At 38.7% G+C, this 115,343-nt stretch carries 111 protein-coding genes and 1 riboswitch (1 of these 112 only partly in view); of the genes, 94 read left to right on the top strand and 17 right to left on the bottom strand.

The annotated features are described in order from the left end of the window. The first annotated feature begins 91 nt into the window (after positions 1-91). Complete coding sequence (locus BK574_RS18795; RefSeq protein WP_078429635.1) at positions 92-1,360, top strand: ATP-binding protein; 1,269 nt, start codon at positions 92-94, stop codon at positions 1,358-1,360. Between the two features lie 354 nt (positions 1,361-1,714). Beyond that, positions 1,715-3,367: a glutamine--tRNA ligase/YqeY domain fusion protein gene (locus tag BK574_RS18800; protein WP_075385195.1), complete on the top strand. Its 1,653-nt coding sequence runs from the start codon at positions 1,715-1,717 to the stop codon at positions 3,365-3,367. 105 nt (positions 3,368-3,472) lie between these two features. Here BK574_RS18800 and BK574_RS18805 read toward each other — a convergent pair whose 3' ends face one another. Next, positions 3,473-3,667 (bottom strand): YwbE family protein, encoded by a 195-nt coding sequence (locus BK574_RS18805; protein WP_075385196.1) that lies wholly within the window; start codon positions 3,665-3,667, stop codon positions 3,473-3,475. Beyond that, the gene (locus tag BK574_RS18810) at positions 3,667-3,873 is read right to left on the bottom strand and encodes a hypothetical protein (RefSeq protein WP_075385197.1); all 207 of its coding nucleotides are present in this window, start codon (positions 3,871-3,873) and stop codon (positions 3,667-3,669) included. The genes BK574_RS18805 and BK574_RS18810 overlap by 1 nt, the downstream gene beginning before the upstream one ends. Positions 3,874-4,003: 130 nt before the next feature. On the opposite strand from BK574_RS18810, the gene BK574_RS18815 reads away from it, so the two are divergent. From BK574_RS18815 to BK574_RS18880, 14 genes are all read left to right on the top strand, one after another. After that, the gene (locus BK574_RS18815; RefSeq protein ID WP_078429636.1) at positions 4,004-4,573 is read left to right on the top strand and encodes an LOG family protein; all 570 of its coding nucleotides are present in this window, start codon (positions 4,004-4,006) and stop codon (positions 4,571-4,573) included. 369 nt (positions 4,574-4,942) lie between these two features. Further along, positions 4,943-6,037 carry a Delta(10) desaturase DesB gene (desB, locus tag BK574_RS18820; protein ID WP_078429637.1) on the top strand — a complete coding sequence of 365 codons (1,095 nt, stop codon included), beginning with the start codon at positions 4,943-4,945 and terminating at the stop codon, positions 6,035-6,037. Positions 6,038-6,145: 108 nt separating this feature from the next. Next, positions 6,146-6,191: riboswitch (PreQ1 riboswitch) on the top strand. A 221-nt stretch (positions 6,192-6,412) separates the two neighbouring features. Then, positions 6,413-6,910 carry a preQ(1) synthase gene (gene queF, locus BK574_RS18825; RefSeq protein ID WP_075385200.1) on the top strand — a complete coding sequence of 166 codons (498 nt, stop codon included), beginning with the start codon at positions 6,413-6,415 and terminating at the stop codon, positions 6,908-6,910. A 164-nt stretch (positions 6,911-7,074) separates the two neighbouring features. After that, positions 7,075-7,275, top strand: a complete 201-nt coding sequence (locus BK574_RS18830) for a cold shock domain-containing protein (protein ID WP_169917377.1) — start codon at positions 7,075-7,077, stop codon at positions 7,273-7,275. A gap of 310 nt (positions 7,276-7,585) precedes the next feature. Next, positions 7,586-9,088: a degradosome RNA helicase CshA gene (gene cshA / locus BK574_RS18835; RefSeq protein ID WP_078429638.1), complete on the top strand. Its 1,503-nt coding sequence runs from the start codon at positions 7,586-7,588 to the stop codon at positions 9,086-9,088. A 170-nt stretch (positions 9,089-9,258) separates the two neighbouring features. After that, positions 9,259-10,614, top strand: a complete 1,356-nt coding sequence (gene glnA / locus BK574_RS18840) for a type I glutamate--ammonia ligase (RefSeq protein WP_078429639.1) — start codon at positions 9,259-9,261, stop codon at positions 10,612-10,614. Positions 10,615-10,779: 165 nt separating this feature from the next. Further along, positions 10,780-11,091: a DUF3870 domain-containing protein gene (locus BK574_RS18845; RefSeq protein ID WP_075385204.1), complete on the top strand. Its 312-nt coding sequence runs from the start codon at positions 10,780-10,782 to the stop codon at positions 11,089-11,091. A 380-nt stretch (positions 11,092-11,471) separates the two neighbouring features. Beyond that, positions 11,472-12,806, top strand: a complete 1,335-nt coding sequence (locus BK574_RS18850; protein ID WP_078429640.1) for a short-chain fatty acid transporter — start codon at positions 11,472-11,474, stop codon at positions 12,804-12,806. Positions 12,807-12,969: 163 nt separating this feature from the next. Then, complete coding sequence (locus BK574_RS18855; RefSeq protein WP_075385206.1) at positions 12,970-13,656, top strand: CoA transferase subunit A; 687 nt, start codon at positions 12,970-12,972, stop codon at positions 13,654-13,656. Next, on the top strand, positions 13,653-14,309 hold the full coding sequence (locus BK574_RS18860) for a 3-oxoacid CoA-transferase subunit B (RefSeq protein ID WP_075385207.1): 657 nt from the start codon (positions 13,653-13,655) through the stop codon (positions 14,307-14,309). The genes BK574_RS18855 and BK574_RS18860 overlap by 4 nt, the downstream gene beginning before the upstream one ends. Continuing rightward, entirely contained in the window at positions 14,306-15,499 is a 1,194-nt protein-coding gene (locus tag BK574_RS18865) for a thiolase family protein (RefSeq protein ID WP_078429641.1), read from the top strand. Before BK574_RS18860 ends, BK574_RS18865 begins: the two co-directional genes overlap by 4 nt. Before the next feature lie 33 nt (positions 15,500-15,532). Further along, on the top strand, positions 15,533-16,264 hold the full coding sequence (locus BK574_RS18870) for a carboxymuconolactone decarboxylase family protein (RefSeq protein WP_078429642.1): 732 nt from the start codon (positions 15,533-15,535) through the stop codon (positions 16,262-16,264). A gap of 131 nt (positions 16,265-16,395) precedes the next feature. Further along, entirely contained in the window at positions 16,396-16,869 is a 474-nt protein-coding gene (locus tag BK574_RS18875) for a DUF3237 domain-containing protein (RefSeq protein ID WP_078429643.1), read from the top strand. A 65-nt stretch (positions 16,870-16,934) separates the two neighbouring features. Continuing rightward, on the top strand, positions 16,935-17,774 hold the full coding sequence (locus BK574_RS18880) for an alpha/beta hydrolase (protein ID WP_078429644.1): 840 nt from the start codon (positions 16,935-16,937) through the stop codon (positions 17,772-17,774). Between the two features lie 160 nt (positions 17,775-17,934). Here the strand turns inward: BK574_RS18880 and BK574_RS18885 are convergent, their stop codons facing one another. Then, complete coding sequence (locus BK574_RS18885) at positions 17,935-18,567, bottom strand: TetR/AcrR family transcriptional regulator (protein WP_078429645.1); 633 nt, start codon at positions 18,565-18,567, stop codon at positions 17,935-17,937. 135 nt (positions 18,568-18,702) lie between these two features. Here BK574_RS18885 and BK574_RS18890 point away from each other — a divergent pair, with 135 nt between their 5' ends. The 6 genes from BK574_RS18890 to BK574_RS18915 all read left to right on the top strand — a co-directional run bounded on the left by BK574_RS18890 (position 18,703) and on the right by BK574_RS18915 (position 25,508). Next, entirely contained in the window at positions 18,703-19,851 is a 1,149-nt protein-coding gene (locus tag BK574_RS18890) for a thiolase family protein (protein WP_218970594.1), read from the top strand. Then, a complete protein-coding gene (locus tag BK574_RS18895) occupies positions 19,851-20,264 on the top strand; it encodes a Zn-ribbon domain-containing OB-fold protein (RefSeq protein ID WP_078429646.1) in 414 nt (137 codons plus the stop codon). The genes BK574_RS18890 and BK574_RS18895 overlap by 1 nt, the downstream gene beginning before the upstream one ends. 21 nt (positions 20,265-20,285) lie before the next feature. Next, positions 20,286-21,863: a class I adenylate-forming enzyme family protein gene (locus BK574_RS18900; protein WP_078429647.1), complete on the top strand. Its 1,578-nt coding sequence runs from the start codon at positions 20,286-20,288 to the stop codon at positions 21,861-21,863. A gap of 38 nt (positions 21,864-21,901) precedes the next feature. Continuing rightward, on the top strand, positions 21,902-22,786 hold the full coding sequence (locus tag BK574_RS18905) for a cyclase family protein (protein WP_078429648.1): 885 nt from the start codon (positions 21,902-21,904) through the stop codon (positions 22,784-22,786). Positions 22,787-22,813: 27 nt separating this feature from the next. After that, positions 22,814-23,872: an NADH:flavin oxidoreductase gene (locus BK574_RS18910; protein WP_078429649.1), complete on the top strand. Its 1,059-nt coding sequence runs from the start codon at positions 22,814-22,816 to the stop codon at positions 23,870-23,872. A 274-nt stretch (positions 23,873-24,146) separates the two neighbouring features. Continuing rightward, positions 24,147-25,508: a short-chain fatty acid transporter gene (locus BK574_RS18915; protein WP_218970595.1), complete on the top strand. Its 1,362-nt coding sequence runs from the start codon at positions 24,147-24,149 to the stop codon at positions 25,506-25,508. A 120-nt stretch (positions 25,509-25,628) separates the two neighbouring features. On the opposite strand, the gene bshB2 is transcribed toward BK574_RS18915, so the two are convergent. Further along, entirely contained in the window at positions 25,629-26,294 is a 666-nt protein-coding gene (gene bshB2, locus BK574_RS18920) for a bacillithiol biosynthesis deacetylase BshB2 (protein ID WP_078429650.1), read from the bottom strand. Positions 26,295-26,305: 11 nt separating this feature from the next. Next, positions 26,306-26,650: a YojF family protein gene (locus tag BK574_RS18925; RefSeq protein ID WP_078429651.1), complete on the bottom strand. Its 345-nt coding sequence runs from the start codon at positions 26,648-26,650 to the stop codon at positions 26,306-26,308. A gap of 266 nt (positions 26,651-26,916) precedes the next feature. Between BK574_RS18925 and BK574_RS18930 the strand changes: the two genes are divergently transcribed. From BK574_RS18930 to BK574_RS18980, 11 genes are all read left to right on the top strand, one after another. Beyond that, the gene (locus tag BK574_RS18930; RefSeq protein ID WP_078429652.1) at positions 26,917-28,893 is read left to right on the top strand and encodes a 7TM diverse intracellular signaling domain-containing protein; all 1,977 of its coding nucleotides are present in this window, start codon (positions 26,917-26,919) and stop codon (positions 28,891-28,893) included. Between the two features lie 24 nt (positions 28,894-28,917). Beyond that, positions 28,918-29,691, top strand: coding sequence for an inositol monophosphatase family protein (locus tag BK574_RS18935; protein ID WP_078429653.1), 774 nt, complete (start codon positions 28,918-28,920; stop codon positions 29,689-29,691). Between the two features lie 27 nt (positions 29,692-29,718). Beyond that, positions 29,719-30,387, top strand: a complete 669-nt coding sequence (locus BK574_RS18940; protein ID WP_078429654.1) for a uracil-DNA glycosylase — start codon at positions 29,719-29,721, stop codon at positions 30,385-30,387. A gap of 417 nt (positions 30,388-30,804) precedes the next feature. After that, a complete protein-coding gene (locus BK574_RS18945) occupies positions 30,805-32,070 on the top strand; it encodes an ammonium transporter (protein ID WP_075385217.1) in 1,266 nt (421 codons plus the stop codon). A gap of 19 nt (positions 32,071-32,089) precedes the next feature. Further along, the gene (locus tag BK574_RS18950; RefSeq protein ID WP_078429655.1) at positions 32,090-33,076 is read left to right on the top strand and encodes a DUF294 nucleotidyltransferase-like domain-containing protein; all 987 of its coding nucleotides are present in this window, start codon (positions 32,090-32,092) and stop codon (positions 33,074-33,076) included. Beyond that, on the top strand, positions 33,073-33,798 hold the full coding sequence (locus BK574_RS18955; RefSeq protein WP_238458048.1) for an exonuclease domain-containing protein: 726 nt from the start codon (positions 33,073-33,075) through the stop codon (positions 33,796-33,798). Before BK574_RS18950 ends, BK574_RS18955 begins: the two co-directional genes overlap by 4 nt. A 42-nt stretch (positions 33,799-33,840) precedes the next feature. Further along, positions 33,841-34,194 (top strand): MerR family transcriptional regulator, encoded by a 354-nt coding sequence (locus BK574_RS18960; RefSeq protein WP_078429656.1) that lies wholly within the window; start codon positions 33,841-33,843, stop codon positions 34,192-34,194. Positions 34,195-34,460: 266 nt separating this feature from the next. Further along, on the top strand, positions 34,461-36,239 hold the full coding sequence (locus BK574_RS18965; RefSeq protein ID WP_078429657.1) for a M3 family oligoendopeptidase: 1,779 nt from the start codon (positions 34,461-34,463) through the stop codon (positions 36,237-36,239). 264 nt (positions 36,240-36,503) lie between these two features. Beyond that, positions 36,504-38,186 (top strand): ATP-binding protein, encoded by a 1,683-nt coding sequence (locus BK574_RS18970; protein ID WP_158211694.1) that lies wholly within the window; start codon positions 36,504-36,506, stop codon positions 38,184-38,186. After that, the gene (locus BK574_RS18975) at positions 38,161-38,379 is read left to right on the top strand and encodes a hypothetical protein (protein WP_238458049.1); all 219 of its coding nucleotides are present in this window, start codon (positions 38,161-38,163) and stop codon (positions 38,377-38,379) included. The genes BK574_RS18970 and BK574_RS18975 overlap by 26 nt, the downstream gene beginning before the upstream one ends. A gap of 55 nt (positions 38,380-38,434) precedes the next feature. After that, a complete protein-coding gene (locus tag BK574_RS18980) occupies positions 38,435-38,806 on the top strand; it encodes a DUF423 domain-containing protein (RefSeq protein WP_078429660.1) in 372 nt (123 codons plus the stop codon). Positions 38,807-38,879: 73 nt separating this feature from the next. On the opposite strand, the gene gerQ is transcribed toward BK574_RS18980, so the two are convergent. From gerQ to BK574_RS19000, 4 genes are all read right to left on the bottom strand, one after another. Further along, entirely contained in the window at positions 38,880-39,398 is a 519-nt protein-coding gene (gerQ, locus tag BK574_RS18985) for a spore coat protein GerQ (protein ID WP_078429661.1), read from the bottom strand. A 162-nt stretch (positions 39,399-39,560) separates the two neighbouring features. Next, complete coding sequence (locus tag BK574_RS18990; protein WP_078429662.1) at positions 39,561-39,992, bottom strand: cell wall hydrolase; 432 nt, start codon at positions 39,990-39,992, stop codon at positions 39,561-39,563. 263 nt (positions 39,993-40,255) lie between these two features. After that, the gene (hemQ, locus tag BK574_RS18995; protein ID WP_078429663.1) at positions 40,256-41,005 is read right to left on the bottom strand and encodes a hydrogen peroxide-dependent heme synthase; all 750 of its coding nucleotides are present in this window, start codon (positions 41,003-41,005) and stop codon (positions 40,256-40,258) included. Positions 41,006-41,182: 177 nt separating this feature from the next. Further along, positions 41,183-41,923, bottom strand: a complete 741-nt coding sequence (locus tag BK574_RS19000; RefSeq protein ID WP_078429664.1) for an enoyl-CoA hydratase/isomerase family protein — start codon at positions 41,921-41,923, stop codon at positions 41,183-41,185. A gap of 509 nt (positions 41,924-42,432) precedes the next feature. On the opposite strand from BK574_RS19000, the gene pta reads away from it, so the two are divergent. Further along, entirely contained in the window at positions 42,433-43,422 is a 990-nt protein-coding gene (gene pta / locus BK574_RS19005) for a phosphate acetyltransferase (protein ID WP_078429665.1), read from the top strand. A 36-nt stretch (positions 43,423-43,458) separates the two neighbouring features. Here the strand turns inward: pta and lipL are convergent, their stop codons facing one another. Beyond that, positions 43,459-44,301: an octanoyl-[GcvH]:protein N-octanoyltransferase gene (gene lipL / locus BK574_RS19010; RefSeq protein ID WP_078429666.1), complete on the bottom strand. Its 843-nt coding sequence runs from the start codon at positions 44,299-44,301 to the stop codon at positions 43,459-43,461. Positions 44,302-44,442: 141 nt separating this feature from the next. Between lipL and BK574_RS19015 the strand changes: the two genes are divergently transcribed. The 4 genes from BK574_RS19015 to BK574_RS19030 all read left to right on the top strand — a co-directional run bounded on the left by BK574_RS19015 (position 44,443) and on the right by BK574_RS19030 (position 47,455). Then, a complete protein-coding gene (locus tag BK574_RS19015) occupies positions 44,443-44,664 on the top strand; it encodes a DUF1450 domain-containing protein (protein ID WP_078429667.1) in 222 nt (73 codons plus the stop codon). Between the two features lie 188 nt (positions 44,665-44,852). Next, positions 44,853-46,148: an HD domain-containing protein gene (locus tag BK574_RS19020; RefSeq protein WP_078429668.1), complete on the top strand. Its 1,296-nt coding sequence runs from the start codon at positions 44,853-44,855 to the stop codon at positions 46,146-46,148. A gap of 14 nt (positions 46,149-46,162) precedes the next feature. Continuing rightward, positions 46,163-46,666 (top strand): YwgA family protein, encoded by a 504-nt coding sequence (locus tag BK574_RS19025; RefSeq protein ID WP_075385232.1) that lies wholly within the window; start codon positions 46,163-46,165, stop codon positions 46,664-46,666. 255 nt (positions 46,667-46,921) lie between these two features. Further along, positions 46,922-47,455, top strand: a complete 534-nt coding sequence (locus BK574_RS19030) for a YwhD family protein (RefSeq protein ID WP_078429669.1) — start codon at positions 46,922-46,924, stop codon at positions 47,453-47,455. Positions 47,456-47,648: 193 nt separating this feature from the next. Here the strand turns inward: BK574_RS19030 and BK574_RS19035 are convergent, their stop codons facing one another. Next, positions 47,649-49,721 carry a transglycosylase domain-containing protein gene (locus tag BK574_RS19035; RefSeq protein WP_078429670.1) on the bottom strand — a complete coding sequence of 691 codons (2,073 nt, stop codon included), beginning with the start codon at positions 49,719-49,721 and terminating at the stop codon, positions 47,649-47,651. 313 nt (positions 49,722-50,034) lie between these two features. On the opposite strand from BK574_RS19035, the gene speE reads away from it, so the two are divergent. From speE to BK574_RS19065, 6 genes are all read left to right on the top strand, one after another. After that, entirely contained in the window at positions 50,035-50,862 is an 828-nt protein-coding gene (gene speE / locus BK574_RS19040; RefSeq protein ID WP_078429671.1) for a polyamine aminopropyltransferase, read from the top strand. A 12-nt stretch (positions 50,863-50,874) separates the two neighbouring features. Beyond that, the gene (speB, locus tag BK574_RS19045) at positions 50,875-51,750 is read left to right on the top strand and encodes an agmatinase (RefSeq protein WP_078429672.1); all 876 of its coding nucleotides are present in this window, start codon (positions 50,875-50,877) and stop codon (positions 51,748-51,750) included. A gap of 1,316 nt (positions 51,751-53,066) precedes the next feature. Next, the gene (locus BK574_RS19050) at positions 53,067-53,507 is read left to right on the top strand and encodes a YwiB family protein (protein WP_078429673.1); all 441 of its coding nucleotides are present in this window, start codon (positions 53,067-53,069) and stop codon (positions 53,505-53,507) included. Continuing rightward, the gene (gene argS / locus BK574_RS19055) at positions 53,504-55,174 is read left to right on the top strand and encodes an arginine--tRNA ligase (protein ID WP_078429674.1); all 1,671 of its coding nucleotides are present in this window, start codon (positions 53,504-53,506) and stop codon (positions 55,172-55,174) included. Before BK574_RS19050 ends, argS begins: the two co-directional genes overlap by 4 nt. 215 nt (positions 55,175-55,389) lie before the next feature. Further along, the gene (locus BK574_RS19060) at positions 55,390-55,560 is read left to right on the top strand and encodes a XapX domain-containing protein (protein WP_075385239.1); all 171 of its coding nucleotides are present in this window, start codon (positions 55,390-55,392) and stop codon (positions 55,558-55,560) included. 35 nt (positions 55,561-55,595) lie between these two features. Then, positions 55,596-56,378 (top strand): alpha/beta fold hydrolase, encoded by a 783-nt coding sequence (locus tag BK574_RS19065; RefSeq protein WP_078429675.1) that lies wholly within the window; start codon positions 55,596-55,598, stop codon positions 56,376-56,378. Here BK574_RS19065 and BK574_RS19070 read toward each other — a convergent pair whose 3' ends face one another. After that, the gene (locus BK574_RS19070; RefSeq protein ID WP_078429676.1) at positions 56,379-58,250 is read right to left on the bottom strand and encodes a heavy metal translocating P-type ATPase; all 1,872 of its coding nucleotides are present in this window, start codon (positions 58,248-58,250) and stop codon (positions 56,379-56,381) included. Positions 58,251-58,471: 221 nt separating this feature from the next. Continuing rightward, positions 58,472-59,668 (bottom strand): cardiolipin synthase, encoded by a 1,197-nt coding sequence (gene cls / locus BK574_RS19075; protein ID WP_078429677.1) that lies wholly within the window; start codon positions 59,666-59,668, stop codon positions 58,472-58,474. 213 nt (positions 59,669-59,881) lie between these two features. Between cls and BK574_RS19080 the strand changes: the two genes are divergently transcribed. The 9 genes from BK574_RS19080 to BK574_RS19120 all read left to right on the top strand — a co-directional run bounded on the left by BK574_RS19080 (position 59,882) and on the right by BK574_RS19120 (position 73,738). Beyond that, on the top strand, positions 59,882-61,993 hold the full coding sequence (locus BK574_RS19080) for a (Fe-S)-binding protein (RefSeq protein WP_078429678.1): 2,112 nt from the start codon (positions 59,882-59,884) through the stop codon (positions 61,991-61,993). A gap of 183 nt (positions 61,994-62,176) precedes the next feature. Beyond that, positions 62,177-63,355 (top strand): acetyl-CoA C-acetyltransferase, encoded by a 1,179-nt coding sequence (locus BK574_RS19085; protein WP_078429679.1) that lies wholly within the window; start codon positions 62,177-62,179, stop codon positions 63,353-63,355. Between the two features lie 212 nt (positions 63,356-63,567). Further along, the gene (locus BK574_RS19090) at positions 63,568-64,419 is read left to right on the top strand and encodes a 3-hydroxybutyryl-CoA dehydrogenase (protein ID WP_078429680.1); all 852 of its coding nucleotides are present in this window, start codon (positions 63,568-63,570) and stop codon (positions 64,417-64,419) included. Positions 64,420-64,443: 24 nt separating this feature from the next. Then, the gene (locus BK574_RS19095; protein ID WP_078429681.1) at positions 64,444-65,583 is read left to right on the top strand and encodes an acyl-CoA dehydrogenase; all 1,140 of its coding nucleotides are present in this window, start codon (positions 64,444-64,446) and stop codon (positions 65,581-65,583) included. A gap of 68 nt (positions 65,584-65,651) precedes the next feature. Continuing rightward, positions 65,652-66,794 carry an acyl-CoA dehydrogenase gene (locus BK574_RS19100; RefSeq protein WP_075385247.1) on the top strand — a complete coding sequence of 381 codons (1,143 nt, stop codon included), beginning with the start codon at positions 65,652-65,654 and terminating at the stop codon, positions 66,792-66,794. 81 nt (positions 66,795-66,875) lie between these two features. Continuing rightward, entirely contained in the window at positions 66,876-67,499 is a 624-nt protein-coding gene (locus BK574_RS19105; RefSeq protein ID WP_078429682.1) for a TetR/AcrR family transcriptional regulator, read from the top strand. 36 nt (positions 67,500-67,535) lie between these two features. Beyond that, on the top strand, positions 67,536-70,799 hold the full coding sequence (gene icmF / locus BK574_RS19110) for a fused isobutyryl-CoA mutase/GTPase IcmF (protein ID WP_078429683.1): 3,264 nt from the start codon (positions 67,536-67,538) through the stop codon (positions 70,797-70,799). Between the two features lie 437 nt (positions 70,800-71,236). Then, positions 71,237-71,746: a DNA-directed RNA polymerase subunit delta gene (rpoE, locus tag BK574_RS19115; protein WP_078429684.1), complete on the top strand. Its 510-nt coding sequence runs from the start codon at positions 71,237-71,239 to the stop codon at positions 71,744-71,746. Between the two features lie 354 nt (positions 71,747-72,100). Continuing rightward, a complete protein-coding gene (locus BK574_RS19120) occupies positions 72,101-73,738 on the top strand; it encodes a CTP synthase (RefSeq protein ID WP_078429685.1) in 1,638 nt (545 codons plus the stop codon). A 123-nt stretch (positions 73,739-73,861) separates the two neighbouring features. On the opposite strand, the gene BK574_RS19125 is transcribed toward BK574_RS19120, so the two are convergent. Further along, on the bottom strand, positions 73,862-74,395 hold the full coding sequence (locus BK574_RS19125; RefSeq protein ID WP_218970596.1) for a DUF2529 family protein: 534 nt from the start codon (positions 74,393-74,395) through the stop codon (positions 73,862-73,864). A 165-nt stretch (positions 74,396-74,560) separates the two neighbouring features. On the opposite strand from BK574_RS19125, the gene BK574_RS19130 reads away from it, so the two are divergent. From BK574_RS19130 to BK574_RS19170, 9 genes are all read left to right on the top strand, one after another. Beyond that, positions 74,561-74,941 carry a response regulator gene (locus BK574_RS19130; protein ID WP_075385253.1) on the top strand — a complete coding sequence of 127 codons (381 nt, stop codon included), beginning with the start codon at positions 74,561-74,563 and terminating at the stop codon, positions 74,939-74,941. Between the two features lie 221 nt (positions 74,942-75,162). After that, positions 75,163-76,026: a class II fructose-1,6-bisphosphate aldolase gene (fba, locus tag BK574_RS19135; RefSeq protein ID WP_078429687.1), complete on the top strand. Its 864-nt coding sequence runs from the start codon at positions 75,163-75,165 to the stop codon at positions 76,024-76,026. Between the two features lie 102 nt (positions 76,027-76,128). After that, entirely contained in the window at positions 76,129-76,773 is a 645-nt protein-coding gene (fsa, locus tag BK574_RS19140; protein ID WP_075385255.1) for a fructose-6-phosphate aldolase, read from the top strand. 226 nt (positions 76,774-76,999) lie between these two features. Next, the gene (locus BK574_RS19145; RefSeq protein WP_075385256.1) at positions 77,000-78,286 is read left to right on the top strand and encodes a UDP-N-acetylglucosamine 1-carboxyvinyltransferase; all 1,287 of its coding nucleotides are present in this window, start codon (positions 77,000-77,002) and stop codon (positions 78,284-78,286) included. Positions 78,287-78,376: 90 nt separating this feature from the next. After that, positions 78,377-79,342: a class II fructose-bisphosphatase gene (glpX, locus tag BK574_RS19150; protein ID WP_075385257.1), complete on the top strand. Its 966-nt coding sequence runs from the start codon at positions 78,377-78,379 to the stop codon at positions 79,340-79,342. A gap of 614 nt (positions 79,343-79,956) precedes the next feature. Continuing rightward, positions 79,957-81,234 carry a transcription termination factor Rho gene (gene rho, locus BK574_RS19155; RefSeq protein ID WP_075385258.1) on the top strand — a complete coding sequence of 426 codons (1,278 nt, stop codon included), beginning with the start codon at positions 79,957-79,959 and terminating at the stop codon, positions 81,232-81,234. A 132-nt stretch (positions 81,235-81,366) separates the two neighbouring features. Further along, entirely contained in the window at positions 81,367-81,612 is a 246-nt protein-coding gene (locus BK574_RS19160) for a type B 50S ribosomal protein L31 (protein WP_075385259.1), read from the top strand. A 102-nt stretch (positions 81,613-81,714) separates the two neighbouring features. Then, positions 81,715-82,326 carry a thymidine kinase gene (locus tag BK574_RS19165; RefSeq protein ID WP_075385260.1) on the top strand — a complete coding sequence of 204 codons (612 nt, stop codon included), beginning with the start codon at positions 81,715-81,717 and terminating at the stop codon, positions 82,324-82,326. An 88-nt stretch (positions 82,327-82,414) separates the two neighbouring features. Beyond that, complete coding sequence (locus BK574_RS19170) at positions 82,415-82,879, top strand: hypothetical protein (protein ID WP_075385261.1); 465 nt, start codon at positions 82,415-82,417, stop codon at positions 82,877-82,879. A 250-nt stretch (positions 82,880-83,129) separates the two neighbouring features. On the opposite strand, the gene BK574_RS19175 is transcribed toward BK574_RS19170, so the two are convergent. Then, positions 83,130-84,458 (bottom strand): FAD-dependent oxidoreductase, encoded by a 1,329-nt coding sequence (locus BK574_RS19175; RefSeq protein ID WP_078429688.1) that lies wholly within the window; start codon positions 84,456-84,458, stop codon positions 83,130-83,132. Positions 84,459-84,730: 272 nt separating this feature from the next. On the opposite strand from BK574_RS19175, the gene prfA reads away from it, so the two are divergent. The 5 genes from prfA to BK574_RS19200 all read left to right on the top strand — a co-directional run bounded on the left by prfA (position 84,731) and on the right by BK574_RS19200 (position 89,304). After that, the gene (gene prfA, locus BK574_RS19180; protein WP_075385263.1) at positions 84,731-85,801 is read left to right on the top strand and encodes a peptide chain release factor 1; all 1,071 of its coding nucleotides are present in this window, start codon (positions 84,731-84,733) and stop codon (positions 85,799-85,801) included. Positions 85,802-85,814: 13 nt separating this feature from the next. After that, entirely contained in the window at positions 85,815-86,666 is an 852-nt protein-coding gene (prmC, locus tag BK574_RS19185; RefSeq protein WP_078430918.1) for a peptide chain release factor N(5)-glutamine methyltransferase, read from the top strand. A gap of 152 nt (positions 86,667-86,818) precedes the next feature. Beyond that, positions 86,819-87,430 (top strand): stage II sporulation protein R, encoded by a 612-nt coding sequence (spoIIR, locus tag BK574_RS19190; protein ID WP_078429689.1) that lies wholly within the window; start codon positions 86,819-86,821, stop codon positions 87,428-87,430. Positions 87,431-87,519: 89 nt separating this feature from the next. Beyond that, entirely contained in the window at positions 87,520-87,957 is a 438-nt protein-coding gene (locus BK574_RS19195) for a GNAT family N-acetyltransferase (protein ID WP_078429690.1), read from the top strand. 303 nt (positions 87,958-88,260) lie between these two features. Beyond that, positions 88,261-89,304, top strand: coding sequence for an L-threonylcarbamoyladenylate synthase (locus tag BK574_RS19200; protein ID WP_078429691.1), 1,044 nt, complete (start codon positions 88,261-88,263; stop codon positions 89,302-89,304). Between the two features lie 156 nt (positions 89,305-89,460). Here the strand turns inward: BK574_RS19200 and BK574_RS27645 are convergent, their stop codons facing one another. Then, positions 89,461-89,709: a hypothetical protein gene (locus tag BK574_RS27645; RefSeq protein WP_158211695.1), complete on the bottom strand. Its 249-nt coding sequence runs from the start codon at positions 89,707-89,709 to the stop codon at positions 89,461-89,463. A gap of 29 nt (positions 89,710-89,738) precedes the next feature. After that, positions 89,739-90,698 (bottom strand): IS4 family transposase, encoded by a 960-nt coding sequence (locus BK574_RS19205; RefSeq protein ID WP_142247996.1) that lies wholly within the window; start codon positions 90,696-90,698, stop codon positions 89,739-89,741. Between the two features lie 303 nt (positions 90,699-91,001). Between BK574_RS19205 and BK574_RS19210 the strand changes: the two genes are divergently transcribed. The 27 genes from BK574_RS19210 to nuoL form a co-directional block, all read left to right on the top strand. Beyond that, positions 91,002-91,514 carry a manganese efflux pump MntP gene (locus tag BK574_RS19210; protein ID WP_078430919.1) on the top strand — a complete coding sequence of 171 codons (513 nt, stop codon included), beginning with the start codon at positions 91,002-91,004 and terminating at the stop codon, positions 91,512-91,514. Between the two features lie 107 nt (positions 91,515-91,621). After that, the gene (locus BK574_RS19215) at positions 91,622-92,062 is read left to right on the top strand and encodes a low molecular weight protein arginine phosphatase (RefSeq protein WP_078429692.1); all 441 of its coding nucleotides are present in this window, start codon (positions 91,622-91,624) and stop codon (positions 92,060-92,062) included. Between the two features lie 29 nt (positions 92,063-92,091). Continuing rightward, positions 92,092-93,387: a methyl-accepting chemotaxis protein gene (locus tag BK574_RS19220; RefSeq protein ID WP_078429693.1), complete on the top strand. Its 1,296-nt coding sequence runs from the start codon at positions 92,092-92,094 to the stop codon at positions 93,385-93,387. A 25-nt stretch (positions 93,388-93,412) separates the two neighbouring features. Further along, the gene (rpiB, locus tag BK574_RS19225; protein WP_078429694.1) at positions 93,413-93,853 is read left to right on the top strand and encodes a ribose 5-phosphate isomerase B; all 441 of its coding nucleotides are present in this window, start codon (positions 93,413-93,415) and stop codon (positions 93,851-93,853) included. A 20-nt stretch (positions 93,854-93,873) separates the two neighbouring features. Then, a complete protein-coding gene (locus tag BK574_RS19230; RefSeq protein ID WP_078429695.1) occupies positions 93,874-94,449 on the top strand; it encodes a TIGR01440 family protein in 576 nt (191 codons plus the stop codon). Positions 94,450-94,560: 111 nt separating this feature from the next. Beyond that, on the top strand, positions 94,561-95,802 hold the full coding sequence (glyA, locus tag BK574_RS19235) for a serine hydroxymethyltransferase (protein ID WP_075385271.1): 1,242 nt from the start codon (positions 94,561-94,563) through the stop codon (positions 95,800-95,802). 953 nt (positions 95,803-96,755) lie between these two features. Further along, on the top strand, positions 96,756-97,385 hold the full coding sequence (upp, locus tag BK574_RS19240) for a uracil phosphoribosyltransferase (protein WP_075385272.1): 630 nt from the start codon (positions 96,756-96,758) through the stop codon (positions 97,383-97,385). Positions 97,386-97,834: 449 nt separating this feature from the next. Further along, positions 97,835-100,111 (top strand): S8 family serine peptidase, encoded by a 2,277-nt coding sequence (locus BK574_RS28890; protein WP_078429696.1) that lies wholly within the window; start codon positions 97,835-97,837, stop codon positions 100,109-100,111. Between the two features lie 375 nt (positions 100,112-100,486). Next, positions 100,487-100,714 (top strand): AtpZ/AtpI family protein, encoded by a 228-nt coding sequence (locus BK574_RS19250; RefSeq protein ID WP_075385274.1) that lies wholly within the window; start codon positions 100,487-100,489, stop codon positions 100,712-100,714. Next, complete coding sequence (locus BK574_RS19255) at positions 100,714-101,097, top strand: ATP synthase subunit I (protein ID WP_075385275.1); 384 nt, start codon at positions 100,714-100,716, stop codon at positions 101,095-101,097. Before BK574_RS19250 ends, BK574_RS19255 begins: the two co-directional genes overlap by 1 nt. A 27-nt stretch (positions 101,098-101,124) precedes the next feature. Beyond that, complete coding sequence (gene atpB, locus BK574_RS19260) at positions 101,125-101,835, top strand: F0F1 ATP synthase subunit A (RefSeq protein ID WP_420796998.1); 711 nt, start codon at positions 101,125-101,127, stop codon at positions 101,833-101,835. Positions 101,836-101,932: 97 nt separating this feature from the next. Next, on the top strand, positions 101,933-102,145 hold the full coding sequence (atpE, locus tag BK574_RS19265; protein WP_075385277.1) for a F0F1 ATP synthase subunit C: 213 nt from the start codon (positions 101,933-101,935) through the stop codon (positions 102,143-102,145). A 92-nt stretch (positions 102,146-102,237) separates the two neighbouring features. Next, positions 102,238-102,744, top strand: a complete 507-nt coding sequence (atpF, locus tag BK574_RS19270) for a F0F1 ATP synthase subunit B (protein WP_078429697.1) — start codon at positions 102,238-102,240, stop codon at positions 102,742-102,744. Next, complete coding sequence (locus tag BK574_RS19275) at positions 102,726-103,274, top strand: F0F1 ATP synthase subunit delta (RefSeq protein WP_078429698.1); 549 nt, start codon at positions 102,726-102,728, stop codon at positions 103,272-103,274. Before atpF ends, BK574_RS19275 begins: the two co-directional genes overlap by 19 nt. Before the next feature lie 21 nt (positions 103,275-103,295). Continuing rightward, a complete protein-coding gene (gene atpA / locus BK574_RS19280) occupies positions 103,296-104,804 on the top strand; it encodes a F0F1 ATP synthase subunit alpha (protein ID WP_078429699.1) in 1,509 nt (502 codons plus the stop codon). Between the two features lie 61 nt (positions 104,805-104,865). Beyond that, positions 104,866-105,726, top strand: coding sequence for an ATP synthase F1 subunit gamma (gene atpG / locus BK574_RS19285; RefSeq protein WP_075385281.1), 861 nt, complete (start codon positions 104,866-104,868; stop codon positions 105,724-105,726). 44 nt (positions 105,727-105,770) lie between these two features. Then, on the top strand, positions 105,771-107,183 hold the full coding sequence (atpD, locus tag BK574_RS19290; protein ID WP_075385282.1) for a F0F1 ATP synthase subunit beta: 1,413 nt from the start codon (positions 105,771-105,773) through the stop codon (positions 107,181-107,183). A gap of 95 nt (positions 107,184-107,278) precedes the next feature. Then, positions 107,279-107,680 (top strand): F0F1 ATP synthase subunit epsilon, encoded by a 402-nt coding sequence (locus tag BK574_RS19295; protein ID WP_075385283.1) that lies wholly within the window; start codon positions 107,279-107,281, stop codon positions 107,678-107,680. A 926-nt stretch (positions 107,681-108,606) separates the two neighbouring features. Continuing rightward, a complete protein-coding gene (locus BK574_RS19300) occupies positions 108,607-108,984 on the top strand; it encodes an NADH-quinone oxidoreductase subunit A (protein ID WP_075385284.1) in 378 nt (125 codons plus the stop codon). Beyond that, positions 108,975-109,493 carry a NuoB/complex I 20 kDa subunit family protein gene (locus BK574_RS19305; RefSeq protein ID WP_075385285.1) on the top strand — a complete coding sequence of 173 codons (519 nt, stop codon included), beginning with the start codon at positions 108,975-108,977 and terminating at the stop codon, positions 109,491-109,493. The genes BK574_RS19300 and BK574_RS19305 overlap by 10 nt, the downstream gene beginning before the upstream one ends. Then, on the top strand, positions 109,490-110,677 hold the full coding sequence (locus BK574_RS19310; RefSeq protein WP_078429700.1) for an NADH-quinone oxidoreductase subunit C: 1,188 nt from the start codon (positions 109,490-109,492) through the stop codon (positions 110,675-110,677). The genes BK574_RS19305 and BK574_RS19310 overlap by 4 nt, the downstream gene beginning before the upstream one ends. Positions 110,678-110,680: 3 nt before the next feature. Then, positions 110,681-111,781 (top strand): NADH-quinone oxidoreductase subunit D, encoded by a 1,101-nt coding sequence (locus BK574_RS19315; protein WP_078429701.1) that lies wholly within the window; start codon positions 110,681-110,683, stop codon positions 111,779-111,781. Continuing rightward, complete coding sequence (gene nuoH, locus BK574_RS19320; protein ID WP_078429702.1) at positions 111,781-112,782, top strand: NADH-quinone oxidoreductase subunit NuoH; 1,002 nt, start codon at positions 111,781-111,783, stop codon at positions 112,780-112,782. Before BK574_RS19315 ends, nuoH begins: the two co-directional genes overlap by 1 nt. 183 nt (positions 112,783-112,965) lie before the next feature. Continuing rightward, positions 112,966-113,391, top strand: coding sequence for an NADH-quinone oxidoreductase subunit NuoI (gene nuoI / locus BK574_RS19325; RefSeq protein ID WP_075385289.1), 426 nt, complete (start codon positions 112,966-112,968; stop codon positions 113,389-113,391). Continuing rightward, positions 113,388-113,900: an NADH-quinone oxidoreductase subunit J gene (locus tag BK574_RS19330; protein WP_075385290.1), complete on the top strand. Its 513-nt coding sequence runs from the start codon at positions 113,388-113,390 to the stop codon at positions 113,898-113,900. The genes nuoI and BK574_RS19330 overlap by 4 nt, the downstream gene beginning before the upstream one ends. Further along, complete coding sequence (nuoK, locus tag BK574_RS19335; RefSeq protein WP_075385291.1) at positions 113,897-114,211, top strand: NADH-quinone oxidoreductase subunit NuoK; 315 nt, start codon at positions 113,897-113,899, stop codon at positions 114,209-114,211. The genes BK574_RS19330 and nuoK overlap by 4 nt, the downstream gene beginning before the upstream one ends. 19 nt (positions 114,212-114,230) lie before the next feature. Beyond that, on the top strand, positions 114,231-115,343 hold the 5' portion of the coding sequence (nuoL, locus tag BK574_RS19340) for an NADH-quinone oxidoreductase subunit L (protein ID WP_078429703.1). It continues 759 nt past the right edge of the window; only the first 1,113 of its 1,872 coding nucleotides appear in the window; its start codon is at positions 114,231-114,233; the stop codon falls past the right edge of the window.

Raw genomic sequence — 115,343 nt, forward strand, 5'->3', positions numbered from 1 at the left:
TTTAGTAATAAATAGTGATGAGGGAGTAGGTCTTTGTATCCGTTGAAGGAGAATATACCGAACATTTTTCAAACTCTTAAGGAGGAAACAGATGGCCAGTAGAAATGAGAATGGTTTAAATCGCAAGTATACGAGCTGGATAATAATCGTCTGGTGTGTAGGTTTATTAGCATTGATATCATTTTTAATAAACAAAATTACAGTAATAGAAATTATTTTTGTAAGCCTTATCACAACTTTTATTATGAGTAGTTCTTATTTTATTTTAAAAAATAAATACAGGAATGTAACAGGGAATAATCATCAACGTAAACAAACAGTTGAGTATATACCATTCATTGATCAGGCACCGATACCCATCCTTTTTATTGAAAATAATACAATTAAGGATGTTAACGCGTTAGGGCTAGAACTCATGGGAGCTACACGTAAAGAAGAGCTTGTCAGTCAGTCCATCTTTTCGTTTCTCCCTCAAGAAAGGGATCGTTTTCAACCAATTTTGGGCGACAGTGATAACCAAAGGATCAGTCGGTTCGATGGTACTGTCATAAGGTTAGATGGACAAGTCATAAATGTAGACATTAATTTAAGCTCAATCCTATATAAGGGAGAATTGAGGCACTGTTTATCTGTTCGAACCAAAGGAAGAAATGGTGAGGATGAAAGAAGACTACAGCACTATGAACAATTATCGGTATTAGGGGAATTAGCAGCTGGAATTGCCCACGAAGTCAGGAACCCTTTAACGAGTCTTAAGGGGTTTATACAAATTGTTGAATCGGAATGTGTAAATACAAAAAGATATACTGAAATTATGTCTTCAGAAGTTGATCGAATTAATGAGATTGTTAATGAAATGTTAATGCTCTCGAAGCCGAAGGTCGTTAAGTTTGAAGAGAAAAAACTACTTCCAATTATTGACTTAGTAGTTACATTAGTAAATACACAAGCTATTCTCTATAACATCGAAATCGTGGTCGATTTTGAACAAGATCTTCAAGATGTAGAAGTTGGTTGTGAAGAAAATAAATTAAAACAAGTATTTATTAATTTAACGAAAAATGCCATTGAAGCCATGCCTGAAGGTGGAGTGATTAAGGTTCAGGTGAAAAGCAATAACGGTAGAATTGCGGTCCATATCATTGATCAAGGGATTGGAATACCTCAAGAGCAACTAGATTATATAGGAAAGAGTTTTTATTCGACGAAAGAAAAAGGAACGGGGCTAGGTTTGATGATTTGTCGTCGAATTATTGAGGATCATGATGGCGAAATGTTAATCCATAGTGAAGAAGGAAAAGGAACGGATGTTGAAGTGCAATTGCCAATTGCAAATGGTGTGATGACTTCAACCTGTTAACCTTGATGAAAAGTAAGCTTTAGGAAACAAATCACTGCTTCCTAAAGCTTATTTTTTGCTTTTGATTAAACAAGTGTGACAATCTATGTTCGAATACAGTTAAACCGTCGGTAATAACAACTTTGTAAAAAAGAACTCTTAGTAAAGTACTGTGAAATACTTTGACGTGTATTTTTAATGGCATAATTCAGACTTTAGATGTAGAAGAGAAATCACGTTTACAATGTGACGATGGTGAGTAAGATAGTAGTGGGGATGATTTTTATTCGAATAGCTGGTCATTCATAGATATCTTTAGTTTTTTATGATATAACTACTTATAAAATGAACTGTGAAATAGAGAGGTTGAGGTGGATGGAGAGCACAAATATTTCTTCAAATTTTATTAAACATATTGTAACTGAAGATTTAAAGACTGGAGAATATGATGGAGTTGTTACACGGTTTCCTCCAGAACCAAATGGGTATTTACATATTGGGCATGCTAAATCAATCGTGCTAAACTTTGAACTTGCTGACGAATATAAAGGGAAAACGAATTTACGATTTGATGACACGAATCCGCTAAAAGAGGATCAAGAGTTTGTTGACTCTATTAAAGAGGATGTAACTTGGCTTGGTTATGACTGGGATGGACTTTTCTATGCATCTAATTATTTCGATGAAATGTATGAACGTGCGGTGCTATTGATAAAAAAAGGCTTAGCGTATGTCGATGATTTATCAGCAGAAGAAATTCGAACATACAGAGGAACATTAACTGAGCCAGGAAAAGAAAGTCCGCATCGCGATCGAACGGTCGATGAAAATCTTGAGTTATTTGAGCGCATGAAAAATGGGGAGTTCGGAAACGGGGAAAAAGTATTACGAGCGAAAATTGATATGTCATCTCCTAACTTGAACATGAGAGATCCTGTTCTTTACCGAATTTCTCATACAACACATCATAATACTGGAGATCAGTGGTGCATCTATCCGATGTATGACTTTGCGCACCCGCTTGGTGATGCAATTGAAGGTGTGACCCATTCAATTTGTACATTGGAATTTGAAGATCACCGCCCATTATATAACTGGGTTGTTGAGAAGTGTGAAATGGAAGCAACGCCTAAGCAAATTGAGTTTGCTCGTTTAAATTTAACGAACACGATTATGAGTAAACGGAATTTGAAACAGCTAGTCGATGAAAATGTTGTCGACGGCTGGGATGATCCACGTATGCCGACCATTTCTGGATTAAGGAGAAGAGGGTTTACGCCAGAATCAATTCGGAATTTTTGTCGCGAAATCGGTGTAGCAAGAAGCTATAGCACAGTAGATGTCCAAATGCTTGATCATTTCGTTCGTGAAGATTTGAAGTTGAAAGCGCCACGGACGATGGCGGTCATAAAACCATTAAAAGTTGTTATTACGAACTATCCCGAAGGCCAAGTGGAAATGCTTGATGCGGAAATTAATCCTGAAAATCCAGAGATGGGTACCCGACAAATACCGTTCTCTCGTGAGATTTACATTGAACAAGAAGATTTTATGGAAAATCCACCGAAAAAGTACTTCCGATTATTCCCTGGAAACGAAGTTCGTTTAAAACATGCTTACTTTATTAAGTGTGAGGAAGTGGTTAAAGATGATGCTGGAAATGTCGTTGAGCTTCGTTGTACGTATGATCCAGAAACGAAAAGTGGAACTGGTTTTACAGGGAGAAAAGTAAAAGGTACCCTTCACTGGGTCGAGGCAACGAAAGCGAAGTCGGCTGAATTCCGTCTTTATAATCCGTTAATTTTAGACGAAGAAAAAGAAGAAGGCGGGTCTTTCTTAGATCATGTAAATCCGAATTCATTAGAAGTATTAAAAGGATTTGTCGAGCCGAATATGAGTGAAGCAAAGGAAAATGAGAAATTTCAATTTTTCCGCCACGGATACTTTAATGTCGATCCGAAAGATACAACTCGAGAGCAACTCGTGTTTAACTTAATTGTTTCATTGAAAAGTTCTTTTAAGCTGTAGAAAAAAGTGTCAGGCCCATTTTAGTATACTAAAGTAGGCCTGACACTTTTTTATTAGGAAAATATCAGCGGACTAGTTTTCATTAGATGCATTGATCTAAACATGTTAAATAATGATTTCTTTCACTCGGCCTACAGATCCGTCTTCGAGACGAACTTTAATGCCGTGGGGGTGAAAGCTTGATTTTGTTAATATATCTTTTACAATGCCACCTGTTAACTTGCCTGTTCGTTGATCTTGCTTTAGGACGATGTTAACTTTAATGCCTGGAGAAATATCACTTCGGTTTTGTCCGTTCATTAGGTTCCCATTCGCTTCCGTTGGTTATTAATTTTTTTCGTTTGCTGACTCTTCATTTTTTTTGGTTGGTTAGCGGTTTGTGAATTTAAGTTTCCTTGTCCTTGATTTTGCTTCTTTTTTGCCAACTGTTGTTTGATGGCTTCTTGAAGGTTAATTTTCTTTTTTTCAATTTGTTGATTGTCTTGGTCATGATTTGTTGTAGACATTAAAAAAACTCCTTTATTTTCATCTTCTTTAACAGGGTATCATAATTTTCGTTATTATATTGTTATCTTTTTTTGTAGTTCGTATAAGTAAGAGGTTATACTAGAAGAAATTGGAAATAGGAGAGACACGATGAAAAAAATATGTGTGTTTGCTGGATCGAATGTTGGAGCTAAACCCGAATTTGAGCAAGGTGCCATTCAATTAGGTCGTCTGTTAGCAGAGCGAAATATCGAATTGGTGTATGGTGGTTCGAAAATTGGATTAATGGGACGAATAGCCGACAGTGTTTTACAGAGTGGCGGTAAAGTGACAGGGATTATGCCGAGAAATTTATTTTCAAAAGAAATTATCCATCCTTTATTAACAGAATTTCACGAAACGGAAACGATGCATGAACGAAAAGCGCTTATGTCAGAGTTTGCGGATGGCTATATTGCCTTACCAGGTGGTTTGGGAACCTTTGAAGAATTGTTAGAAGTAATGTGTTGGGCACAAATTGGCATTCATAAAAAACCAATTGGTGCACTAAATGTATTACATTATTACGAACCTGTCAGTGAGTTGTTAAAAAAAGCATCAAATGCTGGTTTCATGCCTCAAGCTAATGTTGATTTACTCATTCTGGAAGAGAAACCAGATACTCTTCTAGAAAGAATGTTTGACAATGTGAGAGGATCTGATGATACGATAGATGTATAGCCTCATTTTAACAGAAGCGGACTTTTGATGGATCAAGTGTAAAGCTCTTTATAAAGTTGCTAAAGACAATTGAAACGATTGTCAGCAAAAGGGCAAAGACACTTCGAGCATGTCTGCTTTTTTGCTGTTGATCGCACTATAGAGATTGTATGTACTATATAGGGAATGTCCAATTTCAAGGGCTGAAATCTGAAGTGAATGAAACAGAAATGACGAAATCCTTAGAGCTCTATTTTGGTTATGTTATGATAGAAAGGCTTCAAAGAAAATTGTCGTTTGAAGTAAAATTTTAGTATAAAAAGGAAGTTATTTTAGAAAGAATAAGCAGTGTGAATATAAAAATAGTGTCAAAGTTGGAAGGAGTATGAAATGAAGGAATATGAATCACTATCTTGGTATGCAGCTCGAATTAAACCCCATCTCCCAAAAGAGGCGTTTAAGCCTGTACCCTCTCGTCTATTAGGTGGACTAGCGTTTCTTATCATTGCCATAGGAGGGATATTGGCAGTTAGCTTATTGGAACTCAGCCTGTGGTTAAACTTATTGATTACGATTGTTTTAGGGGCAAGTTACGCCAGTCTTGGATTTTTGGGCCATGAAATTCTTCATGGAACTGTCGTTCGGAAACCGTGGCTTCGCGATCTTTTAGGTGCGATTACGTTTTGGCCATTATGTACTGGACCAAGTCTTTGGCGGAAATGGCATAATATGAACCATCACGTTCATACTCAAGATGAGCATAAAGACCCTGACGCTTGGATCAGTGCTAGTGAATTAGAAAAAAAACCACTCGTTCGCTTGTTGTATCGAATTCCCCTAGCTATTCGAGCAACCTTTAGTTTGTTTTCATTAGCGCTAACATTTACAGTCCATTCTTTTCGAATGTTTACTGTTTATATAAAAGACTTTGATCCAAGAAATCGACCAAAAGTATGGGTTCAGTTAGTTTTACCTTGGGTTTCATGGATAGGTCTTTTATTCGCAATTGGGTTTGTAAAGTGGTTGTTTGTGTTTTTACTACCGTTGTTAATAGCGAATTTTATTGTAATGGCTTATATTTCAACGAACCACAGGCTAAACCCACTCGTACCTGTTAATGATCCGTTAGCGAATAGTTTGTCAGTGACGGTTCCAAAATGGGTGGATGCAATTCACTTTAACTTTTCGTACCATACGGAACATCATCTGTTTCCGTCGGTCAATCCGAAATATTATCCGCTAGTAAAAGCACATATTAAAAAGAATTGGCCAGAGCGTTATCATGAAATGCCGTTTTTGAAAGCGATGGTTGCTTTATTTAAAACACCACGAATTTATTACGATCAAAAAGAATTGGTCGATCCACGTGAAGGAATGATGTATGGTTCGTTAGGAAATGGACTTAACCCAAATCAAATTATCTCTCGTAGAAGTGATGATGATTTTCAAAGCGAGATCAAGCCATCAAAAAATACAGATGTATAAAACGAAACGACTATTCAATGGGTCAATGATCCATTGAATAGTCGTTGACAACAGCTGGTGAACTACCTATAATTAATTCGGTATAAAAGAATACAAAGCTGTGGTATCGCAGGAGAGGTTCTAGCTCAAACCCTCTATAAAAAACTAAGGGAATATTATCAAACGTCATCCTTCCTTTAGGATGCGTTTTTCTTTTTTTCTAGCCATATATGATCGGATAAAGGTAATGTATTAGCCGAATTGGAGATATTATCCGTTTGTCAATTTTATTAGTGAAAATCCAGCTATATTGGCCAAACTCGAGGTTTTATAAGCCAAGGCGTGAAAACGACAGGCTCCGTTACTCATTTTTATATTAAGAAAGGTGGAAATACAGTGGTTGGTAGAAAAGATGAAGACCTACAAGATGTAACACTGCTAGGCAATCAAAATACGAAGTACGATTATCAATATAATCCTGAAGTGTTAGAGACGTTTGATAATCAACATCCAGGACGAGATTATTTCGTAAAATTTAATTGTCCAGAATTTACAACGCTCTGCCCTAAAACAGGACAACCAGATTTTGCAACGATTTATATTAGTTATATACCAGATACAAAAATGGTCGAAAGTAAGTCGCTGAAACTGTATTTATTTAGTTTCCGTAATCATGGTGATTTTCATGAAGATAGTGTTAATACAATAATGAACGATCTTATAAAATTGATGGAACCACGATATATTGAAGTATGGGGGAAATTTACACCACGTGGGGGAATTTCTATCGATCCATACTGTAATTACGGGCGACCAGGTACGAAGTTTGAAGAAATGGCCAATTTTCGTTTGATGAATCATGATTTATATCCTGAGACAATAACGAACCGCTAAGTTCCATTTGCTTTTTGGTGAAAAAAGTAATATACTTACATTAGTGTTAAAAAGTCATAAATTGAGATTTTCATATCGGCCTCTTTAATTTGCATTTAGAGTTGTACGGGAACATCTTCAGTTTTTACTTTTAACAAAGTTTGTTTTTTTTAAGGAGGCCATATATCATGGTAGGAAAAGTAAAATGGTTTAACGCAGAAAAAGGTTTTGGATTTATCGAGCGCGAAGGTGGAGACGATGTATTCGTACACTTTAGTGCAATTCAAGGTGAAGGCTTTAAGACTTTAGAAGAAGGCCAAGACGTTGAATTTGAAATTGTTGAAGGAAACCGTGGACCACAAGCAGCTAACGTAACTCGTCTATAATCGATTAATATACGTTAAGATAATGGCCATATTCCGTATGACTGGAATATGGTTTTTCTTCTTTTTACTCCTACTTCCAAAATATGGACCTCATATAGATTGTTCCTCCAGTTGTTTATTTAGGCTATTTTTGCAAACTTGTTGCTATTCAACTTAAGTGATTTGCTTAGTATACTACAACAGTAAATAGCAAATATTTTAAGAAAGAAGCCTTTATTTAAGAAGTCTTATAATTGGCTCTGATAAATCTGATCAAAAAAGCAAACGATATAATATAAATAATTTTAGATACAAAGGAGAATAAGATCCATTGGCAACTTTTAAAGAGTTTGGAATACACCAACAAATTGTAAAAGCAATTACAGACATGGGTTTTGAAGAGGCAACGCCTATTCAAGAACAAACGATTCCTACATTACTTGCAGGAAAAGACGTTATCGGACAAGCACAAACAGGAACAGGGAAAACCGCAGCTTTTGGTATTCCATTAATTGAAAAGGTAGATATTGAAGCAGGAACGATTCAAGGACTTGTATTAGCACCTACTCGTGAACTTGCGGTTCAAGTAGCAGAAGAACTTAATAAGATTGGAAACCTTCGTGGTGTTAGAGCACTACCGATTTACGGTGGACAAGATATCGTCCGACAAATTAAGGCACTAAAACGTAAACCACAAATTATTGTGGCAACACCAGGTCGTTTTATGGATCATATGCGTCGTAAAACGATTCGTATGAACACAATTGAAATGGTTATTTTAGATGAAGCAGATGAAATGTTAAACATGGGCTTTATTGAAGACATTGAAACCATTTTGAAAGAAGTTCCAAATGAACGACAAACACTATTGTTCTCGGCGACAATGCCTAAACAAATTCGTGGTCTTGCGGAGAAGTTTATGAAGCCAGATGCGGAAGCAATTATGGTTAAATCGGTTGAGATTACTACAGCGAATGTTGAACAAGAGTATATGGAAGTATCTGAATCAAAGAAATTCGATGTGCTTAGCCGCATGTTAGACATTCATTCACCGACGTTAGCGATTGTATTCGGTCGTACGAAAAGACGTGTTGACGAAGTCGCTGAAGCGTTAAATAAACGTGGTTATAGTGCAGAAGGGTTACATGGTGATATTAACCAAAACCAACGTGACCGTGTCATTAAAAAGTTTAAAGAAGGTACAGTAGAAGTACTTGTTGCGACAGATGTAGCAGCACGTGGTTTAGATATTTCAGGAGTAACGCACGTCTATAACTTTGATATTCCACAAGATCCAGAAAGCTATGTTCACCGTATTGGTCGTACAGGTCGTGCTGGAAATAAAGGGTTAGCATTAACACTGGTTACACCAAGAGAATTGACGCATTTAAAAACAATCGAAAAAACGTCCAACCGTAAAATTACGCGAAAACCTGTGCCAACGTTAGCTGAAGCGATGGAAGGTCAGCTGCGTATGACGGTAGAAGGTTTAATGAAGACGGTTGAGGAAAATGATTTCCAATCGTATCGTATGTCAGCTGAACAACTTCTTGACGAAACAGATTCTGTAACGTTACTTTCTGCTGCATTGAAAATGTTAACGAAAGAACCAATTGATGTCCCAATCAAGTTAACAGAAGAAGCGCCGCTACGTGTAAAAGGTTTTAAATCTGGCGGTGGCGGAAGAGGAAAAGGTAAAGGAAAAGGTGGTTTTGGTGGCCGCGGCGGTGATAAAGGCCGTGATCGCGACCGGGATCGCAAAGGTGGTTCAAGAGGTGGCGGTCCATCGAAAAATGGAAAAGTAAGAGTAGCCGCTTCACGGAAGAAGAAATAAAGAATAGGGTGCCTGCACTTTTAACACATCATTGAGTTAAAGGTGCGGGCACCTTTTTTGATTCTCTATGTCAGATTATCTTACAATAGCGTTGCGGAAATTTTGAGATTATTTAAAATAAGAGGTAACAAGAGATGTTAATTAAGATTACATGAAAGGGAAGTGTTAAAATGAGTGCAGTTACTACAAAGGAATTAACGTTAGAGGCGATTAAAGAGATTATTAAAGAAAAACATGTGGAGCTTTTGCATATGCAATTCGTTGACATTGAAGGTACATTAAAGCATGTAACAGTAACAGCAGAACAAATTGATCAATGTGCTGAAGGAAAAGTAATGTTTGACGGTTCATCGATTACGGGATTTTCACCAATTAATAAATCAGACTTATATTTACTGCCTGACTTAAATACATTTTGTGTTCTTCCTTGGTCGGTTGAGGAAGGGTACTCAGAAGCTCGCTTCCTTTGCGGGGTAAAAAACCCAGATGGAACGGATTTTGAAGGAGATCCTCGTCATGTTTTAAAAAGAACAGAAGAGAAAGCGAAAGAGCAAGGCTATTCAATTAGTGTTGGACCAGAGCTAGAATTTTTCTTATTTGAAACAGACGAAAAAGGACGTCCTACATTAAATACACAAGATCTTGGTGGATACTTTGAGCCATCTCCTCATGATTATGGTGAAAAAGTTCGCCTAGCAATCTATCGGACGTTAAAAGAAATGGGCTTCACGATTGAAGCATCTCACCATGAAGTAGCAGAAGGTCAGCACGAGATTAACTTTAAGTATGCTGATGCACTAGGTGCTGCAGACAATGCAACTACGTATAAGTGGGTTGTAAAAACAGTTGCAAGACAATTTGGTTTACATGCATCGTTTATGCCGAAGCCGATTGCAGGTGCAAACGGAAGCGGAATGCATGTTAACATTTCATTATTTGATATTGCAAAGCAAGAAAATGCATTTTATGACGAAAAAGACAGCCGTCAACTTTCAGAGAAATCGTATAAATTTATCGCTGGTTTATTAGACAATATTGATAACTTTGTAGCGGTGACAAACCCATTAGTTAACTCTTATAAGAGATTAGTACCAGGTTATGAGGCACCTTGTTACGTTGCTTGGTCTGCATCCAACCGTTCTGCTCTTATTCGTATTCCAGCTACTCGTGGAGCTGGTACTCGTGTAGAAATCCGTTGTCCAGATCCATCTGCAAACCCATACTTAGCATATGCAATTATTGCATCTGCAGGTTTAGACGGTATTAACCGTGATCTAGATGTACCAGCTGAAGTTACAGATGATATCTTTAGCATGTCAGCTGCTGAATTAAAAGAAAGAGGTATCCGTAACTTGCCAACTAGCCTTGAAGCAGCAGTAACTGCACTTGAAGAAGGGCAAATCGGACGCGATACATTAGGCGACCATGTTTTTACAGAGTACGTTGATCTAAAGCGTGCTGAGTATGATAGCTTTAGAATAGCTGTTCATGGCTGGGAAATTGACAGCTATCAGACAAAATTCTAAAAACATACAACAAAACCGCTCGGAGCTGGGCGGTTTTGTTTACGTGCAGCAAATAATTTCTAAATTATAAATTAAAGTGTATTACTTTACCCTTAATCATATATAATGTTAATAATCCTGTATTGGGTGGAAAACAATTTTAATAAAAGCGATAGGGGTAATAGTATGGATACAATTTTAGTGACAGGTTATGCAAAGGCTCCACAAGGGAGTGCGATGTATGAAAAGTACAAGTATTCAGGCATTGTATTAGAAATTAATAAGAAAACACATATAATTGAAAATGTTGAATTTACGTTTATAACGAATTTGGCAAAAGACTACATAAAAAGATTAATGGTTGGTTATGATCTATCAAAGGGTTTAGATGAGATCATAAATAAAATTGAAAGTAACTATATAGCACCATCTACAAATTCGGTCATAGTAGCTTTAAAAGCTGCATATAAACGTTATTTGGAAAAAACAAACAGTTGACATTCTGTAAGATTCGTTATAATTTATAAATATAAAGTATTTAAATAGTTCGAAATTACGTGAGAAAAGTGAATTTTTTAATAATTGGAACAAACCATTCCAGTTCAATTAAAGAATACCTAGCTTTTCCATTAGTAATAAAGGGTAGCTTTTGATTCCCCTTATTATTTATGGATGAGCTAGGTTTTTTTGTTTTTCTCGTGAAAGGAGGAGACGGAATAAATAAAATTTTTGAGAAAGTAATAGGTAATAGCTCAATAGGGAAGTTATAATAATACCCTTTGAACTAAATTTTGTAAGCGGTTAAATAAGGCAACACAAGAGCCTATTTAAAATACTCTTGAGTTAAATCAACGTAGAAGTAAAAGGGGGAACAAAGAATGACGAAACTAACGAATTTCTTTACTAGACTTATGAATAAATATTTACCTGATCCATTTGTATTTGCAATCGGTTTAACATTGCTAACTGTCGTATTGGCAATGGTTGTTGAGAGAAGTAGCTTTACTGATATCACGTACTATTGGGGAAGTGGATTTTGGGATTTACTTGCTTTTACCACACAGATGGCCGTTATTCTTGCAGCGGGTTACGTTCTAGCAAAGACTCCGTTTGTTGATAAAATCTTAAATATGATTGTATCAAAAGTACATCAGCCAAGAACAGCTGTAGCCGTAGCAACTTTAGTTGGTGGAATCGGAAGTTATCTAAACTGGGGTTTTGGACTTATTATTGGCGGAATTATTGCAACGAAATTAGCACGTGGAGTAAAAGGAGTCCATTATCCATTAATTATTGCCGCTGGTTATAGTGGGTTTGCTCTTTACGGTCTCGGATTATCTGGAAGTGTACCTGTTTTGATTTCAACACCGGGTCACTTTTTAGAAGGTCAAATTGGTATTATTCCATTATCAGAAACGATTTTTTCTTTCCCGATGCTCATCACTTCTCTGTTGCTAATCACTACATTACCAATTGTAAACGCTCTTTTACATCCGAAGAGAGAAGAAGACATCATTGAAATTAATCCAGATTTAGGAATTGTTAATGAAGCTGCTGCAACAGTTGAGGATCTTAAACACGAAACAATTGCTTCAAAATTAAATAACAGTAAGTTTTTCGGAGTTTCTATTGGATTGTTAGGGATGCTTTATATTTTCCTCTATTTCTCTAGAGGTGGTTCAATCGACTTAAATATCATTAACTTTATCTTACTATTCTTAGGAATTTTATTATTAGGAACACCAGCTCGTTATATTGAAACATTAAATAGTGGTATCAAAACAATATCTGGAATTATACTACAATTTCCATTTTACGCAGGGATCATGGCTATTATCGTTGGAACAGGCTTAGTTGGTACGATTGCACAAGGATTTGTCAGTATTTCTACTCCTGAAACATTGCCATTTTGGGGATTAATAAGTGCCTTCTTTATCAATATACTCGCTCCTTCTGCTGGAGGACAGTGGGCAGTACAAGGACCAATAATGATAGAAGCTGCACAAAGTATTGGAGCATCTATTACCCAAACGTCGATGGCTGTAATGTTAGGTGATGCATGGAATAATATGGTTCAGCCTTTCTGGATCCTGCCTGTCTTAGCATTATCTAGCTTGAAATTAAAAGATGTAATGGGTTATACTGTAGTTATCATGTTATGGATTGGTGCCATTTTTGTTAGCGTCTTCTTATTATGGGGATATTTTGGATAATTTAATAAATGATTAGTTCATGAAAAGTCGATTCTCAATGGTGAAAACTACCATTTTCATATAATTGAGATAACAAGCCTTTTCAAAAGAAACTTTGAGGATCAATTGCATCTTCAAATTCTTTTGGAAAGGCTTTTTTTATTACTTTAAAGAGGTGAAAAGAATGAAAAATAAAATCATGAATACAAAAGAAGCGATTTCTAAAATAAAAAGTAACGATACGATCATGGTTGGTGGCTTTGGCTTAGTAGGTGCGCCACTTACATTAATCGATGAGTTAACGAAGCATGAAATTGAAGGTTTGACAGTTATTAGTAATAACATTGGTGAGGCAGGAAAAGGTCTAGGTATTTTACTTAGACAAGGAAAAATAAAAAAAGTTGTAGGTTCTTATTTTACAAGTAACCGAGAAGTTGCAGATTATTACAATGCAGGTGAAATCGATGTACAGCTTCTTCCGCAAGGCACTCTATCCGAATCCATTCGAGCAGGAGGTGCAGGTATAGGTGGTTACTATACGAAAACAAGTGTAGGAACCGAGCTAGCTAAAGGAAAAGACGTAAAAGAAATTGATGGAGAAATGTATGTGTTTGAAAAAGCGCTAAAAGCCAATGTTGCAATCGTAAAGGCAGCGAAGGCCGATCGTTTAGGAAACCTGGTTTACTATAAAACAGCTAGAAATTTTAATCCGATGATGGTAACGGCTGCAGATTATGTTATTGCAGAAGTAGATGAAATTGTCGAAGTAGGACAACTTTCTCCTGAAGAAATTGTCAGTCCACATTTGTATGTAGATGCTATCGTCGAAAGTCAACTAATCTTATCTAAGGAAGGTGTGACGGTAAAATGAGTATGAAAGAAATAATTGCAAAGCGAGCAGCAAAAGAACTTCAACCTTACTCAGTAATTAACCTAGGGATTGGTATTCCAACGCTAGTAACCAATTATGTAGATACAACGTTGTTTTATTTTCATACGGAAAATGGGATGTTAGGTGTGAAAGAACTTGAAGATAGAGAAAACTTTGATCCGTTATTAGTAAACGCAGGTAAGCTACCTGTTGGAGAACAAGAGGGTTCATCTTTCTTTCATAGTGCTGATTCGTTTGGAATGATTAGAGGAGGTCATGTAGATACGGCAATTCTAGGTGCCCTTCAAGTTGATGAAAAAGGGTTAATCGCCAATTGGGCAGTACCTGGTCAAAATATTTTAGGTGTTGGCGGCGCGATGGATCTTTTAGTTGGGGCAAAGAAAGTGATCGTTACGACGAGTCATACGACGAAAAACGGTGATCCAAAAATTGTTGAATCATGTAAATACCCGATTACTTCTACAAGACAAATTGATATGATCATTACCGAACTTGCTGTATTTGAATTCATTGATAATGAGCTCGTTTTAACAGAACTTGGCCCAGAAGCAACCATAAAGGAAGTTATTGAAAAAACAGGAGCAACGTTTAAAATTAGTGAAGCTCTACAAATGGAGGTAGGAGAAAAATGAGTAATCGCGTTTATATCGTAACAGCTGAACGTACGCCCGTCGGGAAATTAGGTGGAATGTTCAAGGATATTCAACCAGATGATTTATTATTGCCTTTATTTGGGAGTCTTCAAGAGAAAAATCTGTTTTCACTAGATAAAATCGATGAAGTCATCATTGGTCAAGCAAAACAAAGTCAAGATCAATCAAATATTGCGCGAAAAGTATTATTAAAATCAGGTCTGTCCGAAGCGATACCTGGTTATACGGTTCACCGTCAATGCGGATCAGGTATGCAAGCAATTCAAAATGCCTTTCTGTCTATTAAAGCGGGTGTGGGCAATGCTTTTATCGTTGGTGGTGTTGAAAGTATGAGTACAGCTCCGTACTATATTAGAAATGCTAGATTTGGGTATTTAGCTGGAAATGGAGAAATTCTCGACCCGAATAAGGAAAGTCAACCAGGATCACAGCCTGAAGATCAATATGGTCGTCTAGTGATGGGAGAAACAGCGGAAAATTTAGCAAGAGATTATGAAATCTCAAGAGAAGAGCAGGATACTTTTGCACTAGAAAGTCAGCAAAAAGCGTTTAACGCAATTGAATCAGGTCGTTTCAAAGATGAAATAGTCCCTGTTAGCATGAAGGACCGAAAAAAAGGAGAAATTAAGTTTGAGGTGGATGAACATCCTCGGAAAACAACAATGGAAAAGCTGGCTACGTTAAAACCTGCATTTAAAGCAGGAGGAACAGTAACCGCTGGAAATTCTTCAGGATTAAATGATGGCGCATCTTTGTTAACCGTCTGTTCAGAAAGTTTTCTCATTGAACATAACTTAACTCCTTTGGCAGAAGTAGTATCTATTGGACTATCTGGAGTTGATCCTAGAATTATGGGAATTGGACCAGTAGAAGCAAGTAGAAGAGCGTTGAATATGGCCAATATTGATAGTGCCAAACTAGATTTAGTAGAATTAAATGAAGCATTTGCTGCGCAAAGTATCGCAGTAAACCGTGAAATGAAAATTCCAGAGGAGAAAATTAATGTGAACGGGGGAGCCATTGCTTTGGGACACCCGATTGGAAATAGTGGAGCAAGAATATCAGTCACATTACTCCATGAAATGAAAAAGAGAAAAGCAGAATACGGATTAGCAACGTTATGTATAGCAGGCGGTCAAGGAATTGCGACGGTATTTAAAGGAGTATAGGTTTCTAGCTTAGTATGTGAAGGAGGTGTAAGAGTGGACAAAAGTTTAACTTCTTTTCATTCTATTAATAATACAACTGCAATAGAGAAAATGAAACAATACAATGAGACTATCTTCAATTCATACGAAAAATTACTAGCAGAATGTATGAAAGATGGAATTTTATCGAAAAAAGAAAAGTCTTTAATTTTAGTCGGGGTTAATGCTGCTCGAAGGTATGAACAAGGTTTACTCTATCATACAAAAGAAGCGTTAGACTTAGGGGCATCTATTGAAGAAATTGTTGATATTTTAACTCCTTGTATCCTATCAAGAGGAATTCCATCTTGGTTAGAGGGAATTAAGGCTATTGTATATGCTAGGGAATATTTAGGGTTGGAAAAAATAAGTAGAACTAGTAGTGAAACAAAAAATGTCAAACAACGTATTGAAGACTTACAAGGTGCGATTGCTTATTTTGAAGGGGAAGCGAACGGTTCGCTCCCTAAGTGGGTAGCGACCATGCTAGAATTTGCTCCTCAGGTAGCACAGTATTATGGAAGTTTACGTTCAGAAATTCTCAGAGATCATGTGATTTCTAGAAAACTTAAAGAGTTGGTCCTCGTTTGCATTAATCTTGTAGAACGTTATGGTGAGGGAGCTCGGATTCATATAGAAACGGCTAAAAAACTAGGGGCAACGAATGAGGAGATTGCAGAAGTTGCATTTGTTGCCATGTTAGCAGGAGGTCTTCCTGTCTGGTTACTAGCCAGTGATTTTCTATAAATTTCCCGCAAAATAATCTTGGGTGATTTGATTAAGGCTAAAGTAGTTAGTGGAATAAAAGGAAATATACAATGAAAGTAATTTGTTAGCGTAACAGGTAGTAAAATTACTGAATTTTGAGGAGGATTATCATGAGTTTAGAACGTTTAGAAGAACCAAAGTTAGAATTACTCTTTGATCTGACAGTCAAAGTAAAAGCACCTAGTTTTGTCGGTACCACGCCTGTTGGAACAAGAAGAATTATCCAAGTGTCTGGTGGATCATTTAGTGGACCGATGCTTCAAGGTGAAGTGATTGAAGGAGGAGATGACTGGATTACTGTTCGTGAAGATGGGACGATTATTCAGGATGTCAGAATCATGCTACGCACCGAAGACGGTGAAATCATTTTGATGACGTACCGCGGAATACGACAGGGACCAGAAGCTGTACTCAAACGGTTAGACAATAATGAGGATGTAGACCCGTCTGAATACTATTTCCGTACATCACCAATATTTGAAACGAATTCTACTAAATACGAGTGGTTAAATCGCAAGGTATTTGTTGGAACTGGAAAACGAGTTCCAGGGGAAGCTCGTTATTCTGTATATACTGTATTATAATTTGAAGGAAACAAAAAGAAGTACTTACCTATGTATTAAGTTTCCGTTAAAAAGGAGTAGAGCAAATGAAACGTTTTACGCAAGTGGTTGGAGATAAATCTTTCGAAGTTACCGATTATCCTGGTGGTGAGAAGGGAACAATTTTCGCTATTCATGGTTTAACAGGGAATATTAATAGCTTAAGCTTTTATGCAGATGCCTTATCTAAAGAGTATCGTTTCATTTCGTATGATCTTCGTGGCCGAGGAAATAGTTCGCCTGCCGATGCGGATACGTCTATTTACACTCATACAGAAGATGCATTGCAATTAATTGAAGCTTTAAATATAGAAAAACCAATTCTTTTAGGGTATTCGATGGGTGCATTTATTTCAGCTATGGTAGCAAGTAAAATGAAGGATGTAGAAGCTTTGATCCTCCTCGATGGTGCAGGGAAAACAGCACCAGAAAAAAGAGAACTGATCAAACCGTCTATCGGTAGATTAGGGAAAGCCTATGAGTCACAAGAAGCATATGTCGATGAGGTAAAAACCATTTTCTCTTCGTTAGGGGTAGAATGGAGTCCAAGACTTGAACTTACTGCAAAATATGAAATCAAAGAGGAAAATGGCGTTTGGAAGCATAAGTCCAGCCCTGAAGCCATCGAACAAGATTTTGAAAGCTTTTATACTTTTGAGTCTAAGTCGTTTTTTCCGTCGATCCAATGTAAGACATTATTATTTACGGCTAAGGAAGGACTCGGTGCCAATCCGCCTTTATTTGATGATGAGACGTATGTAGATACGATTAAGTATGCTAATAATCTAGAAACCATCGATACTAGTTGCAATCACTATACACTAGTTCAACAAAATCAACCAAAAATTAATGATCAAATTAAAGAATTTCTTTTAAAAAACGAATGAGTTTATACCTTTTAACTGGCGCTAAGACTCCCACTTAGGCTATAAGGAAAACAAGAAATTCTAAGTGGGAGGTAAGTTGTCAGTACCAAGCCGATTGGTTCAACTAATATTCAATGGGGGATGCAGGAACCCCCCTAAAGAATAAAGTTTCTCTTTCACTTTATGTTTTTTCTGGTATTTGTTTAGCTAGAACAGTTCCCTCAATAAATAATCTTAAAAACTTTATTCCTTCTTCGGCTAAACTTCGTTCGTCTTTCATTAATGTCCATTCAAAATGGGACCCCGTATAACATTTGAAAATCATTGAAATAATATCCTTTTTATCGAGGTCCGTTCTAAACTCTTTTTTCTGTTGTCCTTCTTCAACAATATTGAGAACAATCTTGTACACTTTTCTGTCTTTATGCATGGCATAAGGAATATCTTCTTTTTGGGCAAATTGGTTAGAGAAGAAGACTCCGAGAAAGTTTCTGCCCAGTCCTTCCGAATAATCAAATCCAGCTTTTAATACATTCAATAATTTTTCTGTGGCACTCGAGTAGGGATCTAATTTTTCGTATGCTTGTACATATGTATCTTCTATTTTTTTATAATGTTCAACAACAACATCATCCTTAGATTTAAAATGTGTATAAAAGGCACCAGTTGAAGTGCCAGCTTCTCTCGTAATATCTTCTATATGAACATTTTCAAATCCATTTTCTATAAACAATCGAATCGCTGTTTCAAATAATGTTTTTCTTGTTTCTAATGCTTTTTTTTGTCGTGTTGTTAACTCATCTTTTTTTCTCATTTAATCACCTTTTTAAATTTTTTGAAAATTCAATTGACTTATTTAAATCATACAATATATAATACAAAAAAGAAAGTGAATTAATTCACTGAATTTATTCATTTAACTAAATCATTACTAAAGGAGGTTGGTATTTTGGTTGCAATTGTAGGCGTAGGCGACACTTCCATGGGAAAATTGCCACATCTAACTTCAATAGAACTTCAAGCACTAGCAGCAAAAAATGCAGTTCAAGATGCTGGAATGAAAATGAGTGATATCGATGGGGTTATTTCTTCGTATTCTCTAGCTGAACCACATCCGATGCCAAGTACATATTTATCAGAATACTTAGGTTTGCAACCGACTTTTAATACAGCGATGCAATTAGGAGGCGCAAGTGGCTGTGCAGCCGTCGGTTTAGCTCAAGCTGTAATTAATGCAGGTTATTGCAAAAATGTATTAATCTCTCTTGGAGAAAATCGCCTAACAGGATTAGGAAGAGGCGATGCTGTAAAAAAACTTTCAAACTTTGGCCATCCACAGTTTGAAGCCATATACGGGCCGACGATTCCATCGTTTTATGCTTTAATTGCTCGCAAATATATGGAAACTTTTAATGTAACCCATGAAGATTTAGCGAGGGTCGCGGTGCTCCATCGTAATCACGCACTTCTGCATCCAAACGCCCATATGAAAACACCATTAACGATAGAAGATGTACTTGAATCCAAGTGGATTGCCGAACCGTTACGTCTCTTAGATTGTGCCTTAATTTCTGATGGGGGTTCTGCGATTATCGTGACTTCAAAGGAAAACAGTCAAAACTTTAAATCCAAGCCCGTTCATTTATTAGGGTATGGGGAAAAGACAACGCATGAGCATATATTTCAAAGGGAAGATTATACTTCTTTTGGCAGTGTAGAGTCTGGAACAAAAGCATTTGAAACCGCAGGCATTTCTCCAAAAGATATTGATGTTGCGCTCCTCTATGATTGCTTTACAATTACCGTTTTGATGTTATTAGAAGATTTGGGTTTTTGTGAGAAGGGAGAAGCAGCAACTTTATTAAAGAAAGACGAGTTAACAATAGGAGGAAAGCTGCCAGTAAATCCACATGGAGGATTACTCTCACACGGTCAACCTGGAACAGCAGGTGGTCTTAACCATGTACTTGAAGCTGTACGGCAATTAAGAAATGAGGCTGACAACAGACAGGTGGCTGATGCCAATATCGCCTTAGTTCATGGTAATGGAGGGGTCATGTCGGTTCAATCCACTCTCATTTTAGGGAGGGACTCATAGTGAATTTAACCAATATTAGAACCAATCGTTCTCAATATAATAAAGTCTTTTGGAATGCATTATCTGAAGAAAGGATAGTCGTCCAAACCTGTCAGACATGTCGAACTAAACAGTTTTATCCACGGATTATTTGTAACCGTTGTCAATCTGATGATTTGAAGTGGGAGGACCTTCCATTAGTTGGCGAGTTATATTCTTTTACAATCGTTCATCGTTCGCCATCACAAGAGTATTTTCCTAATGTTCCTTATGTATTAGGTGTTGTGAAAATTGATGATGGATCGGGCGTTTGTGTTCAATTATTTGCCAACATAGTGGATGTATCGATAGAAGAAGTCCAAACTGGAATGAAAGTTAAAGCAACATTCCCCATACTAGAAGATATGACAACGCTAGCATTTACAAAGTACTGAATTAGAAAGGAGAATTCTGTTTTGAACCATGCTCATACCTTTGGTGAACTAATCACCGAATTGAAAAAACGTCAATCAAAAGATTTATGCTGTGTTATTGAAAAAGAAGAAAGTCATTATGGGAAAATACTCTTTGAAGTAGAAGGTTTATCAAGTTACTTACAAAGCTTAGGTATTCAAAAAGGTGACCGAGTCGCAATTTGGGTTCCAAATCGTGTAGAGTGGGTTATCGCCCTCTTAGCCACTGGCCAAATCGGAGCAATTTTAGTACCGATTAATTGTCGATTTAAGGCTTCGGAAGCGAAATATGTACTCAAACATTCTGAGAGCAAAGTGTTAATCACACAATCTACTTTTCTTACTAATCAATATGAAGAAATGGTCATGTCATGGCACTCAGGAGGGCACGACCACTTTACTAGTGAAGAGCTACCGAACTTAAAGCATTTAATTTGGATCGGTGAAACGAAGCCGAAGCAGGCCATTTCCTGGGAAGAGGCGGTTGCTTGTAATCTTGGAAATCATGAAGTTGTTTGTAAACCTGATGATCCAGTGTTAATTCAGTATACATCTGGGACTACATCTTTCCCTAAAGGAGCTTTGTTAACGCATTATGGAATATTAAGAAATGCGATCGATGTTGGTGTACGAATGCATATAAAACCAAAGGATAAAGTCTTTTGTGCTGGGCCATTTTTCCATATTGGTGGAGTGACAATGCAGGTAATACTCTCCTTGCTATATAACGTACCATTTTACTCCCTTTCACATTTTACACCGAGAAAGGCATTAGACATGGTCAAAAAATATAAATGTACAACGTATAGTGGGATCGATTCGTTATTTTTATTAGTGATGGAATTAGAAGAATTTCAGCGTGAAGACTTTGCCTCCGTTAGAACAGGGTGGACAACAGGTACACTTGAAACGGTGAAATTAATTAGAGAAAAGATGGGGATCAAGGACATACTTCTTGTTTTTGGATTAAGTGAAGCCTCACCTAATGTAGCGATTTGCGACATCTCGGATCCTGAAGAAAAGAAATTAGCATCTTGTGGGCGTGCACATCCTTCATGTGAAATTGCTATTATTGACCCACTGACAAACGAATTTCTTCCACCAGGAAATAAAGGAGAAATTGTAACAAAAGGCTACAATGTAATGTCTGAATATTTCAAAAACGAAATAGAGACAGAAAAAACCTTTTTTCAATCTTGGTTAAGAACAGGTGACTTAGGAAGTCTAGACGAAGATGGATTTTTATATTTCCATGGAAGAATTAAAGAAATTATTCGTGTAGGTGGTGAAAACTTCTCCCCAGAAGAAGTAGAAGGAATTTTGTACGAACATCCTTTGATCGAACAAGTTGCGCTTCTTGGGATCCCAAATGAAAATTATGGTGAAATACCAGTAGCAGTTATTAGACAAAAAGCAAAGGCTAGTTTTGAACTAGAGGAACTACAAACTTATTTAAAAGGAAGGATCGCTGGATATAAAATCCCTAAAAAACTAGTCATTGTCAATGAATTCCCAATGACGGAGTCAGGAAAAATTAAAAAAAATCAGTTAAAAGAGCAGCTATTTTCTATTAAAATATAAGGCTATATTCGAGATTCGTAATTAAGGAGTGAAAGTCAATGAATTTATCAAATTGGGGACGCTGGGGTAAAGAAGATGAAATAGGCGCATTAAACTTTATTTCTCCTGAAAAAATTGTGGAAGCAGCAAGGTTAATTCAAAAAGGAAAAGTATATAGTTTGACAATGCCTATTCATATGAACCAAACACCTTATGATGGTTCGATGCGGATGCCGCCATTTCATGTATTGACTCGTGACGGTGGGGACTATGCTGCAGGGGCAAAAAAGCCAGGTGGGTTTCAGTTTTCAGATGGATATGTTTTTTTAAACACCCATGGCGCAACGCATATGGACGCACTTTCTCATGTTTGGTATGACCAGCAACTCTATAATGGTTATTCTGAGGATTCCGTCAAAAGTAAAGGAGCCAAGCACTGTGGAATTGAAAAGGTAAAAGGAATTACAACGAGAGCCGTTTTACTTGATCTTCCTACGTTTAAAGGAGTAGAACATTTAGAAGGTGGTGAAGTTATCACCCCTGAAATGCTAGACGAGTGTGCAGCATCGCAAGGCATAAAGGTTAAACCAGGAGATATGGTATTCATCCGGACAGGCTGGCTAAAAATGCTCGATAAAGACCCCCAATTATTTGAACACTCAGAACCAGGGATTGGTGAAGCTTGTGTTCAATGGATCTATGAAAAAGAAATTATCGGTATAGCTACAGATAATTTAGCGGTAGAAGTTAAGCCAGAAGAAAGAAAAGATGCGGTTCTTCCTGTGCATATGAAAGCGCTCCGCGATTTGGGAGTTTATTTTATGGAGCTGTTTAATTTCGAAGAGCTGGCAAAGGATCAGGTGTATGAATGTATGTTTGTAGCTGCGCCACTTTCCATAACAGGTGCTGTTGGAAGTCCAATTAACCCGCTCGCAATCGTCTAAACAACGTCTGCAAGAAAGGAGATTACTATGGAAGAAAATAGAGTGTTTGAGCCTATTCAAATTAGTTGCGTTACCGTTCCGAATCGAATTGTCATGGCACCAATGGATACGAATCTAGCAACAAAAGATGGTTATGTAACGGACGAATTAATCGATTATTATGCCAAAAGAGCTGCTGGGGGGGTAGGTTTAATCACAGTAGAAAACACATCGGTAAGCGCAAAACGAATGGTAAAAAACGAATATAGTTTAGCCTTATATGATGATCGTTTTATAGATGGATTATCAAAGCTTGCCTCAGCAATTAAAAGAGAAGGGGCCGTTGCCTCTTTACAATTAGGGGATTGTTTATATCTTTCTAACCGAAAACCGAGTGATCTATCATTGGAAGAAGTAGAAGAAGTCATCGATGACTTTACTGAAGCAGCTGTTCGTGTAAAAGAAGCTGGGTTTCAAATTGTCGATTTTCACATGGCGCACAGGTATACGGTTGCCGACTTCTTATCTAAATACGCAAATAAAAGAACCGATCAATATGGTGGAAATGCAGCAGGCCGTGCTAAATTAGCGGAGATGATCGTACGTAAAACGAAGGAACGATTAGGAGAGGACTTTCCAGTTATTTGCCGGATTAATGGAGATGAATATATGGTCGGCGGAAACACATTAGTTGACGCAACTTACATTAGTAAAAAGTTGGTGAGAGCTGGTGCAGATGCAATACATGTTTCAGCTGGAGGGAGACTTGAACTTGGAGGAAACCGTTCCTATAGTTCTTATCGTCAAGTGGCGACACATGATATGCAAGATGGTCTAAATGTTCATTTAGCTGAACAAATAAAAAAGCATATAAACGTTCCCGTTATCACGGTCGGTAAGATTGGTTCTCCATCCTTAATTGAAGATATTATTCAAAATGAAAAAGCGGATATGGTTGCTTTAGGAAGAGCTGTTATTGCTGATGCTGAGTTTGTTAATAAAATGAAAAACAATGAAAAGCATAGAAAATGTATTTGGAAAAATGATTGCGTCCGTTTATATTTAAAAAATGAACCTGTTAAATGTGTCACTTACGAAGGGAAATAAAGGAATGATTTCCAATTTTGTCACCTCTCTTTTACTTTTTAATAGAATTGATGACAGCCACCGTACAGGAAGGTGCTAAAGGAACACTTATATGCTTTCAATCATGAAAATTATTAGCTTCAGCAAATATTGTTCAATTAAGAACAATATTTCAAGTGATTTTGTAAGCGCTAACATGCGAAGTCTGGGTTAACTATCATTGCAAAAAGCAATGTTCAAAGAAAAAATTCTTTTAAATTAAAAAATATGAGAGAGTAGTATGAGGTCAATGATAATGAATGAAAAAGGAGAGTTGACATTGGAAAGATTAACGACGTTTTTTACAAAAATCATGCACAGGTATTTACCTGAGCCATTTACGATCGCAATTGTATTAACTATTGTAACTGTAGTACTCGCCATGGGCATTCAAGGAACAGGTTTTATTGAAACAACGGTTTATTGGGGAAATGGTTTTTGGGATTTGCTAACATTTACGATGCAAATGAGCGTTATCCTCTTAACAGGATATGTACTTGCCAAAACGCCAATTGTTGACCGGCTCCTAAATAAAGCGATAGCACCTATTAAAACCCCAGCGATGGCGATTATTATGGCAACATTAATTGCTGGAATCGGTACTTTTATCAATTGGGGATTTGGCTTAGTTATCGGTGCAATTGTTGCTAGAAAAATTGCGTTACATGTAAAAGGCGTTCATTACCCCCTTATCATTGCAGCTGCATATAGTGGCTTTGTATTGTATGGATCAGGAATATCGGGGAGTGTACCTATCACCATTTCAACGCCAGGTCACTTTCTCGAGGAGCAAATGGGTGTCATTCCGTTATCTGAAACAATCTTTTCTCTACCAATGATGTTAACAACATTAGCCATCTTAATTACACTACCAATCTTTAATGTTCTTATTCATCCAAAAAGAAAAGAAGATATTATTGAAATTGCCCAACCAGATGTCCAAGTTCACGAACAATCTGAAATTGCTGCCACAACAGTGGAAGAAGATACTTTCGCAAGTAAAATGAACAATAGTAAGATACTTGGTATTGGCATCGGGGTCCTCGGACTTATTTATACTGTCAGCTATTTTTCAACTGGAAACTCGCTTAATATTAATTCCTTAAACTTTATTATGTTATTTCTAGGAATGCTACTAATGGGGACTCCAGCTCGTTATTTCAATTCTTTACTTGAGGGGATTAAAAGTATTGCTGGATTAGTTATTCAATTTCCATTCTATGCTGGGATCATTGGTATTTTGGCAGGTACTGGTTTAGGAACAACGATCGCGCAATGGTTTGTGACGATTTCTACTCCTGAGAGTTTACCATTTTGGAGCTTAATTAGTGCCTACTTCGTTAATTTATTAGCACCTTCTGGTGGAGGACAATGGGCCATTCAAGGACCTGTTATGATTGAAGCAGCGAAAGAGCTTGGTGCCTCTACTATAAAAACAGCGATGAGTGTACAATTAGGTGATGCTTGGAATAATATGATCCAGCCATTCTTACTACTTCCTGTATTAGCCATAGCAGGATTGAAGTTAAAAGATATTATGGGGTACTTAGTCATGATTATGTTTTGGATTGGGATCGTATTTTGCACAGCAATTTTATTATGGGGTTATTTAGGTTAACGATATAAAAATTAAGTAGACTGATTATGTCCACTTATTAACTGAGTCGAAGTATAGAGATCAGCGATGTTTGTCCTATAAAATACCCCCTCACTATCGTAGTGAGGGGGTATCGTTCTATTAATCATCAAAAGAATAAATCCAAAACCGCTCGAATTTAAAGCGATCTAACACTTCGCCGGTTCCTTCTTTTAATGCAATTTCAGTTTGGCTAACCACTTCTTGAGTTTGTGTTTTATGTGCTTTTAAGGCATCTAGCTTCTGCTGATGAAAGCGACTGATATCATTAATAATTTGTGGTTCACCTAAATCATCGATGCATTCTTTTGAAAAGGCTAGTGCATGTACCGTTGGACGTTGCTCCTTTGGCATCGAAGCGACAGCCTTTATCACGACGGCACCACAGGCATCGTGGTCAGGGTGTACGGCATATCCTGGGTAAAATGTAATGACGAGAGTCGGCTTGCGATCTTCTATTAATTTACTAATTCGCTCGGCTAATTTATTTTCATCTTCAAACTCAATCGTCTTATCTCTTAGTCCCATAAGGATGAGGTCATCAATTTTTAAAATTTCGGCAGCGGCTTCAAGCTCTTGTTTGCGTAACTGGGGTAATGTTTCTCGGTTAGCAAACGGTGGGTTCCCCATATTTCGTCCCATTTCTCCTAAGGTCATACATGCGTATGTAACTTTTCCACCATTTTCTTTAAAAGATAACATCGTTCCTGCAGCCCCGAATGACTCGTCATCTGGATGCGGTAAAATGACTAATAAATGATCCTCCATATGAACCTCCTTTATTTGAATGGATGTGGACTTAACTGAAATGAAACGGCTAAACGCCCTTGATCATCTAATCCAGCAAGCAGTAATTGATCATCTGTAATGTGGCAATGGGTGAGACCTTCAGCATAAATCCAACCGAGATCTATTTTCAACCCAACCCGATATGGATTATTCCCAGTGATTTTGCCATGTTCATATTGTACTTTCCCATTTCGGATAAATACACCAGATGTAAAAGGGGTACCGTTCCGAAAAGCAGTATATGCTCCATTGGTCGTTTCAAGGTGGATATACATTTCTTGATTAGCGTATTGATTAATAATTTCCTGTATCGACGCTTGATTAATTACTTCCAAAGGTTACGCCTCCTCGCCTTCTAAAAATAATAAAATATGTAAAGACATTATACCTTATTTTGTACGATATTCTTATCATACTAAATCCTGTTCGGGATAGCACGTAGGAAGCAAGATTAAATTACATTTGTCTTTTTAATACCACTAACTATTCATAAAGTTCCGAAAATTCTATAATTAGATTATACTATAGGTGGTTAAAAGTAGCTCACCGTAAAATTAGTCGTTTACATGTCACAAGTATCGGAAAGGTAAGAGGTTGGGCGATGAAGAAGAAAATCATCTTTTTTTTAATTTCAATTCTAATCATTTCTGCTATTCTTGTATTTTCTTCTTACGAGCGTCCCGAGAGGATGCCAACAGCAGAAGGTGGTCAGTTAGACTTAACAGAGATCTCAATTAAAGAGGTTGGACCCATTTCTTTAGCTGGAGAATGGTATTTTAGCTGGGAACAATGGTTAGACCCTTCAGGACCAAACAATACAGGCGAACGGGTACTCATTGACATGCCATCAAAGTGGAATGGCCAAATATGGAATGGTGAGTCATTATCAGGAGATGGATATGCGACCTATCATATTAATATTTTCATTTCTGAAGTTGATGTCGGGAAAATGCTAGGTCTTTACTTACCAAATGCTTTTACTTCTTATAAAGTTTGGGTGAACGGAAGGCAACTCGGTGAAGCTGGGTCCCCTGGACAATCTCGGGAAAGGACAGTCCCTGCATACTTACCACAAGTAGTTTACTTTGAACCACAAGAGCAAGAAATTGATCTCGTTTTTCATGTTGCAAATTTTCATCACTCAAAAGGTGGACTTTGGCGAAGTATAAGGTTAGGGGAAGATAAGGCAATTACGAGTTTGCGCGAAAAACAGTTAGCTTTTGAAATGTTTCTTATCGGAAGTCTTTTTGTGATGGGGCTTTACCATTTAGGGTTATATATATTAAGAAGAAAAGAAAAATCAACGTTATATTTTGGACTGTTTTGTCTCGTCATTGGACTACGTGCAATGATGGTTGGCGAAGTTTTTTTTATACAAGTATTCCCACAATTCCCGTGGGAGTGGATTAAGAAAATTGAATATATCTGTTTTTATATTGGCGTACCCTTATTTGTCTCTTTCGCTAGGCAACTGTACCCTGATGAAATTCATAAATTAATAAGCCGTCCACTTTGGGGAATTGCGAGTTTATTTGTTGCCTTCATTCTTGTGACACCTGCACGAATTTTTACCATGACATTAACGGTTTATCAAATCATTACGGTAATTGTGATTGTCGTTGTGATTGTATCAGGATTTAAAGCGATGAAGAATAAACGTGATATGTCGGCACTAAATTTTGGGGTCGGAATTTTCTATGTTTTAACGGTGATTAATGACTTCTTGTTCTATAATCAGATTATTATTACGAGAGAACTGTCCCCGTTTGGATTATTTATCTTTTTATTTGCGCAATCTTTTCATTTATCGACTCAATTTTCCCGTGCTTTTTCGAAAGTTGAAGAGGTCACACAGCAACTTCAAGAGTTAAATCAAAATTTGGAAAAGAAAGTGGAGGAACGAACGATCGGACTAGAAAAATCACAAAAAGAAACCGTTGAAGCATTAATTGAAATGTCTGTACTTGAGGAGAGAAACCGGATTGCGCATGAAATTCATGATATAACAGGGCACTCTTTGACAACGGTCATCGTTCAACTTGAGGCTGGAAAACGTCTCTCTAAATCCCAACCAAATGAAGCGTTTGAAAAAATGAAGCTGTCGCAAGAGTTATTACGAAAAGGTTTACAAAGAATTAGAGAATCGGTAAGAATACTTGGGGAAGTTCAAGAAACCATGAATATGGAAGAAGCCTTGACGATGCTGATAGAAGATACGATGAAGGCAACAGGTGTATTAATAACAACGAAAATAGAAGAAGTACCAAAGTTAAACCACGCTCAAAAGAAAGTCATTTATTATGCACTTCAAGAAGGGTTAACCAACGGAATTCGTCACGGGAATAGTACGCATTTTCACTTTACATTACAAACAAAAGGATCTTATTTACAATTCAAACTCGTCGATAACGGGACCGGGATGGAAAAGGTTGAATTTGGTTTCGGGTTAAGTGCAATGAGAAATCGAATTCATATGATAAACGGAGATGTTTCATTAAATACGGAAAAAGGAAAAGGATGCCAATTAGTTATTACTTTGCCTTTAGACCAAGAATTTTCTAAAATAAAGGATGGATAAGTAAATAGGAGGAGAGGTTCGCACATGAACGAATGGTTAACGATAAAAGAACATATTAAGACATGGGTAAAAGAAGTAGGAAAAGAACAATTAATTCGAATGGAACAACCTTTTCAGATGAAATCGAAGTCATCTGACATCGATTTAGTAACAGAGGTCGATGAGTGGAGTGAACAATACTTGATGGATAAAATTAAAAGTCAGTATCCTCATCATGCGATTATGACAGAAGAAAGCGGTTGGCATGAAGGACAAGCTGAGTATGAATGGGTTATCGACCCTATTGATGGTACCGTTAACTTTGCCCATCGTTTCCCATTTTTCTGTATATCGATCGGTGTAAAGTTTCAAGGAGAAACGGTGATCGGTGTTGTATACGTCCCAAAGATAGACGAAATGTATGAAGCAATCAAAGGGAGCGGAGCAACACTTAATGGAAAGCCAATTACCGTTTCAAGGACAGAACGGTTAAATCAAGCTGTTGTAGCGACGGGCTTTCCTTATGATCGTGCGACTGACCCGAATAATAATGTTAATCATTTTAATGCGATCATTACAAAAGTTGGTGGCATCAGAAGGACAGGGAGTGCTGCTATCGATTTATGCCAAGTAGCAGCTGGTCGATTTGATGGGTATTGGGAATTAAAACTGCAAGAGTGGGATATTTGTGCAGGCTTATTAATAATAGAAGAAGCAAATGGTAAGACGTTCAGCTATAAACAAGAAAAAGGGTATCAAGTACTTGTCGGTAATCCTGCTGTCTTTAATGAACTGAGTGGTATCCTCAATTGGGAGTAGTATGTTAACAGAAGAGGAGAGACGGTTTTGTTTATAGTAAAGAAAGAATGGTCTGCTGTTTTAAAAAGCGAATTTACAAAAGAATATTTTGTAAGTTTGCAGCAATTTTTAAAAGAAGAATACATCAAAGAAACGATTTTCCCAAATCAACCTGATATTTTTAATGCTTTTGAATATACGCCCTATTCTGAAGTGAAGGTCGTTATCTTAGGACAAGACCCATATCATGGACCTAACCAAGCTCACGGTTTAAGTTTTTCGGTTCAATCAGGTGAAAAGTTGCCGCCGTCGCTCAAAAACATTTACAAAGAACTTCATATCGATATCGGTTGTGACATAGGAAAAAACGGATGCTTGGTTAAGTGGGCCGAGCAAGGAGTGCTGTTATTAAATACAGTTTTAACAGTGAAACAAGGTGAACCGAATTCACATAAAGGAATCGGTTGGGAGACGTTTACGGATCGAGTCATTGAAAAGCTTAATGAGCGAAAAAAACCGATCGTTTTTATTTTATGGGGACGTCATGCTCAAACGAAAGAAGCGCTTATTCAAGCTCCCCATCATTATATTATTAAATCGCCACATCCAAGTCCGTTGTCGGCAAACCGAGGTTTTTTTGGAAGCAAGCCGTTCTCCAAGATCAATCGGTGGCTAATGGAAAAAGGAGAAGAGCCGATCGATTGGCAAATTGAGTAGGGGTTACTCCAACATATTCAGGTCAGACAAGCTCACAAAAGACTTGTACCCTTTAAACCGAGAATTGAAAAAAGTTGTTCTATTCAGTAAAAATACTTACTGTTAGAACAGCTTTTTTTGTTTTTACTTTAACATAAATAGTAGTGGAATGAGGTAGGTATGATTTTTATAAAGATAGTGATGGCTAAAAGAAAAATTGCTATAATTAATTCCAGTTAAAGGAAAACGACCAGTAAATAGTAGAATAGACTAAGTTAATACCATTAAAAGGTAAAAACCAGTGAAACAAACAATGAAGTGTAGAAACCATGTCAGATCTTCTCCCAATAATGTAGTTTCTGAAAATTGAGAATGTATAATTAAGTTAACAAAAGATGTTAGCTAAGCTGACGCAGAAACGAAGGGAGAGGTTGACAGATGGAACAAATTTTAATGGATAATTTGTGGGTCATCATTGGTACTTTTTTAGTTTTACTTATGCAGGGTGGATTTATTTTACTTGAAGCAGGTTCGACTCGAATGAAAAATGCGGGTCACATCGCAGGAAAAACCATTTTCACGATTAGTCTTGGTTCAATTATTTTCTGGGCAGTAGGTTGGGGCTTCATATATGGAGATAGTGCAGGAGGGTTTATCGGAATATCTGAATTCTTCTTCGGAGATGCTTCAGCACCAGATGGTGGATTAGCAGGATCAGTAGACTTTATGTTCCAAATGATGTTTGCACTTATTGCTTTAACGATTGCTTTCGGTGGTTTCGCTGAGCGTGCGAAATTATCAGCTTATGTCATATTCGCTGTTTTATTCTCGGCTCTCGTATATCCAGTAGTAGCACACTGGGTTTGGGGTGATGGTTGGTTAGGAGGACTTGGTAAACAAGACTTTGCAGGTTCAACTGTTGTTCACTTAACAGGGGCAATGGCAGCTCTTGCAGCAACAATCATTTTAAAACCACGTATTGGTAAATATAATAAGGATGGTTCATCGAACGATTTAGCAGGTCATAACCAAGTGTACACAGCTTTAGGGGTTCTTCTTCTCTGGGTAGGTTGGTTTGGATTTAACGGAGCGAGTACATTTGAAGTAGCAGATGCATTCTTTGGATATGTTCTTCTTAACACGCAATTAGCAGCAGCAGCAGGGGCAATTGCCGCGATGTTCTTAATTTGGATGATGAGTGGAAAAGCAGACGTACCAACAACATTGAACGGGGCATTAGCAGGTCTAGTTGCGATTACAGCATCATGTGGTTTCGTAGCACCTTGGGCAGCGGTTATTATCGGTATCATTGGTGGATTGATTGTGGTAGTTAGTATGAAAATCTTTGATCGTGCGAAAATTGATGATCCGATCTTCGCCTTATCTGTTCACGGTATGGCAGGGATTTGGGGCACACTTTCAACTGGTTTCTTTGCAGTACCAGCATTATCAACTGAAATTGGCTGGGGTCAAGCTGGATTATTTTACGGTGGTGGATTTACACAATTAGGTGTTCAAACGTTAGGTGTTGTCGCTGGTGGTATATACGCATTTGTTGTATCATTTGCTATCCTATTCGTAATGAACAAAGTAATGGGAGGACTTCGTGTAACGGAAGAAGAAGAAATTATGGGTCTAGACATCAGTGAACATGGAAGCTATGGTTACCCTGAAAACATGTCTAATGAGAAAACAGGCGCATAAGATTGGGTGGTGAAACCACATGAGGCAACCTGTCGTTGAAACGTATGAACAGCTCAACATATGGAGAACTTCATATATTCAACAGGTTAAGTATGATCATACGAAGTTAAATGACTTTCACGATCAACTCATAAAGCGAACGGTGAAATTAGCAATTGAAAGAATAACAAGTGAGTGGGGCCCTCCCCCTACTCACTTTGCTTTCTTTATGATGGGAAGCGCGGCTCGCTTTGAACAAGCAATATGGAGCGATCAAGATCATGGTCTCGTATTTGAATCAGAACATAATCAAGAAAATGAGTACTTTTTAAAATTAGGAAATGAAATTTCAAGCGGTCTTGAACGTGTTGGGTACGTTAAATGCGATGGTTTCGTGATGGCTTCGAATAAGCGATGGTGTAAACCTTTTTCATCATGGGAATTGCAGCTTCAAGATTGGATGGATGAGGAGAGTTTTGAGACATTGCGCCATTTACTTACATTTTTTGACTCAAGAGTATTTATTGGCGAGCCTCGTTTACTTGAAAACTTGAAAGAAGTGATTTTTGCCGAACTTAAGAAAAACCCTGCGCTCATTCAACGGTTTTATGACAATGTTGAACGACGTAAAAAAGCGATTGGGATTTTCGGACAATTGCTTTTAGAATCTTACGGTCCTCATTCTAACGTTATTCATTTAAAAAATACCGTTCTCTTTCCGTATGTAAATTCGTTAAGGCTATTAGCCTTACAAGAAAAAATAAAGAGTCCTCAAACGTTAGCGAGATTTGAAGAACTTCCTGAGAGCCTTAATGAGGTTAAACAATTAAAGGAAACATTTCAAAAGCTTCTTCAATTTCGGCTCCGTTTCCAGGGAAATGAAAAAAGCTATGAAACTATTCATCTATTAAAAGTCCATATGTTATCACCTTCCGACAAAGAAGAGCTTAAAGGTTACATTAAAGACGGTGCTCGCCTTTACAAACTAACAAAAAGACACATCGATAAAGGGTGTGGCATGAAGTGATTAATAATATGATCCAATATGTGAAGCAGCTGTCAGGAAAATTAAGTCCAAATGTATATACAGCGGTTCAGCAACAATCTAATGCTGCGCAGCTGGCGTATATGAGACAACTTCAAAAAGAGTTAAAAAAGCAAAGTGTGTTAAACCAATCATTTGATGATTTAGAAGTTGTTATTTTTGATATTGAAACAACGGGGTTTTACCCTGATCGCGGGGATAAGATTATTTCAATCGGTGCTGTAAAAGTAAAAGGAACATCGATGGTAGACGCTGATGGGTATTACTCATTAGTGCATCATGATCAGCCACTATCAGAAGAAGTTGCTTCGCTAACAGGCCTAAAAAGTGAACATTTACAAGTAGCACCAACGATTGATAAAGTACTTGATACGTTTTTCAAATATGTAGAAGGTCGTACGTTAGTTGCTCACCACGCTCAACATGAAAAAGCATTTATGCAACATGTTTCATGGCACATTTTAAGGACGAACTTTATCCACCGTGTCATAGATACATCGTTTCTAATAAAAATAACATCTCCTAATCAGAGCTTAGTAACATTAGATGAATGTTGTCACTTTTACAATGTCCCTATTTCGTCCCGCCATCATGCGTTAGAGGATGCTAAAATGACAGCGGAACTATGGATTAGAAATGTAGAAAAAGTGCAACAACTAGGATTTCAGACATTACAAGAGGTATATACTGAATTAGCCAAATAAACCAAAATGTCTTTACATTACAGAGCTAAAAGGAGGGAGGGGATGAATAAAAATTTCCCTCGTCATGTCGCGATTTTCCCAATTAGTGTTGTCAAGGAGATGACTCAGTTAACAGCAAGGCAAATTCGTTACTATGAAGAGCAAGGACTTATAAAACCTGCTCGTAATGAAGGAAACCAACGAATTTTTTCACTTAATGATATTGACCGATTTATCGAAATTAAATCACTCATTGATCAAGGAGTAAATATTGCAGGGATTAAAGCGATCTTTTTTTCGAAGTATCAAGATCAGGAAAATGTCATACCGAAACAAAATGAACGTTCCATGCTGCGTTTCTCGGATAAAGAATGGGATGATTTAATTGAAAAATATCGAACAGGTGGCTTTTCATAATAAAGGTTAAATGATGTAGGCTCGGGAAACTGGGTCTATTTTTTATGGCTAGTAAAGTTATGTGTTTGACTAGTGATTTTGTGCGCTTCTTCAAAGAGTTTAGTGTTTTTAGTTTTCTATAAAAGTTAGTATATAGGTCATAATAATGAAGGCGGCCATTCAAGTAAGCGTAAAAAAAGAATTTTAATATATTTTCTTTTAACTTTAAGAGGAATTATTGTAAAATATTTAGAGTGACGAAATAAACTGATAGAGGAGTAGTACGCATGCAAACAACTTATAATCAATTGTGGGATTTGGATAGTATTTTTCCAGGTGGAAGTGAGTCAACACAATTAAAATCGTTTATAAAAGAAACAAAAGATGAGATAACAGCACTTGAACAATCACTCGAACAACTAAATGACGTACATAAAGAAAAGCAAACAATGGTTAATATTATACAAACAACTCAACAAGTTGCGGCTAAAGTAAGGGAAGTTGGTGCATTTATTGGTTGCCTAACTGCACAAAACGCAGCAGATAAAAAAGCTATTCAATTGAGTGGTTCTGCTAAAGAGCTTTCTGCTATGTATCAAGGTGTGTTAACGAGTATCGATGAAAAAGTAATGCAATTTGATGAAATGGAATGGAAGGCACTAATTGAAGAGCATTTTGAAAGCGTTGCATTTTATTTAACGGAAAGAACGCAACGAGCAAAAGATAAGCTGTCACCAGCAGAAGAGAAGCTAGCGCAAAAGTTAACGACGAGTGGTTATCATGCCTGGGCCGATATGTATAATGCGCTAGTAAACAGCATGAAAATTACGTTTGAGGATAATGGGGAATCAGAAGAATTATCGGTAGGTCAAGCAGAGAACAAATTAGCAAACAGTGACCGCAATGTACGGAAGGATGCATTTGAAAAATGGGAACAAACATGGTCGGAGAAAGAGGATCTTTTTGCTACGACGATTAATCATCTTGCAGGCTTTAGACTAGGGCTTTACGAAAAAAGAGGTTGGACGAATGTATTAAAAGAACCATTAGAAATTAATCGAATGTCAGAAGCGACATTAAAAGCAATGTGGGATACGATTACAGCAAATAAATCACGTTTTCTGCCATATTTAGAGCGCAAGGCTAAGCATTTAGGCATTGAAAAATTAGCTTGGTATGATGTCCATGCACCGATAGGAAGTACAAGTTCAACGATTCCTTATGAAGAAGCAGCTGAAACGATTATTGAGCAGTTTGGCAAGTTTAGCCCCAAAATGGCGGAGTTTACGAAAATGGCGTTTGAGAAAAATTGGGTAGAAGCAGAAAATCGCCCTGGAAAAAGACCAGGAGCTTTTTGTACAACTTTACCCGCTAGTGGTGAGACGCGAGTTTTTATGACTTATAGTGGCAGTGCATCGAATGTATCGACGTTAGCCCATGAATTAGGGCATGCATACCATGCATACGTAATGCGTGATATGCCGAACTTTGCGCAGTCTTATGCAATGAATGTGGCTGAAACAGCGTCTACATTTGCTGAACTTATTGTGAGTGATGCAGCGGTACAACAAGCGAAGTCTGATGAGGAAAAATTAGTACTCATCGAAAGTAAACTCGGCCGGGGGATTGCCTTCTTTATGAATATTCATGCTCGTTTCTTATTTGAAACGAGATTTTATGAGAAGAGAAAAGAAGGATTGCTTTCAGCGAACGAATTAAGCGAACTTATGGTAGAGGCACAAAAAGAAGCATATTGCGATTCGTTATCAGAGTATCACCCACATTTTTGGGCGGCGAAACAACACTTTCATATTACAGGTGTTCCGTTTTATAACTTCCCTTATACATTTGGCTACTTATTTAGTCTTGGTGTTTATGCGCATGCGCTTGAACAAGGAGCTTCATTTGAAGATGGCTATATTGAGCTATTACGAGATACAGGAAGTATGAATGTTGAAGAATTAGCACAGAAGCATTTAAATGTCGACTTAACGAAGGCTGACTTTTGGCAAAAAGCCATTGATCTTGTCGTCAAGGATGTAGAAGAATTTATGCAAATGACATAAGGAATTGCTGCCAGGAATCTTTAGTGTACTAAAGGTGCCTGGTCTTTTTTTATTGATGTTTAACTGGCGCTAGACTCTCACTTCAAGACTTTGAGTTAACAAGAAAGACGGAGTGGAGTTTGAATGAACACAGACTAAGAACGTTACGTCCTGTGACAACGTATGTGTGACCAGCATCGTGTGGGGATGAAAAAACCACGACTCAATGAAGTTTCACTTTATGCTATAATAGAGGAAAATCTTGTCGAAAATTGGAGTTTAAGCATGGTGACTCAAAAAAATAATCGGATAGACCTTGTTAACAAGAGAAATCAATTAATGGCTAAGCTTTTAATCTTTTTTTATATGATGAGTGTGACCATTAATCTATTTGTAGATCCAGATATTCTGCTATTTGTTGTTCCTGTTGGCTTTGGCTTTTGTTTGGCCATTTACTTACTTGCTAAAAAGAAAGCTTTAGCTTTGATGACGATGTATTTATCAATCTTTTTTATTTTTAGTTTTTTTTCACTACTCATCATTTATGAGCCGCTATTAATTAATTTTATATACATATGGTTAGGATTGATTATGAGTTCGATCTATCACTTAGTGAAGCCCATCTTATTTGCAGGTATTCTCACAAGTTTTGCGACGGTCTATTTTTTCTTTCAATTCCAACAAGAGATATTTCCAGGTTCCGATTTAATTGATGTGGTCTATGTAGTATTGTTTGGTTGGTTAATTACAGCCTTTCTCTTCTACTCCAGTCGTTTTACGGAAAATTTATTATGGCAAGCAGAGCAAAAAAGTGAAAAAACATCAAAAGAATTAGTGAAAACAAAAGGATATTTAAATTCCTTATTTAACCACCTAACTGACCCGATCATTATTCATGACCAAAATGGCAAAGTTTTGCAAGTTAATAAAGGATTTGAAAAAACATACGGGTGGAAAAACGAAGATGTGGTAGGAAAGTTAATGCCACAACTTGATGATTTACAGCTTATTTTTTTACGAGAAAAGTGGAGAGCGGTAATCGAAGGAAAAACGATACACGAAATTGAGATGAAAAATTGGACGGATGAGGAGCAATTGTTAGAGGTAGCGATGTCTGTATCAGCAATCAAAATCGAAGACGGGAGTGTCGTTGCTTTAGCAACTATTATTCGTGATATAACGGAAAAAAAACAAACGGAAGAATGGATTAGAAGGTCAGAAAAGCTTTCCGTTGTTGGTCAACTAGCCGCTGGAGTTGCCCATGAAATTCGTAATCCTATTACAGTCATTTCGGGTTTCCTTCAATTAATGCATCAACGAGAAAAACCATCGAAAACACATATACCTGTTATGTTGAGTGAACTTGCAAGAATTAATAAAATCATTAGTGAATTTCTTATGCTTGCAAAACCAGGAGCTGAAAAGTTTGAAAAAGTGCCTATACGGCCATTAATTGAAGAAGTTCTTACACTATTAAATACGTCTGCCATTATGAAGAGCATTTCCATTTCATCTAATTTTACGATTACTCAAACGATAATAGAATGTGAGCCGGATCAAATTAAACAAGTGCTTATCAACCTATTAAAGAACAGTATTGAAGCTATGGATCACGGTGGACAGATTCAAGTCGATGTGAATGAATTCGATGAAAAGACGGTTCATATACAAATTATAGATGATGGAATGGGTGTCCCTAAAGAAGTGCTCAACCGAATACGGGAACCCTTTTTTACGACTAAAGAAAAAGGGACAGGGTTAGGGCTCATGATCAGTGACAGGATCGTCGAACATCATCAAGGGGAAATGGAAATCACAAGTGTAGAAGGAGAAGGAACAACGGTTAATATCTATTTGAAGAAAGTTTTACGTAATCAGGAGGCGGAAAATGAACATTCCAGTCAAGAACGTGATCCTAAAGATCGAACAACAACTAAACGAAATGAAGTTAGAAGTCGAGCGTGGTAATGAACGACGGGTACAAGAAGCAGCAACGATGATTAAAGCATATTGTGAACTTTTAACGGTCAAAGATACTGCAGCAGTAGAAACAACAATGAAAATTGCCCAGGAAAACTACAGTTTACCAAGTAAAGCAGTCACTACGACGAGTACTGTTACTTCCTCAGCTAAAGATGAAGGAAGCTTATTAGATTTTTAAAAAAAGATTATGTTAAGATGAAGAAAATGGAAAGATAAGTAAAGGAGAATGAACGATGTTCAACATCTTTATCGTACTTGGTAGTATTGGTGCAGCAATTGGTGTCGCTTTAGGCGCGTTTGGGGCACATGGATTAGAAGGTCGCCTGACGGAACATTATTTAAAAATATATCAAACAGGTGTACAGTATCACATGTATCATTCACTTGGATTGATCTTAGTTGGTTTGGTTAGTTGGAAAGGGATTGAAACTAGCTTAGTTCACTGGGCTGGTTGGTTATTAGTAGTAGGAATTATTTTATTTTCAGGAAGTTTATATATTCTAGCCGTTACAGGTATTTCAAAGTTGGGAATGATTACGCCGCTCGGTGGTGTCGCGTTTATTGTAGGTTGGATATTGCTTGCTGTTAGTATGTTTAGAGCATAATAGAAAGGATGGCGCTTAATATTGCGCCATCCTTTTTAAGTAACGGTGACTAATGAGCCCTTTTTTTGAAAAGTTAGTCACGTGGAGGATATGTTGCTAACGGAGCTACATCGTTAAATGGATAATCGTACTCAAGTGGCTCATCAAACTCAACATAGTCGAGGTTAACCATTAACAATAAGTAATAATTATCATTTACATCGTCATGAAGGATAATATGGTCTCTACCGGCTTCTTCAACATGCCCCGTGAACACCCTCGCAGGCCACTCAGGGTTATTCTCAAATGTCATATACACCCTTGCAGCTTTCCCTCGATTAAGACGAAGAATGTTTTCAATATAAGACTGCTCCATTGGCAACATCCCTGGCACTTGCGGGAATTGTTGCGGGAATTGTTGCATTTGCGGTTGTGGGGCGTAAAACATTGGGGGCTGCATCATCGGTTGCTGCATCATAGGCTGCTGCATCATCGGTTGTTGTGGTTGCATCATAGGTGGTTGCATCATCGGCTGCTGTTGCTGCTTATAAGGTGACATTTGACCATCCATTGTCGGATACATCGATTGCATATCCCATTGTTGCTGATACATTTTATCACTCCTTTTTGTTTTCCTTTTTATATGTTTAGCCTGATTAAGTTCTTAGGGTAAAGATCCCCACCTATTAACGTAGCGTAGATGGGAAGTTCTAATCAGGTGGAGTTGAAACTCCACCTGATTCCCCGATGTTCCAGCTTGCTGGAACGAGTTCGCTTAATAGGTACCGTAAACTGAAGGACACTCTGATGCTAAAGGTGTATAGAAGCAGTGTAGTTTAAAGCGTCCTGAGTTCCATTGGCCCCACCATTGGGCAGGACAAGATCCTTCAGGACGGAAAAACCATAAAGAAAATTCAGCTGGATGATGTCTTTCACCGTTAATAAGCTTTCTGGCTAGTCGACGCTCTTTTTCTCGAGCTCCTTGATAAAAATACCCTTTTTGTGTCGCTTCAAAGCCACCTGGTGATTGATAAACCATACGAGAAACAGAGTTAATATCAACAAAATCTAGACAAGCAGATCGAACTCGGTTGACCATTACATTGCCCGCCATCAGCATCCCGAGTTCACCTTCACCTTCTGCTTCAGCACGCATTAAACGGGCTAACAAGTCTATATCACTACTGTTAGCTTTTATAACGGCCATGTGTTCACCTCCTATTCATTGGTGCCGTACGTGATGGGATGGAGGACTGAGATTTTGAATATGGCTACACAACATAAAGTGTTACGGCATACCCAAACACAGTTAGTTCAAATATATGTAAGGAAAAATGGGACTATGACTTTTTCCTAAAAAAACCAAATAAAAAAGCCAACCTTCTAAATAAAAATGACCTTTTAAACAAAGAGTCTATCTTATAAAGAGAGATGGCTTTTTATGAGGTTAAAGGGATGCTTGAACCTATTTTATACGTGGAAATAGCGTTCAATGCCGTCTATATTTAAGAAGTTTCCGACATAGAAAGAACCGAATTCGCCAAATCGAGCTGAAACTTCGTCAAAACGCATTTCATAAACGAGTTTTTTAAACTGGAGGACATCATCAGCAAATAGCGTTACGCCCCATTCCCAGTCATCAAAGCCAACAGAACCCGTAATAATTTGCTTTACTTTTCCTGCATACTGGCGACCGATCATGCCGTGACTGCGCATCATATTACGACGGTCTTCCATTGGAAGCATATACCAATTATCATTCCCTTGACGACGCTTATCCATTGGATAGAAACAAACATGTTTTGCTTTCGGTAACTTAGGGAAGAGTCTAGCACGAACTTCAGGGTTTTCCATTGGATCGCCGCCATCTTTTCCTGCCATATAGTTGCTTAGTTCAACGACAGATACGTAAGAATACGTTGGAATTGTATATTCTGCAAAGCGAGTTTTATTAAATGCTGTTTCAATTTCGTTCAGTTGCTCCATAGTTGGACGAAGTAGCATCAGCATAAAGTCAGCTTTTTGACCAACAATCGTGTAAAGTGCATGACTACCTTCATTGTTTTCTTCTGTTTGGTTCCACTCTTCAAGCATTCCGATAAATTCGTTTAAGACTTGCTGACGTTCTTCACTTGAAAGCGTCTTCCAAGCAGGCCAATTAATTGCGCGGAAATCATGCAAAGAATACCAACCATCTAAAGTAACTGCTGCTTCACTCATATTAACACTCCTTTATTTACAAAAATAATATATGTACCAAAACTTACTATACCATAAATGAGGAGGCTGTCTCAAAAGCAAAGCCAGGTAGACTTTGTGAACGACAAATTACCTGGCTTGGGTTGAGTTTATCCCGCAACAACTGGCAGTAATACCCCCACTGATGGAAGTTTCACTTTATTTTTTTAAGAAACGCTGTACAGCGGCCAAATGTTCCTTTGTTTTTCCTGCAGCCGTTTGTGCTTCTTCTTCCATTTGCAGTACTTCCGCTAATGTATGTTCATAGCTATTTCTCATATTTTTCTTCATAAGCCCATAAGCCGAAGTTGGCAAAGATAGTAGTTGCCCAACGAGATCATCGGGTTGTCCAATACGATGAACTAAACCAATGCGATAGGCTTCTTCTGCTGAAATTGGTTCACCGAGAGAAATTTCAAGTGCTTTTCCTAAACCGACGAGTCGTGGCAGGAAGTATGACGCGCCTGCATCAGGAACGAGACCTATTTTTAAAAAGCTGATCGCCATCTTTGCATTATATTCGGAAACTCGGAAGTCACATGCGAGAGCAAGACTTAACCCAGCTCCGAAGGCAACTCCATTAATGTAGGCAACAGTCGGTTTAGTTATTGTTTCCATATACAATAATAGTTTATCGTACGTATCTTTTAAATAATCCCCATAATCGATGTCACCCAGATTTTCTGTCGCAATACTCTTCAAGTCTGCTCCAGAACTAAAAGCATCGCCAGATCCAGTTAGTACAATGACTCGAACGTTTTCATCTTTATTAGCTTGTTCAAAAGCACGATATAGTTCACGATGCATGTCTAAGTTAATTGCATTTTTCACGGTAGGACGATTTAAAGTAATTGTTGCTACGCTCTGTTGCACTTCATATGTTACAGATTGTTGCTCCATTCAAATTCACGCTCCCCTTTATAGTTCACTTCTTTCATTATAATGAGTCATCGTTCACTTTATCAACAAAAAATAAGAAAATTCCGAAAAAATAAGTGGTTGTTTTTTATCCCGCAACAACTGGCAGTAATAACTGAATGAACAAAGACTAAATGCGCCACGTCCTGCGGCAACGTCTGTGTAACCCACATCGTGTGGGCCTCAACTAACCATCAGTGGGGAAAGAGGAAAACCCCTCACTGATGAAAGTTTCACTATTATGTAAAATATTAACGTCGTTGCTTCTGCATGAGTGTTAAGGAAGAAGGAAACGATGAAAAAGAGAATTTTAATCGTAATTTTGCGGAAGTCCTAATGAGAAAAGTGTATTGATATAATTCTTTCTAAAATAGACAAAAACGTAAGAATATTTATACTTTTATTACATTAGCGAAGGTGGTTTATTTTTGAAATAAACAGGAGTATGCTTAGTGGTAAGGTCATCTGATCAATTGTAGGAGGAAGATAAAGTGAGTGATCTCTTTACAGAAATAAAATCCAAAGTGAAAAGTCACTACCCTAATGTTGTTTTACCAGAAGGATTTGATGAACGTATTTTACAAGCTGCTAGCCAACTATCGAATGACGAAGTGGTAAAACCAATCATCATTGGTAACGAAAGTAAAATTTTTGCAAAAATGAAGGAGCTCGGCGTTACATTTAAAGACGTTGAGATCATTGAACCAAATTCATATAAGCATTTAGACCAATTAATTGCATCATTTATAGAACGACGCAAAGGAAAAGAAACAGAAGATACTGCTAAGGAAAAGCTAATGCAAGAAAATTATTTTGGGACGATGCTCGTTCATGTAGATTATGCAGATGGCTTAGTAAGTGGCGCGGCCCACTCAACAGGAGATACGGTTCGACCCGCTTTGCAAATTATCAAAACTCAGCCAGGTATTAAAAAAACATCAGGTGTTTTCGTTATGGTTAAAGGAGATCAAAAGTTTGTATTTGGCGATTGTGCGATTAACATTGCTCCAAATGCAGAAGAATTAGCGGAAATCGCCATTGCCACAGCGGAAACAGCAAAAGTATTTGGACTAGATCCTAAAGTTGCAATGTTAAGCTTTTCAACGAAAGGTTCGGCATCATCGATTGAAACACGTAAAGTATCTGAAGCGACGAAGTTAGCTCAGAAAGCTCGTCCTGATTTAGTCATTGATGGTGAATTCCAATTTGATGCAGCGTTTGTCCCAGCAGTTGCACAAAAGAAAGCACCCGATTCTCCGTTAAGAGGGGAAGCGAATGTATTTATTTTCCCGAGCTTAGAATCAGGCAATTTAGGTTATAAAATTGCTCAGCGTCTCGGTGGTTATGATGCAATTGGCCCGATCTTGCAAGGATTAAACAAACCAGTGAACGATCTTTCCCGTGGATGTAACGTAGCAGATGTGTATAAACTCTCATTGATAACAGCGATGCAATCAATTAATCAAAAAGTGCTAGCTTAAATAAAATGGTGCCAAGTACCTTTAATGCATTGTGCATCAAAGGTACTTGGCACTGATTCGTTCATTCCGTTGAATAATGCGCATGTATTGCTCTTCATACGATTGAGCTTCTGCTTCTGTAAAGGTAGATGAAGTAAGGTGTGCGCCGTGTTCTTTAAATGTTAGTAAAAGCCGATGAGAGATCAACGGTATGCTAAGCTCTTCTCCTGTTAATTCGGAAAGGGATGCCATCGTTTCAGGCCGGATCTTCGGGTAATCAAACGATGCAGGCGGACCTTGGACTGCCCGACTATAGAACGTTTGAATGAGTTTTGCACGTTCACTGCCACTTCCGGTCACACAGAGATAAATTTGCACAGCGACCCCACCGCGAATGCGGCGTTGGGAAATGCCAGCAAATTTCTTACCATTAACACTTAAGTCGTATGAACCAGGGCAATAAGACCCCACAATTTCTCTAGCATCTACTTTCACCCCATAAGGAGACAAAATTTGCTGAATAAAGGCATACATCAATTCGTAACCCTCATTGATTGAAAACTTTTTTTCTTCTTTAAGAATGAGTGAAATATTTAAAATCCCTTCATCTAGTACGACCGCGAGTCCGCCAGAATTCCGAACGATGACGTTATAACCTTGTTGATATAAATAGTGGATACCGTCCTGAACAAAAGGAAGGCGACTATCCTGAATGCCAAGAACAACCGTATCATGATGAACCCAAGTTCTCACGATCGAGTCCGATGTTCCGTTTCCAACAGCGATACATAAGGCGTCATCATAGGCAAACGATTGTAACGCTTCAAAATAAACGCCAAGCGTCGATTGATCAATAAAACGCCATTTTTGGTTGGCAAGATGATTGGTTAATGTATTCATTAAAGTTTCTCCTCTAAGTATTACTAAAAATACGTCTAAAATCGCTAAATATTGCGAACGATAGTAGATATGGTATACTATCTGTTGTGAATAAATGACACTATATATCTTATCATAAACAAATGAAAGGAATTAACTCTAATGGCAAACGAATTTCGCATATGTGACATTTGCCAAGCCACGAATATAAAAACTTTGTTGCCCAAGTTAAAAAAGTTAGACTCTAACGCAGAAATTCATATTGGGTGTCAATCGTATTGTGGACCAGGTCGAAAAAAGTCTTTTACGATGGTTAATAACCGTCCAGTATCGGCTGCAAATGAAGAACAACTCATTGAAAAAATTGAAAAAAAATTAAAGTAAAGCTATCCGCTTCGAATTGAATCGGGTAGCTTTTTGCGAGTCAACAAACTATAGGAACGAGAGTCCAACTTCATATTACTATAAAGTTTTGGAAACATTATTCTTTTGTTAAGCCGTTTCAAGCGTTGGGACAAGTGGCCACTTCTTTAGTATAATATAGTTAGTAAAATGGAGATGGAGTGTGCTTTATGCAGTATATTAACGGTCAATTAAGTGAAGAAAAAGTGTTTAAAGACCCTGTCCATCGTTATATACACGTTCGGGACACGCTCATTTGGGAGCTCATTGGGACAAGAGAATTTCAACGCTTACGCCGCATTCGTCAGTTAGGTACGACATTTTTTACGTTTCATGGTGCCGAGCACTCTCGTTTTAATCATTCTCTTGGCGTTTATGAGATTACGCGGAGAATTATTGAAGTGTTTCAAGGGCGGCCCCATTGGGATAATAACGAACGATTATTATGCTTATCGGCAGCGTTATTACACGATATCGGTCATGGACCTTTCTCGCACTCATTTGAAAAGGTTTTTAATACAGACCATGAAGAGTGGACGAGACAAATTATTTTAGGAAATACAGAAGTCAATAATGTATTAAGTAAAATGGGTGATGACTTCCCGCAAAAAGTGGCGGAGGTTATCGAAAAGACATATAGTAATAAACTCGTTGTTAGTTTAATCTCTAGTCAAATTGATGCGGATCGAATGGATTATTTACAAAGAGATGCCTATTTTACGGGAGTGAGTTACGGTCACTTTGATATGGAACGGATATTACGTGTCATGCGACCAATGGAAGATCAAGTCGTAATCAAGCAAAGTGGAATGCATGCGGTCGAAGATTATATTATGAGCCGCTACCAAATGTACTGGCAAGTATATTTCCACCCAGTAACGAGGAGTGCCGAAGTCATTTTAAGTAAAATTTTATGGCGGACGAAACACTTATATGAGACGGGCTACCGCTTTAAACAAGATCCTGTTCACTTTTATTCCCTTTTCAATGAAAATATGAGCATAGAAGACTATTTGCGGTTAGATGAGGCGATAATCCTTTATTATTTCCAAATTTGGCATGATGAAGATGATCGCATTTTGAGTGATCTTTGTGGTAGATTTTTAAATAGAAGATTGTTTAAATACGTCGAATTTAATCCAAATTTGCAAATGAAAGAATGGCCAATTCTTTACCAACTCTTCCATGAAGCTGGTATTGACCCTGAATACTACCTCGTAGTAGACTCGTCTTCTGACCTTCCGTACGATTTTTATCGTCCAGGTGAAGAAGAAGAACGTTTACCTATCCATTTGCAAATGCCGAACGGAAAAATTCGCGAATTGTCTCGTGAATCAGATGTTGTAGAGGCCATTTCAGGGAAAAAACGAACAGATCATAAATTGTACTTTCCATTCGATGTTCTAGAAGATGAAACAGAGAATGCAGCGATAAAGCAAAAAATTAAAGAAATTCTTTTTAAATGAAGGGGAGGAGCGGTTTGTTAAAGGATCATGTTAAGCTGCTGTTCATGTTCCAACAAGCGGGAGAAATTGTTGGAAGAAAAAAGTTGCAAAAAATCGTTTTTATTTCTAAAAAATTAAACATTCCGTTTTCAGAACGATTTAAGTTTCATATGTTCGGACCGTATTCTGAAGAACTAACGCTACGGATAGAAGAGTTGTGTAACCTCGGTTTTTTACAAGAAACGTTAGAAACGAAAAGTGGTTACCAGCAATACCGGTACATATTAACGGACGAAGGCGAGAAATTTTTGCAAATGTATACTCTTGAACTACCAAACGTTCAGCCATCGGTATCCAGCATGAATGACCAAAGCTCACGTTTTCTTGAACTTGTATCCACAGTACTTTATTTCGATGAATTAGAAAGAGATGAAATTATTGAAAAAGTAATGACGGTCAAGAAGAAACAGAATTACACGGAAGAAGAAATGGAACATGCCTTTACCTACATTAACCAATTAAAAGAAGTTGTTCAATAATTTTAAGAAAGATAGCTCCTAACTAGACTTTTTAGGCAATTTACAACTTTAAAGCAGACAAGCAGAAGGGCGCAGAATAGAATTGATCTGCGCTTTTTGCTTCGTAGTTTTATATTTTGGTGAAATCAGCTGTACCTAATGGAGAAACTTCTTAAATGCACCAATAATTATCATGTGATACACTATAGAGAGAATGAACGTACTAAGAAACGTGTATGCTGAGTATAGAATAACGAAGAAGGGATGATCGATTTTATGGATCTCTTTGAAAAAGATAAACAGAAAAAAACAAAAACAGGTTTTAATATTTTAAGTAATGACTCTACGGATGGCCATGGAGGATATGGCACTGGAGTGATTGACTTAAATAATGTTTCTCCAGTCATTGTTAATCTCGAAGGAGAAGAAGTATTTGTGGATATGGGAGCGTTACATGCGCGGTCTGCTGTTGAGAAACGAATTAAATTCACACCCAATCGTGAAGACTCACCAAATGGTAATTTATATTGGTTAGTATGGGTATCCGTTAGTCATAAAGAGGGTAAGCCGTTTTACGCAGGGGTGACAGCGTGTGAAATGGTCATTGATATGGAAACAAGACGTGGATATAAAAGCTTGCCTGAACATGTAAACCGCATGGATAAATCATTAAAAGGCCATATTATTGTCGACCATATGGATGAAAAATCAAAGAAGCTGTTAGGTGATTTTTTAAAAACACACAATGAAGAGTTATGGAAACACTCAGAATTAGAGTTAAGACAGGAACTTTTGGGTGAAGATCAATAAATATGAGTTTGTCTAGCCCTTTTTTTCTTTGTGTTTGAACGATTTATGAACTATTTTCCAAAGGCTTGAGCTTTTCGCAAAATCGAATTAAACTTAAAACTAGTATAAATCGACACATATTTATACTAGGACCGACAAAAGGCAGGGGAAAATTCCTCTGCCTTTTGTCGTTTCTTAATAAGTATATGAACCGTTAGTTGAACCATTTGATAAATCGGTCAAGAAACTTTTCCTTTTCGTGGATTTCATCTTCTGTCATTTCTAATTCAATTTCTTCTTCTGGAGCGTGATCTTGGCAATACTCGGTCGGCTCCGTCCCTGCAACAAAATAGGTTAAACGACGAACAGGGCATTCATCTGTAGCTAGAAGTCCATTTTTAGGATTTATATATACACCTGTAACTCCAGGGGGCTTATGGAAATCTAGCTTTAATTCATCTTTTAATGCATGTTCCGTAAATTGAGCCCATATCCGCTTAGCGAATTGTCCCTCAGTTGCATGATTCAAGCGTTTTTCTTGATCATATCCAACCCACACGCCTGTCACCAGTTGAGGAGTATATCCGACCATCCAGCTATCAAAAGAAGTGGAGCCTGATTTACCAGCAACAGGTCGACTAACAAGGTGTGAAACGGATCCTCCTGTAACGCTCGTATAATCATTTAAGGAGCGATCAAACATACCTGTCATCAAGTTCGTCATGATAAAAGCTAATTTAGGATCTAATATTTGTTCAATCACTGGTTGTTTTTCAAATAAAACCTGTCCATTTTTATCGATTACTTTTCGCACAAACCGAGGCTCGACACGTTTTCCTCCATTCGCAAAACTTGAATAACTATTTGTTAGTTCGAGTAAACCGACATCATTTGTTCCAAGCGCAAGAGAAGGTATATTCTCTAATGGGCTTTGAATGCCGAATTTTGCAGCGGTTTCAACTAATGTTTCCGTATCTAAAAAGAGATGTGTTTTGACTGCAAAAATATTATCAGAAAATGCTAGTGCGTGTAGTAAAGTAACAAAATCATTGGCATAGTTGTTATTAAAGTTGGATGGAGAATAATCAGGTCTACCATCATCAAATGTAAATGTCGTTGGTTCGCTCAGTAAAGTTGAAGCTGCTGTAAATCCATGCTCTAATGCAGCATAATACAAGAAGGGTTTAAATGTTGATCCAGGCGAGCGTCTTGCTTGTGTTGCCCGATTAAATGGACTTTCTAAATGATTTCGACCGCCTACAAGTGCTTTCACATCACCTGAACGAGGATCAACTGCCACAAGTGCAGTTTGCAACTCATCAGTTGCACCAAGTTCAGCTTCAACCCAGCGTTCCGCTTCTTCTTGCATACTTCGATCAAGCGTTGTAAAAATTTGAAGACCACCTTGTTCAATTAACGTTTCATCGATTTGATATTCATTGACTAATAGTTGTTTAACAACATCTTGAAAGTAGGGACCGACAGCGGCGGTATTTTCAGCAATTGGAGCCACCAACTGCAATTGTTCGTTTTTGGCTGTATCCGCTTCAGCTTTTGTAATATATCCTGTTTGGACCATTGATCGTAAAATTAACTCTTGCCGTTGTTTTGCACGGTCAAAATCATTTCGTGGCGAGTAATAACTCGGGCCTTTTGGAATTCCTGCTAATAGACTCGCTTCTGCTAAACTAAGTTCGGATGCTTTCTTGTTAAAAAAATGTTGGGCTGCTGCTTCGATTCCATAAGCACCATGGCCATAATAAATTGTATTTAAATAACCTTCTAAAATCTCATCTTTTGTATAGTACATCTCAAGCCTTAGCGCGTACAATGCTTCATTAAATTTCCGCTTCCACGTTTTATCGTGTGTTAAATAAAGGTTTCTTGCGTATTGCTGAGTAATGGTACTCGCACCTTGTGCTTTACCACCAGACTTTATATTGGCGACAACCGCTCCTGCAATTCGTGTTGGATCAAAACCAAAATGGTCATAAAATTTTCGATCTTCAATGGCAAGAGTGGCATGGAGCAAATCCTCACTAATTTCTTCAAGTGGAATCCAGTAACGGTGTTGTCCTTGGTGACTTTCCCCAATAATCGCATCATTCGCATCAAAAAAGCGAGTCGTCTGTGAGACTTGTAAAACGGGGGCATCTTCCATTTTTAAATAGGTCAACAATGAAACAGCTGCTAACATACATAAAACGATAACCATTAACGAGAAGCGAAATAATCGGCGAAACCAACTAATCTTCCGTTTTGAGCGTTTTTTAATGATGACTTCCAATTCAGTCACCTCTTTACTTTTATTATAAAATCGTAATTACATCATGCGACAATCAATGTCATTTTCTATATGCTTTAACCATCAAAAAAGGAAATCTCCTCAAATAAAAATATAACTAGACTGCAGAGTTTTTGCTTAATCATTACTATTTTTGGGAAGATCATGCATTTTTAAACATAAATATCCTTAATATCTAAATTTTTTCTTGCTTTTTTGTGCAGTTCATTTATACTTTTTTTGTTTGAACAACGTTAGTAAGAGATTGAATCTCGGGGCACAATAAGGGCAGAATTCAGATAAGAGGTGAATTATAATGGAATTATGGTTTACAGAAAAGCAAACAGAGCGTTTTGGTATTACGATGAAAATCAAACGCACATTACATACAGAACAAACGGATTTTCAAAAGTTAGATATGGTCGAAACTGAAGAGTTCGGGAATATGCTCGTTCTTGATGGAATGGTCATGACGACGCAAAAAGATGAGTTCGTCTATCACGAAATGGTCGCGCACGTTCCTCTATTTACACATCCAAATCCAGAAAACGTATTAGTTGTTGGTGGTGGTGACGGTGGTGTGATCCGCGAAGTTCTCAAGCATCCGTCTGTGAAAAAAGCAACTCTCGTAGAAATTGACGGTAAAGTCATTGAGTACTCTAAACAATACTTACCTGAAATTGCAGGAATGTTAGACGATCCTAGGGTAGAAGTAAAAGTAGATGATGGATTTATGCATATTGCGAATAGTGAAAATGAGTATGATGTTATCATGGTTGATTCGACAGAGCCAGTCGGCCCAGCGGTTAACTTGTTTACAAAAGGGTTTTATGCAGGTATTTCAAAAGCGTTAAAAGAAGAAGGTGTGTTCGTCGCGCAAACGGATAACCCTTGGTTTACACCCGAACTTATTACCAATGTACAACGTGATGTAAAAGAAATTTTCCCGATTACTCGTTTATATATTGCGAACATTCCCACCTATCCAAGCGGGCTTTGGACGTTTACGATCGGGTCGAAAAAACACGATCCATTAGCGATTGAAGACAGTCGTTTTCATGACATTGATACGAAATACTATACAAAAGATCTTCATAGAGCGGCATTTGCATTGCCTCGATTTGTTGAAGATTTAATTAAGTAAGGAGGGCTTGTTTTGCGATTTGATGAAGCCTACTCAGGAAAAGTATTTATTATGAGCAACCCAAACTACGAAGAAAGCGAAGCGGTTATTTACGGAATGCCAATGGATTGGACGGTCTCTTTTCGTCCAGGCTCTCGCTTTGGTCCAGCAAGAATCCGTGAAGCTTCGTTAGGATTAGAAGAGTATAGTCCTTACTTAGACAAGCATTTAGAAGAAGTAAACTATTTTGATGCAGGTGATATTCCGCTTCCGTTTGGTAACCCAGCGCGTAGCTTAGATATGATAGAAGATTATATCGACAAACTGATTGCAGATGGTAAATTCCCCATTGGGTTAGGTGGGGAACATCTCGTGTCTTGGCCTATTTTTAGAGCGATGTTCAAAAAATACGAGGATATGGCGATTATCCATATTGATGCGCATGCAGACTTAAGAGAGCAATACGAAGGAGAACCTTTATCTCATTCAACGCCAATTCGAAAAGCGTGTGAACTTATCGGACCTGAAAATGTGTATTCATTCGGCATTCGTTCTGGAATGAGAGAAGAGTTTCAGTATGCAAAAGAGGCTGGAATGCATATGTCCAAATTTGATGTCGCTGAGCCTCTGAAAGAAGTGCTACCGAAGCTGGCTGGACGCAACGTTTATGTCACGATTGACATTGATGTTCTCGACCCAGCTCACGCACCAGGGACTGGAACTGCAGAAGCGGGGGGAATTACGTCTAAAGAGTTACTAGAAGCGATTCACCTTATTGCTAATTCTGATGTTCATGTTATTGGCGCTGATTTAGTTGAAGTAGCCCCAGCTTATGACCCAACTGAACAAACACCGATCGCAGCGAGTAAATTTATCCGCGAAATCATCCTCGGTTGGGTGCATAAATAAGGGTAGAAGCGGTTGTTGGAAACCAGGTGATTGAGGTCACTAAGAAAGGCTCATAGTGCCCGCTCGAGCAGGAATCAGGTGAGTACGGTCACTATGAAAGGCTCATAGTGCCCATCCGAGAAGGAAATCAGGTGAGTACGGTCACTAAGAAGAGCTCATAGTGCCCGCGCGAGTATGCAACCAGGTTGTTGTGGTCACTATGAAAGGCTCATAGTGCCCATCCGAGAAGGAAATCAGGAGAGTACGGTCACTATGAAAAGCTCATAGTGACCGCTCGAGCAGGAATCAGGTGAGTACGGTCACTAAGAAAGGCTCATAGTGCCCGTCCGAGCAGGAACGCAGGTGATCGTGGTCACTAAGAAGAGCACATAGTGCCCGTCCGAGCAGGAATCAGGTGAGCGCGGTCACTAAGAAGAGCTCATAGTGCCCGTCCGAGCAGGAACCCAGGTGAGCGCGGTCATTATGAAAGGCTCATAGTGCCCGTCCGAGCAGGAATCAGGTGAGTACGGTCACTATGAAAGGCTCATAGTGCCCATCCGAGAAGGAAATCAGGTGAGTACGGTCACTAAGAAAGGCTCATAGTGCCCGCGCGAGTATGCAACCAGGTTGTTGTGGTCACTATGAAAGGCTCATAGTGCCCATCCGAGAAGGAAATCAGGAGAGTACGGTCACTATGAAAAGCTCATAGTGGCCGCTCGAGCAGGAATCAGGTGAGTACGGTCACTAAGAAAGGCTCATAGTGCCCGCGCGAGTATGCAACCAGGTTGTTGTGGTCACTATGAAAGGCTCATAGTGCCCATCCGAGAAGGAAATCAGGAGAGTACGGTCACTATGAAAAGCTCATAGTGACCGCCCAAGCAGGAAACCCAGTGGTCGTGGTCACTAAGAAGAGCACATAGTGCCCGTCCGAGCAGGAATCAGGTGAACGCGGTCACTATGGGCACCGCCTATCATGTAAGCTATAGTGGTTATTTTTGACCAGAGCACTAGTATTGACCCGATGACTTTACTACTTCCTATGTTTTTCTTCCGATCTACATAAATGCTTCTTGGAAAGAACATGAGGAACGCCAAATGGGGCGTTCCTTGATTTGTTTCTACTTGCGGTTATCGTATTTCCTTAATTTCCTGCGGCTCGCTCCAGTTTGTAAGGTCGCCAAAAGGGCGCTTACGTTTTATAGTGTAATTTCCTCTATTAACAATAAGAACATTGTCGGGCGCCCACTCAATAAAATTGATCATACTAATCGACAATTCTTCTTGCAACGGTTGGACAAACTCGCTAAACTTGAAAAATAGAAAGGTGGGCAAATCCGATGTCCATGGAAGGAAAAAGAAGCATTAAAATACGGATGGAAACGAACATTCGTCACAATAATGAAAAAGAAACCCACTTCCTGAAAGGAAAAGGGAATGTATATGAGAAAAACGGCTATACTTATTTATTATTTAAAGAAATACATAATGATAAAATGAATGTTCAAACTACAATCAAAATTGGACATAATGAAGCTACGATAATCCGGCATGGTGATTTAGCGATGCGGCAAAACTACACGGTTGGAGAAAATACAGAAGGGACTTATCGAAGTCCATATGGTTTTTGGAAAACAAACGCCAAAACGCATGCCTGTACATATAAGGAGCCAACAAATAAAAATAAAGGCTTACTGCTATTAAAATATGATTATTTTTTACAAGATGAACCGTCTGGAACATTTGATGTAAGGATTACGATAGAGGAGGAAAACGAATGAACAGTGTAGAGCAATTAAAAGAACAATTAAGAGCAGAGATTATCTCTGCAGTTGTAGCTGCAGGACTAGCAGAAGAAAGCCAAATTCCTGAAGTCATTTTAGAAACACCAAAAGATAAGGCACATGGTGATTATGCAACGAATATGGCGATGCAGTTAGCTAGAGTGGCAAAAAAAGCGCCGCGTATGATTGCTGACGAATTAGTAAGTCATTTAAATAAAGAAAAAGCTTCAATTGAAAAGATTGAAATTGCTGGACCAGGATTTATTAATTTTTATATGAATAATAGTTATTTGCGCGATATCATCCCTTCTGTTCTCGAAGCTGGAGTGGAGTATGGCCAGACAAATGTAGGGAACGGAAAGAAAATTCAAGTCGAGTTTGTGTCGGCAAATCCAACAGGAAGCCTTCATTTAGGACATGCTCGTGGTGCAGCTGTTGGTGATGCGCTATGTAATATTTTAAGTAAAGCAGGCTACGATGTGCAAAGAGAGTATTATATTAATGATGCTGGTAATCAAATTCACAATTTAACATTATCAGTGGAAGCACGTTATTATCAAGCGCTCGGCTTAGATAAAGCTATGCCTGAAGATGGCTACCATGGAGAAGACATTGTAGGCTTTGGTCAAGATTTAGCGAAAGAGTATGGCGATCGTTTCGTTCATGTGGATGAAGAAGAGCGACATGAATTCTTGCGAGCATATGGTTTAAAAAGAGAGCTAGCCAAATTAAAAAAAGACTTAGGTGATTTCCGCGTCCAATTCGATAATTGGTTTTCAGAAACCTCTCTTTATACATCAGGTAAAGTAGAAGAGACGTTAAAATTATTAGCAGAAAAAGGCGAAACCTATGAGCAAGACGGAGCAAGATGGTTCCGAACAACAGCCTATGGCGATGATAAGGACCGTGTCTTGATTAAAAATGACGGGACCTATACGTACTTAACACCAGACATTGCTTATCATAAAGACAAATTAGAGCGTGGCTTTGATAAATTAATTAATATTTGGGGCGCAGACCATCATGGTTATATTCCGCGAATGAGTGCAGCGATCCAAGCACTTGGTTATGGAAAAGAACAAATGAGTGTTCAAATTATTCAAATGGTTTCTTTATTCCAGAACGGTGAGAAAGTGAAGATGAGTAAACGTACAGGTAAAGCGGTGACGTTACGTGACTTGATGGAAGAAGTAGGTATTGATGCGACTCGTTACTTCTTTGCAATGCGCAGTGCGGATACGCAGTTAGATTTTGATATGGATTTAGCAGTAAGTAAATCAAATGAAAACCCTGTATACTACGTCCAATATGCACACGCACGTATTTGTAGTATGTTAAGACAAGGGGAAGAGCAAGGGTTACCAGTTAATGATACAACAAAACTTACGTTTATTTCCTCGGAAAAAGAATATGATTTATTGAAAAAAGTTGGTGAATTCCCAGAAGCTATTGCTGAAAGTGCTGAGAAATTATCACCGCATCGATTAACAAATTATGCTTTTGAACTTGCGTCAGCTCTTCATAGTTTCTACAATGCAGAACGCGTTATTGACCCAGAAGACCGCGAAAAAAGTACTGCTCGACTCGCGCTTGTAAAATCAGTTCAAATCACGCTCCAAAATGCATTGAAACTAATCGGGGTGTCCGCGCCTGAACGAATGTAACGCCAATTTTCGTGTGAAAGTTTATACCATAAAGATAACCTTGAGAACAGTCATTGTTCTCAAGGTTTTACTTTTTAGACGTGGCGTTAAGGTCATGCGGAACCAAAGTTGTAATTTATAAAATAAATAAAAAAAGTCCGTCCCTCTATTTGGAATAAATAGAAGGGTTGTTTTTTGGATACTTTAATAAAAGATTAAGAAAAGGTGTGAATGAAATGCAAGAAGTCATATTAGCGATCATAGCAGGATTAGTTGTTGGATTTATATTTGCATTAATAAAATTACCTATTCCAGCTCCACCTGCGTTACCTGGCATTGCAGGAATTGTTGGGATTTACTTAGGTTATAAATTGTTACAATGGGTATTGCCTTACTTTACTAGTTAAACCGACGCGTATTAACATTATTGGGGGGAATTATTGTGCCGTACGTTCAAGGACGGTTTCAGTCACCGATATACTATGAGACCATTGGAAAGGGAGTTCCGATCATATTTATACATCCTCCTGGAATGGGGCTAGTCACGTTTGAGAAACAACGTGTATTAGCAAAGCAATTTCAATTAATTTTCTTCGATATTAGAGGAAACGGAAGAAGTGAAGCAGGGAGCGAACGAATTACGATGTCCCTGCTTGCCGAGGATATAGCCAACATATTAGATGACTTGAATATAAAAAAGGCGGTTATTTTTGGATACTCTAACGGTGGTTCCATTGCGCAAGAGTTTGCTATTTCTTACCCTGAACGAACGATGGCAGTCGTAATGAGTGGTTCGTTTCCTGAAGTGAACAGTTTTCTCTTAAGAAATGAATTTCGACTCGGTATGCTCGTTACGCGTCTAAAAGGAGTGAACTTTTTAGCGAGTGTACTGGCTTTTGCTCACGCTTCTAAAAACGAAACGGCGTTTAGAGAAAAAATGAAAACCTATTTTGCACACGGAAAGCCTCATATTACGTATCAGTTCTATAAAGAAGGATTACATTACCGTTCGACCCATAGGTTAAATGAAATTAATGTGCCTGTTTTAGTTGTATACGGTAAACTTTCTTTTTATTTACACCACTATGCTCGAATGTTTATTCAACGGATAGAAGATATCGAAATCGTAACAGTCGATAAGGCAACGCACCAAATTCCAACGAAACATGCACAAGAACTTAATCGAATAATGAGTGATTTTTTAAAAAGGAAAGTACTTCATTAATTAATTTTTTAGAAGTCTTAAGCCATTCAATATAACAAGAATTGTACTGCCTTCGTGTCCGATGACACCAAGTGGTAAGGAAACATGTTGCATGAAATTTCCAACTATCAACAATAAGATTACCGCTATTGAAAAAATGATATTTTGCATAACAATTCGATTTAATCGTTTGGAAAGTTGAATGGCTTTTGTTATTTTGGAGAGATTGTTTTTAACAAGGACGATGTCTGCTGTTTCAATGGCAGCATCAGTGCCTGCTCCCATTGCAATTCCAATGTTTGCTTTTACTAATGCTGGTGCATCATTAATGCCATCTCCAACCATCGCTACTTTATGAAATTCCTGTTTTAACTTTTCAATTTCAATGACTTTTTCTTCAGGAAGACAATTGGCTGAATAGCCGTCAAGTTGAACTTCTGCAGCGATTTTTTTAGCTGTTTTTTCATGGTCCCCCGTAATCATATAGGTCGCAATACCTTCATTTTTCATACTCCTGATGGCCTCAATTGCAACATCGCGCACCGTATCTTCAACCGCAAATACAGCAATGACTTCGTCTAGGCCATCTTTTCCAATAAAAATAAGGGTTTGCCCAGCTTCGCTCATACCTGCAGCGACTTCTTGAAAAGCTTCTCTTTTTTCTACTTGAAAAAAGTCAGGCTTACCAATTTTCCATGCTTCGCCTTCAACAGTTCCCATAATCCCCCAACCACTTTTCGTCTCGATTAAATCAGGCATGATAGGCTCAATACCTTTTTGTTTACAGTAAGTAACTACGGCTTTTGCTAACGGATGTGAGGATTGATTTTCAATAGCACAAACAGCAAGAAGCATGTCATTTTCGCTAAAATCAGGGTGAACATAAACATTCGTCACGACAGGTGTACCATTTGTAATGGTGCCTGTTTTATCTAGAGCAATCGCCTTAATGTGTGCAAGTTGTTCAAGGTGAACTCCGCCTTTAAATAAAATTCCTTGCCTTGCACCGTTAGAAATAGCTGAGAGTGTTGCAGGCATAACAGAAGCTACTAAGGCACATGGTGAAGCAACAACAAGCAAGACCATGGCACGGTAAAAACTTTCATGCCAGCTCCAATTAAGTAAAAAGTAAGGGAGGAACATCATTAAGATAACAAAAAGAAGAACGATTTTAACATAAGGACCTTCAAACTTCTCAATTGTCTGTTGCGAAGGTGATTTTTCATGTTTGGCAGACTGCACTAGTGTAATGATCTTTTGGAATAGCGTCTCTTCCGCGAGCTTCGTGACAGAGACATCAATCATTCCTGAAAGATTAACGGTTCCTGTATACACCTCGTCTCCGCGTTGTTTCGTTATAGGCATCGATTCGCCGGTTAATGCAGATTCATCAATTGTCGTTCGTCCTTTATCAATGACCCCATCTGTTGAAATTCTCTCACCAGGTTTGATTCGAACGATATCGCCAATTTTTAAAGTAGATACATTAACGGTTTGTTCTATACCATTGCTTAATAAAGTAGCTTCTTCAGGTTGAAGTTTCATCAATGCCGAAATTTCACGATGACTTTTATTGAGTGTGTATGTTTCTAGTGCTCCACTTAAAGCAAAAATAAAGATGAGGATGGCCCCTTCCATCCAATAGCCAATCCAGGCAGCGCCAATGGCGGCTAATATCATTAATATTTCAACAGAGAATTTTCGTTGTTTTATAAATTCATCAAGACCTTCTTTAGCTTTGTAAAATCCCCCAATAAGGTACGAGATACTAAATAAGCTGATAGTCAAAAAATCTGAACTTGCAGAACGTTCGAAAAGCCAAGCCATAACAATTAGTCCCCCGCTTACTAAAGCAAAAAGCAATTGCCGATGTTCTTTCCATACTTTTGGCATTATATTTCCCCTCCCGTGTGTATGTAATTGAGAAATACAATCAACATCATTTAGCTACTAAAACAACGAAAGCTGCCACCGTGGGGTGACAGCAAATCTCCAATAAAGCTTTTATTAAGTTAGAATGGTTATTAATTATATCTTCGAGTGTTAGTATTTATTACAATTTAATCATACTATAACTGGAAAAAAATGAGTAGTGAAAAAGTGAAAAAATAGGCTCAAAGTAAGCCTGAAAAAATCGTCGCAAACTTCTCTTTTCCTTTTTCAAATATAGAACGTTGGTTGTATTGTTTTAAAGTCAATCTTTCTGAAATTGAAATATCAAATTGGACTTCGTCTAAAACTTTTTGAATAAAAGTACTGTCATAGATTAAGCAGTTGATCTCATGGTCAATATGAAAACTTCGCTTATCAAAATTGGCGGTCCCAATATCACAAACTTGGTCATCAATAATAATAATCTTTGCGTGGTAAAACCCTCTATAATATTGATAGATATCAACGCCAACATCGAGTAGGTCTTTGAAATAAGGGTACGATGCTTCTTTTACTAGGGGATGATCCGCCTTTTTCGGGACAATTAATCGGACATTTACGCCACGCTTTGCCGCATTAATTAATTCACCTTGTAAAGCCATTCCAGGAATAAAATAGGGTGTGCCAATCGTAACCGCATTTTCTGCCTGACGAATAAGATCAAGGAACGTATCTTCAAGATAAACCCCATCGGTCGGTAAAATCCGTAGAGCGGTATTTCCCTTTATAAGAGGTGGATACAGTCTATCTCGTGGAATTTTTTCTTTTGTTGCCGCATACCAATCCTCAAAAAATTGTTCTTGTAAATCCTGAACACCGTCACCATCCAATCTAAGGTGAAAGTCGCGCCAGTTGCCAAACTTCGGGTCTCTTCCTAAATATTCGTCTCCTACATTATATCCGCCAACATAACCAATCTTTCCATCAATTACACTGATTTTACGATGATTGCGCCGATTTAATGTGAAAAATAAATAAGGAAATTTTATTGGATGCGAATATGAAAAAAGCACACCTGCGTCTTCCATCTGTTTAATGGAGCTTCGTTTAATGACACTACCGATTCGATCAACAAGTACACGGACTATAACCCCTTCTTTGGCTTTGTCCATTAATATTGACATCATTTTCTTGCTGATATTGTCATCTTTTATAATGTAAAATAATATATGAATATGGTTAGATGCTTGTTGAATATCACGGAACAGATGATCAAATAAGTCATCGCCCGTCGTAAGGAGGTTGACTTTACTATAACGCATTTCTTGATGAAAGCGCTTCGCTTCTTTTCTTTGTTTTTCTTGGCCATATTTAAAGTCTAATCTTAGTAATATTACAATAAATATAATAATGCTCATTATGATTAAGAAGAGTACCATAAAAACCCCCTAATTTATTTGGTCTCGCTTTTCTTTATATAGTTACCAAAGTGAGCTTGTTTTAAGATGAATTTTAAAAAATATTATAAAAATCATCGACTGAATGCTCATTCACTAATCAACTGTGTTATAATGGTGAAAACGAATTCAATTTTCAGAAATTATCTATTATTTACTAACTTTTATAGAATTGAAAGGGAAGGGAGATTTATTATGGGTTTATTTAAGGCAGTCAATCTTGTTCTGTTAATTGTTGTTGCAAGTTATGCAATCTATCTATTTGCTAATCTATTATTCACTCGTTACCAGTACATCAAGCTCGGGAAAAAAGAAGAGTTTGATCGAGATTTCAAAGAACGCTTTCGAGGTGTATTAGTAAATGTAATTGGTCAGCGTAAAATGTTTAAAGATGTTAAAAGTGGGATTATGCATCTCATCATGTTCTATGGTTTCTTTATTATCCAAGTCGGATTAATTGAAATCATCATTAAAGGATTTATTGAAGGCTATCAGTATCCAATAGGTGCCCTACACAAACCATTCCATGCGATGCAGGAGTGGACGGCCTTCCTTATGTTCGTTGCAATTCTTTATGCTTGCTACCGTCGTTATGGCGAAAAACTAACGCGATTACAATTCAAGAAGGATGGAAAAGCTCTCTTTGTATACGTGGCATTGTCCATCTTGTCGGCAACGATCCTGCTGACGCTTGGTTTCGAAAGAGTTATGTTTGGTTATGAGGCGAATTTCGGGTATGCTCCTTTTTCTAGTATCATTGCAACCGTTTTTGGTGGTGTTGGAGCAACCATTGGTATGGTTTTATTCTATGCTTCATGGTGGATTCACTTGGTCGCTGTCCTAAGCTTCATGGTGTTTGTACCGCAGTCGAAACAAGCACACGAAGTGTTTGCGATATTCAATGTTTTCTTCAAAAAAAGTGGTCCTGTAGGAAGACTGAAGCCTATTAACTTTGAAGAAGAGGATGTAGAAGTATTTGGTGTTGGGAAAGTTGAAGATTTTACTCAGCAGCAGTTAATCGATCTTTATTCTTGTGTAGAATGTGGTCGCTGTACGAATATGTGTCCAGCATCAGGAACTGGAAAAATGCTTTCGCCAATGGATTTAATGATCAAAATTCGTGATCACTTAACAGAAAAAGGTGCAGCGGTAACATCTCGTACACCGTGGTTACCAGCTTTTGCCTTTAGCCATACAACAGGCAACCAAATGGCTGCTCAATCAGCAGGAAACAAAGAGGTTGCTGCTGGTTATGATGTTAGTTTAGTTGGTGATGTTATTACGGAAGAAGAACTTTGGGCCTGTACATCATGTCGTAGCTGTGAAGATCAATGTCCAGTAATGAATGAACACGTTGATAAAATCATTGATATGCGCCGTTACCTTGTTTTAACAGAAGGTAAAATGCCAGCTGATGCACAGCGTGCGATTTCTAATATTGAGCGTCAAGGAAACCCTTGGGGGATTAACCGTAAAGAGCGTGAAAACTGGCGTGAGGGACGTGATGATATTCACGTACCGACTGTTAAAGAAATGCAAAAAGCTGGAGAAGAATTCGAATATCTATTCTTCGTAGGTTCCATGGGATCTTACGATAAGCGAAGCCAAAAAATCGCTCAATCATTTGCGAAAGTATTAAATGAGGCTGGCGTGAAATTCGCGATTATCGGAAGTAAAGAAAAGAACTCAGGAGATACACCGCGTCGAATTGGAAATGAATTTTTATTCCAAGAACTGGCGAATGCCAACATTGAAATGTTCCAAAAGTATGATGTGAAAAAGATTGTAACGATCGATCCACATGCGTACAACACGTTTAAAAATGAGTATCCTGACTTCGGTTTAGAAGGTGTAGAAGTGTATCACCATACAGAGCTACTTGCTCAACTCATTAAAGAAGGAAAGATTACACCGAAATATGAAGTCAATGAAACGATCGTTTACCATGACTCTTGTTATCTAGGACGCTACAATGATGTATATAGTCCGCAAAGAGAAATCTTAGAAGCGATCCCAGGTGTGAAGGTTGTCGAGATGGAACGTAGTCATGAAGACGCCATGTGCTGTGGAGCTGGTGGCGGTATGATGTGGACTGAAGATCACTCTGGACAACGTATTAATGTCGCACGTACTGAGCAAGCACTTGAAGTGAATCCAAGCGTTATCGGTAGTGGATGTCCTTATTGCTTAACGATGTTAAGTGATGGAACGAAAGCGAAAGAAGTGGAAGATGACGTAAAAACTATGGATCTTGCAGAAATTTTAGAAAAATCTATTGTGAAACAAGAAGAAAAAGTACTACAATAGTATATAAGAGTAGAGGCTGACCTTTTTAAGTCAGCCTCGCACTTATAAATTATAACTTGAATACTTTATTAATATAGCTATTTGAAAGCGCAAACAATGTAGAACGACTTTTTTAGTGTCGATTTATTTTTTTAAGATAACTAGCCGAGCGAACGCTCGGTCGAAATGAGGGGGAAACGTACAATGTCAACAACAGTTATTGTTGGGGGAGCAAGAACACCTTTTGGGAAATTTGGTGGAGGACTTGCATCGTTAACAGCGAGTCAACTAGGTGGGATTGCAATTAAAGAAGCATTGCGTAGAGCAGGTGTTGATCCAAATGAGGTTCAAGAGCTTATTATGGGGAATGTTCTACAAGGAGGACAAGGACAAATACCTTCTCGTCAAGCGAGTTCTTTTGCAGAACTTCCTTGGCATGTGACGACGGAAACTGTCAATAAAGTATGTGCTTCGGGCATGCGTAGTGTGACTATGGCTGATCAAATCATCCGTGCGAAAGATGCTGAAGTTGTTGTAGCGGGTGGTATGGAATCGATGAGTAACGCCCCATATTTTATTCCAAATGCAAGATGGGGAATGAGAATGGGTGATAGCAAGGTTGTTGACTTAATGGTTCACGACGGTTTAACTTGCTCATTCAACAAAGTTCATATGGGGACATACGGAAACTCTGTTGCAGAAGAACTTGGTCTTACTCGTGAGGCACAAGATGCTTGGGCCTACAGGAGTCATGAGCGAGCGCTCGCTTCGATTGAAACAGGCAAGTTTGCTGAAGAAATCGTTCCAGTTGAAGTTCCACAACGTAAAGGTGACCCAATTGTTGTTTCTCAAGATGAAGCACCACGCGCTGAGACATCAGTTGAAGGTCTTAGCAAATTAAAACCAGTATTCGGTAAAGAAGGTTCAATCACAGCAGGGAATGCACCAGGTGTAAATGATGGTGCAGGTGCACTTGTCCTTATGTCTGAAGAACGTGCAAAACAAGAAGGAAAGCAAGTATTAGCGAAGATCATTGGTCATGCAGCAATTTCAATTGAGCCAAAGGATTTCCCGAAAACACCAGGTTTAGTAATTAAGAAACTACTAGAAAAAACAGGAAAGACGTTAGAAGAAATTGCATTGTTTGAAATCAATGAAGCTTTCGCGGCAGTTGCCCTTGCAAGTAACCAACTAGCAAACTTAGACCCGGAAAAAGTGAATGTGAACGGTGGTGCCGTAGCGTTAGGACACCCAATTGGTGCTAGTGGTACACGAGTCATTTTAACATTAGCATATGAATTGAAGCGTCGTGGTGGTGGAATAGGTATCGCATCGATTTGTAGTGGTGGCGGTCAAGGTGACGCTATCATGATCGAAGTTTAATAGAAAAGCGGAAGCGGCCGTTCAGCGACGAAGGGACTGGAGCTCCACCGTATGAGATAAAGGAAACACGGTGAGGCAACGAACCGATGTTGACTTATCGTAAGGAGGAGAGCGAAGTCTACAAGGCGCTGGTCGCTAGAGCTAGACAATAGAAAAGCGGAAGCGACGGTTACAAACAAAACTAACAATAGTCAGATAGGAGAGAGTAGAAAATGGCAGTTCAAACAGTAATGGTAATTGGCGCAGGCCAAATGGGATCTGGAATTGTTCAAGTGCATGCAATGGCAGGAATTCAAGTTTATATGCACGACTTAAAAGAAGAATTTGTTGAAAAAGGTATGAACACGATTAAGAAAAACTTAGATCGTCAAGTCGAAAAAGGAAGATTGACAGAAGCTGAGCGAAATGAAATTGTAGCTCGTATCACCCTATCAACAGACATTCAAAATGCAGCAAAAGTAGATTTAGTTATAGAAGCAGCGGTTGAAAATATGGAGATTAAATCAAAGATCTTCAGTGAATTAGATCAAATTGCCCCTGAACATACAATTTTAGCAACAAATACATCATCTTTACCGATTACAGAAATCGCTGCATCTACTAACCGTCCAGAAAAAGTTATTGGGATGCACTTTATGAACCCAGTACCTGTTATGAAGCTAGTTGAAATTATTCGTGGATTAGCAACATCCGATGAAGTGTACGGTGTAATTGAAGATTTATCTCGTCAATTAGGAAAAACGCCAGTTGAAGTAAACGACTTCCCAGGTTTCGTATCAAACCGTATATTAATGCCAATGATCAATGAAGCGATCTATACAGTATTTGAAGGAGTTGCCACTCCAGAAGCGGTCGATGAAGTAATGAAATTAGGTATGAATCACCCAATGGGGCCTCTAACCCTTGCTGACTTTATCGGTTTAGATACGTGTCTTTACATTATGGAAACATTACATGAAGGTTTTGGTGACGATAAGTACCGTCCTTGCCCATTGCTTCGCAAATATGTAAAGGCAGGCTGGCTTGGTAAGAAATCAGGTCGCGGATTTTATAACTACAACTAAGATTAATATAGTGGAGTGATAACGATGAACTTACGTTTTACAGAAGAACAAGAAATGATGAGAAAGATGGTTCGAGATTTTGCCAATGAGAAAATTACTCCATTTATTGAAGAAATGGAAGAGAACGATACGTTTCCACGTGCAATCGTCGACCAAATGGGTGAACTGGGGTTAATGGGAATTCCCATTTCTGAGGAGTTTGGCGGAGCTGGGATGGACTTTACTTCTTATATTATCGCAATCAATGAACTATCAAGAGTAAGTGCAACTGTAGGGGTTATTCTTTCTGTACACACATCAGTAGGAACAAATCCAATCCTCTATTTTGGAACGGAAGAACAAAAGAAAAAGTATGTTCCTAAACTAGCTTCAGGTGAATATTTAGGAGCTTTCGGGTTAACGGAACCAGGAGCAGGATCAGATGCAGGAAGTTTAAAAACATCGGCCGTAAAAAAAGGTGATAACTACGTATTGAATGGTTCAAAAGTTTTTATTACAAATGGGGGCGAAGCGGATACGTATGTTGTGTTTGCGTCAACTAACCCTGAAGAAGGTTCTACTGGAATTTCGACCTTTATCGTTGAAAAAGATACACCTGGATTTACCGTAGGAAAGAAAGAAAAGAAAATGGGGTTACATGGTTCGAATACCGTTATGTTGATGTTTGAAGATGTGATTGTTCCAGCTGAAAACTTACTAGGCCAAGAAGGTGAAGGCTTTAAAATTGCGATGTCTAATTTAGACAATGGACGTATCGGAATTGCAGCACAAGCTCTCGGAATTGCAGAAGCAGCTCTAGAAGCAGCAACAAAATATGCAAAAGAACGTAAACAATTCGGTCGTGCTATTGGAACTCAACAAGGTTTAGCGTTTAAATTAGCGGATATGGCAACAAAAGTCGAAGCTGCAAGACTATTAGTCTATCAAGCGGCTAACATGAAAGATCGTGGCTTACCGTGTGGTCAACAAGCATCAATGGCAAAGTTATTCGCATCACGTTCAGCTGTGGAAGTGGCAATTGAGGCGGTTCAAGTATTCGGTGGTTACGGATATACGAAAGAATATCCAGTTGAGCGTTTCTTTAGAGATGCAAAAGTAACCGAGATTTACGAAGGAACAAGTGAGATTCAAAAGATTGTAATTAATAAATACCTTTTTGATTGATTAGAAAATTGTTCAAATAAGCTGTTCAAATTGTCTATAAATTAAAATGAATTTAGGGAGAGATCAAGATGAACTTTCAATTAACTGAAGAGCAAGAAATGCTAAGAAAAATGATTAGAGATTTTGCTGAAAATGAAGTAGCTCCAACGGCTGAAGAGCGTGATGAAGAAGAGCGTTTTGACCGTGCTATTTTCGATAAAATGGCTGAGCTTGGTATTACAGGTATCCCGTTCCCTGAAGAGTATGGCGGAATTGGAGCGGACTATGTAAGTTACGCTATCGCTGTTGAAGAGCTTTCACGTGTTTGTGCTTCTACAGGTGTTACACTATCAGCACACGTTTCACTTTGCAGCTGGCCAATCTACAAATTTGGAACAGAAGAGCAAAAGCAAAAATATTTACGTGCATTAGCTGAAGGGCGCAGTATTGGTGCTTACGGTTTAACGGAGCCAGGTGCAGGTTCTGACGTAGCGAGCATGAAAACAACAGCAAAAGAAGATGGCGACCATTACGTTTTAAACGGCTCTAAGATCTTCATTACAAACGGTGGAGTTGCAGACATTTATGTTGTTTTTGCTGTAACAGATGCAGATAAAAAGCACAAAGGCATTACAGCATTTATCGTAGAAAGTGACATGCCAGGATTTTCAGTAGGGAAGAAGGAAAAGAAATTAGGAATTCGTTCATCACCTACAGCAGAAATCATCTTTGAAGATTTACGTGTACCAAAAGAAAACATTCTTGGTAAAGAAGGCGAAGGATTTAAGGTTGCCATGATGACACTAGATGGCGGACGTAACGGTATCGCTGCTCAAGCATTAGGAATTGCACAAGGTGCATTAGATGCTGCTATTGGCTATGCGAAAGAGCGTAAACAATTTGGTAAAACAATTGGAGCACAACAAGGGATTGGCTTTAAACTAGCAGATATGGCTACAAAAATTGAAGCAGCTCGCCTATTAACGTATCAAGCGGCTTGGAAAAAGAGTGAAGGAATTCCAAACGGGCAAGAGGCTGCGATGTCAAAACTATTTGCTGGAGACACTGCAATGGAAGTGACAGTAGAAGCTGTTCAAGTATTTGGTGGATATGGATATACGAAAGACTATCCAGTAGAGCGTTATATGCGTGATGCGAAAATCACACAAATCTATGAGGGAACGCAAGAAATTCAACGTCTCGTTATCTCAAAAATGTTATTAGCAGACTAATAAAAGTGTGTTAGAGTAGTTCCAGGTACCTTTAATATAGTAAAGTGGTAAAGGTGCCTGGCACCGAAAGGAGGTCTTTGGTTGCGAAAAAAGAAAGTGCCTTCCATGGTAAAAGATCAACAACTTATTAAGAAGCGCCGCGAACAAATGATCAAAGGTGCTGTCAACTTATTTAAAGAAAAAGGCTTTCATCGAACGACTACTCGCGAGATCGCCAAAGAGTCGGGATTTAGTATTGGGACGTTATATGAATATATTGGGTCAAAAGAAGATATTTTATATCTCGTCTGTGACTCAATTTATGAAGAAGTTCGTGATCGACTCAAACAATATTTAGACCATGATCGCTCAGGTATTGATCGGTTGAAGCAAGCGATCACCTCCTATTTTAAAGTCGTTGATGAAATGAACGACGAATTTCTAGTTATGTACCAAGAAGCCAAGTCATTGCCAAAAGAAGCCCTACCCTATGTGTTGCAAAAAGAACTTGAAATGACAGAAATGATTGAACTTATCGTTCGAGATTGTGTTAATGATGGTCTATTAGATCTAAATGAAGAAGCTGAAATTAAACTGGTTGCACATAACATCCTTGTTCAAGGGCATATGTGGACATTTAGACGATGGGTATTGAGAAAACAGTTTTCGTTAGAACAGTATACTGAGCTTCAAATCGAACAACTATTAAAGGGTATTGTAAAATAATAAGTAGAGTAGAAATGAAATGGAGGAATTAATAGTATGCAAACGGTTGAAATTTATCGTCCGAAACATTCAGTTCGTTTTGTAACGGCTTCGAGTTTATTCGATGGCCACGATGCATCAATTAATATTATGAGACGCATTCTTCAAGCGAGTGGGGCAGAGGTGATTCACCTAGGTCATAACCGTTCCGTAGAAGAAGTTGTTGACGCTGCTATTCAAGAAGATGTCCAAGGAATTGCCATTTCTTCATATCAAGGTGGTCACACAGAATATTTCAAATACATGTATGACCTTTTAAAAGAAAAAGGAGCAGGTCACATTCGTATATACGGTGGTGGCGGTGGTGTAATCACTCCTCCAGAAATAAAAGAGTTACATGAATATGGGATTTCGCATATTTTCTCACCGGAAGATGGCCGTCAGAATGGTCTTCAAGGAATGATTAACGATATGCTTAAAGAGTGTGACTTTCCAACTGTGCGCGACTTATCGAATGAAGTTGAACAATTAAAAGAAAAAAATGCTCGTGCAGTTGCTAGATTAATTTCATTAGCTGAACAACAAGAAATGGGATTAAATGAAGTGGCAGCTACAGCAGAAAAAACGTTAAATGAAATCAAGCAAATCACTGAAAATGTACCTGTACTTGGAATTACAGGAACAGGTGGAGCTGGAAAAAGTTCATTAACGGATGAAATCGTTCGCCGTTTCTTAAACGAATTTGAAGATAAAACAATCGCTATTCTTTCAATCGATCCAACCAAACAAAAAACAGGTGGAGCATTATTAGGTGACCGTATTCGTATGAATTCGATTAACAGCCCACGTGTATTCATGCGTAGTTTAGCTACACGTAGCTCTAGAAGTGAAATTTCTGCAAGCATCCAAGACGCAATTAACGTAGCAAAAGCTGCTGGGTATGATCTTGTTATCGTTGAAACGAGTGGGATTGGTCAAGGCGATGCTGAAATTACGGAAATTTCAGATGTGGCCATGTATGTTATGACAAGTGAGTTTGGAGCACCTACTCAACTTGAAAAAATTGATATGATTGATTTTGCTGATCTTATTGCAATCAATAAGTTTGAGCGTAAAGGCTCAGAAGATGCGCTTCGTCACGTACGCAAACAGTACCAGCGTAGTCGCAATATTTTTGACCAAGACTTAGAAACAATGCCTGTATACGGTACAATCGCAAGTCAATTTAATGATATTGGCACCAACACATTATTTAAAGCGATCGTTGATACGTTAAATAAAAAGTGTGGTACGGATTGGGTCACCAATATCGAAACAAGTAAAAATGTTGTGAAGGAAAACTTAATTATCCCACCAAATCGTACGCACTATTTACGTGAAATTGTCCAATCGATCCGTGATTATAAAAAAGTAACCGAAGAGCAAGTTCAAGTGGCTCGCAAATTGTTCCAAATTACAGGAACAATTGAAGCTCTTCAAGAAGTTGGGAATGCGGATGAAAGTGTCATTTCTCAACTTGAACAAACGAAAGCACACTATGAAGAAAAGCTTGACCCACAAGCTAAAGCCATTCTTGATAACTGGGAAAGCTTGAAAGAAAAATATTCTGGTGATTCTTTCGTTACAAAAGTTCGCGACAAAGAAATTGTCACTGAGCTAACAACAGAAAGTTTATCAGGATTAAAAATTCCAAAAGTGGTACTTCCAAAGTTCAAAGACTGGGGCGAAATTTTAAATTGGACGATGAAAGAAAATGTTCCAGGTTCATTCCCTTATACAGCTGGAGTATTCCCGTTCAAACGTAAAGGAGAAGATCCGAAGCGTCAGTTTGCTGGAGAAGGAACACCTGAACGTACAAACCGCCGTTTCCACTACTTATCAAAAGATGACGATGCAAAACGCTTAAGTACAGCATTTGACTCCGTTACGTTATACGGTGAAGATCCTGACCACCGTCCAGATATTTACGGTAAAGTCGGTGAAAGTGGAGTAAGTATTTGTACGCTTGATGATATGAAAAAGCTTTATGCAGGTTTTGATTTATGTGCGCCATCTACATCGGTTTCAATGACAATTAATGGTCCAGCACCGATCATATTAGCGATGTTTATGAACACAGCAGTCGAACAACAATTACAAAGGTTTGAAGAAGAAAATGGTAGAAAACCGACTGCTGAAGAAGCGGCTCAAGTCAAAGAATTTACATTACAAACGGTTCGCGGTACAGTACAAGCGGATATTTTAAAAGAAGACCAAGGACAAAACACGTGTATCTTCTCAACCGAGTTTGCTCTTCGTATGATGGGTGATATTCAGCAATACTTCATCGATCAAAAAGTAAGAAATTACTATTCTGTATCGATTTCTGGCTATCATATCGCAGAAGCAGGTGCGAACCCAATCAGTCAGCTTGCGTTTACGCTTTCTAATGGCTTTACGTATTTGGAGTACTATTTAAGTCGAGGAATGAACATTGATGACTTTGCACCAAACTTATCGTTCTTCTTCAGTAATGGTTTAGATCCAGAATATGCTGTCATTGGTCGTGTAGCACGTCGAATTTGGGCAACTGTGTTGAAAAAGAAATATGGTGCTAATGAGCGCAGCCAGAAGTTAAAGTATCACGTACAAACATCAGGTCGTTCATTACATGCTCAAGAAATTGATTTCAATGATATCCGTACAACGCTTCAAGCGTTAATGGCGATCTACGATAACTGTAACTCACTACACACGAACGCATACGATGAAGCGATCACAACGCCAACAGAAGAATCAGTTCGTCGTGCAATGGCAATTCAAATGATCATTACAAAAGAGTTAGGACTTGCGAAAAACGAGAACTCACTTCAAGGGTCGTTCATCATTGATGAGCTTACAGACTTAGTAGAAGAAGCGGTACTACGTGAGTTAGAAAGCATCAATGACCGCGGTGGTGTGTTAGGTGCGATGGAAACACAATACCAACGTGCAAAAATTCAAGAAGAGTCTATGCATTATGAAATGCAAAAGCATACAGGTGAATTACCGATTATCGGTGTAAACACGTATATCAACCCTAACCAACCTGAAGAAGAAGAGTTTGAAATGGAGCTAGCTCGTGCAACACAAGAAGAGAAACAACAACAAATTACGAACCTGAGAGCATTCCAAGATCGTAATAAAGATGTTTCAGCTGCAGCATTGAAACGACTTCAAGAAACAGCAATGAGTGGCGGTAACATTTTTGCTGAATTAATGGAGACGGTTAAAGTGGCTAGTCTTGGACAAATCACTTCAGCACTATACCAAGTAGGTGGACAATACCGTCGTAACATGTAAGAGGAATTAGTTGCAACCAAATAAAAAAAGAAGCTGACTCATGAGTGTTGCACCGTTGCATGCGAGTCAGCTTCTTTTTCTACTGTTCTTTTGCTATATTAAAATGGTCTACATTTGGCTAATAAAACTGAAAATCAGCTAATTAAAATCGGAATTTTGCTAAAAACCTCTAAATTTACGCCAGTATACTAACGATAAAGTCGTCGCGTCAACTAGTAGATTTTAGAATTTTTTTTAACATTTCTAGCATATTACATTGAAATATGTTTATAATGAAAAGTATGATTCTTTATACTTTCAAGATTGAAGTTTGAAAACAGATTAAAGTAAAAGAATAACTAAGGCGTACGCTGAAAATTTTGGCGTAAGATTAGGCTTTTTCTATCAATAACGAAGCTTTACATAATAGATGATGATGTAAAAAGGAGTGCGTTAGTATGAGTATTAGTGCATACAGTCGTGAAGAAATAGCAGAGCTGTCAATGATTGAGGTAGCGTTTCAAGTATTAAAAGAAGGAAAGCAAACCTACTCTTATCTTGACTTAATTAAACGAGTTGTTGAGCTTAAAGGTATGTCAGCAGAAGAAATGAAACAGCGCATCTCATATCTTTATACGGAATTAAATGTCGATGGACGATTTATGTGTATTGGTGATAATGTGTGGGGTCTTAAAGCATGGTATCCAATTGAAAAAATTGAAGAAGATATCATTACAGCAAAACCTCGTAAGAAAGCGAAGGCTACTGAGGATGATGAGATCGAGGTTGAGGAAGATTTCGAGGACTTCGAAGATGAGTTTGAAGAAATTGAAGACGAATTAGATGAATTAGCTGAAGATGAAGATAGTGATGATTTTGAAGAAGAAGACTTAGATGGTTTTTCAGGTGACGAAGAAGAAGAAGAGTTTGATGACGAAGAAGAAGCCGCAGAAGAAGATGATGATTAATAAAGCTAGTTGCAAAACGGTTCTATGCGGACTTTCTAATCAAGCGTTCATTTTGTCCAAGCCAATAGTTAAAAAAGACATTATAAACATAAATGAATAATCTTGACTTTTTTTGTCGAACTAGGTAAAATCATTTTTGGGCTAATGAATAAGCAATACATTCGTATATAAAACTGTAGATATAAACAAAAGTGAGTGCCCCCTTTCTAAGGGATAGGTCTCACTTTTGTTTTTTTATTTGGTTCTTTCACCATTACAAGGACATACTAACCAACATACAGTTACATATGAGCCAACCAATCCACGATATTTCTTTCAATATAAGATAAACAATTTTTAAAAGGGGTAGATGAGATGAGTACGAAGTATATTTTTGTAACTGGAGGAGTAGTTTCTTCTCTAGGAAAAGGAATTACAGCGGCTTCACTTGGCCGATTATTAAAAAATAGAGGGTTAAAAGTAACAATTCAAAAGTTTGACCCATATATTAACGTGGATCCAGGTACGATGAGCCCGTATCAACATGGCGAAGTTTTCGTTACCGATGATGGAGCAGAAACAGATTTAGATTTAGGCCACTATGAGCGTTTTATTGATATTAACTTAAGTCAAAATAGTAACGTAACAACAGGGAAGATTTACTCGACTGTTATTAAAAAAGAGCGTCGCGGCGATTACTTAGGTGGAACAGTCCAAGTCATTCCACACGTAACCAATGAAATTAAAGAGCGTGTTTTCCGTGCAGGTCGTGAAACGAAAGCGGATGTTGTTATCACTGAAATCGGTGGTACAGTGGGAGATATTGAAAGTTTGCCGTTCCTTGAAGCGATTCGTCAAATTAAAAGTGATGTTGGTGTAAACAACGTTATGTATATTCACTGTACATTAATTCCGTATTTAGCAGCTGCAGGAGAAATGAAATCGAAACCAACACAACATAGTGTAAAAGAACTTCGTAGCCTTGGAATCCAACCAAATGTAATTGTTGTTCGTACGGAAAAACCAGTGCCTCAAGAGATGAAAGAAAAGATCGCATTATTCTGTGATATTGATAAAAATGCTGTGATTGAAGCCAGAGATGCAGAAACGCTTTATCAAGTTCCGCTTGCTCTTCAAGCACAAGACTTAGACGATATTGTTTGTAATCACTTAGGACTAGAATGTGGAGATGCCGACATGGTCGAGTGGGAAGCGCTTGTCAACAAAGTGCAAAACCTCTCAAAGAAAACGAAAATTGCCCTCGTTGGTAAATATGTAGCTTTACCAGATGCTTATTTATCTGTTGCTGAGGCACTTCGTCATGCAGGTTATGCTTATGATTCAGATATCGAAATTAAATGGGTAAACTCTGAAGAAGTAACTCCTGAAAACGTAAAAGAGTTATTAGCTGATGTAGATGGAATTTTAATTCCAGGAGGTTTTGGTGATCGCGGAATTGAAGGGAAAATCGCAGCACTTCAATATGCGAGGGAAAATAAAGTGGCAATGCTAGGCATTTGTTTAGGAATGCAATTAGCGTCGATAGAATTTGCTCGTAACGTGCTTGGTTTAGAAGGAGCTAATTCAGCTGAATTGAATCCAGAAACAAAATATCCAATTATTGATCTTTTACCAGAGCAAAAAGATGTAGAAGATATGGGGGGGACTTTACGTCTTGGCTTATACCCTTGTAAGCTTGTCGAAGGTAGCGTTGCTCATCGTGCATATGAAGAGCAAGTGATCTACGAGCGCCATCGTCATCGTTACGAGTTCAACAATGAGTACCGTCAACAAATGGAAGAAAAAGGATTTATCTTCTCTGGTACTAGTCCAGATGGCCGCTTAGTTGAAATCATTGAAATTGAAGATCATCCATTTTTCGTAGCATCACAATTTCATCCAGAGTTTGTTTCAAGACCAACAAGACCACAACCGTTATTCCGTGAATTTATTAACGCGTCACTTCAAAAAGAAGTGGCTCAAAAAGAAACAACTTCTAATGGTGCGGTTTAATAAATATTTGAGAAAGAGGCTGACACTTCATGATAAAGTGCCAGCCTCTTTTTATTGGAGCAGTAGCTCTTTTTGTGGAAACCTGAAATAATACATTATAGACTAGCTTCCTGCACGCTGTTATCATTCATACTCGGCTAATATATCAACGATCGTTAAATGAAGACAATGGTACACGTACAGGGCAAGTACTGCTACTGGTGTCCCAATACGCGAACCGTCATCCTGAGGTACCATTGAATGTACCTGTAGATTTATCGTTAAATCTACAAGTTCTTCTAAACCTTTGTCGGATTGGTCAGTACCTTTGTTACCTATAACCGCCATGATAGAGTTATTTTGTTCTGCGACTAAACGAGCCATTTGGATAGATGATTCATCAAGACTAGACGGGGCGAATATGAGGAAGCTGTCTTGGTCTTTTAATGTCGGAACATTATTAGCATCCTCAACTAATTTTACATTTTCAAAGCGATCATTTCCGTACAAAGCTTGAGGTAGTACGCATTTCATTTCACCTGTTGCAAACAAATAAATCGTATGGCCACTTATAATTGATTGGGCGAGGATGCGACTACAATCTTCAAAAACATCCTCATATGTATCTTTTACCATTTTCATTTTTCCACTTAACTGAGTTGTGAATATTTGTAACATCATTAACAACCTTTCATTAAACCCAAAATTAATTTCTCATTGAATATACCCAAAAAAGAGGGAAATCTCAATCGGAAAGCGAATAATTAGTATTGGGGAAAGTAGAAGGAAAAAGAAAGCAATGCATAGATGAAATTTTAAAGATTTAAACTACTGGAGGGAAAAATGGTGGAAAAGAAAATACTAGTGGTAGACGACCAATATGGAATTCGCGTTTTATTAAATGAAATTCTTCAAAAAGATGGTTATAAAATGTTTCAAGCAGCGAATGGAATTCAAGCGTTGAAGATCGTTGAAGATGAAGTTCCAGACCTCGTTTTATTGGATATGAAAATTCCTGGAATGGATGGACTTGAAATTTTAAAACGAATTAAAGAAATTAAACCACAAGTCGATGTTATGATGATGACCGCTTATGGAGAATTAAATATGATTAATGAAGCACTTAACTTAGGAGCGATTAATCATTTTGCAAAACCATTTGATATTGATGATGTTAGAAATGTGATTAGAGATAACTTTAACGCAAAAAATAACTTAGCGTAAAAACGATAAAAACAAACTAGGGCCCTTTTTTACAAATTTAGTTGTTGTGCTATAATGAGTACGGTCATGTTAAACTTACCACAAAAGGAAATCATTAGTTACATATTTTTTTCTTCGGATATTTCTATCTTATTTAGGGTAACTTGAAAAAGAATTTACACCGAACATAGGTAAGTTAATCATGACCTAGTTACAGCTTTATTTTGAAGGAGGATGAAGAAATGCCTTTAGTTTCAATGAAAGAAATGCTTGAAAAAGCAAAGGCTGAGAAGTACGCTGTTGGACAATTTAACTTAAACAACTTGGAGTTTACTCAAGCGATTCTTTTAGCCGCAGAAGAAGAAAAGTCTCCAGTCATTTGTGGGGTTTCTGAAGGTGCAGCACGCTATATGGGTGGCTTTAAGACCGTTGTAAATATGGTGAAATCTTTAATGGAAGAATATAAGATTACAGTTCCTGTTGCGATACATTTAGACCATGGTTCTAGTTTTGAAAAGTGTGTAGAAGCAATTCATGCTGGTTTTACTTCTGTTATGATTGATGGGTCTCATCACCCTCTTGAAGAAAATATTGCCATAACGAAGCAAGTAATTGCGGTTGCACACACTTTAGGTGTTTCTGTTGAGGCTGAACTAGGACGTATCGGTGGTCAAGAAGACGATTTAATTGTTGACGATGCAGAAGCAGCATATGCAATTCCTGCTGAGTGTGAGCAATTAGTTCGTGAAACAGGTGTAGATTGCTTTGCTCCTGCTTTAGGTTCTGTTCACGGTCCATACAAAGGCGAACCTAATCTTGGTTTTGATCGAATGAAGGAAATCGATGCACTAGTTGGTATTCCGCTTGTACTTCATGGTGGAACAGGGATTCCGACAAAAGATATTCAAAAAGCGATTGAATTTGGTCATGCAAAAATAAATGTAAACACAGAGAGTCAAATTTCTTCAGCGAAGGCTGTTCGTGAAGTTTTAGCTGAAAAGCCAGATCTTTATGATCCAAGAAAATTCCTCGGGCCTGCACGTGATGCCATCAAAGAAACAGTTAAAGGTAAAATGCGTGAATTTGGTTCATCAAATAAAGCGTAGTAAATCACCAGAAGAGTTAAAAGTAGAATATGCCACTTTCTGCTTTTAACTCTTCATTAATTAACAAAACTGCAAATTAATGAAGATGATAGGGGGAGCAAAATGAAGTTCTTTATCGATACAGCTAATATTGAAGAAATTCGTGAAGCGAATGAATTAGGTATTTTAGCAGGAGTGACGACAAACCCTTCACTGGTTGCTAAAGAAGGTGTTGATTTTCATGAACGTTTACGTGAAATTACAGCCATCGTTTCTGGCTCAGTAAGTGCAGAAGTAATTGCTACAGAGGCTGCAGAAATGATAAAAGAAGGAAAAGAGTTGGCGGCGATTGCTCCAAATATAACGATTAAAGTGCCGATGACAGTAGATGGATTAAAAGCTGTTCATGCATTTTCTGAATTAGGGATTAAAACGAATGTGACGCTTATTTTCTCTGCTGTCCAAGCGTTACTTGCTGCAAGAGCAGGTGCTACATACGTTTCTCCATTCCTTGGACGCTTAGATGATATTGGCCACAACGGATTGGATTTAATCGATCAAATTGCTGAAATTTTTGACGTTCATGGAATTCAAACAGAGATTATCGCTGCATCGATAAGACACCCGGTTCATGTGAGTGAAGCAGCGGCACGAGGTGCCCATATTGGAACCATCCCTTATAAAGTCATTCACCAATTAGTGAAACATCCTTTAACAGACCAAGGAATTGAAAAGTTTTTAGCCGATTGGGAAAAACAACAAAAATAATTTACGTCCAAGACGTTTTGCAAAAAAAGGGAATTGAAACGCTTGGTTTCAATTCTCTTTCCCATGTTTGTTTCCAAAATGATATGAAAAAATACTTAAAATTTTAAAAAAAGCCTTTATCAGAATTGAAATTGGTTATAATGGTAAGTATGTGTTTGATAATGATAACCGGTTTATACATCATTCACTTGAAAAATGACGAGATTGGATGAGGAAGTGAATCAGTATGGAGAAATTACTTATTGAAGGTGGTTACCCTCTAGAGGGAACAGTACAAATTAGTGGTGCGAAAAACAGTGCTGTAGCCCTGATTCCGGCAGCAATATTAGCTGATTCCACTGTAAAAATTGATAACTTACCAAGAATATCAGATGTTCAATTATTAGCAGATTTATTAGAAGAAATTGGTGGAACGGTCGAATTGAAGGACCATGAGATTATTGTAGATCCCAAAAATATGATGGCGATGCCTTTACCAAATGGAAAAGTGAAGAAATTGCGTGCTTCTTATTATTTAATGGGAGCTATGCTTGGAAAATTTAAAAAAGCGGTTATTGGCCTGCCAGGTGGTTGTAATTTAGGTCCGAGACCGATTGACCAACATATTAAAGGTTTTGAAGCGTTAGGAGCAAAAGTAACGAATGAGCAAGGTGCCATTTATTTACGAGCGGATGAACTAAGAGGCGCAAAAATTTATTTAGATGTGGTCAGTGTCGGTGCAACCATTAATATTATGTTAGCTGCTGTAAGGGCTAAAGGACAAACCATTATTGAAAACGCAGCAAAAGAGCCAGAGATCATTGATGTCGCTACGTTGTTAAATAGTATGGGTGCGAAAATCAAAGGTGTTGGAACGAATGTTATTCGTATTGATGGGGTAGATGAATTAAGCGGCTGCCGTCATTCAATTATACCTGACCGTATTGAAGCAGGTACGTATATGATTTTAGCTGCGGCTATTGGGCAAAAAGTGTTAATTGATAATATTATTCCTTATCACGTGGAATCATTAATTGCGAAACTTCGTGAAGTGGGTGTACAAATAGAAGTAAATGATGATCAATTGCTTATTCACAATCACCGTGAAAAAACGGGGGTTGATATTAAAACTTTAGTATATCCAGGGTTTCCAACCGATTTACAGCAACCGTTTACAACGCTACTTACGCAGGCCCAAGGGACGAGTATCGTAACAGATACGATCTATAATGCACGATTTAAGCATATTGATGAGTTACGTCGCATGGGGGCAAATGTAAAAGTCGAAGGTCGTTCTGCGATCATCTCGGGTCCAACGAAACTTCAAGGTGCCAAAGTGAGAGCAAGTGATTTACGTGCAGGTGCAGCGTTGCTAATTGCTGGTTTATTAGCTGATGGTGTGACCGAGTTAACGGGATTAGAGCATGTTGATCGAGGATATGAAGACTTAGAAAATAAACTGTTACAGTTAGGAGCCAAAGTTTGGCGAGAAAAACTGACAGATGAAGAAGTTGAACAAGTAAAAAGTTCATAGTTGCTCAGTCAGATGGAGAATGCAAGACGTTTGTCTGAGAGTCAAGTCCGTTAGAACAAGCCGAAAAATGAATAAAAGGGGAGAAGAAGGATGGAACGAAGTCTATCAATGGAACTTGTACGTGTAACCGAGGCAGCAGCGCTTGCTTCTGCACGCTGGATGGGTCGGGGGAAAAAAGATGAAGCAGATGAAGCTGCAACAGGAGCAATGCGCGATGTTTTTGATACGGTCCCGATGAAAGGTACGGTCGTAATCGGAGAAGGAGAAATGGACGAAGCTCCGATGCTTTACATAGGTGAAAAGCTTGGAACAGGATATGGTCCTCGTGTAGACGTAGCAGTTGATCCATTAGAAGGAACGAATATCGTAGCATCAGGTCAATGGAATGCCCTAGCGGTTATTGCTGTGGCTGACCACGGATGTTTATTACACGCTCCAGACATGTATATGGACAAAATTGCAGTTGGGCCTGAGTCCGTTGGTAAAATCAATATCGATGCACCAGTTATTGAGAATTTAGCAGCTGTGGCAAAAGCAAAAAATAAAGATATTGAAGATTTAGTTGTTGCTATTCTAAATCGTGAGAGACATGAGAAAATGATTAAGGAAATTCGTGAAGCGGGCGCTAGAATTAAACTGATGGCAGATGGTGACGTAGCGGCTGCCATTAATACAGCGTTTGAAGATACGGGTGTAGATATTATGCTAGGATCTGGTGGGGCTCCAGAAGGTGTACTCGCTGCAGTTGGCTTAAAATGTCTCGGTGGTGAACTTCAAGGAAAATTATTACCGCAAAATGAAGAAGAACTAGAGCGTTGCCGAAAAATGGGGATTGACGATCCGACTCGTATTTTAATGATGGATGATTTAGTTAAAGGTGAAGATGCAATTTTTGCTGCAACGGGCGTAACGGATGGTGAACTATTGAAAGGTGTTCGCTATAAAGGAACTTCAGCAGTGACACAATCACTAGTTATGCGTGCGAAATCAGGAACCGTTCGATTTATTGACGGTAAACATAGTATGAAAAAGAAGCCAGATTTAGTTATAAAGTAGAACGTATACAAAAAAATATGAAATGAAATCTTTAATTGGATGCCAAATGGAAATTTTCTCTTTGGCATCCAAAATTTTTTTGCTGAATTTTAAAAAGAACGATTGAATAATTCGCGAGAGTATGGTTAAAATAGAAATAATACGCAAAACGAGTCTACATTTCCAAAATGCTATTAAACTTCTTTTACTCCTTCTTTTTAGAAAAACACGGTTGTTCTTACCATAAATAAATCATCAATCGATGTTTTTTCTTATACTTTAACCCTTTAAAGAAATTAGACTTTCATAGTAAAAAGACGTTTCCCAAAATGAAACTTAATGTTCACTTTTTCAAAAAATGATCATGATGGGATGAAACATAATGAAATCAACGATTTTCTATTATTTATGATTTCAACATTTATTTCAAAACCGTTCTGTCATAAAGTGAAAATTCATTTTGTGGGAGTCGTAGCGTCAGTTAGACTGGATCACGTTTGCCGCTGTGATATTTTTTGACAACATTATATTATTAGATTTCAACCAAACACGGAAGATTTTTGTCTAAAAGGTTTTTGTGTTCGATTTCAACCATATAAAGAATGATTTTAGTAAAAAAGAAAAGTGGTGTCCCAATGGGAATTAATTTAGCAGAATTAGAAAATAAGAAGCTCAAGGAACTGTACGAGCTTGCCAAAGAATATAAAGTTTCGTACTATAGCAAATTAAATAAAAAAGAGTTAATTTTCGCCATCTTAAAAGGACAAGCGGAAAAAGACGGTTTAATGTTTATGGAAGGTGTTCTAGAAATTATTCAATCTGAGGGTTTTGGTTTTTTACGGCCGATTAACTACCTTCCAAGTCAGGAAGACATATATATTTCAGCTTCACAAATTCGTAGGTTTGATTTACGAAATGGTGATAAAGTATCAGGTAAAGTTCGACCGCCAAAGGAAAACGAACGTTATCATGGTCTTTTGCATGTAGAAGCAGTTAATGGTGAAGATCCTGATACTTCAAAGGATCGTCCTCACTTTCCAGCACTGACTCCTCTATATCCTGAAGAAAAAATTCAATTGGAAACGACGAACCCGAGAAAAATTTCATCGCGTATTATCGATGTGATCTCACCTGTAGGTTTTGGACAGCGTGGACTCATAGTAGCCCCACCTAAGGCAGGTAAGACCTCGTTACTTAAAGAAGTGGCCAATAGTATTGCAGAAAACCAACCAGATGTTGAATTGATCGTGTTACTCATTGATGAGCGACCAGAAGAAGTAACGGATATTGAGCGTTCAGTCAAAGCGGAGGTCGTCAGCTCGACGTTTGATGAAGTGCCTGAAAATCATATTAAAGTGGCCGAGCTCGTTCTTGAACGAGCAATGCGACTTGTTGAACATAAAAAAGATGTTGTTATTTTAATGGATAGTATTACTCGTTTGGCTCGTGCCTATAACCTTGTGATTCCACCAAGTGGACGTACGTTATCAGGGGGTATTGACCCAGCAGCATTCCACCGTCCTAAACGTTTCTTTGGGGCAGCAAGAAATATAGAAGAAGGCGGAAGTTTAACGATTTTAGCGACAGCCTTAGTAGAGACAGGCTCTCGTATGGACGATGTCATTTACGAGGAATTTAAAGGAACAGGAAATATGGAACTTCATTTAGATCGTAAATTAGCAGAGCGACGTATCTTCCCTGCAATTGATATTTTACGTTCAGGTACGCGTAAAGAAGAGCTATTATTATCGAAAGATCATTTAGAAAAAATGTGGGCAATCCGAAAAACGATGAGCGACTCACCTGACTTTATGGATCATTTTATTCGTCGAATTAAAGAAACGAAAACAAATGAAGATTTCTTTGATGCGATGGAAAAAGAGATGTCAGGGTTCAAAAAAGGAAGAAGATAAGAATTCAAGTTTTATCCAGCTGATATTATTGAAAATAAAGTTGCAAAATGGGCAATGCCTTGTTATAATTTCGTCATGTGTGATTTTAAACTCTGTTTCGAAAAGATTCAGGGCGGAAGGAGTTGAGAACGAATGAAACCAGAAATCCATCCAGAATACCGTAAAGTTGTATTCTTAGATACAAGTACTGGGTTTAAGTTTCTAAGCGGATCTACAAAGTATTCAAACGAATCCATCGAGTGGGAAGACGGTAACACTTACCCTCTACTTAAAGTAGAGGTCAGTGCTGACTCACACCCATTCTACACTGGTAAGCAGAAGCTTAACGATGTTGGTGGACGTGTTGACCGCTTCAAGAAAAAATATAATCTTAAGTAATGCTCAAACAAGAGATAACAGGCAAGTAACAAACTTGCCTGTTTTTTCATATCTATAAGGTACGTATTTATTAGGAAACAACATATAAGGTGGGAAATTTCCATGTACTTAATGAAGAGAGAAGGCTGGATTGAAGTCATCTGTGGAAGTATGTTTTCGGGAAAGTCAGAAGAACTAATCCGCCGAGTACGACGAGTCAGTTACGGAAATTTAAGTGTACAAGTTTTTAAGCCAGTTATCGATAATCGTTACAGTGAAGTCGAAGTTGTTTCCCATAGCGGGTCAAAAGTAACGGCGCTTCCAGTTGCAAAGGCTGTAGACATGTTAGAATTTGTAAAAGAAGATACTCAAGTGGTCGCCATTGATGAAGTTCAATTTTTTGATGAAAATATTATAGGCATTGTTTATGAATTGGCTAATAAAGGAAAGAGAGTCATTTGTGCTGGTTTAGATCAAGATTTTCGTGGTGAACCATTCGGACCGATGCCTCAATTACTTTCTTTAGCGGAAGAAGTTCAAAAATTACATGCTGTTTGTCCTTGTTGTGGTTCACCAGCGAGCAGAACACAACGTCTTATTGAGGGGAAGCCCGCAAGTTATAACGATCCAGTTATTTTAGTCGGAGCTTCTGAAAGTTACGAGCCACGTTGTCGTCACTGCCATATAGTGCCTGACAAACCACAACTCGTGAAAGTGGAAAAAGTCCGAACTTAATGTTGGGTAAATTTGTTCTGTAAGTAATGCCGTGTTACGGGTACTCTATAAATGCAGCTTCCTGAATGTTGCAATGGAGGTGCCCTTTATGAAGAAGTTCATTATTGGCTGTGGATTAAGTGCAATGCTTCTATCGGCTTGTACACCAGCAAACCCACCACAAGCGTTAAACGAAAATCAGCAATCTGGGCAGCGGGTAACAGGTCAAGAAATCAGCTATGGGATGTTAGGTCCTGGTCCGATTAATTATCATGTGATTAATCATCGACCGTTCGCTCAACATGAAGGAGAAATTAATCATAGCGCAAGTTTCCGTACACCAACAACAACGAGGCAAGACTTAGGCGACGATCAAGATAAAATAAGAGAAATCGTCGAATTGGAAGGCTTCACGCCAGGAATGATTATCACGGCTGGAAGTCATGCCTGGGTCAATGTTCGAGATGACGGAACTTACCAGGGGAAAGTGAAAGAAAAGAAAATGCGGGAATTACAGACTGCACTTAAGCAAGGAATACCGCGATACCAAATTCACTTGAATACCAGGCAATAAATATTTTTAGAGGTTAACTCATCGGTCACTGAAGACGCATGAGTAACCTCTTTTTTATGGGGAATCTTATCTTATGCAAGTAGTCGATTGTTTACAGTTTGACCAATATAACTCTAGATTAGGGTAATAAAAGTAAGATTTGGCTAATAAATTGAAAATCTGGCTTAAAAAAATTGATCCTAGGTTAATAAAGAATTGAATTTTTCTAATAAGTGAATTCTGTTCAGTCACATGGCATCATAAACTTAAGTTACTTACGTCGTACGAGTTGTTGAATGGGGTCCCAAACGCCATTATAGGGTGGCGCATAAGCTAAGTCTAAGTCCTCTAGTTCATCAATCGTCATCTTATGGTACAAAGCGACGGAAAGGACGTCAATCCGTTTATCGGCACCTTCTTCGCCAATAATTTGTGCGCCTAACAGTTGGTTTGTCTTTTGTTCATACATCATTTTTATATGCAACGGCTTTGGCTTGGGGTAATAACCAGCAATGTGTAGTGTTTTCCCAATGATCGTGTCATATTGTAACTGTAAATCTTTTGCTTCACTTTCATTCATTCCGGTACGAGCTAAGGTCAAGTCAAAAAATTTCAAGATTGAAGTTCCAGTCACCCCTTTAAACGCACGCGCTTTTCCCGTCATATTTAACCCAGCAATTTGCCCTTGCTTATTCGCATGCGTTCCTAATGGAATATAATCATTTTTTTCTTTTACGCGGTGGTATTGTGTTGCACAGTCGCCTGCAGCCCAGATGTCTTCAACATTTGTTTTCATATAAGGATCGACAATGATGGCTCCATTCGGATGAAAATGTAAATTTGTTTTCTTTAAAAAACGAGTATTTGGCGAGGCCCCAACCGCCACAATGACAAGGTCGGTTTCAAGTTGTTGTTTGTCTGTAATTACTTTTTCAACACGATCGGTTCCTTCAAAAGCTTGCACCGATTCATTTAAGAGTAATTGAACGCCTTGTTTGCCGGCTTCTTCATGAATATAGGTTGCCATGTCTTCATCAAAAATCGTTGCTAATTGGCTTTGTTGTTCAACGATGGTGACCTCAAGTCCAACATCAACGAGGTTTTCAGCCATTTCTAGTCCAATATAGCCGCCACCAATGATGGTTGCTTTTTTAACGCGGTTCGTAAGTTGTTCTTGAAGTTGTTGAATATCTGGGATTGTTTTGATGGTATGAATTCCTTTTAAATGGGTTCCGTCCCAGCTAGGCATGACGGGTTCAGCCCCTGTAGCAATGAGCAGTTTGTCATAGTTCACCGTGAATCTCTCGTTGTTTTTTAGATCGATGCCACTCACCGTTTTTTCTTGAGGGTCAATCTCGTCAACCTCATGAAAGGTACGGGCGTCAATATGATATTTTTCACGAAACGTTTCAACATCCCTCGCAATTAGTTTATCAGTTGAAGAAATATGACCACCGACAACATAAGGCAGACCGCATTGAGCATAGGAATAGTATCCACCTTTTTCTAGTGTAATGATCGTTGGGTTATCTCCATTTCGGACGATTTGCATCGCGGCACTCATCCCCGCAGCATCACCGCCGATAATAACGTACTTCATATAAACCACCTCAAATTATATTCTCTTTTAGTGTTACTATACCCGAATCAACTTTCTAAAAAACCGATCAGTTGGAAAGAACTAGCTGTTAGGATCATAAATCATGGAGTTTGGACGATATATTAAAAGTTAGGATAATAAAATTAAAATTAAGATCATAAAGCACCTAGTTGAACCTTAAATCAAAAGTTACGATTCATACTCATTTTGACTCGAGACATTGCTTATACTATAATTAGACTGTTATGGACTGAAATAATGAGGTGAAGCGTGTGTTAGAACGTCTGCAATCACTAGAAGACAGATATGACCGATTGAATGAAATGTTAAGCGATCCAGAAGTTATTAGCGATTCGAAAAAGTTACGTGAATATTCGAAAGAACAATCCGATCTTGAAGAAACGGTTCAGGCTTATCGTGAATATAAAAGTGTTGTTGAGCAGTATAAGGAAGCTAGAGCAATGCTTGAAGAAAAGCTTGATCATGAAATGCACGTAATGGTGAAAGAAGAAATTAGTGAGTTAAGCAAGCAGCAAGCTGAACTTGAAGCACGCTTGAAAATTCTCCTACTTCCGAAAGATCCGAATGATGACAAAAACGTTATTATGGAAATTCGTGGAGCCGCTGGAGGAGATGAAGCTGCATTATTTGCGGGGGATTTGTACCGTATGTACAGCCGTTTTGCAGAAACGCAAGGCTGGAAAACGGAAGTCATGGAAGCTAATACGACGGGCGTTGGTGGTTTTAAAGAAGTGATCTTTATGATCAATGGTAAAGGGGCTTATTCCAAACTAAAATATGAAAATGGGGCTCACCGTGTGCAGCGTGTTCCTGAAACGGAATCAGGCGGACGTATTCATACATCGACGGCAACCGTGGCTGTATTGCCAGAAGCAGAAGAAGTGGAAGTAGAAGTGCACGATAAAGATGTTCGTGTCGATACATTTACTTCAAGTGGACCCGGTGGACAAAGTGTTAACACGACCATGTCAGCGGTTCGTCTAACTCACTTACCGACGGGGATTGTTGTCTCGTGTCAGGACGAAAAGTCTCAGATTAAAAACAAAGAAAAAGCGATGAAAGTTCTGCGTGCGCGGATTTATGATAAGTTCCAGCAAGAAGCGCAAGCCGAGTATTCACAAAATCGTAAGCTTGCAGTCGGTACGGGCGACCGTTCGGAGCGTATTCGTACGTATAACTTCCCGCAAAGCCGTGTAACCGACCATCGTATTGGACTGACGCTCCAAAAATTAGATCAAATTCTTCAAGGAAAGCTCGATGAAATTATCGATGCTCTTATTGTGGAAGAGCAAGCTGATCTAATGCTAAAGGCTGATGAATAAGATGACTCATCCGATGAAAGTACACGAAGCCCTACGTTGGGCTTCTTCTTTTTTAGAAGAACGAAACCTAGAAGTGCCTGTCTCTCAAATTTTGTTGCGTCATCATTTGCAAAAGGATCTCACGCAGTTTTATTTAGCGATGCAAGATGAACTGACGCCTGAAGATCAGCAGCGGTTTATGGATGATATTCAGGCTTATGTGAATGGAACGCCTGTTCAGCACTTAACGGGTGTAGAGGAGTTTTACGGGCGTACGTTAATCGTCAATGAAAATGTCCTGATACCGAGGCCAGAAACTGAAGAGCTAGTTCAAGGACTTTTACAACGATTGGCTAAAAAATACCGTGAACGAACAGAAGTAAAAGTCGTTGATGTCGGGACAGGGAGTGGCGCAATTGCCATTTCACTTTCGTTAGAAGACCTAAAGCTTCAAGTCAAGGCCGTTGATATATCGAAGGCGGCGCTTATTGTAGCGAAAGAAAACGGAAAAAGACTTCAGGCAAATGTGGAGTGGATTGAAGGTGATCTACTAAAACCACTCATCAAAGCAAACGAAACCGTTGATGTTGTCGTTTCTAACCCACCGTATATCCCTATTTCTGATCAAGCGAGCCTTTCACCGTATGTGAGTGAAAAAGAACCAGCGAGTGCATTGTATGGTGGTGAGGATGGTCTCGATTTTTATCGAAGGCTTGCGGTGCAAATTCCTGAAGTGACAGGTGACAAGGGGATCGTTGCGTTTGAAATCGGGGCGGGACAAGGTGAGCAAGTAGCGCAGCTTTTAAAAGATAAACTCCCGAATGCTCATGTTGAAGTCGACTTAGATATAAACGGTAAAGATCGTATGGTTTTTGCTGAATGGTAGTGCTCAAGATATAAAAGCTAAATGACTTACGCGAACTCGTCCATTACGTGCACAGTCGTGTGGTGAATTTGTCGAACAATTTCTATTAAAAAATAGTTTAAAAGGGCCTCGCCTTGACAACACTGTTGGTGTAGAAAGGTGGGAGCACTTAGATGAATTTTAAAGTTCTTTTTTATCTATTATTCTTTGTTTTTATACTAGTTATGAATTGGGAATCTCAAAATTATATGGCGGCCGCTTCTTTTCACGATGAAGTAAGTCAAGAAGAAGCGATCCGTTTACGAATATTAGCTAATAGTGATGCGATCAAAGATCAAGTATTAAAAAGAGACATTCGTGATGAAGTAAATGCAACGATTACTGATTGGGTCTTACATATTGACTCAATGGAAGAAGCGAAAGACGTCATTGAAGCGAACTTGGATGAAATTGCAGCCATTGTTGAGAAAAAACTAGCAAATAACGGCATAAATCAATCTTTCAGTGTTGAGTTTAATAGAGTCCAATTTCCGACGAAGTTATACGGTCACCTCGTGTATCCTGCAGGTGAGTACGAGGCAGTATTGATTACGCTTGGAAGTGGAAAAGGTGAGAACTGGTGGTGTGTCTTGTTTCCACCGCTATGTTTCTTAGATTTTTCAAATGGTGACGCTGTTGAACATGAAGGAGAAGTTGATAGTACAGAAACAGAAAAAGAAGAAGTCGAAGTTAAGTTTTTCGTCATAGAATTGTTCGATACTGTTAAAAGTTGGTTTACAGCATAATAATAATAGCAAAGTAGAATAAATGGTAGAGTCCTCTCATAGTAATAGTTGTAGTGAAAAAACAACTTAATTTAAGGGAGGACGAGTTCGTGTCAATTGTTATACGAATTGCTGAAGCAAAGGATTTACTACCCATCCAACGTTTAGTAGCGAAAGCTGGCTTGACGGAAGAAGGTATTGAAAAAAGGATCAATCATTTTTTAGTCGTAGAAACAGACAATAAGGAAATTGTCGGAACCGTAGGCATTGAACCGCTCGGAAACGATGGCTTACTTCGTTCACTCGTCATCAAATCGGAACATTGGAATGCAAAAATAGGGCTCGATTTTTTAGAAATTGCGTTAGCGTATGCGAAGCAAAAGGAAATGGATCAACTCTATTTGATCACCCAAAGTTCATTGGACTTCTTTGAGTATTTAGGTTTTACGATCGTTGAAGATGAACATATTCCAGAACATGTGGAAAACTCATCACACTTTAGACAATACGTTAAAGGCGTTACAAAATTAATGAAACTGGACTTATAATAGCCTAAGGAACTAAACTATAGTAAAGATTAGACTGCAATGAACATAAACGTTGTAGTAAATGAAACCAAAAAACATATGAACATGTGGACAAAGTAAAGTTTCAAACATGGAAATAGAAGAAATAGTGGGAATATATATAAAGTTATACACAGGTTATCCACACAACGTGGATAACTTTTTATTTTGTGAAAAAACTTAAAAATTGGGTGAGTCTAAAACCCTTGGTTTGACAGCGTTTTTCGACTTTGTTTGACACAGTTATTAAAAATAATAGAAAATAGAGTATGAGGTGGATAAATCGTGAATAATAAACAAACTGAGTATTGGATTGTGGATAAAAATCAAGATCACTTAAATATACATAATGAAATCAAGGAAGCGGCCCTGTGGATAAAAAAAGGAGAAGTTATTGCGTTCCCGACAGAAACGGTTTATGGTCTTGGAGGAAACGCGTTAATTGATGAGGCGATCGAAAAAATCTATATCGCAAAGGGGCGGCCAAGTGACAACCCACTCATCGTTCATATTGCATCAAAAGAACAAGTTGGAAACTTAGTTTCTGAGATTCCCATCCTTGCCGAAAAGCTAATGGATGCGTTTTGGCCTGGCCCATTAACGATTATTTTACCAAGCAAAAATAGCGTTTCAACTCGAGTAACAGCCAATTTACAGACGATTGCCCTGCGGATCCCAGATCATCCTGTCGCTTTGGCGTTATTAGAAGCAGCTGACGTCCCAGTTGCGGCACCGAGTGCCAATGTGTCAGGCAAACCAAGTCCTACGACAGCACAACATGTGAACCATGACTTAAACGGTAAAATAAAAGGCATTGTCGACGGTGGTAAAACAGGAGTCGGGGTGGAATCGACGGTTGTCGATTGTACAGAAACGGTTCCCGTAATTTTACGGCCCGGAGGAATTACGAAAGATCAGCTTGAAGCTGTAGTTGGGCCTGTAAACGTGGACCCTGCTCTTTTTGAAGAGGGAAATATTCCGCGTTCTCCTGGGGTCAAATATACACATTATGCACCGAATGCCGAAATGTATTTAGTGAACGATTATCAACGGCGAATGCAGACGTTTGTCAACCAATATCGTGACGAAGGAAAACGAGTCGGTATTTTAACGACGTATGAACATGTGAGTGACTACGATGCAGACCTTATTTTACCTTGTGGATATCGTGAAGATTTAGAAACGGTTGCTAGTCATTTATATGAAACGTTGCGCTGTTTTGATGATCATGACGTCGAAATTATTTTAGCCGAAACTTTTCCAAAACAAGGGGTCGGAGTGGCGATTATGAACCGATTAGAAAAAGCAGCAGGTAAAAAAGTTTTATAAAATACAGATAAAAGCGAAACTGGGGGTCTGTCCCAGTAGCCTTGCATCGATGTAGTTATTTTGAATATATGTATTATTTTTACATCTTGTTTTATGGATAAAATGAAAAACAGAGAACAGGGTATTACATTGACCTTGTTCCCTTTTTTTTCCTTTTTAATAATTACCTAGTTTTCTCTCATTTTTTCTTTTACTTTTCTTGGGTTTATCTTTCACCAAAGCAACGTTTCCAAACGACGGTGTTTTCTTCTCAATTGGAATAGGGACTTTCTGTCTCCCTCTCGATTTTCGCTTCTTTTTTAATCGTAATGCCTTTTTAAACGAACTGACCGTTTTATAAAGGTAGGTTTGTAGTATCCGAAAGAATTCCCATGGCGTCTTTTTAGAATCAGCCTCTAGCTTCACAATGAGTGAAAGTCCATATGCTATAAGAGCTAAAACATCTGATTCCAGATACCCTGCGGCTTCGTACTCCAGATCTTTGTTAATTTAAGATGCTGCTTAATCCATTTGAAAAATAATTCAATGACCCAACGATATCGATAAATGTCCATTACTTGTTGGGCGGTAAGATCAAATCTGGTGGTTAGGATTCGATAAGTTCTTTCTTTTTCATCCACAAACTCAATATACCTTACTGGTATTTTAGATATACCGTATAATACTTTGGCATCCTGAATGACCGATGGGTGAGATGGTTTATAATCTTCTAATGTATATAAACGAAGAGCCTTAGTGATCCGAACTACGAATGATATTCCTTTCTCTTGCCAATCCATTAAATTGTGCTTTGAAGGATAGCCCCGGTCCATTACGTGAGTGGTATCTAATTCCTCTATTAAGATATCTGAGCTTTCAAAATCACTTACGGTTCCTGTTGAGGGAACGATTTTATCTGGAAATGCGATGTCTGGTGAAACAACTTTTAATCTTGTATGCATTTTGACGGAATTATGACCTTTTGAAATAAATGCCCAGTCACATAATTGTTCTGGCAATCTAATTTCCGTAGAATCAACGATACTTAAAAGTCCAATTCCGTCTGGTAATCCTTGATTCGATTGGGTTAGCTGGTTGAGCTTCTGAACCACTTTAATAAAAAGTTTCTGAACTAATTCTGTTGGAAGGTCATTGATCCGTCGGCTAAGCTGAGAGCCACTGATTTCAGAAACACCAATCTCTTTTTGTAGCTTCGGATATGCAGCTAGTTTTTCTTCCATGTGAGCATATGAACTCCATTGATCTAACTGTGCAGCTACAAAAATTTTTAATAGCGATTTTGTAGAAAGCTTATACTTCCCGTAATCTAGTAAAGGACATTCAAAATCCTCTAACGGAAGAAGGGATAAGCATTGACAAATGAGCATTTCTCGGCCTATACTTTTATTACTCATTGTTAAAACTCCTTTGTAGAAGACTTGTTTGTTTAAGGGAACAAAACAAGGTCTATAACTTCTACAATAGGAGTTTTTTCTTTGCCTGTAAATACTATAATATTACTTTTCTGTAATTTTTTTAAAGTCATGCAAGGCTACTGGGTCTGTCCCCCAGTACGTTAACACATTGGGGGACAGACCCCAAAATCGCGATTGGTTGCCGAAATTCCTTTGTCTATTTCTCTTTGGACGTGCATACATTGAAATAGCACGGACAAGGAGTGAGTTGCGGTGATTGGAGAATTAATCACATTATTCATTATGGCAACAGCGCTTGGAATGGATGCATTTTCTGTTGCTTTAGGAATGGGAATGGTTGGCCTAAGATACCGTCAAATGTTTAACATTGGAATTGTGATTGGCGGTTTTCATATTATTATGCCTTTACTAGGGATACTAACAGGTAAACTAGTATCTAGTTATTTTGGATTATTTGCGACCTATTTAGGTGGAGGTTTGCTACTTGTCCTCGGCCTTCAAATGGCTGCTTCTTCACTAAAAAGAGATTCCGAAAAGATGTTAAAGCCGATTGGGTTCGGGTTAATTATTTTTGCATTAAGTGTAAGTTTAGATAGTTTTTCAGCGGGACTTAGCCTAGGGATGCTTGGGGCGAAAACGCTGATTGCCGTCATTGCCTTTGGCTTCATGAGTATGATTTTATCGTGGACTGGGCTCGTAATGGGATCTCGATTTAAAGGGATGATTGGCTCATATGGTGAACTTTTAGGTGGTTTAATTTTAATGGGGTTTGGAGTAAAGTTACTTTTGCCGTAGTCAGATTATTGAATGATATTGAAAATAATAAAAATGTGGTAAAATAAAAGCAATTAAGACAAGCAGTAAATTTGAGTTGAAATACGTTAGAAAGGATACACGATTCTATGAAGCGAGTACTTTTCGTATGTACAGGAAATACATGTCGTAGCCCTATGGCTGAGGCGTTACTAAAGCAAAAACTAAATGATGAAATTGAAGTACAATCAGCAGGAATTTACGCAGTACCTGGAAGTGATGCAAGTGAACAAACGAAAGAAGTGTTGAAAGAGCGTGGCATTTCATTTGCGCATCGTTCGCAAACACTATCACTAGAATTGTTGAATTGGGCAACGATTGTTTTGACGATGACCGAGAGTCACAAGCAGTTGATCATAAGTCAATTTCCAGAAATGAATAAAAAAGTGTTTACATTGAAGGAGTATGCACAGGGGGAAGATGGTTTTTCGGGGGATATAGCGGATCCTTATGGAGGTTCTGTCAATGAATATCGATTTACAGCATATGAGATTGAAACGATGCTAGAAAAATTGTGGCCGAACAAGTAATCGTATTAAAATGACAAGAGGTGTACTTGGTGGGGGAGAAAAAATCATATCGCTTGAGTATTCGAAAGAAACTAGTAGTAGGAATTAGTGGGCTTGCGTTAATTACATATGGGACAAGTGCTTTTTTTATTTTCTTTTTAGCAGATTATTTACAAGGCTTTTGGAGTATCAACAGTGATATCTTTACAATTATTACGTTAGTTTTAGGGGTTATCTGGTGTGGAATTCTAGGGTTTTTAGCTGCACCACTTATTACAAAGCCGCTAAGTGAACTTGAAGAAGCAGCAAGAAAAGCCGCGGCAGGCGATATAAAAGTCGATGTAAAGATTTCAAAGTCAGACGATGAAATTCGAGCATTAGGTTTAGCGTTTAATGAGATGCTGAGCAGTTTACGTTTAATGGTAAAAGATATTGAAGACAACTTTGAACAAACGAATCAAAAAGTATCAGAAATTACAAACGCTTCTGAATTAGCTTCGGAAAAAGCAGATAATATTGGACGTACGATTGAAGAAATTGCAAAAGGTGCAGAGAGCTCTGCAGATGCGATTCAAAATACGGCGGAGTCAATGGAAGACGTTTCAACGATTGCGATGAAAGTACAAGACCGTGCGTCTGCTTCAAAAGGGTCTGCAGAACACATGGTCGAAAAGCTTACAGAAAGCCGTAAAGTCATTGACCACCTCGTGAATGGAATTAAGAAATTAGCAGAAGATAATCAACATTCATTAACAGCTGTTGAACGCCTAAATCGTCAAGCCAAACAAGTAGAAGACATCATTTCTTTAGTTGGAGATATTGCCGCGCAAACCAATTTATTAGCATTAAATGCATCCATTGAAGCGGCGCGAGCAGGCGAGCAGGGAAAAGGTTTTGCTGTTGTTGCTAATGAAGTTCGCAAACTGGCAGATGAAAGTTCAAAAGCGGTACAAGGAATTACAAAGCTGATTACAGATATTCAACATGAGGTGCAAAATGTTGTAACGCAAATTACAGCACAAGTACAAGTTGCGAATGAACAATCGGAAAAAGGGTCCGAAACGAATGAAGCGATTAGGTTGATGGAAAAATCTATATTAGAAGTATCTGAAGCCATTCACGATATCTCACAATTAATCGATAATCAGCTCGGATCGATTATGTCGACAACACAAGAGACGCAAGAAGTAGCGGCAATTGCAGAAGAAACGTCAGCGGGCGCTCTAGAAGTCGCAACTGCAACCGATCAACAAACAGCAATTATTGAGGAAGTTGCTGCAACGGCACAAATATTGAATGGACAAGCTCAAAAATTAAAAGCGACTATCGCAAAGTTTTCAACGTAAAACGACTATGGAGGAGAGAGTAGAAGTGAAAGTAGCAATTGGTTCAGATCATGGCGGAATTAACATTAAAGAAGAAATTAAACAATTAATGGGTGAAATGGGAATTGAGTTTGAAGACGTGGGCTGCGAATGTACGGATTCAGTCGATTATCCTGATTATGCGTTACCAGTAGCCGAACAAGTGGCAAATGGTAAAGTCGATCGTGGCATTTTAATTTGCGGGACAGGCATTGGCATGTCAATTGCCGCAAACAAAGTTAAAGGAGTACGTTGTGCGCTCGTTCACGACATGTTCAGTGCAAAAGCTACGCGTGAACATAACGATAGTAACGTTTTGGCGATGGGTGAGCGTGTCATTGGTCCAGGGCTTGCAAGGGAAATTGCAAAAGTATGGCTTGAAACAGCTTATGAAGGTGGAAGACACGAACGTCGTGTAAGTAAAATTAAAGAGTACGAAAATCAGTAAGTGAGAGAGGTGTACACAGGATGGCCGATTTGATGGAACAAATCAAAAAGGATATTCTGCAAGTGTTACAAGAATTGAATGAGGAAATGCCGTTATCGAGTGAGCATATTCTTGTCATTGGGACCAGTACAAGTGAGGTCATCGGTAAAAAGATAGGGACGAGTGGATCAGAGGGTGTAAGTGAAGCCCTCTTTTCCGCTTTTGCTCAATTTAAGGAACGAACGGGAGTGCAGTTAGCGTTTCAATGCTGTGAGCATTTAAACCGAGCGATCGTTGTGGAAAAAGCGACGGTAAAAGAGCATCGACTCGAGGAAGTTTCCGTCATACCTGTAAAAGGTGCAGGTGGCTCAATGGCGGCTTGTGCCTATCAAATGATGGATCAAGCGGTCGTAGTCGAAGCGATTGCAGCTGATGCAGGGATTGATATTGGCGACACGTTAATTGGAATGCATTTGAAACGAGTGGCTGTACCTTTACGCAGTTCAATCCGCTCGATTGGTGAAGCGCACGTCACGCTTGCGAAAACGAGACCGAAGTTGATTGGTGGCGAACGTGCAGTTTATAAAAATAGCGGAAATCATGAAGATTGTTTTTGATTTTTGAAAAAAAGTACGGATTTTGTCGTATGTTCGTGGTAGAATAGAATTGAATTTGAAAGCAATAACCGAAAAACACGAAGAATGGTTGCTACTGAAAGGGGTATAGAGATGGAAACGTTAAAAAATCAAGATCCTAAAGTATATGAAGCAATCCAACTAGAGTTAGGTAGACAACGAGATAAGATTGAAATGATTGCATCAGAAAACTTTGTAAGTGAAGCTGTAATGGCAACACAAGGCTCAGTTCTTACAAACAAATATGCAGAAGGTTACCCAGGACGCCGCTATTATGGTGGTTGTGAATATGTTGATATCGTCGAAGATTTAGCTCGCGATCGTGCAAAAGAGATATTTGGTGCAGAGTATGTTAACGTACAACCGCATTCAGGAGCACAAGCGAACATGGCGGTATATTTTACGATTTTAGAAACTGGTGATACAGTACTTGGAATGAACTTATCGCACGGCGGTCACTTAACCCACGGAAGTCCAGTTAACTTCAGTGGAGTTCAGTATAACTTCGTGGAATACGGAGTAGATCAAGAAACACAAACAATTGACTATGATAAAGTTCTTGAGCTAGCAAAAGAGCATAAACCGAAATTAATCGTAGCAGGTGCGAGTGCATATCCTCGTGAGATTGATTTTGAAAAGTTTCGTTCGATTGCAGATGTTGTGGGTGCATACTTAATGGTTGACATGGCTCATATTGCAGGACTAGTTGCTGCAGGTCTTCACCCAAGCCCTGTACCGCACGCTCATTTCGTGACAACGACAACACATAAAACATTACGTGGACCTCGTGGTGGAATGATTCTTTGTAAAGAAGAGTTTGGTAAGAAAATTGATAAATCTATTTTTCCTGGTATTCAAGGTGGTCCATTAATGCACGTTATTGCAGCAAAAGCAGTAGCATTTGGAGAAGCCCTTCAACCTGAATTTAATACGTATGCGGAAAATATCGTGAAAAACGCGAAACGTCTAGGGGAAAAACTGACGAGTGAAGGAATTAAACTCGTTTCAGGCGGCACGGATAATCACCTTTTACTGTTAGACCTTACAGGCCTAAAGTTAACAGGTAAAGTTGCTGAGCATGCTCTAGATGAAGTAGGAATCACAACGAATAAAAATACAATTCCATTCGATCCAGAAAGTCCATTTGTAACAAGTGGAATTCGTATCGGTACAGCTGCAGTTACATCTCGTGGCTTAGACGAAGCGGCAATGGATGAACTTGGCGAAATTATGGCATTAACATTAAAAAATATTGATAACGAAGAAAAATTGAAAGAAGCAAGTGCACGCGTCGATGCATTAACTAAGAAATTCCCAATGTATCCAAACCTATAAGAATTGAAGCTCCTTCCCAGGTTTGAATGTGGGAATACAGCCTCAAAAAATGTTAAGAGATCAAATCCTTATGCGATTTGGTCTCTTATTTTTTTGTATTAAGAGCGAGAATGGTTGCTGGGGCTAGGGTACTGTATGGTTCCCTTGAAAGGGGGAAAGAATCAAGGGCGGTAATCAAAGAAGGTTAATGGTTCCCCAAGATGGAGGTTCGTGTTAGAGCAGGAGCGGGAACCACAGAGAGTTTATAGTGCCCGCAGGAGGAAGTCACAAGTAGTTCACGGTCACTATAGAGAGTTCATAGTGCCCGCGGGAGGGAGTCACAAGTAGAGAGCGGTCACTATAGAGAGCTGATAGTGCTCGCAGGAGGGAGTCACAAGTAGTTCACGGTCACTATAGAGAGTTCATAGTGACCGCGGGAGGGAGTCACAAGTAGAGAGCGGTCACTATAGAGAGCTGATAGTGCTCGCAGGAGGAAGTCACAAGTAGTTCACGGTCACTATAGAGAGTTCATAGTGCCCGCGGGAGGGAGTCGCAAGTAGTTCGCGGTCACTATAGAGAGTTCATAGTGCCCGCGGGAGGGAGTCGCAAGTAGTTCGCGGTCACTATAGAGAGTTCATAGTGCCCGTAGGAGGAAGTCACAAGTAGTTCGCGGTCACTATAGAGAGTTCATAGTGCCCGTAGGAGGAAGTCACAAGTAGGGAGCGGTCACTATAAAGAGTTCATAGTGACCGAAGGAGGAGAAAAAAGAGTGAAAACGGTACTAAGAAAAATAAATAGATCCCATGATCCTTACCAAAAGAACTAAACTCGCTAACGAAACATGCTTTTCGGCAGAAAATTCGCTCAATATAATCAAGCTTGAATGTTTTTGTTTTTTTTTGTAGAATTTTCAGGAGTGAGTACATACTACTGATGAAAATATTCGTCAGACCATTTAAAAAGGAGTTAATATAATGAGCAAAGTTTTTGTTTTTGATCACCCTTTAATTCAACATAAGTTAACTTTCATTCGTGATAAATCTACTGGTACAAAAGAGTTCCGTGAACTTACCGATGAAGTAGCTGCACTTATGGCTTTTGAAATTACTCGTGATCTTCCATTGCAAGAAGTCACTGTGGAAACCCCAGTTGGACCTGCTTTATCAAAAACGATTGCAGGTAAGAAGTTAGGTCTTGTTCCGATCCTACGTGCAGGACTAGGCATGGTTGATGGAATTTTACGCCTTATTCCAGCGGCAAAAGTAGGTCATGTTGGATTATATCGTGATCCAGACACACTTCAACCTGTCGAATATTATGTCAAATTACCAGCAGATATTGAAGAACGTGAATTTATCGTGATCGATCCGATGTTAGCTACAGGAGGATCAGCAGTAGAAGCGATTCATAGCTTAAAGAAACGTGGAGCAAAAACCATTAAATTAATGTGCCTTATCGCTGCTCCTGAGGGAGTAGAAATCGTGAAAGAAGCACATCCCGATGTTGATATTTATCTAGCTGCACTTGATGAAAAACTCAATGAAAAAGGTTATATCGTACCAGGTCTCGGCGACGCTGGAGATCGTTTATTTGGAACGAAATAATTGTGACCGTTAAGCGCTTAGTAACATTGATTTTTGTCAAAATTTCTTAGTAAAAATTTTTAGACGACATCACTGCTGAATCAGTTAGGTTAAATGTCTGCTGAAAAAAAATTTAAACATGAAGCCGTGAAGAGGCTGACGTTAAGTGTCCTTCACCTCAAAAAAAGATAACAACGTGTAAGTTATTATGATGCGCTGTTATAACGCTCTTTGAGGTGAAGGATCGCTACGATGTCGGTCTTTTTTATATGGAGTAGGATAGATCTAACATCGATCTTAAAAGTCAAATCCCCAGAAACCCACACTTCTAATTTCCGTTAAAAATTAAGTGGCGGGACTATTCAAAGAGAAATGAACTATGTATGTTTTTGATATTTTCACATTCATGAAATCCGCCCAATTGTTGCATACTAACTAAACAATTCTTGTCAAAGAAAGGGGAAGCTCCAATGAAAAAAGGTAGGCTACTTGCTGTAATCGTTATTGTACAGCTTGTCTTACACGCACTAACCGTTCATACTGCAGGAGCAAGCCAATTTCCAGAGCGACCACCTTTGGGCGAAGGAAAGGAAGAAGAACACCAAATTGTCATGGTCGAAGTGACCCAAGATAAAATCGAGCGTGTCATTTCTAAAGTTCAAAAAGTCATTCCTGAAAGTAAAGTAAGAAAGCGATTTAAGCTCGTCTATTCTGGATTTTCACTCGAGCTAAAAGAAAAGGATGTTCCTAAACTAAAAGAAATGACAGGAGTTACTCGAGTTGACCACGTCATGACGTACCAAACAACGCTTGATGATAGTGTCCCTTTTATTGGAACGGAAAATATTCGAAATCAATTAGATAGAGACGGTGAAAAGCTGACAGGTAAAGGCGTAAAAATAGCAGTTATCGACACAGGTATTGACTACAGTCATCCCGATTTGAAAGCCAATTTTAAAGGTGGTTATGATGTTGTCGATGATGATCAAGACCCAATGGAAACAACACCGCAACAAGGTGGTATAACGATACATGGAACCCATGTTGCTGGAATTATCGCAGCCAATGGAAAAATTAAAGGAGTGGCTCCTGAAGCGGAAATTTATGCTTACCGTGCGTTAGGGCCAGGCGGTCAAGGAACAACGGAGCAAGTCATTGAGTCCATTGAACGAGCAGTTGAAGATGGCGTTGATATTATTAATCTTTCCCTGGGAAATGCCGTAAATGGACCTGATTGGCCAACAAGCGTTGCGCTTGATCGTGCGGTAGAATTAGGTGTAGTTGCTGTCACATCGAATGGGAATAGCGGTCCAAATATGTGGACGGTGGGTTCTCCAGGTACGTCAACTAAGGCGATATCGGTAGGAGCATCATCGCCACCATTACAAACACCTTATATTACGATTTTTGGAGAAGATCGTGAAATTCCAGTTAATTCAATGACTGGAGCACTACCATGGAATGTACGGCGTGATTTTCCACTCGTCTATGCAGGGTTAGGTAGAAAAGATGAAATGGAAGACGTTGCTGGAAAAGTCGTATTAGTCCGAAGAGGGATTATTCCGTTTGCTGAGAAAGCAAAAAATGCCATGGATAACGGAGCAAAGGGGATTGTGATTTCCAATAACACATCAGGAGCTTTTATGGGAGCTATAGATGGTGAGCCGATCCAATTCCCTATCGCAGCAATATCCAAAGATGACGGCGAATGGCTCATGGAAAAGATTGAAGAAAAACAGAAGCGTCAATTACGAACGGTATTTCGCAAAGAAGAAGACTTGTTAGCGCCGTTTTCATCACGTGGACCTGTAACGCATACGTGGGAAGTTAAGCCTGATGTAGTAGCGCCTGGTGTTTCAATTGATAGTACCATCCCAAAAGGATATCTAGGGTTAAATGGAACGAGTATGTCAGCCCCACACGTTGCTGGTGCTGCTGCATTAATTAAACAAGCACACCCAAATTGGAATCCAGAACAAATAAAAGCAGCGTTAATGAATACGGGTAAACAGTTAATCGATGCCAATGGGGACCCATACTTACCCCATGAGCAGGGTGCGGGACGTATCCAAGTCGATAAAGCGGTTCGTACAGATACACTGGTATATCCAGGGGCAGTCACCTTTGGGAAATGGGCATCAGATGATCGCCGGGAAGTGAAAAAGGTAAAAGTGACAGTCGAAAATCATAGCAATAAAGAAAGAACTTACTATGTATCTCCACCATTTGATGCTCCCGATGGTGTTCAGTGGAAAGTTCCATTTTCGTTTCGAATACCTCCAGGTGACAAAAAAGAAGTTGAAATAGTCATGGATATTTTTCCTGCCGTACTTAAAGAAGGTATCCATCATGGTGACATCGTCATTAAAGGCGGAAATGAAGACATACGGGTTCCCTACTTATTTTTTATAGAAGAACCTGATTACCCTCGTGTTATGGCCTTTAACTTTGAAAGAGGCGATTCGATAAGCACGTATCGATATGAAATGTACTTACCTGGTGGGGCAACTGAAGTTGGAATCGCATTATATGATCCTGATACATTTGAATTTATAACGTATCTTGATGCAAAAGAAGACATTGGAAGAGGGCTATTGGAAGTCGAGTTAGAAGGAATAAAATTACAAGACGGAATATATAAAGCGCTCGTTTTCGCAGAACAAGATGGAAAAGAGGATACGATAGAAACGATGATTGTCATCGGAGATGAACTCCATAATTCAGAACAAAAAGGTCACGGGGAGTAGAGCTCTTCCCGTGATTTTTTATGAAACATGAAAATTATATCCCTAAAATAAATTCTAAAGAATGACGAAGTGAAATTAAGTTAGAAATTTGTAGTAGTACAGGATGAATAACATAGTAAAACTTTGGAAACATAATAATACGTAGGTGTGATATTTGACAAAAATGTGAACACCTATAATTAGCATAATTCACCTGTGTATTTATTGGCAAAACACGTTGACATCAGGTTTTCACTATTGTACGATTACAAAGGATGTTATGAGAAGTTTACATACTTTATTTTAATCATGATACATATAATTGAAGAAAGTGATATTGAGTGTAAACTTCTTTTTTTAAAAAAATAAGCGTGATCGGACAGTGGAGGTCTGCTGATGTCAAACAAAAAGGCACCAAAACCTTATCGGGCAATGGCCTTAATGACAGCAATCACATCGTACTTAGTAGGGCCAGTTATAGTTGGCGTTCTAGTAGGAAGATGGTTAGACAGTTTTTTTGACAAAAGTCCATTATTTATGATCATTGGTTTATTTTTAGGTTTAGGATCAGGTATATACGGTTTAATTCAATTGCTCGGGAGTTATTTAGGAGAAGATGATTGATGACTAGTTTTGCAGGCAACATGAGACGGTATGTCCAATACACATTTTATTTATTGGCGTTACTCGTCTTAGGATGGGGGTTCACCCCATATGAATCATTTTTTCTTGGATTTATCTTAGGGTCTGTCCTTAGTTTACTCATTCTTTGGAGCTTATTCAGTAGAGTGAAGCGTTTAGGACAAGCAGTTGAAGAAGGTAAGAAAATGTACTCCCTAGGAACGTTAACAAGATTTGCATTGGCGGTACTTGGAGTCATAATTGCAACTAGATATCCAGAAGTGATCCAACTTTATGGTGTGGTAATAGGTTTAATGTCGACCTATTTTATCATATTTTTAGACTTTATTATTCAAAAAATACGTTTAAAGCAAGAAGAGAGGTGAAAACAATTGGATTACAAAACTTATCCTATAGTAGAGAATATTTTTGGTATTCCAGGGCTTCATGCTAATCTAGCTAACATCATTATGATTACTGTAGTTTCAGCAATTGTCCTTCTTATTGGTGTTTTAAGTGCAAGAGTTATTACGATGAAACCTACAGGTATGCAAAATGTATTTGAATGGTTAATCGATTTCGTTAAAGGGATCATTAATAATACGATGGACTGGAAGACAGGGGAGCGTTTCTTGGGACTTGGATTAACGATATTCCTTTATATCCTAGTAGCCAACTTATCTAAGCTTCCGTTTGTTATTACAACTGAACCAGGCCACGTTGTTTGGTGGAAAGCACCAACGGATGACCCGCTTATCACATTAACTTTAGCAGCGATGGTTATCGTGCTTACCCACTTCTGGGGAATTAAAATTAAAGGTTTTGGTGGCTATGGAAAAGATTACTTCAAGCCAGTACCATTTTTATTCCCGTTAAAGGTTGTTGAGGAGTTTGCTAATACGTTAACTCTCGGTATGCGTTTATTCGGTAACATTTATGCTAAAGGGATTTTAATGGCACTACTCGTTTCGTTAGGTGTAAGTGGAGTCTTTGGGTTCTTTGCAGCGGCATTGCCGACAATCGCATGGCAAGCCTTCAGTCTTTTCATTGGGGCAATTCAAGCTTTCATCTTCTTAATGCTAACGATGGTATACATGGCCCATAAAGTGGCAGATGACCATTAATTGATTTAGTTTATTCATTTTGCTCTACAAAATTTAATTGTTCAGAGCTTAAATTAATAAAAATTTTATTTTATACATTTTAAGGGAGGAATTATTCATGGGAAGTTTAGCAGCTGCAATTGCAGTAGGTTTAGCGGCACTTGGTGCGGCAATTGGTAACGCAATGATCGTAAAAAGTACAGTTGAGGGGATTGCTCGTCAACCAGAACTAAAAGGTACTTTACAAACAGTTATGTTCATCGGGGTTGCATTAGTAGAGGCATTACCGATCATCGCGGTCGTTATTGCATTCTTAGTAATGGGTAACTAATAGACCATCGAAGTGTATAAATGGCGGAGTCCGTTCTATGTAATAGAAGCTTCGCCATTCCTTTTGTATAACTATTGAAAGGAGTGAATTCTATGTTTGGAAGTATAAACTGGTTCGACGCAATTTATCAGTTAATCATGTTCTTCATCCTTATGGCATTGCTTCGTAAGTGGGCTTGGGGACCGATTGTTAACATGATGAAACAACGTGAAGAACATATTGCAAATGAAATCGACACGGCTGAAAAGAATCGCAAAGATGCCGAGAAATATCTAGCAGAACAACGTGAAGAAATTAAGCGCGCTCGTCAAGAAGCACAAGAAATTATTGAAAGTGCCAAAAAACTTAGCTCGAAGCAAGGTGAAGAAATCGTTGCTACAGCAAAAGGTGAAGCTGAACGCTTAAAGGAAAGTGCTCTTGCTGAAATTCAACGTGAGAAAGAGCAAGCCGTTGCTGCTTTACGTGAACAAGTGACTTCATTATCTGTATTGATCGCGACGAAAGTCATTGAAAAAGAATTAGATGAGAAGCAACAAGATCAGATGATTCAAGAATATCTTAAAGAGGTAGGCGAAGAGCTATGGGCAACAAAGCGGTAGCTAATCGTTATGCTGTGGCTCTTTTTCAATTGGCACAAGAGAAAGATCTTTTAAAGCAAATTGGTGATGAGCTCCAGCTTGTTAAAACGGTTTTTGAACAAACAGAAAGTTTAAACAATGTACTAGAACATCCAAAAGTTTTAGAAGAACAAAAAGTTAAATTGATTAAGGAAAGTTTTGCAGATGCAGTCAGTGCATACGTCCTTAATACGCTTTTAATTATGGTGAAACAAAAAAAAGGAAGCTTAATTATTCCATTCATTAATAAATATCAAGAGCTTGCTTACGAAGCAGAAGGTATGGCTGTAGCAAAAGTTTACACTGTAAAGCCGTTGTCTGAAGAAGACAAACAATTAGTTTCTCAAACGTTCGCAAAGAAGGTTGGAGTGAAAACACTTTACATTGAAAACATTATTGAACCAAAGATTATTGGTGGAATGAGAATTCGTATAGGTGACCGTATATATGACGGAAGCATTAAACGCCAGTTAGACCGATTACAGCGTCAATTAGTCGCTGGAAACCGTTAGAAGAAGATAGGGGTGAACGATATGAGCATCAAAGCTGAAGAAATTAGCTCTCTTATAAAGCAGCAAATTGAAAACTTCCAATCTGATATTGAGGTTACTGACGTAGGTACAGTAATTCGTGTTGGTGACGGTATCGCCCTTGCTCATGGATTAGAAAACGTTATGGCCGGTGAATTACTTGAGTTTTCAAATGGTGTAATGGGTATGGCCCAAAACCTTGAAGAAAACAGTGTAGGTATCGTAATCTTAGGTCCATTTACGGATATCCGTGAAGGCGATGAAGTAAAACGTACAGGTCGTATCATGGAGGTACCTGTAGGTGAGGCATTACTAGGACGTGTAGTAAATCCTCTAGGGCAACCTCTTGATGGTCAAGGACCAATTAATACAAACAAATCTCGTCCGATTGAAAGTCCAGCACCTGGTGTAATGGATCGTAAATCCGTACATGAGCCATTACAAACAGGTATTAAGTCAATTGATGCACTAGTACCAATTGGCCGTGGACAACGTGAGTTAATTATCGGGGACCGTCAAACAGGTAAAACATCTGTTGCGATCGATACGATCTTAAACCAAGCAGATCAAAATATGATTTGTATCTACGTTGCAATTGGTCAAAAAGAATCTACAGTTGCAGGTGTTGTAGAAAAACTTCGTCAAAAAGGTGCTTTAGACTATACAATCGTAGTTACTGCAAGTGCATCTGAGCCAGCTCCATTACTATTCTTAGCTCCTTATGCTGGGGTAACAATGGGTGAAGAGTTCATGTACAATGGCAAGCACGTTCTTGTTGTGTATGATGACTTAACAAAACAAGCATCTGCATACCGTGAGCTTTCATTATTACTTCGTCGTCCTCCAGGTCGTGAAGCATTCCCAGGGGATGTATTCTACCTTCACTCTCGTTTATTAGAGCGTGCAGCGAAGTTAAGTGATGCAAAAGGTGGCGGCTCGATTACAGCTCTTCCTTTCATCGAAACACAAGCAGGGGATGTATCAGCATACATTCCAACAAACGTTATCTCAATCACAGACGGACAGATCTTCTTACAATCTGACCTTTTCCACTCAGGGGTACGTCCAGCGATTAACGCCGGTTTATCTGTATCTCGTGTTGGGGGTTCTGCACAGATTAAAGCGATGAAACAAGTATCTGGTACGTTACGTCTAGACTTAGCGTCTTTCCGTGAACTAGAAGCATTTGCTCAGTTCGGTTCTGACTTAGATAAAGCGACTCAAGCGAAGTTAAATCGTGGACAACGTACAGTTGAAGTCTTAAAACAAGGCCTTCACGAGCCATTAGCTGTTGAGAAGCAAGTAGCAATTCTTTATGCATTAACTAAAGGCTTCCTTGATGATGTTCCAGTTGAAGATGTTCGTCGTTTCGAGTCTGAAATGTTTACTTTCTTAGAGCATAACAAGAAAGATCTATTAGATACCATTCGTACAACTGGTAAACTTCCAGAAGAGAGTGCATTTAACGCTGCGATTGAAGAATTCAAAAAAGGCTTCAATACAAGCAAGTAATCGTTTGAATATGTGAACAACTTCTAGGAAAACCAGTTTAGCGAAAAGGTGGTGAAATAAAGTGGCTTCACTTCGAGATATAAAAACGCGAATTAACTCGACAAAGAATACGAGACAAATCACAAAAGCGATGAAAATGGTTTCAGCTGCGAAACTTAATCGCTCGCAAGAAAAGGCAAAGTCATTCCTCCCGTATACTGAGAAAATTCGTGAAGTTGTAGCAAGCATTGCGGCAGGCAATTCGGACGTTAACCATCCAATGCTTCAAGAACGTCCAGTTAAGAAAACAGGTTATATTGTCATTACGGCTGACCGTGGGTTAGCAGGTGGATATAATGCTAATATTATTCGTGGTGTAATCAATAAAATCCAAGAGCGACACAGTTCTCCTGACGAGTATGGTTTAATTGTTATTGGACGTATCGGACGAGATCTTTTAAGACGTCGTAATCTTCCTATCATTCAGGAAATTACAGGATTAGGGGATCAGCCAGAATTCAACGACATAAAAAATTTAACTCGAACAACGGTAGAGATGTTCTCTGATGAGATTTTTGATGAGCTGTACATTTGGTATAACCATTTTGTAAGCCCGATCACACAAGAAGTAACGGAACAAAAGGTGTTACCACTTACAGACATTTCTGCTTCTAATGATGTAAAAGCATCTTATGAGTATGAGCCTACAGAAGAAGCCATTTTAGAACAGCTTCTTCCACAATATGCAGAGAGCTTAATTTACGGTGCGCTACTTGACGCGAAAGCTAGTGAGTTCGGTGCACGTATGACAGCGATGAGCGCTGCGACTGATAATGCAACAGCATTAATCGACAGCTTAACTCTTGCATACAACCGTGCTCGTCAAGCTGCAATTACTCAAGAAATCACAGAGATTGTCGGCGGTGCAGCAGCACTTGAATAACGGATAAATGAACGTTTTAATAGTAAGTATTAGGAGGGAAACTGATGAATAAAGGTCGCATTACTCAAGTTATGGGTCCAGTTGTTGACGTAAAGTTCCCAAGTGGTCAACTTCCTGAAATCTATAATGCACTTAAAGTTGAACAAGTAGGTTCAACGAAAAATGCGGTTGATGTAAAAGTAACACTTGAAGTTGCTTTACATCTTGGTGACGATACAGTTCGTACAGTTGCGATGGGATCTACGGACGGTCTCGTACGTGGTGTTGATGTACTTGACACTGGTGCTCCAATTTCAGTACCAGTTGGCGAAGTTACACTAGGACGTGTATTTAATGTATTAGGGGAAGCAATCGACCTTGATGAGGCGCTTGCTGAAGATGTACAAAAGGCACCAATTCACCGTGAAGCACCGAAGTTTGAAGAACTTTCTACGCAAACAGAAATTCTTGAAACAGGAATTAAAGTAGTAGATTTACTGGCTCCTTATATTAAGGGTGGTAAGATCGGTCTATTTGGTGGAGCGGGTGTTGGTAAAACCGTTCTAATCCAAGAATTAATCAACAACATCGCTCAAGAGCACGGCGGTATTTCCGTATTCGCTGGTGTTGGTGAGCGTACACGTGAAGGAAATGACCTTTACCATGAAATGACGGACTCTGGCGTTATTAAGAAGACGGCCATGGTATTCGGTCAGATGAATGAGCCACCAGGAGCACGTATGCGTGTTGCATTAACTGGATTAACAATGGCAGAACACTTCCGTGACCAAGAAGGAGCAGACGTACTTCTTTTCGTTGATAATATCTTCCGCTTTACACAAGCAGGTTCTGAAGTATCAGCGCTATTAGGACGTATGCCATCTGCGGTAGGTTATCAGCCAACTCTAGCAACAGAGATGGGTAAACTTCAAGAGCGTATCACATCGACTAAAGTCGGTTCTGTTACATCGATCCAAGCGATCTATGTACCTGCCGATGACTATACGGATCCAGCTCCAGCTACAACTTTCGCTCACTTAGATGCAACAACTAACCTTGAGCGTAAGCTTTCTGAGATGGGTATTTACCCAGCGGTAGATCCACTTGCTTCAACTTCTCGTGCATTATCTCCTGAAATCGTTGGAGAAGAGCACTATGCAGTTGCTCGTCAAGTTCAGCAAACTCTTCAAAAATATAAAGAGTTACAAGATATTATCGCGATCCTAGGTATGGACGAGCTTTCTGAAGAAGATAGGTTAGTCGTACACCGTGCACGTCGTATTCAATTCTTCTTATCTCAAAACTTCCACGTTGCTGAGCAGTTTACTGGACAAAAAGGTTCATACGTACCAGTAAAAGAAACAGTTAATGGATTTAAAGAGATCTTAGAAGGTAAATATGACGACCTTCCTGAGGATGCATTCCGTCTCGTTGGACGTATTGAAGAAGTGGTTGAAAAAGCAAAACAATTTGCATAATTTAAGGTGCGTAGAGGTGGGTGTTCTAACACTCACCACTACTTTTAACGAAAATAAATAGATCAAACCCGTATTGCTATTGAGGAGGGTTTTACATGCAGACAATGACTGTCAGTGTCGTAACTCCTGATGGCACGGTTTATGAGGGCGAAGTAGAAATGGTTAGCGCTCGTGCACAAAGCGGAGAGCTAGGTATTCTTCCTCGACACATTCCTTTAGTTGCTCCACTAGACATAGGAGCTGTTCGTTTAAAGAACGGTTCTGATGTTCAACTCGTTGCTGTATCTGGCGGTTTCATTGAAGTCCGTCCTGATAAAGTAACGATTCTAGCGGAAGCTGCTGAACTGCCATCAGATATCGATGTTGCTCGTGCTCGTGCTGCTAAAGAACGTGCAGAACGTCGCATTAACGAAGCAAAACAAGATGAAATTGACTTTAAGCGTGCACAACTTGCATTACGCAGAGCTTCTAATCGCTTAGGTGTTACAGAGAAATAAACATAGAAAGCACAAAGGCTTGCTTAGAGTCCTTCGTGCTTTTTATATTTTTAGAGAAATGTTGCATATATGTGCTGGCGATAGGTTGAGCTTAGAAAGATGAGGATTAAATACTAGATTCATGGTTTCTCTAATAACATGTAAAAAAGATCTATATATTACATATATTATTAAGGTTTATTCCGCATCTACTGGCAGTAATACCCCCACCTCAAGAGCTCAAAAAAAGTGGTATAACAAACCTGCGAGTAACAACTAATTGAACACCGACTAACTGCACAAGTCCTGTGGCCACGTCTGTGTGACTCACATCGTGTGGGCCTCAATTAACCATCAGAGGGGTAAGAGGAAAACCTGATTGATGGAAGTTTCAATTTGTCGGCATAATTATAAAGTTTCTCAATACACATCAAAAAAAAAGCCCTTCTATGTTCATCCTCATTTTAGCCTTGGGGAGTTTTTGCAAATATGAGTGTGAATAATATCATAGCAAGTTGTACTAAAGAAGATTAAACTTATTTCAAATCTTATTTATCCTGCATCATCTAGCAGTAATAGGTAAATAAAAACAAGGATGGAAGCTTTTATGTAAAGGGTTTTCGCCCATTAATCAAAACAGATGTTATTTTTTAGAAATAATATATTTACTATTTATGTTTTTTTACAATTTTGTGACAGTCGACACCATATATAGGATTTGCTATAATGGTTACGATTACATAAAGTAAAACTTCCAACACTCTTTAGAATACATGTTTTTCTTTAACATTTAGTAATTATCTGTTGGAGCGTTTTACATTATACGATGTGTTAGCATCCGTTATCAACTGATAGTTTGTTTTAATTAGCGTGGTTACGGAAGGTAGCACGAAATATAGAAAACGAAGCTAATATCGAATTAGGCATGGAGGGTGAGGTGAGGCAAAATGGATCCGCTTTATCACTTGTATCAGAACAACTACTTAGTTGTAGCCGTTTTTATTATTCTTGGAATTCTACTCCCTATGGTTGCGCTTACAGCTGGACGCTTCTTGCGACCGAATAATCCTACGAAGGAAAAGCAAACAACATATGAAAGTGGTGTAGAACCAACGGGGAGTAGTTGGGTTCAGTTTAATGTTCGGTACTATATGTTTGCGTTGTTGTTCGTATTATTTGATGTAGAAACGGTGTTTTTATATCCATGGGCAGTAGCTTACGATTATTTAGGGATTTTTGCTTTAATTGAAATGATCATCTTTATGATTATGTTGTTTATCGGATTAATTTATGCATGGAAGAAGAAGGTGTTAACATGGATCTAAATTTAGACAGCATCACTAAAGCAGAGCGAGAAGAGTTAGAACGTACCGTCTTTTATACCACATTAGAACAAGTAAAAGCTTGGGCTAGAAGTAACTCGTTGTGGCCATTGACCTTCGGGCTAGCTTGTTGTGCCATCGAAATGATGGGTACGGGATCATCACACTATGACCAAGACCGATTTGGGGTCCTATTTAGAGCATCTCCAAGACACTCGGACTGTATGATTGTATCTGGAACGGTGACAAAGAAAATGGCACCAATCCTTAAGCGTCTTTACGACCAAATGCCAGAACCAAAATGGGTAATTGCGATGGGTTCCTGTGCGACTGCAGGCGGACCTTATATTAAGTCATATGCTGTTGTTAAAGGGGTCGATCAAATTGTCCCTGTTGATGTCTATATCCCAGGATGTCCGCCCAATCCAGCAGCATTAATTTATGGAATTAACAAGTTACAAGAAAAAATCCGCTATGAAGCAAAGACTGGAAAGCGGGTGATCAATAAATGAGTGATGAGAAGGCAAAAGCCGCCGCATTAGCAAAGCAGGGTGGAGAGGCTGAAACAGCAGGTGGAGATGATGCGAAAGCGAAAGCAGCAGCGGCGGCGAAAGCAAAGGCAGCAGCAGTAGCGAAAGCAAAAGCAGCTGCATTAGCGAAGCAAGGTGGAGAGGCTGAAACATCAGGTGGAGATGATGCAAAAGCGAAAGCAGCAGCGGCGGCGAAAGCAAAAGCAGCTGCATTAGCAAAGCAAGGTGGAGAGGCTGAAGCATCAGGCGGAGATGATGCAAAAGCGAAAGCGGCGGCGAAAGCGAAGACAGCAGCAGCGGCTAAAGCAAAAGCAGCTGCATTAGCAAAGCAAGGTGGAGAGGCTGAGTCATCAGGTGGAGATGATGCGAAAGCGAAAGCGGCAGCAGCGGCGAAAGCGAAGGCAGCAGCAGCGGCTAAAGCAAAAGCAGCCGCATTAGCAAAGCAAGGTGGAGAGGCTGAAACATCAGGTGGAGATGAAGCGAAAGCGAAAGCAAAAGCAGCGGCCGTAGCCAAAGCGAAGGCTGCGGCTGCCGCAAAAGCGAAAGCTGGCGCTGGAGATAGTGATGATGAAAAAGCAAAAGCGAAAGCCGCGGCAATTGCTAAGGCAAAGGCAGCAGCAGCAGCGAAAGCTAAAGCAGCAACAGGTGGTGAAGCTTCGGACACTAATCCTGATGAGGGTCAACCGTCACCAAACCAACCATTGCTCGATAAGTATTTGAAAGTCATTAACGAAAACTTAGGCGAAAACATGCTAGAGGAAGCCTATATTAATAGACTAGGGAAGGACGTTCCTACTTTAGTAGCGAAGAAGGAAACGTACTTTAAGCTTGCGCAATTTTTAAAGCATAACGAACAACTTGCTTTCGATTATTTATCGGAACACCATGGTTCTGACTTTGAAACACATATGGAAATTTATAATCATATGTATTCTTTTAAAACGAAGGAAAACATCGCGTTAAAGGTAAAGATTGACCGAGATGAACCTAAAATTGATTCGATTACCTCCGTTTGGGAAGGTGCCAATTGGCCAGAGCGAGAAGCGTATGACCTATTAGGCATCGAGTATATTGGTCATCCAAACTTAACGCGAATCATGCTAACAGATGACTGGGTTGGACATCCACTCAGGAAAGATTATGAGCCGCATGATGAGGAGGTGTAATAAATGTTACGTACGGAAGAAATGTTACTAAACGTGGGCCCACAGCATCCGAGTACTCATGGTGTTTTTCGCATCGTCGTTAAAATAGACGGGGAAATTATTAAAGAAGCGACACCGGTAATTGGTTATTTACACCGTGGGACGGAGAAGCTTGCGGAAAACCTTCAATATACACAAATTATTCCTTATACAGACCGAATGGATTATTTATCGGCAATGACGAATAACTATGTCATCTGTCATGCGGTTGAAACGATGATGGAATTAGAGATCCCTGAGCGAGCAGAGTATTTACGAGTTATCGTTATGGAGCTTGGGCGTATCGCTAGTCACCTCGTTTGGTTCGGTACATATTTACTAGATATTGGAGCAATGAGTCCATTCTTATATGCATTCCGTGAACGGGAAATGATTATCAACTTACTAAATGAAATTTCTGGTGCCAGACTAACATTTAACTATATGCGAGTTGGCGGAGTAAAATGGGATGCACCTCCAGGGTGGATCGAAAAGGTGAGAGATCTTGTTCCGTATCTACGAAAAGAGTTAGAAGGTTACCATAACCTTGTAACAGGTAATGAAATTTTTATGAGTCGTATTAAAGACGTGGGAACCTATACAAAGGAAGACGCCATTAAGTATTCCTTGAGTGGGGCCAATATTCGTTCAACAGGTGTCAAATGGGATTTACGTAAAGATGAGCCATACTCCGTTTATGACCGGTTTGATTTTGATATCGCTGTTGAAGAAAAAGGAGATTGCTGGGCTCGATATATGTGTCGCATGAAAGAGATTGAAGAATCGATCAAAATTGTCGAGCAAGCTGTTGAGCAGTTTCCAAGTGAAGGACCGATCATGGCAAAAACGCCAAGAATTATCAAGCCGCCAGCAGGTGAGACGTTTGTTCGCATTGAATCACCACGTGGTGAAATTGGCTGTTACATTGCCAGCCAAGGGAAGAAAGAACCTTATCGCTTAAAGTTTAGAAGACCATCTTTTTATAACCTTCAGATCTTACCAAAACTATTAGTGGGGCAACCGATGGCCAACTTAATTGCTATCTTAGGTGGTATTGATATTGTCCTTGGGGAGGTTGACGGCTAATGATACATGACATCCTGACCTCAGCACCGAGTTGGACAAACTTTTTGATTTATTTTGCGTTAGGGGCTGCGCTCTTAGGGGTTGTCCTCGGCTTTGTTACGTATGGGATTTTAGCAGAGCGGAAAGTATTAGGTTTTATTCAGCTTCGTGTCGGTCCGAACCGATTAGGTGGTCCATTAGGTTTGCTCCAGACAATCGCTGACGTTTTAAAATTATTACTAAAAGAGGACATTATCCCAAAAAAGGCAGATAAGCCATTATTCGTATTAGCTCCGATTATAGCGTTCGTCCCTGCTTTTGCTGTATTGGCAGTCATCCCATTTTCTGAGAACTTGTATTTCACCGATATTGGCGTAGGACTCCTATATTACATTGCAGTATCAGGAATTACGACGATTGGGATGGTTGCAGGTGGTTGGGCTTCGAATAACAAATATGCTTTAATGGGTGGAATGCGGGCTGCTGCTCAAATGATTTCTTACGAAGTGCCACTCGTATTATCTGTCGTTGGGGTCATCTTGTTAACAGGTAGCTTAAATTTAATTGAAATTGTCAATGCGCAAGCCAATTTATGGTTCGTTGTTCCACAAATTTTAGGCTTTGTCATCTTTGTTATTGCAGCAACAGCCGAACTCAACCGAACACCATTTGATTTACCAGAAGCTGAATCTGAGTTAGTCGCAGGTTACCACGTTGAGTATTCAGGGTTTCGCTATGCATTTTTTATGCTTGCTGAATATGTTTATTTATTTGCAATGGCAGCATTAACGACAGTATTGTTTTTAGGTGGTTGGAACCCATTACCATTCCTCGGCTTTATTCCAGGGGTCATATGGTTTGCTCTAAAATTTTCAGCGGTTATCTTCTTCATGATTTGGATCCGTGGTACATTCCCACGATTAAGAGGAGATCAACTCATGGAATTTGCGTGGAAGGTTTTATTACCACTTGCCTTACTAAACATTATTCTTACCGCTTTAGTAAAAGAATTTTTCTTATAATCAGAACGTTAAGCAGGATTTAGAGCTTTGAGTTTTCGAGAAATAAAAGGAAAGACAGTGCTTATCGCTATACGTTTGCGAACATCGTCTATAGCGAATAGAGGAAATGAGTGATGAAGGTGAGTTCTATAGAATAACCTCTTTAAAAAATAGTCACTTAATCACGACTAAGGAGTGATCACATTGTTAGGTCAAGGATTAGTCAAAGGGTTGAAATATACACTTAGTAACTTGACGAAAAAAAATGTGACGACAAGTTATCCGGATGAACCAATTGATATGCCGGATCGCTTTCGTGGCATACAGAAATTTTATCCGGAAAAGTGTATTGTTTGTAATCAATGTGCCAATATTTGTCCAACCGATTGCATTCAATTAACGGGAAAACCTCATCCAGACCCGAGTAAAAAGGGGAAGATTATTGACACGTACGATATTAACTTTGAAATTTGTATTTTATGTGATTTATGTACGGAGGTTTGTCCCACAGAAGCAATTATCATGACGAATAATTTTGAACTCGCTTCATATAGTCGCGATGATTTATTCAAAAATCTAGAATGGCTTGATGAAAACGATACGAACGTGAGGGAGGAAAATAAAGCATGAATGGAGAATTTCTCGCTTTCTTTATCCTTGCCTTAATAGCCATCAGTGGCGGCGTTCTTATGATCAATTTACGTAAAGTCGTCCATATTATCATCGCGCTCGCATTTACGTTTATCAGTATTGCGGGGTTTTACGTTCTATTATCAGCAGAATTTCTTGCATTCGTTCAAGTGCTCATCTATGGTGGGGCCATTACAATTATAATGCTATTCGGAATTATGTTGACAAAACATGATGATAAGCTTGCATCGGTTAGTATTTGGAGAACACTAGCTGCATTAGTTGGAGTAGCTGTATTCTTCGTGATTATGTTTATTGGAATTAATGATTTATCACTTGGCGAACAAGCGACTAATCTTCACGAAAACAACGTCCGACAAATCGGGATCGAAATTTATTCGAAGTTTGTCATTCCTTTTGAAACGGTAGGCGTTATTTTACTTGTTGCCTTAATTGGTGCAGTCGCACTTGCAAAAAGTGATAAGGAAGAGGAGGTAAGTGAAAAATGAGTAGTATTCCTTTATCGGTCTATCTCGTTGTCGCGCTTCTCCTCTTCTGTATAGGGATGTTCGGTGTACTCACCAAACGAAACGCTGTCATTGTTCTGATTTCTATTGAGTTAATGCTGAACGCAGTTATGATTAATTTTGTAGCGTTTGCCATACACGGCGTCAATCCTGGTATTACAGGTCAAGTATTTGCATTGTTTGGAATAACGGTTGCTGCAGCGGAAGCAGCTGTTGGCTTAGCCATCTTAATTGCCCTTTATCGTAACAGAAGAACGGTAAATGTTGATGAGATGGACTTAATGAAGCGATAGAAAGGGGCAGGTGATAGATATGATGGAAAATGCATGGTTAATACCACTGTTACCGTTCTTATCCTTCGTTATCCTCGTCCTCTTTGGTCGCAGGTTGAAGGAAAGCGGTGCTTACGTCGGTATGGCACTTTCTTTCATCGCATTTCTCTTGTCAGTCCTCGTATTATTCGAGCGGATGACAGGCGATAATGTATTAGTACAGTTTGACTGGCTAGCAATTGGAGAACGAACGATCACAATGGGATTTGAAGTCAATCAGCTCAATGCTTTAATGCTCGTTATCGTTACACTAGTTAGTTTTCTAGTACATACGTATTCCAAAGGGTATATGACAGCAACTGATAGCTATCGTGTGCCAGTATTTTATTCTTATTTAGGACTCTTTACGTTTGCAATGTTAGGATTAGTTCTTTCTCCTAACTTATTACAGCTTTATATTTTCTGGGAGCTCGTTGGTGTTTGTTCGTTCTTACTCGTAGGGTTCTACTTTTTCAAAAAAGAAGCAAGAGCAGCTGCTAAGAAAGCATTCATCGTGACGAGAATTGGGGATGTTGGATTATTTATCGGGATTATCCTCTTATTCTGGCAAGTTGGAAGCTTTGAGTACGCGGCTATATTTGAAGCTGTGAATGCAAATGCACTAACCGAAGGGATGATTACGCTAATTGCGATCTTGATCTTTGTTGGAGCAGTTGGTAAATCGGGTCAATTCCCACTACATACGTGGTTACCTGATGCGATGGAAGGTCCAACACCAGTATCAGCCCTTATCCATGCCGCAACGATGGTAGCAGCGGGTGTATACTTAGTAGCGACGATGTTCCCGCTATTTGCCGCATCGCCTGTAGCCTTAACGACAGTTGCTGTCATTGGTGGATTTACAGCGATATTTGCTGCAACGATTGCTTTAACACAAAAAGATATCAAACGCGTCCTTGCGTATTCCACGGTTAGTCAATTAGGGTATATGATGCTCGCATTAGGTTCGGCAGGTTATGTTGCTGCTGTATTTCACTTAATGACACATGCGTTTTTTAAAGCGTTACTATTCTTAGCAGCAGGAAGTGTTATCCATGCCGTTCATACGCAAAGCATCGAAGAAATGGGCGGATTATGGAACAAGATGAAAACA

It is taken from the genome of Alkalihalobacterium alkalinitrilicum (genome assembly GCF_002019605.1).
Taxonomy (GTDB): domain Bacteria; phylum Bacillota; class Bacilli; order Bacillales; family Bacillaceae_F; genus Alkalihalobacterium; species Alkalihalobacterium alkalinitrilicum.

Excerpts from the sequence above, each read along its gene's own strand:
- argS (WP_078429674.1), top strand. The coding sequence starts at position 53,504 with ATGAACAGTGTAGAGCAATTAAAAGAACAATTAAGAGCAGAGATTATC.
- BK574_RS19015 (WP_078429667.1), top strand. The coding sequence starts at position 44,443 with ATGGCAAACGAATTTCGCATATGTGACATTTGCCAAGCCACGAATATA.
- BK574_RS19120 (WP_078429685.1), top strand. The coding sequence starts at position 72,101 with ATGAGTACGAAGTATATTTTTGTAACTGGAGGAGTAGTTTCTTCTCTA.
- BK574_RS18795 (WP_078429635.1), top strand. The coding sequence starts at position 92 with ATGGCCAGTAGAAATGAGAATGGTTTAAATCGCAAGTATACGAGCTGG.
- BK574_RS19160 (WP_075385259.1), top strand. The coding sequence starts at position 81,367 with ATGAAACCAGAAATCCATCCAGAATACCGTAAAGTTGTATTCTTAGAT.
- bshB2 (WP_078429650.1), bottom strand. The coding sequence starts at position 26,294 with ATGGAGGATCATTTATTAGTCATTTTACCGCATCCAGATGACGAGTCA.
- spoIIR (WP_078429689.1), top strand. The coding sequence starts at position 86,819 with ATGAATTTTAAAGTTCTTTTTTATCTATTATTCTTTGTTTTTATACTA.
- BK574_RS19305 (WP_075385285.1), top strand. The coding sequence starts at position 108,975 with ATGGATCTAAATTTAGACAGCATCACTAAAGCAGAGCGAGAAGAGTTA.
- atpA (WP_078429699.1), top strand. The coding sequence starts at position 103,296 with ATGAGCATCAAAGCTGAAGAAATTAGCTCTCTTATAAAGCAGCAAATT.
- BK574_RS18880 (WP_078429644.1), top strand. The coding sequence starts at position 16,935 with ATGAAACGTTTTACGCAAGTGGTTGGAGATAAATCTTTCGAAGTTACC.
- BK574_RS19030 (WP_078429669.1), top strand. The coding sequence starts at position 46,922 with ATGGATCTCTTTGAAAAAGATAAACAGAAAAAAACAAAAACAGGTTTT.
- hemQ (WP_078429663.1), bottom strand. The coding sequence starts at position 41,005 with ATGAGTGAAGCAGCAGTTACTTTAGATGGTTGGTATTCTTTGCATGAT.
- BK574_RS19250 (WP_075385274.1), top strand. The coding sequence starts at position 100,487 with ATGTCAAACAAAAAGGCACCAAAACCTTATCGGGCAATGGCCTTAATG.
- BK574_RS18950 (WP_078429655.1), top strand. The coding sequence starts at position 32,090 with ATGAGGCAACCTGTCGTTGAAACGTATGAACAGCTCAACATATGGAGA.
- BK574_RS18875 (WP_078429643.1), top strand. The coding sequence starts at position 16,396 with ATGAGTTTAGAACGTTTAGAAGAACCAAAGTTAGAATTACTCTTTGAT.
- fba (WP_078429687.1), top strand. The coding sequence starts at position 75,163 with ATGCCTTTAGTTTCAATGAAAGAAATGCTTGAAAAAGCAAAGGCTGAG.
- nuoK (WP_075385291.1), top strand. The coding sequence starts at position 113,897 with ATGAGTAGTATTCCTTTATCGGTCTATCTCGTTGTCGCGCTTCTCCTC.
- BK574_RS18975 (WP_238458049.1), top strand. The coding sequence starts at position 38,161 with ATGAAGTTAGAAGTCGAGCGTGGTAATGAACGACGGGTACAAGAAGCA.
- BK574_RS19215 (WP_078429692.1), top strand. The coding sequence starts at position 91,622 with ATGAAGCGAGTACTTTTCGTATGTACAGGAAATACATGTCGTAGCCCT.
- lipL (WP_078429666.1), bottom strand. The coding sequence starts at position 44,301 with ATGAATACATTAACCAATCATCTTGCCAACCAAAAATGGCGTTTTATT.
- icmF (WP_078429683.1), top strand. The coding sequence starts at position 67,536 with ATGCAAACGGTTGAAATTTATCGTCCGAAACATTCAGTTCGTTTTGTA.
- glpX (WP_075385257.1), top strand. The coding sequence starts at position 78,377 with ATGGAACGAAGTCTATCAATGGAACTTGTACGTGTAACCGAGGCAGCA.
- BK574_RS18905 (WP_078429648.1), top strand. The coding sequence starts at position 21,902 with ATGAATTTATCAAATTGGGGACGCTGGGGTAAAGAAGATGAAATAGGC.
- BK574_RS18810 (WP_075385197.1), bottom strand. The coding sequence starts at position 3,873 with ATGTCTACAACAAATCATGACCAAGACAATCAACAAATTGAAAAAAAG.
- BK574_RS18815 (WP_078429636.1), top strand. The coding sequence starts at position 4,004 with ATGAAAAAAATATGTGTGTTTGCTGGATCGAATGTTGGAGCTAAACCC.
- BK574_RS18990 (WP_078429662.1), bottom strand. The coding sequence starts at position 39,992 with ATGGCCGTTATAAAAGCTAACAGTAGTGATATAGACTTGTTAGCCCGT.
- rho (WP_075385258.1), top strand. The coding sequence starts at position 79,957 with ATGGGAATTAATTTAGCAGAATTAGAAAATAAGAAGCTCAAGGAACTG.
- BK574_RS18945 (WP_075385217.1), top strand. The coding sequence starts at position 30,805 with ATGGAACAAATTTTAATGGATAATTTGTGGGTCATCATTGGTACTTTT.
- BK574_RS18805 (WP_075385196.1), bottom strand. The coding sequence starts at position 3,667 with ATGAACGGACAAAACCGAAGTGATATTTCTCCAGGCATTAAAGTTAAC.
- BK574_RS18885 (WP_078429645.1), bottom strand. The coding sequence starts at position 18,567 with ATGAGAAAAAAAGATGAGTTAACAACACGACAAAAAAAAGCATTAGAA.
- atpE (WP_075385277.1), top strand. The coding sequence starts at position 101,933 with ATGGGAAGTTTAGCAGCTGCAATTGCAGTAGGTTTAGCGGCACTTGGT.
- BK574_RS19095 (WP_078429681.1), top strand. The coding sequence starts at position 64,444 with ATGAACTTACGTTTTACAGAAGAACAAGAAATGATGAGAAAGATGGTT.
- BK574_RS28890 (WP_078429696.1), top strand. The coding sequence starts at position 97,835 with ATGAAAAAAGGTAGGCTACTTGCTGTAATCGTTATTGTACAGCTTGTC.
- glyA (WP_075385271.1), top strand. The coding sequence starts at position 94,561 with ATGGAAACGTTAAAAAATCAAGATCCTAAAGTATATGAAGCAATCCAA.
- BK574_RS19145 (WP_075385256.1), top strand. The coding sequence starts at position 77,000 with ATGGAGAAATTACTTATTGAAGGTGGTTACCCTCTAGAGGGAACAGTA.
- BK574_RS19255 (WP_075385275.1), top strand. The coding sequence starts at position 100,714 with ATGACTAGTTTTGCAGGCAACATGAGACGGTATGTCCAATACACATTT.
- BK574_RS18915 (WP_218970595.1), top strand. The coding sequence starts at position 24,147 with ATGAATGAAAAAGGAGAGTTGACATTGGAAAGATTAACGACGTTTTTT.
- BK574_RS19050 (WP_078429673.1), top strand. The coding sequence starts at position 53,067 with ATGTCCATGGAAGGAAAAAGAAGCATTAAAATACGGATGGAAACGAAC.
- BK574_RS18800 (WP_075385195.1), top strand. The coding sequence starts at position 1,715 with ATGGAGAGCACAAATATTTCTTCAAATTTTATTAAACATATTGTAACT.
- BK574_RS19090 (WP_078429680.1), top strand. The coding sequence starts at position 63,568 with ATGGCAGTTCAAACAGTAATGGTAATTGGCGCAGGCCAAATGGGATCT.
- BK574_RS19070 (WP_078429676.1), bottom strand. The coding sequence starts at position 58,250 with ATGCCAAAAGTATGGAAAGAACATCGGCAATTGCTTTTTGCTTTAGTA.
- rpoE (WP_078429684.1), top strand. The coding sequence starts at position 71,237 with ATGAGTATTAGTGCATACAGTCGTGAAGAAATAGCAGAGCTGTCAATG.
- BK574_RS19125 (WP_218970596.1), bottom strand. The coding sequence starts at position 74,395 with ATGTTACAAATATTCACAACTCAGTTAAGTGGAAAAATGAAAATGGTA.
- BK574_RS19310 (WP_078429700.1), top strand. The coding sequence starts at position 109,490 with ATGAGTGATGAGAAGGCAAAAGCCGCCGCATTAGCAAAGCAGGGTGGA.
- BK574_RS18960 (WP_078429656.1), top strand. The coding sequence starts at position 33,841 with ATGAATAAAAATTTCCCTCGTCATGTCGCGATTTTCCCAATTAGTGTT.
- upp (WP_075385272.1), top strand. The coding sequence starts at position 96,756 with ATGAGCAAAGTTTTTGTTTTTGATCACCCTTTAATTCAACATAAGTTA.
- atpF (WP_078429697.1), top strand. The coding sequence starts at position 102,238 with ATGTTTGGAAGTATAAACTGGTTCGACGCAATTTATCAGTTAATCATG.
- prmC (WP_078430918.1), top strand. The coding sequence starts at position 85,815 with ATGAAAGTACACGAAGCCCTACGTTGGGCTTCTTCTTTTTTAGAAGAA.
- BK574_RS19175 (WP_078429688.1), bottom strand. The coding sequence starts at position 84,458 with ATGAAGTACGTTATTATCGGCGGTGATGCTGCGGGGATGAGTGCCGCG.
- BK574_RS18860 (WP_075385207.1), top strand. The coding sequence starts at position 13,653 with ATGAGTATGAAAGAAATAATTGCAAAGCGAGCAGCAAAAGAACTTCAA.
- BK574_RS19085 (WP_078429679.1), top strand. The coding sequence starts at position 62,177 with ATGTCAACAACAGTTATTGTTGGGGGAGCAAGAACACCTTTTGGGAAA.
- fsa (WP_075385255.1), top strand. The coding sequence starts at position 76,129 with ATGAAGTTCTTTATCGATACAGCTAATATTGAAGAAATTCGTGAAGCG.
- BK574_RS18855 (WP_075385206.1), top strand. The coding sequence starts at position 12,970 with ATGAAAAATAAAATCATGAATACAAAAGAAGCGATTTCTAAAATAAAA.
- glnA (WP_078429639.1), top strand. The coding sequence starts at position 9,259 with ATGAGTGCAGTTACTACAAAGGAATTAACGTTAGAGGCGATTAAAGAG.
- BK574_RS19165 (WP_075385260.1), top strand. The coding sequence starts at position 81,715 with ATGTACTTAATGAAGAGAGAAGGCTGGATTGAAGTCATCTGTGGAAGT.
- BK574_RS19100 (WP_075385247.1), top strand. The coding sequence starts at position 65,652 with ATGAACTTTCAATTAACTGAAGAGCAAGAAATGCTAAGAAAAATGATT.
- BK574_RS19170 (WP_075385261.1), top strand. The coding sequence starts at position 82,415 with ATGAAGAAGTTCATTATTGGCTGTGGATTAAGTGCAATGCTTCTATCG.
- cls (WP_078429677.1), bottom strand. The coding sequence starts at position 59,668 with ATGGTACTCTTCTTAATCATAATGAGCATTATTATATTTATTGTAATA.
- BK574_RS19330 (WP_075385290.1), top strand. The coding sequence starts at position 113,388 with ATGAATGGAGAATTTCTCGCTTTCTTTATCCTTGCCTTAATAGCCATC.
- BK574_RS19000 (WP_078429664.1), bottom strand. The coding sequence starts at position 41,923 with ATGGAGCAACAATCTGTAACATATGAAGTGCAACAGAGCGTAGCAACA.
- BK574_RS18980 (WP_078429660.1), top strand. The coding sequence starts at position 38,435 with ATGTTCAACATCTTTATCGTACTTGGTAGTATTGGTGCAGCAATTGGT.
- BK574_RS19300 (WP_075385284.1), top strand. The coding sequence starts at position 108,607 with ATGGATCCGCTTTATCACTTGTATCAGAACAACTACTTAGTTGTAGCC.
- BK574_RS18845 (WP_075385204.1), top strand. The coding sequence starts at position 10,780 with ATGGATACAATTTTAGTGACAGGTTATGCAAAGGCTCCACAAGGGAGT.
- BK574_RS18935 (WP_078429653.1), top strand. The coding sequence starts at position 28,918 with ATGAACGAATGGTTAACGATAAAAGAACATATTAAGACATGGGTAAAA.
- BK574_RS18930 (WP_078429652.1), top strand. The coding sequence starts at position 26,917 with ATGAAGAAGAAAATCATCTTTTTTTTAATTTCAATTCTAATCATTTCT.
- BK574_RS19205 (WP_142247996.1), bottom strand. The coding sequence starts at position 90,698 with ATGAGTAATAAAAGTATAGGCCGAGAAATGCTCATTTGTCAATGCTTA.
- gerQ (WP_078429661.1), bottom strand. The coding sequence starts at position 39,398 with ATGTATCAGCAACAATGGGATATGCAATCGATGTATCCGACAATGGAT.
- speE (WP_078429671.1), top strand. The coding sequence starts at position 50,035 with ATGGAATTATGGTTTACAGAAAAGCAAACAGAGCGTTTTGGTATTACG.
- BK574_RS18850 (WP_078429640.1), top strand. The coding sequence starts at position 11,472 with ATGACGAAACTAACGAATTTCTTTACTAGACTTATGAATAAATATTTA.
- BK574_RS19275 (WP_078429698.1), top strand. The coding sequence starts at position 102,726 with ATGGGCAACAAAGCGGTAGCTAATCGTTATGCTGTGGCTCTTTTTCAA.
- atpD (WP_075385282.1), top strand. The coding sequence starts at position 105,771 with ATGAATAAAGGTCGCATTACTCAAGTTATGGGTCCAGTTGTTGACGTA.
- desB (WP_078429637.1), top strand. The coding sequence starts at position 4,943 with ATGAAGGAATATGAATCACTATCTTGGTATGCAGCTCGAATTAAACCC.
- BK574_RS18970 (WP_158211694.1), top strand. The coding sequence starts at position 36,504 with ATGGTGACTCAAAAAAATAATCGGATAGACCTTGTTAACAAGAGAAAT.
- BK574_RS19080 (WP_078429678.1), top strand. The coding sequence starts at position 59,882 with ATGGGTTTATTTAAGGCAGTCAATCTTGTTCTGTTAATTGTTGTTGCA.
- BK574_RS18865 (WP_078429641.1), top strand. The coding sequence starts at position 14,306 with ATGAGTAATCGCGTTTATATCGTAACAGCTGAACGTACGCCCGTCGGG.
- BK574_RS19130 (WP_075385253.1), top strand. The coding sequence starts at position 74,561 with ATGGTGGAAAAGAAAATACTAGTGGTAGACGACCAATATGGAATTCGC.
- BK574_RS19060 (WP_075385239.1), top strand. The coding sequence starts at position 55,390 with ATGCAAGAAGTCATATTAGCGATCATAGCAGGATTAGTTGTTGGATTT.
- BK574_RS19315 (WP_078429701.1), top strand. The coding sequence starts at position 110,681 with ATGTTACGTACGGAAGAAATGTTACTAAACGTGGGCCCACAGCATCCG.
- BK574_RS19295 (WP_075385283.1), top strand. The coding sequence starts at position 107,279 with ATGCAGACAATGACTGTCAGTGTCGTAACTCCTGATGGCACGGTTTAT.
- BK574_RS19210 (WP_078430919.1), top strand. The coding sequence starts at position 91,002 with ATGGCAACAGCGCTTGGAATGGATGCATTTTCTGTTGCTTTAGGAATG.
- nuoH (WP_078429702.1), top strand. The coding sequence starts at position 111,781 with ATGATACATGACATCCTGACCTCAGCACCGAGTTGGACAAACTTTTTG.
- BK574_RS18965 (WP_078429657.1), top strand. The coding sequence starts at position 34,461 with ATGCAAACAACTTATAATCAATTGTGGGATTTGGATAGTATTTTTCCA.
- BK574_RS19020 (WP_078429668.1), top strand. The coding sequence starts at position 44,853 with ATGCAGTATATTAACGGTCAATTAAGTGAAGAAAAAGTGTTTAAAGAC.
- BK574_RS18910 (WP_078429649.1), top strand. The coding sequence starts at position 22,814 with ATGGAAGAAAATAGAGTGTTTGAGCCTATTCAAATTAGTTGCGTTACC.
- BK574_RS19230 (WP_078429695.1), top strand. The coding sequence starts at position 93,874 with ATGGCCGATTTGATGGAACAAATCAAAAAGGATATTCTGCAAGTGTTA.